This is a genomic window from Cribrihabitans pelagius (assembly GCF_048820915.1).
Lineage (GTDB): Bacteria > Pseudomonadota > Alphaproteobacteria > Rhodobacterales > Rhodobacteraceae > Cribrihabitans_A > Cribrihabitans_A pelagius.
In genome coordinates this window covers 1-113,649 of sequence record NZ_JBMERR010000005.1, presented here as the reverse complement: position 1 = coordinate 113,649, position 113,649 = coordinate 1, and the positions used below count along the sequence as shown (strand labels likewise).

Annotated in this window: 99 protein-coding genes and 1 pseudogene (1 of these 100 only partly in view); 51 read left to right on the top strand and 49 right to left on the bottom strand. The window is 66.2% G+C overall.

The features are described 5' to 3' along the window. From ACOHX0_RS06235 to ACOHX0_RS06225, 3 genes are all read left to right on the top strand, one after another. Positions 1-302, top strand: the final stretch of a protein-coding gene (locus ACOHX0_RS06235) for a DsbA family oxidoreductase (RefSeq protein ID WP_420675825.1). 355 nt of this gene lie to the left of the window's left edge; the window shows 302 of its 657 coding nt (coding positions 356-657); its start codon lies beyond the left edge, outside the window; it ends in the stop codon at positions 300-302. A 152-nt stretch (positions 303-454) separates the two neighbouring features. Then, positions 455-1,678 carry a multidrug effflux MFS transporter gene (locus ACOHX0_RS06230; protein ID WP_420675824.1) on the top strand — a complete coding sequence of 408 codons (1,224 nt, stop codon included), beginning with the start codon at positions 455-457 and terminating at the stop codon, positions 1,676-1,678. Between the two features lie 72 nt (positions 1,679-1,750). After that, entirely contained in the window at positions 1,751-3,424 is a 1,674-nt protein-coding gene (locus ACOHX0_RS06225; RefSeq protein ID WP_420675823.1) for a hypothetical protein, read from the top strand. 53 nt (positions 3,425-3,477) lie between these two features. Here the strand turns inward: ACOHX0_RS06225 and mfd are convergent, their stop codons facing one another. Next, entirely contained in the window at positions 3,478-6,948 is a 3,471-nt protein-coding gene (gene mfd, locus ACOHX0_RS06220; RefSeq protein ID WP_420675822.1) for a transcription-repair coupling factor, read from the bottom strand. Between the two features lie 43 nt (positions 6,949-6,991). After that, on the bottom strand, positions 6,992-7,513 hold the full coding sequence (locus ACOHX0_RS06215) for a component of SufBCD complex (protein WP_420675821.1): 522 nt from the start codon (positions 7,511-7,513) through the stop codon (positions 6,992-6,994). Between the two features lie 184 nt (positions 7,514-7,697). On the opposite strand from ACOHX0_RS06215, the gene hemB reads away from it, so the two are divergent. Both hemB and ACOHX0_RS06205 read left to right on the top strand, forming a co-directional pair. Further along, positions 7,698-8,696 carry a porphobilinogen synthase gene (gene hemB / locus ACOHX0_RS06210; protein ID WP_420675820.1) on the top strand — a complete coding sequence of 333 codons (999 nt, stop codon included), beginning with the start codon at positions 7,698-7,700 and terminating at the stop codon, positions 8,694-8,696. 149 nt (positions 8,697-8,845) lie between these two features. After that, complete coding sequence (locus ACOHX0_RS06205) at positions 8,846-9,421, top strand: lipid-binding SYLF domain-containing protein (RefSeq protein ID WP_420675819.1); 576 nt, start codon at positions 8,846-8,848, stop codon at positions 9,419-9,421. 114 nt (positions 9,422-9,535) lie between these two features. On the opposite strand, the gene ACOHX0_RS06200 is transcribed toward ACOHX0_RS06205, so the two are convergent. Continuing rightward, complete coding sequence (locus ACOHX0_RS06200) at positions 9,536-10,408, bottom strand: NAD(P)-dependent oxidoreductase (protein ID WP_420675818.1); 873 nt, start codon at positions 10,406-10,408, stop codon at positions 9,536-9,538. 115 nt (positions 10,409-10,523) lie between these two features. On the opposite strand from ACOHX0_RS06200, the gene ACOHX0_RS06195 reads away from it, so the two are divergent. Next, positions 10,524-13,001 (top strand): penicillin acylase family protein, encoded by a 2,478-nt coding sequence (locus tag ACOHX0_RS06195; protein WP_420675817.1) that lies wholly within the window; start codon positions 10,524-10,526, stop codon positions 12,999-13,001. A 252-nt stretch (positions 13,002-13,253) separates the two neighbouring features. On the opposite strand, the gene hflX is transcribed toward ACOHX0_RS06195, so the two are convergent. The 4 genes from hflX to trkA all read right to left on the bottom strand — a co-directional run bounded on the left by hflX (position 13,254) and on the right by trkA (position 17,804). After that, entirely contained in the window at positions 13,254-14,525 is a 1,272-nt protein-coding gene (hflX, locus tag ACOHX0_RS06190) for a GTPase HflX (RefSeq protein WP_420675816.1), read from the bottom strand. Next, positions 14,525-14,764, bottom strand: coding sequence for an RNA chaperone Hfq (gene hfq / locus ACOHX0_RS06185; protein WP_008204623.1), 240 nt, complete (start codon positions 14,762-14,764; stop codon positions 14,525-14,527). The genes hflX and hfq overlap by 1 nt, the downstream gene beginning before the upstream one ends. 126 nt (positions 14,765-14,890) lie before the next feature. Continuing rightward, on the bottom strand, positions 14,891-16,426 hold the full coding sequence (locus ACOHX0_RS06180; RefSeq protein WP_420675815.1) for a TrkH family potassium uptake protein: 1,536 nt from the start codon (positions 16,424-16,426) through the stop codon (positions 14,891-14,893). Position 16,427: 1 nt separating this feature from the next. After that, positions 16,428-17,804 carry a Trk system potassium transporter TrkA gene (gene trkA / locus ACOHX0_RS06175; RefSeq protein WP_420675814.1) on the bottom strand — a complete coding sequence of 459 codons (1,377 nt, stop codon included), beginning with the start codon at positions 17,802-17,804 and terminating at the stop codon, positions 16,428-16,430. Between the two features lie 102 nt (positions 17,805-17,906). Here trkA and ACOHX0_RS06170 point away from each other — a divergent pair, with 102 nt between their 5' ends. Next, positions 17,907-18,377, top strand: coding sequence for a hypothetical protein (locus ACOHX0_RS06170; protein WP_420675813.1), 471 nt, complete (start codon positions 17,907-17,909; stop codon positions 18,375-18,377). A gap of 73 nt (positions 18,378-18,450) precedes the next feature. On the opposite strand, the gene ntrX is transcribed toward ACOHX0_RS06170, so the two are convergent. The 5 genes from ntrX to dusB all read right to left on the bottom strand — a co-directional run bounded on the left by ntrX (position 18,451) and on the right by dusB (position 25,692). Next, positions 18,451-19,881, bottom strand: coding sequence for a nitrogen assimilation response regulator NtrX (gene ntrX / locus ACOHX0_RS06165; RefSeq protein ID WP_420675812.1), 1,431 nt, complete (start codon positions 19,879-19,881; stop codon positions 18,451-18,453). Continuing rightward, on the bottom strand, positions 19,878-22,163 hold the full coding sequence (locus ACOHX0_RS06160) for a sensor histidine kinase NtrY-like (RefSeq protein WP_420675811.1): 2,286 nt from the start codon (positions 22,161-22,163) through the stop codon (positions 19,878-19,880). The genes ntrX and ACOHX0_RS06160 overlap by 4 nt, the downstream gene beginning before the upstream one ends. Before the next feature lie 100 nt (positions 22,164-22,263). Beyond that, complete coding sequence (locus tag ACOHX0_RS06155) at positions 22,264-23,625, bottom strand: response regulator (RefSeq protein ID WP_420675810.1); 1,362 nt, start codon at positions 23,623-23,625, stop codon at positions 22,264-22,266. 4 nt (positions 23,626-23,629) lie between these two features. After that, complete coding sequence (locus tag ACOHX0_RS06150; RefSeq protein ID WP_420675809.1) at positions 23,630-24,709, bottom strand: two-component system sensor histidine kinase NtrB; 1,080 nt, start codon at positions 24,707-24,709, stop codon at positions 23,630-23,632. Further along, positions 24,706-25,692, bottom strand: coding sequence for a tRNA dihydrouridine synthase DusB (gene dusB / locus ACOHX0_RS06145; protein ID WP_420675808.1), 987 nt, complete (start codon positions 25,690-25,692; stop codon positions 24,706-24,708). Before dusB ends, ACOHX0_RS06150 begins: the two co-directional genes overlap by 4 nt. Before the next feature lie 181 nt (positions 25,693-25,873). On the opposite strand from dusB, the gene ACOHX0_RS06140 reads away from it, so the two are divergent. The 4 genes from ACOHX0_RS06140 to ACOHX0_RS06125 all read left to right on the top strand — a co-directional run bounded on the left by ACOHX0_RS06140 (position 25,874) and on the right by ACOHX0_RS06125 (position 29,331). Continuing rightward, positions 25,874-27,010 carry a bifunctional 2-C-methyl-D-erythritol 4-phosphate cytidylyltransferase/2-C-methyl-D-erythritol 2,4-cyclodiphosphate synthase gene (locus ACOHX0_RS06140; protein ID WP_420675807.1) on the top strand — a complete coding sequence of 379 codons (1,137 nt, stop codon included), beginning with the start codon at positions 25,874-25,876 and terminating at the stop codon, positions 27,008-27,010. After that, positions 27,007-27,504 (top strand): phosphatidylglycerophosphatase A family protein, encoded by a 498-nt coding sequence (locus ACOHX0_RS06135; RefSeq protein WP_420675806.1) that lies wholly within the window; start codon positions 27,007-27,009, stop codon positions 27,502-27,504. The genes ACOHX0_RS06140 and ACOHX0_RS06135 overlap by 4 nt, the downstream gene beginning before the upstream one ends. Beyond that, positions 27,501-28,004 (top strand): CinA family protein, encoded by a 504-nt coding sequence (locus tag ACOHX0_RS06130; protein ID WP_420675805.1) that lies wholly within the window; start codon positions 27,501-27,503, stop codon positions 28,002-28,004. The genes ACOHX0_RS06135 and ACOHX0_RS06130 overlap by 4 nt, the downstream gene beginning before the upstream one ends. A 133-nt stretch (positions 28,005-28,137) precedes the next feature. After that, entirely contained in the window at positions 28,138-29,331 is a 1,194-nt protein-coding gene (locus tag ACOHX0_RS06125; RefSeq protein WP_420675804.1) for an ammonium transporter, read from the top strand. An 82-nt stretch (positions 29,332-29,413) separates the two neighbouring features. Here ACOHX0_RS06125 and ACOHX0_RS06120 read toward each other — a convergent pair whose 3' ends face one another. Both ACOHX0_RS06120 and ACOHX0_RS06115 read right to left on the bottom strand, forming a co-directional pair. Continuing rightward, positions 29,414-29,863 carry a hypothetical protein gene (locus ACOHX0_RS06120; protein WP_420675803.1) on the bottom strand — a complete coding sequence of 150 codons (450 nt, stop codon included), beginning with the start codon at positions 29,861-29,863 and terminating at the stop codon, positions 29,414-29,416. 157 nt (positions 29,864-30,020) lie between these two features. Further along, positions 30,021-30,479, bottom strand: coding sequence for a type II toxin-antitoxin system RatA family toxin (locus tag ACOHX0_RS06115; RefSeq protein WP_420675802.1), 459 nt, complete (start codon positions 30,477-30,479; stop codon positions 30,021-30,023). A gap of 75 nt (positions 30,480-30,554) precedes the next feature. Here ACOHX0_RS06115 and hpt point away from each other — a divergent pair, with 75 nt between their 5' ends. Beyond that, the gene (gene hpt / locus ACOHX0_RS06110; protein ID WP_420675801.1) at positions 30,555-31,100 is read left to right on the top strand and encodes a hypoxanthine phosphoribosyltransferase; all 546 of its coding nucleotides are present in this window, start codon (positions 30,555-30,557) and stop codon (positions 31,098-31,100) included. An 81-nt stretch (positions 31,101-31,181) separates the two neighbouring features. Here hpt and ACOHX0_RS06105 read toward each other — a convergent pair whose 3' ends face one another. Both ACOHX0_RS06105 and lipA read right to left on the bottom strand, forming a co-directional pair. Next, positions 31,182-32,345, bottom strand: a complete 1,164-nt coding sequence (locus tag ACOHX0_RS06105; protein ID WP_420675800.1) for an amidohydrolase — start codon at positions 32,343-32,345, stop codon at positions 31,182-31,184. Beyond that, the gene (gene lipA, locus ACOHX0_RS06100; RefSeq protein ID WP_420675799.1) at positions 32,342-33,292 is read right to left on the bottom strand and encodes a lipoyl synthase; all 951 of its coding nucleotides are present in this window, start codon (positions 33,290-33,292) and stop codon (positions 32,342-32,344) included. The genes ACOHX0_RS06105 and lipA overlap by 4 nt, the downstream gene beginning before the upstream one ends. A 295-nt stretch (positions 33,293-33,587) precedes the next feature. On the opposite strand from lipA, the gene ACOHX0_RS06095 reads away from it, so the two are divergent. Continuing rightward, a complete protein-coding gene (locus tag ACOHX0_RS06095; RefSeq protein WP_420675798.1) occupies positions 33,588-34,136 on the top strand; it encodes a peroxiredoxin in 549 nt (182 codons plus the stop codon). Positions 34,137-34,380: 244 nt separating this feature from the next. Here ACOHX0_RS06095 and ACOHX0_RS06090 read toward each other — a convergent pair whose 3' ends face one another. Then, positions 34,381-35,463: a DUF6456 domain-containing protein gene (locus ACOHX0_RS06090; RefSeq protein WP_420675797.1), complete on the bottom strand. Its 1,083-nt coding sequence runs from the start codon at positions 35,461-35,463 to the stop codon at positions 34,381-34,383. Positions 35,464-35,700: 237 nt separating this feature from the next. Between ACOHX0_RS06090 and ACOHX0_RS06085 the strand changes: the two genes are divergently transcribed. Next, positions 35,701-36,084: a DUF6477 family protein gene (locus ACOHX0_RS06085; protein WP_420675796.1), complete on the top strand. Its 384-nt coding sequence runs from the start codon at positions 35,701-35,703 to the stop codon at positions 36,082-36,084. Between the two features lie 46 nt (positions 36,085-36,130). Here ACOHX0_RS06085 and ACOHX0_RS06080 read toward each other — a convergent pair whose 3' ends face one another. After that, the gene (locus ACOHX0_RS06080) at positions 36,131-37,675 is read right to left on the bottom strand and encodes a trimethylamine methyltransferase family protein (RefSeq protein WP_420675795.1); all 1,545 of its coding nucleotides are present in this window, start codon (positions 37,673-37,675) and stop codon (positions 36,131-36,133) included. A gap of 244 nt (positions 37,676-37,919) precedes the next feature. Between ACOHX0_RS06080 and ACOHX0_RS06075 the strand changes: the two genes are divergently transcribed. The 11 genes from ACOHX0_RS06075 (at position 37,920) to ACOHX0_RS06025 (ending at position 49,813) form a co-directional block, all read left to right on the top strand. After that, complete coding sequence (locus tag ACOHX0_RS06075) at positions 37,920-38,810, top strand: aldo/keto reductase (RefSeq protein WP_420675794.1); 891 nt, start codon at positions 37,920-37,922, stop codon at positions 38,808-38,810. An 88-nt stretch (positions 38,811-38,898) separates the two neighbouring features. Beyond that, entirely contained in the window at positions 38,899-40,461 is a 1,563-nt protein-coding gene (gene guaA, locus ACOHX0_RS06070) for a glutamine-hydrolyzing GMP synthase (protein WP_420675793.1), read from the top strand. A 153-nt stretch (positions 40,462-40,614) separates the two neighbouring features. Next, entirely contained in the window at positions 40,615-42,156 is a 1,542-nt protein-coding gene (locus ACOHX0_RS06065; protein WP_420675792.1) for a hypothetical protein, read from the top strand. 52 nt (positions 42,157-42,208) lie between these two features. Further along, positions 42,209-43,090 carry a DMT family transporter gene (locus tag ACOHX0_RS06060; protein WP_420675791.1) on the top strand — a complete coding sequence of 294 codons (882 nt, stop codon included), beginning with the start codon at positions 42,209-42,211 and terminating at the stop codon, positions 43,088-43,090. 117 nt (positions 43,091-43,207) lie between these two features. After that, positions 43,208-44,335, top strand: coding sequence for an outer membrane protein transport protein (locus ACOHX0_RS06055; RefSeq protein ID WP_420675790.1), 1,128 nt, complete (start codon positions 43,208-43,210; stop codon positions 44,333-44,335). 108 nt (positions 44,336-44,443) lie between these two features. Next, positions 44,444-45,355 (top strand): DMT family transporter, encoded by a 912-nt coding sequence (locus ACOHX0_RS06050; protein ID WP_420675789.1) that lies wholly within the window; start codon positions 44,444-44,446, stop codon positions 45,353-45,355. Between the two features lie 67 nt (positions 45,356-45,422). Next, complete coding sequence (locus ACOHX0_RS06045; protein WP_420675788.1) at positions 45,423-46,286, top strand: ATPase; 864 nt, start codon at positions 45,423-45,425, stop codon at positions 46,284-46,286. A gap of 59 nt (positions 46,287-46,345) precedes the next feature. Further along, positions 46,346-47,263, top strand: a complete 918-nt coding sequence (gene metA, locus ACOHX0_RS06040) for a homoserine O-acetyltransferase MetA (protein WP_420675787.1) — start codon at positions 46,346-46,348, stop codon at positions 47,261-47,263. Positions 47,264-47,267: 4 nt separating this feature from the next. Then, positions 47,268-48,233, top strand: coding sequence for an alpha/beta fold hydrolase (locus ACOHX0_RS06035; RefSeq protein WP_420675911.1), 966 nt, complete (start codon positions 47,268-47,270; stop codon positions 48,231-48,233). Between the two features lie 100 nt (positions 48,234-48,333). Continuing rightward, complete coding sequence (gene ppk2 / locus ACOHX0_RS06030) at positions 48,334-49,203, top strand: polyphosphate kinase 2 (RefSeq protein ID WP_420675786.1); 870 nt, start codon at positions 48,334-48,336, stop codon at positions 49,201-49,203. Then, the gene (locus tag ACOHX0_RS06025; RefSeq protein ID WP_420675785.1) at positions 49,196-49,813 is read left to right on the top strand and encodes a TetR/AcrR family transcriptional regulator; all 618 of its coding nucleotides are present in this window, start codon (positions 49,196-49,198) and stop codon (positions 49,811-49,813) included. The genes ppk2 and ACOHX0_RS06025 overlap by 8 nt, the downstream gene beginning before the upstream one ends. A 58-nt stretch (positions 49,814-49,871) precedes the next feature. Here the strand turns inward: ACOHX0_RS06025 and ACOHX0_RS06020 are convergent, their stop codons facing one another. From ACOHX0_RS06020 to ACOHX0_RS06000, 5 genes are all read right to left on the bottom strand, one after another. Next, entirely contained in the window at positions 49,872-50,930 is a 1,059-nt protein-coding gene (locus ACOHX0_RS06020) for an adenylate/guanylate cyclase domain-containing protein (RefSeq protein WP_420675784.1), read from the bottom strand. Next, positions 50,927-51,295, bottom strand: a complete 369-nt coding sequence (locus ACOHX0_RS06015) for a group I truncated hemoglobin (protein ID WP_420675783.1) — start codon at positions 51,293-51,295, stop codon at positions 50,927-50,929. Before ACOHX0_RS06015 ends, ACOHX0_RS06020 begins: the two co-directional genes overlap by 4 nt. Before the next feature lie 146 nt (positions 51,296-51,441). Further along, complete coding sequence (rpsI, locus tag ACOHX0_RS06010) at positions 51,442-51,927, bottom strand: 30S ribosomal protein S9 (protein WP_420675782.1); 486 nt, start codon at positions 51,925-51,927, stop codon at positions 51,442-51,444. Between the two features lie 5 nt (positions 51,928-51,932). Beyond that, positions 51,933-52,391 carry a 50S ribosomal protein L13 gene (rplM, locus tag ACOHX0_RS06005; protein WP_420675781.1) on the bottom strand — a complete coding sequence of 153 codons (459 nt, stop codon included), beginning with the start codon at positions 52,389-52,391 and terminating at the stop codon, positions 51,933-51,935. A gap of 165 nt (positions 52,392-52,556) precedes the next feature. Next, positions 52,557-53,960, bottom strand: coding sequence for an aminotransferase-like domain-containing protein (locus tag ACOHX0_RS06000; RefSeq protein WP_420675780.1), 1,404 nt, complete (start codon positions 53,958-53,960; stop codon positions 52,557-52,559). 95 nt (positions 53,961-54,055) lie between these two features. Here ACOHX0_RS06000 and ACOHX0_RS05995 point away from each other — a divergent pair, with 95 nt between their 5' ends. The 4 genes from ACOHX0_RS05995 (at position 54,056) to asd (ending at position 57,072) form a co-directional block, all read left to right on the top strand. After that, positions 54,056-54,289: a DUF1127 domain-containing protein gene (locus tag ACOHX0_RS05995; RefSeq protein ID WP_420675779.1), complete on the top strand. Its 234-nt coding sequence runs from the start codon at positions 54,056-54,058 to the stop codon at positions 54,287-54,289. A 339-nt stretch (positions 54,290-54,628) separates the two neighbouring features. Further along, positions 54,629-55,135: an adenosylmethionine decarboxylase gene (gene speD, locus ACOHX0_RS05990; RefSeq protein WP_420675778.1), complete on the top strand. Its 507-nt coding sequence runs from the start codon at positions 54,629-54,631 to the stop codon at positions 55,133-55,135. Further along, entirely contained in the window at positions 55,132-55,995 is an 864-nt protein-coding gene (gene speE / locus ACOHX0_RS05985; protein WP_420675777.1) for a polyamine aminopropyltransferase, read from the top strand. Before speD ends, speE begins: the two co-directional genes overlap by 4 nt. Positions 55,996-56,181: 186 nt before the next feature. Continuing rightward, positions 56,182-57,072: an archaetidylserine decarboxylase gene (gene asd, locus ACOHX0_RS05980; protein WP_420675776.1), complete on the top strand. Its 891-nt coding sequence runs from the start codon at positions 56,182-56,184 to the stop codon at positions 57,070-57,072. A gap of 62 nt (positions 57,073-57,134) precedes the next feature. Here the strand turns inward: asd and ACOHX0_RS05975 are convergent, their stop codons facing one another. Beyond that, positions 57,135-57,557 (bottom strand): PaaI family thioesterase, encoded by a 423-nt coding sequence (locus tag ACOHX0_RS05975; protein ID WP_420675775.1) that lies wholly within the window; start codon positions 57,555-57,557, stop codon positions 57,135-57,137. 58 nt (positions 57,558-57,615) lie between these two features. On the opposite strand from ACOHX0_RS05975, the gene ACOHX0_RS05970 reads away from it, so the two are divergent. The 4 genes from ACOHX0_RS05970 (at position 57,616) to gluQRS (ending at position 61,831) form a co-directional block, all read left to right on the top strand. Further along, the gene (locus tag ACOHX0_RS05970) at positions 57,616-58,404 is read left to right on the top strand and encodes an enoyl-CoA hydratase (protein ID WP_420675774.1); all 789 of its coding nucleotides are present in this window, start codon (positions 57,616-57,618) and stop codon (positions 58,402-58,404) included. A gap of 476 nt (positions 58,405-58,880) precedes the next feature. After that, positions 58,881-60,326, top strand: coding sequence for a methylenetetrahydrofolate--tRNA-(uracil(54)-C(5))-methyltransferase (FADH(2)-oxidizing) TrmFO (gene trmFO / locus ACOHX0_RS05965; protein WP_420675910.1), 1,446 nt, complete (start codon positions 58,881-58,883; stop codon positions 60,324-60,326). A gap of 33 nt (positions 60,327-60,359) precedes the next feature. After that, complete coding sequence (locus tag ACOHX0_RS05960) at positions 60,360-60,974, top strand: class I SAM-dependent DNA methyltransferase (RefSeq protein ID WP_420675773.1); 615 nt, start codon at positions 60,360-60,362, stop codon at positions 60,972-60,974. After that, positions 60,971-61,831, top strand: a complete 861-nt coding sequence (gluQRS, locus tag ACOHX0_RS05955) for a tRNA glutamyl-Q(34) synthetase GluQRS (protein ID WP_420675772.1) — start codon at positions 60,971-60,973, stop codon at positions 61,829-61,831. The genes ACOHX0_RS05960 and gluQRS overlap by 4 nt, the downstream gene beginning before the upstream one ends. A gap of 126 nt (positions 61,832-61,957) precedes the next feature. Here gluQRS and hisI read toward each other — a convergent pair whose 3' ends face one another. Continuing rightward, positions 61,958-62,335, bottom strand: coding sequence for a phosphoribosyl-AMP cyclohydrolase (gene hisI / locus ACOHX0_RS05950; RefSeq protein ID WP_420675771.1), 378 nt, complete (start codon positions 62,333-62,335; stop codon positions 61,958-61,960). Positions 62,336-62,393: 58 nt separating this feature from the next. Between hisI and ACOHX0_RS05945 the strand changes: the two genes are divergently transcribed. Next, complete coding sequence (locus ACOHX0_RS05945) at positions 62,394-62,846, top strand: iron-sulfur cluster assembly scaffold protein (RefSeq protein ID WP_420675770.1); 453 nt, start codon at positions 62,394-62,396, stop codon at positions 62,844-62,846. Positions 62,847-63,134: 288 nt separating this feature from the next. On the opposite strand, the gene ACOHX0_RS05940 is transcribed toward ACOHX0_RS05945, so the two are convergent. The 5 genes from ACOHX0_RS05940 to sciP form a co-directional block, all read right to left on the bottom strand. Beyond that, positions 63,135-63,257 (bottom strand): hypothetical protein, encoded by a 123-nt coding sequence (locus tag ACOHX0_RS05940; protein WP_420675769.1) that lies wholly within the window; start codon positions 63,255-63,257, stop codon positions 63,135-63,137. Positions 63,258-63,406: 149 nt separating this feature from the next. Next, on the bottom strand, positions 63,407-65,497 hold the full coding sequence (gene recG / locus ACOHX0_RS05935) for an ATP-dependent DNA helicase RecG (protein ID WP_420675909.1): 2,091 nt from the start codon (positions 65,495-65,497) through the stop codon (positions 63,407-63,409). Next, positions 65,494-67,749 carry an NAD-dependent DNA ligase LigA gene (gene ligA / locus ACOHX0_RS05930; RefSeq protein WP_420675768.1) on the bottom strand — a complete coding sequence of 752 codons (2,256 nt, stop codon included), beginning with the start codon at positions 67,747-67,749 and terminating at the stop codon, positions 65,494-65,496. The genes recG and ligA overlap by 4 nt, the downstream gene beginning before the upstream one ends. Before the next feature lie 200 nt (positions 67,750-67,949). Continuing rightward, positions 67,950-68,669: a response regulator transcription factor CtrA gene (gene ctrA / locus ACOHX0_RS05925; protein ID WP_420675767.1), complete on the bottom strand. Its 720-nt coding sequence runs from the start codon at positions 68,667-68,669 to the stop codon at positions 67,950-67,952. A gap of 127 nt (positions 68,670-68,796) precedes the next feature. Continuing rightward, complete coding sequence (gene sciP, locus ACOHX0_RS05920) at positions 68,797-69,075, bottom strand: CtrA inhibitor SciP (protein WP_420675766.1); 279 nt, start codon at positions 69,073-69,075, stop codon at positions 68,797-68,799. A 150-nt stretch (positions 69,076-69,225) separates the two neighbouring features. On the opposite strand from sciP, the gene mnmA reads away from it, so the two are divergent. After that, positions 69,226-70,371, top strand: a complete 1,146-nt coding sequence (gene mnmA, locus ACOHX0_RS05915; RefSeq protein WP_420675765.1) for a tRNA 2-thiouridine(34) synthase MnmA — start codon at positions 69,226-69,228, stop codon at positions 70,369-70,371. A 309-nt stretch (positions 70,372-70,680) separates the two neighbouring features. Here mnmA and lpxB read toward each other — a convergent pair whose 3' ends face one another. The 13 genes from lpxB to pyrH all read right to left on the bottom strand — a co-directional run bounded on the left by lpxB (position 70,681) and on the right by pyrH (position 83,054). Then, entirely contained in the window at positions 70,681-71,841 is a 1,161-nt protein-coding gene (gene lpxB / locus ACOHX0_RS05910) for a lipid-A-disaccharide synthase (RefSeq protein WP_420675764.1), read from the bottom strand. Continuing rightward, positions 71,838-72,626 (bottom strand): LpxI family protein, encoded by a 789-nt coding sequence (locus ACOHX0_RS05905; protein ID WP_420675763.1) that lies wholly within the window; start codon positions 72,624-72,626, stop codon positions 71,838-71,840. Before ACOHX0_RS05905 ends, lpxB begins: the two co-directional genes overlap by 4 nt. Before the next feature lie 3 nt (positions 72,627-72,629). Continuing rightward, positions 72,630-73,415, bottom strand: coding sequence for an acyl-ACP--UDP-N-acetylglucosamine O-acyltransferase (gene lpxA / locus ACOHX0_RS05900; protein ID WP_420675762.1), 786 nt, complete (start codon positions 73,413-73,415; stop codon positions 72,630-72,632). Between the two features lie 2 nt (positions 73,416-73,417). Beyond that, positions 73,418-73,885 carry a 3-hydroxyacyl-ACP dehydratase FabZ gene (gene fabZ, locus ACOHX0_RS05895; RefSeq protein WP_420675761.1) on the bottom strand — a complete coding sequence of 156 codons (468 nt, stop codon included), beginning with the start codon at positions 73,883-73,885 and terminating at the stop codon, positions 73,418-73,420. 101 nt (positions 73,886-73,986) lie between these two features. Continuing rightward, positions 73,987-74,607 carry an OmpH/Skp family outer membrane protein gene (locus tag ACOHX0_RS05890; protein ID WP_420675908.1) on the bottom strand — a complete coding sequence of 207 codons (621 nt, stop codon included), beginning with the start codon at positions 74,605-74,607 and terminating at the stop codon, positions 73,987-73,989. Between the two features lie 4 nt (positions 74,608-74,611). Then, positions 74,612-76,999 carry an outer membrane protein assembly factor BamA gene (bamA, locus tag ACOHX0_RS05885; RefSeq protein WP_420675760.1) on the bottom strand — a complete coding sequence of 796 codons (2,388 nt, stop codon included), beginning with the start codon at positions 76,997-76,999 and terminating at the stop codon, positions 74,612-74,614. 130 nt (positions 77,000-77,129) lie between these two features. After that, a complete protein-coding gene (locus ACOHX0_RS05880; RefSeq protein ID WP_420675759.1) occupies positions 77,130-77,258 on the bottom strand; it encodes a hypothetical protein in 129 nt (42 codons plus the stop codon). A 156-nt stretch (positions 77,259-77,414) separates the two neighbouring features. Further along, positions 77,415-78,764, bottom strand: coding sequence for an RIP metalloprotease RseP (gene rseP / locus ACOHX0_RS05875; RefSeq protein WP_420675758.1), 1,350 nt, complete (start codon positions 78,762-78,764; stop codon positions 77,415-77,417). 4 nt (positions 78,765-78,768) lie between these two features. Next, entirely contained in the window at positions 78,769-79,941 is a 1,173-nt protein-coding gene (gene dxr, locus ACOHX0_RS05870; RefSeq protein ID WP_420675757.1) for a 1-deoxy-D-xylulose-5-phosphate reductoisomerase, read from the bottom strand. A 16-nt stretch (positions 79,942-79,957) separates the two neighbouring features. Continuing rightward, positions 79,958-80,746, bottom strand: coding sequence for a phosphatidate cytidylyltransferase (locus ACOHX0_RS05865; protein ID WP_420675756.1), 789 nt, complete (start codon positions 80,744-80,746; stop codon positions 79,958-79,960). After that, positions 80,743-81,501 carry an isoprenyl transferase gene (locus ACOHX0_RS05860; protein WP_420675755.1) on the bottom strand — a complete coding sequence of 253 codons (759 nt, stop codon included), beginning with the start codon at positions 81,499-81,501 and terminating at the stop codon, positions 80,743-80,745. Before ACOHX0_RS05860 ends, ACOHX0_RS05865 begins: the two co-directional genes overlap by 4 nt. Before the next feature lie 9 nt (positions 81,502-81,510). Then, positions 81,511-82,074 (bottom strand): ribosome recycling factor, encoded by a 564-nt coding sequence (gene frr / locus ACOHX0_RS05855; protein ID WP_420675754.1) that lies wholly within the window; start codon positions 82,072-82,074, stop codon positions 81,511-81,513. A 230-nt stretch (positions 82,075-82,304) separates the two neighbouring features. Then, positions 82,305-83,054, bottom strand: coding sequence for a UMP kinase (pyrH, locus tag ACOHX0_RS05850; protein ID WP_420675753.1), 750 nt, complete (start codon positions 83,052-83,054; stop codon positions 82,305-82,307). 156 nt (positions 83,055-83,210) lie between these two features. On the opposite strand from pyrH, the gene miaA reads away from it, so the two are divergent. The 6 genes from miaA (at position 83,211) to ACOHX0_RS05820 (ending at position 91,957) form a co-directional block, all read left to right on the top strand. Beyond that, positions 83,211-84,071, top strand: coding sequence for a tRNA (adenosine(37)-N6)-dimethylallyltransferase MiaA (gene miaA, locus ACOHX0_RS05845; RefSeq protein ID WP_420675752.1), 861 nt, complete (start codon positions 83,211-83,213; stop codon positions 84,069-84,071). 146 nt (positions 84,072-84,217) lie between these two features. Then, the gene (locus tag ACOHX0_RS05840) at positions 84,218-85,024 is read left to right on the top strand and encodes an AraC family transcriptional regulator (RefSeq protein WP_420675751.1); all 807 of its coding nucleotides are present in this window, start codon (positions 84,218-84,220) and stop codon (positions 85,022-85,024) included. 317 nt (positions 85,025-85,341) lie between these two features. Further along, positions 85,342-87,009 (top strand): ABC transporter substrate-binding protein, encoded by a 1,668-nt coding sequence (locus tag ACOHX0_RS05835; protein ID WP_420675750.1) that lies wholly within the window; start codon positions 85,342-85,344, stop codon positions 87,007-87,009. 227 nt (positions 87,010-87,236) lie between these two features. After that, on the top strand, positions 87,237-88,289 hold the full coding sequence (locus ACOHX0_RS05830; RefSeq protein WP_420675749.1) for an ABC transporter permease: 1,053 nt from the start codon (positions 87,237-87,239) through the stop codon (positions 88,287-88,289). Positions 88,290-88,304: 15 nt separating this feature from the next. Further along, entirely contained in the window at positions 88,305-89,768 is a 1,464-nt protein-coding gene (locus ACOHX0_RS05825) for an ABC transporter permease (protein ID WP_420675748.1), read from the top strand. Between the two features lie 98 nt (positions 89,769-89,866). After that, positions 89,867-91,957 (top strand): ABC transporter ATP-binding protein, encoded by a 2,091-nt coding sequence (locus ACOHX0_RS05820; RefSeq protein WP_420675747.1) that lies wholly within the window; start codon positions 89,867-89,869, stop codon positions 91,955-91,957. Positions 91,958-92,680: 723 nt separating this feature from the next. Here the strand turns inward: ACOHX0_RS05820 and ACOHX0_RS05815 are convergent. From ACOHX0_RS05815 to ACOHX0_RS05805, 3 genes are all read right to left on the bottom strand, one after another. Next, a complete protein-coding gene (locus ACOHX0_RS05815) occupies positions 92,681-94,123 on the bottom strand; it encodes a tetratricopeptide repeat-containing sulfotransferase family protein (RefSeq protein ID WP_420675746.1) in 1,443 nt (480 codons plus the stop codon). A 108-nt stretch (positions 94,124-94,231) separates the two neighbouring features. Next, positions 94,232-94,618, bottom strand: a complete 387-nt coding sequence (locus ACOHX0_RS05810) for a hypothetical protein (protein WP_420675745.1) — start codon at positions 94,616-94,618, stop codon at positions 94,232-94,234. 150 nt (positions 94,619-94,768) lie between these two features. Next, complete coding sequence (locus tag ACOHX0_RS05805; RefSeq protein WP_420675744.1) at positions 94,769-95,353, bottom strand: lytic transglycosylase domain-containing protein; 585 nt, start codon at positions 95,351-95,353, stop codon at positions 94,769-94,771. Positions 95,354-95,643: 290 nt separating this feature from the next. Here ACOHX0_RS05805 and ACOHX0_RS05800 point away from each other — a divergent pair, with 290 nt between their 5' ends. Together ACOHX0_RS05800 and ACOHX0_RS05795 are read left to right on the top strand one after the other, a co-directional pair. Then, a complete protein-coding gene (locus ACOHX0_RS05800) occupies positions 95,644-96,162 on the top strand; it encodes a single-stranded DNA-binding protein (protein ID WP_420675743.1) in 519 nt (172 codons plus the stop codon). A 200-nt stretch (positions 96,163-96,362) separates the two neighbouring features. Further along, the gene (locus ACOHX0_RS05795) at positions 96,363-98,543 is read left to right on the top strand and encodes a methyl-accepting chemotaxis protein (RefSeq protein ID WP_420675742.1); all 2,181 of its coding nucleotides are present in this window, start codon (positions 96,363-96,365) and stop codon (positions 98,541-98,543) included. Between the two features lie 195 nt (positions 98,544-98,738). Here the strand turns inward: ACOHX0_RS05795 and aroB are convergent, their stop codons facing one another. Further along, positions 98,739-99,845 (bottom strand): 3-dehydroquinate synthase, encoded by a 1,107-nt coding sequence (gene aroB / locus ACOHX0_RS05790; protein ID WP_420675741.1) that lies wholly within the window; start codon positions 99,843-99,845, stop codon positions 98,739-98,741. Further along, the gene (locus ACOHX0_RS05785) at positions 99,845-100,435 is read right to left on the bottom strand and encodes a shikimate kinase (RefSeq protein ID WP_420675740.1); all 591 of its coding nucleotides are present in this window, start codon (positions 100,433-100,435) and stop codon (positions 99,845-99,847) included. The genes aroB and ACOHX0_RS05785 overlap by 1 nt, the downstream gene beginning before the upstream one ends. A gap of 81 nt (positions 100,436-100,516) precedes the next feature. Between ACOHX0_RS05785 and ACOHX0_RS05780 the strand changes: the two genes are divergently transcribed. The 7 genes from ACOHX0_RS05780 (at position 100,517) to ACOHX0_RS05750 (ending at position 109,508) form a co-directional block, all read left to right on the top strand. Next, a complete protein-coding gene (locus ACOHX0_RS05780; protein ID WP_420675739.1) occupies positions 100,517-100,666 on the top strand; it encodes a hypothetical protein in 150 nt (49 codons plus the stop codon). Next, the gene (locus ACOHX0_RS05775) at positions 100,656-102,185 is read left to right on the top strand and encodes a hypothetical protein (protein ID WP_420675738.1); all 1,530 of its coding nucleotides are present in this window, start codon (positions 100,656-100,658) and stop codon (positions 102,183-102,185) included. Before ACOHX0_RS05780 ends, ACOHX0_RS05775 begins: the two co-directional genes overlap by 11 nt. A 1-nt stretch (position 102,186) precedes the next feature. Beyond that, positions 102,187-103,131, top strand: coding sequence for a tyrosine recombinase (locus ACOHX0_RS05770; protein ID WP_420675737.1), 945 nt, complete (start codon positions 102,187-102,189; stop codon positions 103,129-103,131). Between the two features lie 64 nt (positions 103,132-103,195). After that, positions 103,196-104,506: an HlyC/CorC family transporter gene (locus ACOHX0_RS05765; RefSeq protein WP_420675736.1), complete on the top strand. Its 1,311-nt coding sequence runs from the start codon at positions 103,196-103,198 to the stop codon at positions 104,504-104,506. 22 nt (positions 104,507-104,528) lie between these two features. Beyond that, complete coding sequence (locus ACOHX0_RS05760; RefSeq protein ID WP_420675735.1) at positions 104,529-106,160, top strand: MFS transporter; 1,632 nt, start codon at positions 104,529-104,531, stop codon at positions 106,158-106,160. A 101-nt stretch (positions 106,161-106,261) separates the two neighbouring features. Continuing rightward, a complete protein-coding gene (locus ACOHX0_RS05755) occupies positions 106,262-108,679 on the top strand; it encodes a GcvT family protein (RefSeq protein WP_420675734.1) in 2,418 nt (805 codons plus the stop codon). 238 nt (positions 108,680-108,917) lie between these two features. Continuing rightward, positions 108,918-109,508: a nucleotidyltransferase family protein gene (locus ACOHX0_RS05750; protein WP_420675733.1), complete on the top strand. Its 591-nt coding sequence runs from the start codon at positions 108,918-108,920 to the stop codon at positions 109,506-109,508. Between the two features lie 87 nt (positions 109,509-109,595). On the opposite strand, the gene ACOHX0_RS05745 is transcribed toward ACOHX0_RS05750, so the two are convergent. Then, positions 109,596-112,679, bottom strand: coding sequence for a Hint domain-containing protein (locus ACOHX0_RS05745; RefSeq protein WP_420675732.1), 3,084 nt, complete (start codon positions 112,677-112,679; stop codon positions 109,596-109,598). 857 nt (positions 112,680-113,536) lie between these two features. Here ACOHX0_RS05745 and ACOHX0_RS05740 point away from each other — a divergent pair. Beyond that, positions 113,537-113,649, top strand: a pseudogene (locus tag ACOHX0_RS05740) (IS5/IS1182 family transposase); the annotation flags it as partial.

Genomic DNA, 113,649 nt, shown 5'->3' with positions numbered 1-113,649 from the left:
TGGATGCCCTGTTCGAGGCCTATTTCGTGAAGGCGCTGGACATCGGCGACGCGGGGGTGCTGCAGGAGATCGCGGCCTGCATCGGCATGGACCCCGAGGCGACCGCACGGCTGCTGAGCGGCGACAGCGACGTCGAGACCATCCGCACCCGCGATGCGCATTCGCGCAAGATGGGAGTAACCTCGGTGCCGACATTCATCGTCGCCAGCCAGCACGCAGTGCCCGGTGCCCAGCCGCCCGAGTTGTGGCAGCAGGTGATCGCGGACCTGCGCAGCCAGCTGGAAGACGGCAGCACGGCCTGAGCGGCGGGCCGCACTCTTTAGCATCGCAACAATGCACAGAAATCTGTGCGGCCGGGCGCTGGTCCGCTCCGGGGATTCGTGATACCCGGATCGGACGCCTCCCAGACCGGACCGATCCCCGGCGCCGCCTGAAGAGGTGTCAGAGGTTCCAGATGTCAATTTCCCCCGCGCACGGCATGGCCAAGGGCGAGTTCATCGCGCTGATCGCGATGATGTTTGCCACCATCGCCTTTTCCATCGACGCGATGCTGCCCGCCCTGCCCGAGATCGGCGCCGCGCTCAGCCCCGGCGACGGGAACCGCGCGCAGCTGGTGCTGACCGCCTTCATGCTGGGCATCGGCATTGGCACCTTCTTCACCGGGCCGCTGTCCGATGCCTTCGGCCGCAAGCGGGTGATCGCGGGCGGCGCGGCGCTCTACATCCTCGGCGCGGCCTCGGCCTGGACGGCGCAGTCCCTGGAAGTGCTGCTGATTTCCCGTGTGCTGATGGGGCTGGGCGCCGCAGGCCCGCGCATCGTCGGCATCGCCATCGTACGTGACCTCTTTGCGGGCCGCGAGATGGCCAAGCTTATGTCGCTGGCGATGATGATCTTCACCCTGGTGCCGGCCATCGCCCCGATGCTGGGCGCGGGCATCATCGCGTTCTCCGGCTGGCGCGGCATCTTCCTCGCTTTTGCGCTGTTTGCCGTCATCATGGTGCTGTGGATGGGGCTGCGCCTGCCGGAAACCCTGCCGCGCGCGAACCGCCGCCCGTTCCGCGCGCCGCTGCTGATTGCGGCGGTACGGGAGATGTTCGCGCATCCATCGGTCCGCTTGTCGATCCTGGTGCAGACGCTCTGCATGGGGATGCTGCTGACCATGCTCACCATGGTGCAGCCGATCTATGACGTGATCTTCGGCCGCGCCGAGACCTTTCCGTTCTGGTTCGGGTTCGTCGCGCTCATGGCGGGCTCCGCCAGCCTGTTGAACGCGGCCATCGTGGAGCGTGTCGGTATGCGCCGCATCGTGACCTGGTCGCTCCGGGTGCAGATCGCCATCTGCACCGTCATGCTGCTCCTGAGCACCGCAGATCTTCCCCAGCCCCTGCTGTTTGCCTGTTTCGTGGCCTGGCAGACCAGCGTCTTCTTCCTCGCAGGCACCACGCTCGGCAACCTCAACGCCATCGCGATGGAGCCGATGGGTCACATCGCGGGCATGGCCGCTTCGGTGATCGGCTCGATCTCCACCGTGCTCGCGGCCTTGATCGCCGCGCCGGTTGGGCTGATGTTCGACGGAACGCTTCTTCCTCTGGGCTGCGGCTTGCTGGCAATGGCGTCGGTTGCCTTCTACCTGATGCTGCGGATGGCCCGGACCGAGGAACGCCTGCCGGCCGAGTGACCGGCGCCCGCAAGCGCCTTGCCCGGGCGCGGGCCCGCGCCTAACCTCTCCGGGCAACCGGGGAGGTTTTTCATGCGCTACGACTATGAGCTTGGCAGCCACACCTGCCCGATCACGACATCCTCTCCCGTGGCACAGGCCTGGTTCGATCGCGGGCTGATCTGGACCTACGGCTACAACCACGACGAGGCCACGGCCTGCTTCCGCCGGGCGCTGGAACACGATCCGCGCTGCGCCATGGCACATTGGGGCATCGCCTATGCGGCCGGGCCGAACTATAACTTGCCCTGGGCCTTGCGCGACGACAGGGGCCGCGCCGACGCACTCGCCGTGGCTTATGATGCAACCCAGGCCGCGCTTGCCTGCCTTGAGGGCTGCACCGGCGCCGAGGCACTGCTGATCCGCGCCCTCCCCGCCCGCTATCCGCAGCGCGCGCCGGTGGAGGACATGCACGCCTGGGATCACGCCTTTGCCGATGCCATGCGCGCGGCATTTGCCGCCTGCCCGGACCATCTGGACCTGCGCGCAGTCTATGCCGAGAGCCTCCTGAACCTGACCCCCTGGCGGATGTGGGACCTGCGGCGCGGAGTGCCGGCCGAAGGCGCCGCTACATTGGAAGCGCAGGAGGTGCTGGAGGACGCCATGCTGGCCGTACCCGGCGCGATGGAGCACCCCGGGATCCTGCATCTCTACGTCCATCTGATGGAGATGTCTCCCACTCCCGAGAAGGCCCTGAAAGCCGCCGACGTGCTGCGCACCCTGGTGCCCGACGCGGGCCACCTGGTGCATATGCCCACGCATATCGACGTGCTTTGCGGCGATTACAACAACGTCGTGCGCTGGAACCAGATGGCAGTGGAAGCCGACCTCAAGTATTACACCCGCGAAGGTGCCTTCAACATCTATACGGGCTACCGCCTGCACAACTACCACTTCGTGATCTATGGCGCGCTGTTCCTTGGCCAGCTAGACCCCGCCCTGCGCGCCGTTGAGGCGATGCGGGAGACCACGCCCGAGGCGATGCTGCGCGTCGAAAGCCCGCCAATGGCGGATTATTTCGAGAGCTACATGGCGATGCACCCTCATATCCTGGTCCGCTTCGGGCGCTGGCAGGAGGCGATGGCGCTGGAGTTGCCCGCCGACCCGGACCTTTACCGCACGCTCACCGCCAACACCCGCTACGCCCGCGCCATTGCCTATGCCGCCACCGGCCGCGTGGCGGAGGCTGAGGCCGAAGAAACACGCTTCCTTGAGGCCAAGGCGCGGGTGCCGGAAAGCCGACTGCTGCACAACAACCGCGTGGTGGACTTGCTTGAAATCGCACAAGAAATGCTGCGCGGCGAGATCGAGTACCGCAAGGGCAGCTACGACGCCGCCTTCACCCATCTGCGCCGCTCGGCGGAGCTGGACGACAACCTGCCTTATGACGAACCGTGGGGCTGGATGCAGCCCACCCGCCACGCACTGGGAGCGCTGCTATTCGAGCAAGGCCGGAAAGAGGAGGCCGAAGCGGTCTACCGCGCCGACTTGGGCCTCGACGGCACCCTGCCGAGGGCCTCGATCCACCCGGACAATGTCTGGAGCCTCAAGGGTCTGCATGATTGCCTGAAGGCCCGCGGCGAAGATACTGAAATCAGGCACATAAAACAGAAACTGGACCTGGCGCTGGCCCGCGCCGGCCGCTCCGTGGCCGCCTCATGTTTCTGCGCTCGGACGGCGATGGCGCCAGACAGCGGCGGCAGCTGAGCAAATTTCTTCGAAGAAATTTGCCAAGGAAATTCGAATTTCCTTGGCGCCCGTTACCCGGCCTTCGCCTTTTTCTTCTCGGCCACCACTTTCTCCGCCAAGTCGCGGGCAATAGCGAAGGCGCCCTTGATCTTGTCGCTGTCCTTCTTCCAGTCGCGGCGCACGACAATCTTGTTGTCCTTCACCTTGGCCAGCCCGTCTTGGGCCTTGATGAACTCAACCAGCCCCTGCGGCGAGGCGAACTTGTCGTTGTGGAACTGGATAGTCGCGCCCTTGGGCCCGCCGTCGAGCTTGGCAATTCCCGCCCGTTTGCACATCGCCTTGATCCGCACCACCAAGAGGAGCGTGTTCACCTCCTTGGGCAGTTTGCCGAACCGGTCGATAAGCTCGGCGGCAAAGCCCTCCAGCTCCACCTTGGTGGTGAGCGACGAGAGCCGCCGGTAAAGCCCCAGGCGCACGTCGAGATCCGGCACATAGTCCTCGGGGATCAGCACCGGCACGCCGAGGTTGATCTGCGGCGCCCATTGCTCGTCTGCGTCCGACAGCCCCTCCATCTCGCCCGCGCGGATCTTGGCAATCGCCTCCTCCAGCATCGACTGATAAAGCTCGTACCCCACGTCGCGCATTTGGCCCGATTGCTCCTCGCCCAGAAGGTTGCCCGCACCCCGGATATCGAGGTCTTGCGAGGCAAGGGTGAACCCCGCCCCCAACGTGTCGAGCGAGCCGAGCACGCGCAGGCGTTTTTCGGCCGTGGGTGTCAGACGCTGGCGCGGCTTGGTGGTGAGGTAGGCGTAGGCCCGGGTTTTCGAGCGGCCCACCCGGCCGCGTATCTGGTAGAGCTGCGCGAGGCCGAACATGTCGGCGCGGTGCACCACCATCGTGTTTGCGGTCGGAATATCGAGCCCGGATTCGACAATGGTTGTCGCCAGCAGGATGTCGAACTTGCCGTCATAGAAGGCGTTCATCCGGTCATCCAGCTCGCCTGCCGCCATCTGCCCATGCGCGATCACATAGGTGAGTTCCGGCAGCTGCTCTTTCAGGAACTCCTCGATCTCCGGCAGGTCGGTGATGCGCGGCACCACGTAGAAGCTCTGCCCGCCGCGGTAATGCTCGCGCAGCAGCGCCTCGCGCACGGTGACCGGATCGAACTCGCTCACGTAGGTGCGGATCGCCAAACGGTCCACCGGCGGGGTGCCGATGATCGACAGATCCCGCACCCCGGTGAGACTCAACTGCAACGTGCGCGGGATCGGCGTGGCGGTCAGCGTCAGCACATGAATGTCGCTGCGCAGCTGCTTCAGCCGCTCCTTGTGGCCGACGCCGAAGTGCTGTTCCTCGTCGATGATCAGAAGCCCGAGGTTCTGGAACCGGACGCTCTTGGCCAGGAGCGCATGGGTGCCGATCACGATGTCGACCGTCCCCTTGGCGAGACCCTCGCGGGTCTGGCTCGCTTCCTTCGAGGACACAAAGCGCGACAACTGTCTGACTTCCAGCGGAAATCCCCGGAACCGCGCCTTGAAGGACGCCGCATGCTGGCGCGCCAGAAGCGTGGTCGGCGCGACAACCGCCACCTGCAGGCCGGACATCGCAGCAACAAAGGCCGCGCGCATCGCCACTTCGGTCTTGCCAAAGCCCACGTCGCCGCAGACCAGCCGGTCCATCGGCTGGCCCGAGTGCAGATCCGACATCACGTCTTCGATCGTGCGCAGCTGGTCGTCAGTCTCCTGATAGGGGAAGCGGGCCGAGAATTCCTCCCAGGCGTGCGGCGGCGGGTCCATCACCGGCGCCTTGCGCAGGGCGCGTTCGGCGGCGATGCGGATCAGCCGGTCGGCCATCTCGCGGATGCGCTCTTTCAGCTTGGCCTTCTTGGCCTGCCAGGCGCCGCCGCCAAGCTTGTCCAGAAGCCCTTCCTCGTGGCCGTATTTGGACAGCAGTTCGATGTTCTCGACCGGCAGGTAAAGCTTTGAGGCTTCGGCATATTCCAGAAGCAGGCACTCATGCGCGGCACCGGCGGCGGTGACAACTTCCAGCCCCTTGTAGCGGCCGATGCCGTGGTCCACATGCACCACCAGGTCGCCGGGCGAGAGCGATTGCGCCTCGGTCAGGAAGTTCTCCGCCTTGCGGCGCTTCTTCGGCGCCCGGATCAGCCGGTCGCCCAAGACGTCCTGTTCCGAGATCACCGTCATGTCCGGCGCCTCGAACCCGTGTTCCAGCGCCCAGACCGCGAGATGCAGGCCGGACTTGCCGATGCGGGTGCCATCACGCACCAGAATCGCCTCAGCCAGGCCCTCGTCCTCAATGAGCCCGGTGAGGCGTTCGCGCGCGCCTTCGGAGTAGGAGGCGATCAGCACCGGCCCTTCCTGCATCCGGGCTTTCACATGCGACGCCAAGGCCCCGAAAAGACTGATGTTTTCCTGCTGGCGCTCGGGCGCGAAATTGCGCCCGATACGGCCGCCCGCATCCGCCACGCCGGGGCCGGAGGCCTGCGGCAGCGGGTGGAACTGCACCATCCGGTGCGCCGCAGTGGCGCGCTGCCAGGCGGCATCGTCGAGATACAGCAAGCCCGGCGGTGCGGGTTTGTAGACGGTGCCCATCCGCCCCTTCTGGGTCATCGCCTGCTTGCGGGTCTCATACTGGTCGGCAATCGTCTCCCAGCGCGCCAGCCGCGCAGGCGTGACCTGATCGTCGAGCGTCACCGTCGCGTCGGGCAGGTAGTCGAACAGCGTTTCCAGCTTTTCGTGGAAAAACGGCAGCCAATGCTCGATACCCTGATGCTTGCGGCCCGCGCTCACCGCCTCATAGAGCGGGTCGTCGGTGCCCGCGGCCCCGAACTCGATCCGGTAGTTCTGCCGGAAGCGGGTGATCGCGGCCTCGTCCAGGATCACTTCGGAGACCGGCGCCAGCTCCACCACTTCCAGCTTTTCGGTAGTACGTTGAGTTGCCGGATCGAAACGGCGGGCGCCATCCAGCACATCGCCGAACAGATCGAGCCGCACCGGGCCGCTTTCGCCCGGCGGGAAGATGTCGATGATACCGCCGCGGACTGCGTAGTCTCCCGGCTCCATTACCGTGGGGCTCTGCGTGAAACCCATGCGCACCAGGAATTTGCGCAGGGCGTCCTCGTCCACTTGGTGATCCACTTGCGCGGTAAAGGCGGCCTCGCGCAGGATTTCGCGCGCAGGCACCCGCTGGCTCGCGGCGTTGAGCGTGGTGAGCAGCACGAAACGCTCCGGCATCTGGTGCACAAGTGCTGCCAGCGCCGCCATCCGCGCGGCCGAAATATCGGCGTTGGGGGACACCCGGTCATACGGCAGGCAGTCCCAGCCCGGGAAGATGAACACCGGCATCTGCGGCGCAAAGAAGGCCAGCGCCGCGCGCATCGCTTCCATCCGCTTGTCATCCCGCGCCACATGCAGCACCGGACCGCCGGATTTCTCCGCTTCCTTCAGGATCAGCCGCGCGTCATAGCCTTCCGGCGCGCCGCCCATGGTGACCGGCTTCTGTGTAACTGCCTGCTGTGCCATGCCTGCCCTTTCCCGAATTGTCCCTGGACCCGGCCCAGGTTCCTCAAAAGACCCCGATGGTCAGATTCTGATACATGCCCCACAGCGCGGTGACAAAAATCGACACCAGGCCCAAGCACTGGATAATGAAGCGGCAGGTTGCCAGCCGCCGGCGCAGCACCTCGCCCGTGGCCCGTTCCCGCGCGATGCGGCGCGCCGTCGCCAAGCTGATCAGGCTCACCACTGCCATCGGGAACATAAGCAGGAACACCGCCTGGGCAAACTCCACCAGGTAAAGAAATCCCAAAAGCCCCAGCATCGTGAGGACGAAGCAGCCAAGCGCCAGGAGCCAGGGGCCTGAGACCTCCGCCACATAAAGCAGCCGGTTCACGTTGATCCGGACAATGTCCTCCAGGTCCTGCGCCGCCTGGCCGCCGTTGCGGCGCGCCCGGTAGACCATGTCGAAGGGCACGCCCAGCACCCAATGGCTGGCCGTCGACCACATCACCGCCAGCGCAATCCAGTACCAGAGATTGGAAAAGGATCGAAGGTCAATCAATTCATAGACAATGTGAAACAGGTCCACCCCAGCCCCCATCCTTCAGCTGCCGGCCCGTCGGCCTGTTCTTGTTGATGCGCCCCTATATCAACCGGGCGTGCGCCGCAGGCAAGCCCGCAAAGACCGGCACTTGCGCGGCGCGGCGAATGTGCCTCTTGTTCTTGGCGCCCCTTCCATGCCACCCAAGGGCAAGCAAGAACGAGAGTATGCCATGAAGCCCACCGTTGCCCCCTTTCCCGCCGCCCGCCTGCGCCGCACCCGCGCCAGCGCCGCGATCCGCGATCTGGTGCGGGAAACCACCCTCACCCCGGGCGATCTGATCTGGCCGATGTTCATTCGCGCGGGCGACGGGGCGGAGGAGCCCATCGCCTCGATGCCCGGCGTGCTGCGCCGCTCGGTCGACAAGGCGGTGGAGGCCGCGGTGGAGGCGCAGGCGCTTGGCATCCCCGCGATCTGCCTGTTTCCCTACACCGACCCGGCGCTGAAGACCGAGGATTGCGCCGAGGCCTGGAACCCGGACAACCTCACCAACCGCGCCATCCGGGCGATCAAGGCAGCGGCACCGGATATCGCGGTGATGACCGACGTCGCCCTGGATCCTTACAACATCAACGGCCACGACGGCTATGTGGTGGAGGGCGAGATCGTCAATGACGCCACGGTGGAGGCGCTGGTGAAGATGACCCTGGCCCAGGCCGAGGCCGGCGCCGGTATCATCGGCCCCTCCGACATGATGGACGGCCGCATCGGCGCGATGCGCCGGGCGCTGGAGCAGGCAGGCCACCACAACGTGGCGATCCTCTCCTATTCCGCCAAATATGCCTCCGCCTACTACGGCCCATTCCGCGATGCGGTGGGCGCTTCGGGCGCGCTCAAGGGCGACAAGAAAACTTACCAGATGGACCCAGGCAACAGCGACGAGGCGCTGCGCCTGATCGAGCGCGACCTGATGGAGGGCGCCGACATGGTGATGGTAAAGCCCGGCATCGCCTATCTCGACATCTGCCACCGGGTGAAAACCGCCTTTGGCGTGCCCACTTACGCTTATCAGGTCTCCGGCGAATACGCGATGATCAGGGCCGCGGCGCTGAACGGCTGGATCGACGGCGAACAGGTGATGATGGAAAGCCTGATGGCCTTCAAGCGGGCGGGCTGCAACGGAGTGCTCAGCTATTTTGCACCGGAGGCGGCGCGTTTGCTGAACGGCTGAGGCCATCCCCGCAAAGACGCAAGGATTTCTCAGCGGGAAGCCGCCGCGCTGCCGCCGCGGCAGATGACAGGCAGCGGTTTTCCGCGTATACCGGCGCCAGAGCCGGAGCGAACCGGCCCCTTCCGCAACCCATTACAGGCCCCTGAAACATGAGCAGTTTTTCCTCTTCCCGTTTGACCCGGCGCGGATTTGCGCTTGGCGCCCTGGCTGGTGCCGGCGTCACCGCCGCCTGCGGCAATGGCGTTGGCAACAACAACGCCGCCACCATCGACGCGCGGGTCGATGCAACGCTGAACCAGATGTACAGCCGCTATCCCAACACCGTGACACTGGCCGAAAAAGCCACCGCCATGCTGGTGATGCCGCTGGTGACCGAGGCAGGCTTTGTCTTCGGCGGCGCCTACGGACGCGGCGCGCTGCGCATCAATGGAGTCACTGTGGACTATTACTCCACCGTGAAGGGCAACGCCGGGTTTCAGATCGGCGCCCAGCAATACGCCCATGTGCTGTTCTTCATGACCGACGGCGCGCTGGCGGGCTTCCGCCGTTCCTCGGGCTGGGCCGCTGGTGCCGATGTTGAATACGTGGTGCGCGACGAGGGCAACGCGCTCACCGCCGACACCAACACGCTGACTTCGCCGGTTCTGGCGGTGGTCTTCGGCCAGGCCGGTCTGCGCGTCGGCGCCACGCTGGAAGGCACCAAATATACCCGCATCATCCCCTGAGCGGGGCGGGCGGGAGGCGCGCTCCGGCTTCCTCTTGCTGAAAATATCCCCGCCGGAGGCATGGCCTTTCCCTTGGGAAAGGCCATTTCCTTTCAGATCCTTGCCCCGCGAACCTCACCCAAAGTCGCGCAACCGCTTGATCAGCGACGACGTATCCCAGCGCCCGCCGCCCATGCGCTGCACATCCTTGTAGAACTGATCGACCAGCGCGGTCACAGGCAGGCTTGCGCCCGCCTCATCCGCCGCCGCCAGGCAGATGCCCAGGTCCTTGCGCATCCAGTCGACCGCAAAGCCGTGCTCGAAGTGACCGTCCAGCATCGTCTCGTGCCGGTTCACCATCTGCCAGCTGCCCGCTGCGCCCTGGCTGATCACTTCGGCCACCGCGCGCCCGTCAAGCCCGGCCTTCTCAGCAAAATGCAGCGCCTCGCTCAGACCCTGCACCAGCCCTGCAATGGCGATCTGGTTGCACATCTTGGCCAGCTGGCCGGCGCCGCTTTCGCCGAGGCGGCGGCAGATCCTGGCATAGGCGCCGATCACTGGCTCGGCAGCCTCGAAAGCCGCTGCATCGCCGCCGCACATCACCGACAACACGCCGTTCTCCGCCCCCGCCTGGCCGCCCGAAACCGGCGCATCGACAAAGGCGATACCGCGCTCTGCGGCCGCGGCATGAAGCTCGCGCGTGACCTTGGCCGAAACCGTGGTGTGATCGACAAAGGTGCTGCCCCCGGCCATGCCGGCAAAGGCGCCGTCCGGTCCCAGGCAGACCGCGCGCAGGTCGTCGTCGTTGCCGACGCAGGCCATCACCATCTCCGCGCCCGAGGCCGCCGCCCGCGGCGTCGCGGCAAAGCCGCCCTTGTGCTCCCCGACCCACTTGCGCGCCTTGGCCTCGGTGCGGTTGTAGACAGTGACCTCATGCCCCGCTGCCGCGAGGTGCCCGGCCATCGGATAGCCCATCACCCCCAGCCCCAGAAACGCCAGTTTCGCCATCTGCTTTTCCCCTGTTCCGTCTTCGCATATGTTGCGGCTAACCCTAGCAGCCGCGCCGCCGGGCGCAATCGCTGCAACGGGGACGGCAACCATTACCTGAGGAATTCTGCCGCTGATGGGACGTCTTTTCCGCTGGCTCCTGCGCCTGGCCGCAGGGCTCACCCTGCTTTCGGTTCTGGCGCTCGCGCTGGTCTATTTCCTCGCCTCGCAATCGCTGCCCGACTACGGCAAGGACATTGCCCTGCCCGGCCCTGCGGCACCGCTGGAGATCGTGCGCGACAATGCCAATGTTCCGCATGTCTTCGGCAGCTATGGCGCCAGCGACGAGGATGTCTACTTCGGCCTCGGCTACGCGCACGCGCAGGACCGTCTGTGGCAGATGGCCGTGCTGCGCCGCACCGCGCAGGGGCGCCTGTCGGAGATCTTCGGCCCCCGCACGGTGGAGACCGACGTCTTCCTGCGCCGGCTCGGCCTCTACCGGCTGGCGCAGGAATCGGTGGAGGACCAGACGCCCGGGACGCTCACCGCGCTCAAAGCCTATGCCGCGGGTGTCAACGCACGGCTGACCGAGATCAATGAAGACGCGCTGGGGCGCGGCGCCCCCGAGATGTTCCTGTTCAACATGCCCGTCGCCCCGTGGCAGCCCGCGGACAGCATCGCGGTGATGAAGCTGATGGCGCTGCAGCTCTCCGGCCACATGCGGGAGGAGATCCTGCGCGCCCGCGTCTCGCTCACGCTGGAGGATGCGGCGCGGTTGAAGGACATCCTGCCCGACGCCCCCGGCAATGGCGTGGCAGCGCTGCCGGAATATGCCAGCCTGGTGCCCGGCGTGGCGCGGTTTGCGGAAAACACCGCCGCGGAAACGGAAAGCCTCCTGTTCCCGCTCGCGCCGCGCGGGCTCGGCGGCGCCTCCAACGCCTGGGCCGCCGCTCCCGACCGCTCCGCCTCGGGCGGCACGCTGCTGGCCAATGACCCGCATCTCGGTCTCACCGCGCCCGCGATCTGGTATCTGGCGCGGCTGGAGCTGGGCACCGGCGGCGTGATCGGCGGCACTATCCCCGGCGTGCCGGCCGTGATCACAGGCCGCTCCGAGACGCTTGGCTGGGGGGTCACCTCCTCCTACATGGACGACATGGACCTGTTCATCGAACAGCTGAATCCGGCGAACCCCGAACAGTACAAATCTGAGGACGGCTGGGAGGATTTCATCACGCGCCCGTCGATCATCGGGATCAAGGGCGAAGCACCAGTTACCCTCACCCTGCGCTGGACCCGCAACGGCCCGGTGCTGCCCGGCTCGCTGTTCAACCTTTCCACAATCACCCCGCCCGGCCATGTGGTGGCGCTTGGCTGGACCGCGCTCAGCCCCGATGACACCTCGATGACCGCGGCGCTGAACCTCATGCGCAGTGCAAACGTGCAAGAGGCAATTTCTGCGGGCGAGGATTTCATTGCGCCCTCGCAAAATCTGACGCTTGCGGACCGGACCACCATCGCGATGAAAACTGTCGGCGCCTTCCCCCGGCGCGACGCCCGCCACGACAGCAAAGGCCGGATGCCAAGCCAGGGCTGGCGCGCGGAGAACCGCTGGCAAGGCCGCGCGCCTTATGCCAAAAATCCGGAATTCGTGAGCCCCCGCGGCGGTATCCTTGGCAATACGAACAACAAACTTCTGGACCGCCCCTTCCCGGAGCATGTCTCTTTCGACTGGGGCGACACCCAGCGCATCCACCGCTGGAAGAAGCTGATGCAGGACCGCGAGGTGCATACACGCGACAGCTTCATCGAAGCCCAGCTCGACACCGTTTCCTTCACCGCCCGCGCGCTCCTGCCGCTAATTGGCGCCGATCTGTGGTTCACCGGCGAAGCCGCGCCCGAAGGCACGCCCGAGCGGCAGCGGCAGAAGGCGCTCGCGCTGCTGTCGGAATGGAACGGCGAGATGAACGAGCACCTGCCCGAGCCGCTGATCTACGCCGCCTGGCTGCGCGCCTTGCAGACCCGGCTGATCGCAGACGAGCTGGGGCCGCTGGCCCGCGAGTTCACCCATGCCGAGCCGCTGTTCATCGAACGTGTCTACCGCGACGTCGATGGCGCCTCGGCCTGGTGTGACGTGCGCCAGAGCGCCCCGCGGGAGACCTGCGCCGGTATGGCCCGGCTGGCGCTGGACGATGCGCTGATCTGGATTGCCGAGAACCATGGCGGCACCTTGGAATCGCTGCGCTGGGGCGATGCGCATGAGGCAACCCACGACCACCCGGTGCTGGGCGAGGTGCCGCTTTTGCGCTTCTTCGTCAACATCCGCCAGTCCACCAGCGGCGGCGACCATACGCTGCAGCGCGGCCGCAGCTCGGGCAAGGACCCGGCGCCGTTTCAGAATGTGCATGCAGCCGGCTACCGCGGCGTCTATGACTTTGCCGATCCCGACAGCTCGGTCTTCATCCTGTCGACCGGCCAGTCCGGGCATTTCCTGTCGCGCCATTACGACGACATGGCGCAGCTCTGGCGGCGCGGCGAGTACATCCCGATGTCACTGGACGAGGAGCTGGCGCGCGCGGCGGCTGTCGGGGTGACACGGATCAGCCCGCGGGACTGAGCCGCGCATCGGCGGTGCGCGCGGTGGCGATCCGAACCGCAGTTACAGGCAGTTTATGGCTGCCAAGTCCGTAGACCCTGTCGATGGACCGCCAAGCATCAGCCAAATCGCCGCCGCGTGAGGGCGCGCCGGCGATGCGCGGCGGCCTTCGGCCTTGTTCCGCGCTGGTGCATTGCTTAGCCCGGTCCAATAGCAAAAAAAGCCCTCCATAAACGGAGGGCTTTCTCATTTCACGAGCCAGAAGATCAGCGCTCAGAGCTTCCTGTACTGCGCCTTCTGCCGTTCGGTCCAGAGCACGGTGAGATCGAAACCGTCGTCGGTCTGTGTCTCACTCTGCACCAGGTCCTGCTGGAACAGCCAGGCGCGTTGCTTGCCTTGCGAAAACGCGAGGCTCAGCACCTCTTCGTGGCGCACGCCTTGCAGTTTTTCCGCCACATCGGCCAGAAGCGCATCCAGCCCCTCCCCCGTGAGAGCGGAGATCGCGTGGATCCCTTCTTCTCGCGCGGCCCGGTCGCGGCGGGCTGCGGCCTCTTCCTCCGGCAACAGATCCAGCTTGTTCCAGACCTCGATCCGGGCGCGCTCCTCCTCCACTCCAAGCGAAGTGAGGATCGCCTCCACGTCGGCGGCCTGCTCGCGGGTCTGCGGGTGGCTGATGTCACGCACGTGCAGCACCACGTCGGCCGCCAGCACCTCCTCCAGCGTGGCGCGGAAGGCGGCAACCAGCTCGGTCGGCAGATCGGAGATGAAGCCCACCGTGTCGGAAAGGATGATTTCTGGCCCGTCCGGCAGCTCGACCCGGCGCATCGTCGGGTCCAGGGTGGCAAAGAGCATGTCCTTGGCCATCACCTCGGCGCCCGTGAGCCGGTTGAACAGGGTCGACTTGCCGGCGTTGGTATAGCCCACCAGCGCCACGATCGGATAAGGCACCTTGGCACGCGAGGCACGGTGCAGCGCGCGGGTCTTCACCACCTTGTCAAGCTGGCGGCGCAGGCGCACCAGCTGGTCGTCGATGGCGCGGCGGTCGGCCTCGATCTGGGTTTCACCGGGGCCGCCGACAAAGCCAAGCCCGCCGCGCTGCCGCTCCAGGTGGGTCCAGGCCCGCACCAGCCGGGTGCGCTGATAGCTGAGCGCAGCCATCTCGACCTGAAGCACGCCCTCGCGTGTCGCCGCCCGGTCCGAGAAGATCTCCAGGATCAGCCCGGTCCGGTCCAGGATCTTGACCTTCCAGGCCTTCTCCAGGTTGCGCTGCTGCACGGGCGAAACCGGCCCGTCGATCAGCACCAGTTCGACCTCCTCGGCCTTGAAGATCTGGCCCAGCTCTTCGATCTTGCCCGATCCGAACAGCATGCCGGGATGCGCCTTGGGCAGGCGCACGACACCGGAGCCCGCAACCGTTAGATCAGGCAGAGCCGCAGCCAGGGCGGCGGCTTCTTCGAGCGCGAAGCCGGGATCCCGGCGTTCGCTGTCGGATTTGATTTCCGGATGCAGAACCCAGGCCCGGGTCTGCTTCCTGTCATGCTCCATCAAGAGGCGTCTTCACCTTCATAAAGGCTGATCGGCTGGGCCGGCATGATGGTCGAAATCGCGTGTTTGTAGACCAGCTGCGACTGTCCGTCGCGGCGCAAAAGCACGCAAAAATTGTCGAACCAGGTGATTACACCCTGCAGCTTGACCCCGTTGATCAGAAAAATTGTGACTGGAACCTTGGTTTTACGAACGTGATTCAGGAAGGCATCCTGAAGATTCTGTCTGTCCGAAGCCATTTTTGTTATCTCGCCTTTTTTCTTGCTGCGCGCGATGCGCGAGCGCGCCGGATTCCTTTGAGTATGGACGCAGTTGAAATCAGATTCCACCCGAAAAAACAAAGCGCAGATACGGCATTCAGCCGATCAGCTGCGCCAGAGGTTGGGCGACAGGAGCGCGATGAAGGCCAGCGTCTCCAGCCGCCCCAGCACCATCGCGACGCAGAGGATCAGCTTGGCCGGATCGGCAAGCTGATTGAGCACGATCGGCGTGCTGGCCGCGGCCTCGGTCAAGGGGCCGGTGGTGGACAGCGCCGCCACCGCGAGGATCATCGACTGCTCGAAATCGGTGCCCACTGCTGCCAGCGCGGTGCTGATCACCGCCAGCGACAGGGCAAAGAGCATGAAGAAGATCCAAGCCACATAGGCCCCATTCTTCTGCAGGCGGCGGGCCCGGTCGCCGCCGCCGCTGACCGAATGCGGATGCACCAGCCGCTCCATCTCGCGCAGGCCGTTGAGGTAGAGCGCATAGACCCTGAGCAGTTTGACGCCCCCCGCCGTGGTCGCCACGCCGCCGCCAAAGACCGCCAGCCCCAGGAGGATCATGCCCGGCGTCTCCAGCCCGGACCACTCCCGCGCCGCGGCCCATTCGGAACTTTCAAAGCCGGTGGTCGACAGGAAGGACATCACCGTGAACACGGCCCCCCACAGCGCCGTCAGCGCCTGCGCGGGGTCGGCGGTTGCAGAAACCTCGAAGGCCGCGACCCAGTGGCGCAGGAACAGCACCAGCGGCACACCGAGGATGATCAGCAGACCGGTGCGGAACTCCGGGTCGCGGTCCAGGCGGCCATGGCCGGAGGTGACGGTATCGCTGGAGAAAGTGAGCCGCGACAGCGCAAAGAACATGAACAGGAACATCACCATTTCTCCCGGGATGCCGCTGGCCGCGTCCTGCACCCCGCCGGTGGCCGAAATCCCAGACGTCGCCAGCACCGACATCGCATGGCACAGCCCCGCCAGCGCCGCCTCGCCCGTCATCATCAGGAGCACCCACAGCACCAGCGTCAGCCCGCAGTAGACCGGCGCCAGGGTGCGGAACACCAGGACCAGCTGACGGCGGGGATCGGCTTTCTGCATCTGCGCAGGAACCCCCGCGCCCCCGCCCGGCACCCCCTTGGCGGTAACCTCGAAACCGCCAAGCGACATCGGAGCCAGCACGGCGGAGGCGGCGATCCACATCAGAAGGCCGCCCATCCAGCCCACCATCGCCCGCCACAGGTGCACGCTGTTGGACAACCGTGCGGGGTCGTCGAAGACATCCGCGCCGGTGGTGGTGATGGCGCTCACCATGTCGAAATAGGCGTTCAGAAAGCGGGTGTTGACCATCGCCTCGTGCACCGGCACCGCCAGGAACAGCGGCAGCACCGCAAAGGCCGCAAGCAGCGACAACAGTTGCCCCGGCATGCCGTAGCGCGGGATGCGGTTGCCCAGAGCAAGACCGGTCAGCCCCACCAGCACCAGCCCGCCGAGGCCTGCAAAGAAAAAGCTTTGCGCGGTGTGGTGGTTATCCTGCACCAACGCATGGGTGGCGGGCACCCACATCGCCAGAGAGGCCACGCCCCAGAGCAGCAGGAACAAGGGCAGCCGCAGGATGCCGTGGGAGGCTTTGACCGCGCGCGCCATGTCAGAAGTAATCGATCGAGACCTGCAGCAGGCGCTCCACCTCGGGCACGTCATCGGCCATGGCAAAGAGCGCGATCACGTCGCCCTCCTCGATCCGCGTCTGCCCGGTCGGACGCAGCATCTCGCCGTTCTTCAGGACGCCGCCGACCAGCACCCCTTCGGGGAAATCGGTCTCCCGGATCATCTGGCCCGCGATCGGCGAAGTCGACAGCACCTCGGCCTCGATCATCTCGGCCTCGGCATCGCCCAGCGAGTAGACCTGCCGCACCCGGCCATAGCGGATGTGGCGCAGGATCGAGCTCACCGTGGTGGAGCGCGGGTTGATATAGGCGTCGATCCCCAGGTGCGGCAGCAGCGCCACCAGGGTCGGATCGTTGATCAGCGCGATGGCAAAGGGGCAGCCCTCGGCCTTGGCGCGCACCGCAGCCAGCATGTTGGTGCGGTCGTCGTCGGTCACCGCCAGCATCGCGTCGGCCTTGTCGATGCCCGCTTCGATCATCAGCGCCCGGTCCAGCCCGTCGCCGTTCAGCACAATGGTCCGCTCCAGCTCCTCGGCGGCGTGCTCGGCGCTCTTGCGGTCGCGCTCGATCACCTTGGCGCGGATGCGGCTGGTGCGCGCCTCCAGCGCCTTGGCGACCTCCAGCCCGACATTGCCGCCGCCCACGACCACCACGCGGTCCTGGCGTTTCTCGGTCTTGCCGAAAACCTCCACCGTGCGGGTCACGTCCTCGGCATGGGCAAAGACATAGCAGCTGTCGCCCACAAACAGCTGATCGCCCGGCTCCGGCGCAAACAGCGTGCCCTCGCGCCGCACTCCGACGACAATGGCGCGCAGGGTGGAAAACAGGTCGGTCAGCTGCCTGAGCGGCGTGTTCACCACCGGGCAGTGCTCGTCGATCTGGATGCCCAGGAGCTGCGCTTTGCCGCCCATGAAGGTCTCGATATCAAAGGCCGCGGGCGCCGACAGCCGCAGCATGGCGGCGGCGGCAACCTCGCGCTCGGGGCTGATCACCACGTCGATCGGCAGGTGCTCGCGGCGGTAAAGGTCGGAGTAGATCGCGGTGAGGTAGCTTTTCGCCCGCAGCCGCGCGATCTTGCGCTGCACCGAAAACACCGAATGCGCCACCTGGCAGGTCACCATGTTCACTTCGTCGGAATGGGTGGCGGCGATTATCATGTCGGCATCGCGCGCGCCCGCCCGCTCCAGCACATCCGGGTAGGAAGCAAAACCCGCAACCCCCTGCACATCCAGCGTATCGGTGGCGCGGCGCACCAGATCGGGATTGCTGTCGACCACGGTGACATCATTGTGCTCGCCGGAAAGGTGGCGGGCGATCTGCCATCCGACCTGGCCCGCGCCGCAGATGATAACCTTCATGAGCCTGTCCTTTGGGCGCCATTTTGCCCGGATTGAATGACAGATGCCGCCATCACGGTCAATTTAATTGTAACGCCCTCAGTTTGCAGGCATTCTTCGGCCATGCACCTCGCGCGCGTGATATCCGCCGCAGCCCTGGCGCTGCTGGGCCTTGCCGCCTGCGGGCCGCTTCCGGTTTACTACAGACAGGGCGCTGAGGTGTCGCGCCTGCAGGCGGACGAGCTGGCCTGCGAGGCAGAGGCGCTGCAGCAGGCCCCTGTCGCCAGCCAGATCCGCCAGCGACCTCCCATCTACCGCCCCGGCGGCCGGTTCTGCCACCATGGCGATTGCCGCTATCATTCAAGCATCTGGGTGGAGGGCAGCTATTACACGGTGGACGTGAACCGGCCGTTGCGGCTGCGGCTGGAGCGCGCCTGCATGGCGGGCAAGGGCTATCAGCAGCTAAGCCTGAAGCGCTGCCCGCAGGGCCAGGCCCGCGCCGCAGGCCCCGCGCTGCCGCCGCTCGGCCCCGGCAACTGCGCGTTGAGAACCCGCGGCGGCACCACTCTGGTCGGCACCAGCTCCGGCGGCTGACCGGGCAGCCCGGCTTGCCGGCCGACCGGCTGCCGGGCCGCGCGTCCCCGCCCGGCAGCCTTTGTGGCACGGCTCAGACCGCGTCTGCCTCCGCCGCTTCCGTTTCTGCGTCCGCCTCGACCCGCGCCACGCGGGCGCCCGCCTTGCTGGAGGTCACCACGCCCAGCGACTTCAGCTTGCGGTGCAGCGCCGAGCGCTCCATGCCGACAAATGACGCGGTGCGGCTGATGTTGCCGCCAAAGCGGTTGATCTGGGTCAGCAGGTATTCGCGCTCGAAGGCCTCGCGCGCTTCGCGCAAAGGCAGCGTGGCCAGCGCGCCCGACAGCACCACCCGGCCGTCGCCCTGCGGCTTCTCCTCCTCCCGCGGCAGGTCCCTCGCCTCGATCGGGCCGCTGCCCTCGCCGAGGATCAGCACCCGCTCCACCAGGTTCTTCAGCTGGCGCACGTTGCCGGGCCACATCATTGTCTGCATCAGCGCCACGGCCTCATCGGTCAGCTCGCGCAGCGGCAGCCCCTGGGCCTCGTTGAACTGGCGGATGAAGTGACCTGCCAGCAGCGGGATATCCTCGCGCCGGTCGGCCAGAGAGGGCACCGCCACCGGCACCACGTTCAGCCGGTGAAACAGCTCCTGGCGGAAGCGGCCGGCATCGATTTCGGTGTCCAGATCCTTGTTGGTGGCAGAAATCACCCGCAGATCGACCCGGATCTTCTCGCTGCCGCCTGCGCGCTGGAACTGCTGGTCGACCAGCACCCGCAGGATCTTGGACTGGGTGCCAAGCGGCATGTCGGCGACCTCGTCGAAAAACACGACGCCGCCGTGCGCCTGCTCCAGAAGGCCCGGCTCCACCCCGCGCTCGTGGCTTTCGCGGCCGAACAGCACCTCCTCCATGCGCTCGGGCTCGATGCTGGCGCAATTGACGGTGACAAAGGGCGCTGCGGCGCGGGCCGAATTGGCGTGGATGTAGCGCGCTGCGATCTCCTTGCCGCTGCCCGCGGGGCCGGTCAGCATCACCCGGCCGTTCGACTTGGTCACCTTGTCGAGCTGGCCCGCAAGGGTGCGGAAGGCAGCCGAGGCGCCGATCATCTCGGCTGCGCCATTGTCCTTGCGCTTGAGATCGGTGTTTTCGCGGCGCAGCTGCGAAGCTTCCATCGCGCGCCGGATCACCACCATCAGCTGGTCGATGTTGAAGGGTTTCTCGATGAAATCGTAAGCCCCCTGTTTGATCGCCGCGACCGCAATCTCGATGTTGCCATGGCCCGAGATGATCACCACCGGGATCTCCGGATTGTCGCGTTTCACCGTCTTCAGGATGTCGATGCCGTCCATCTGGCTGTCCTTCAGCCAGATATCGAGGATCAGCAGCGCCGGCGCTTCCTCCTCCAGCCGCGCCATGCATTCGTCCGAGCTGCCCGCCTTTCGGGTGGCATAACCTTCGTCTTCCAGAATGTCGGAGACCAGTTCGCGGATGTCCCGCTCGTCGTCCACAATCAGAATGTCACTCATGTCAGACCTGCTTTCACTGTCGCTTTGTTTTGCGCATCTGCCCGTACTGCTGCGGGCAGGCGGATGACGGCCATGGCACCGAAGTGCGCCTGCCCGTCAAAGGCTGGGGCATCTTCCAGCGTGAGCGTGCCCCCGTGCTCTTCGATGATCTTCTTGACGATCGGAAGCCCCAGCCCGGTGCCCGCATCGCGGGTCGTCACATAAGGCTCAAACAGCCGTGCCCGGTCTTCGGGCAGGCCGATACCATTGTCGGCGATGCGGATCTCATAGCCGGTGGCGGCGCGCGCGGCCTCAACCCGGATTTCCGGTGCGTAGCCTTCCGGCGCGCCTTTTTTCCTCAGGCTTTCGATCGCTTCGCCAGCGTTCTTGATGAGGTTGGTAAGCGCCTGGCCAATCATCGTGGCATCCAGATCGGCAGGCATCTCCGCCTCCGGCAGATCGGCCGCGATCTTCACCTCGGGCTGGCCGGTCTGCTGCAGGATCACCGCGTCCTGCACCAGTTTGGCGAGGTTCTCCTCGCGCCGCTCCGGCTCCGGCATACGGGCGAACTTGGAGAACTCGTCCACGATCCGGCGCAGGTCGTTGGTCTGGCGCACGATCACATCGGTCATCGCGCGCAGCTGGTCGCTGTCGCTTTCGGTTTCCAGCTTGGGCCCGAACTTGCGCTTGATGCGTTCGGCGCTGAGCTGGATCGGGGTGAGCGGGTTTTTGATCTCATGCGCGATGCGCCGCGCCACGTCGCCCCAGGCTGCCATCCGCTGGGCGCTGACCAGGTCGGTCACATCATCGAAGGCCACCACGTAGCCCTCCAGCCGCCCCTCGCCCGAGCGCCGCGGCGCCATCCGCACCAGCAGGTTCTCCAGACGGCCCTGGCGGGTCACCTTGATTTCCTCCTGCACCACATCGGCGCCGCTGGCGGACAATTCCTCGAACAGCGGCCCGAACTCCGGCACCGCGACGGCCAGCGCCAGCGATTGCTGGTCGTCCTGCCAGTCCAGAAGCCGCTCGGCGGAGCGGTTGACGAAAGCGATACGCCCGTCCGGGTCGAGCCCGACCACACCCGACGTCACCGAAGACAATACCGAGTCGAACAGGCGGCGGCGCCGTTCAATCTGCCGGTTGTTGTCGACGAGGCGGCCGTGCTGAGCTTTAAGCTCACGGGTCATCTGGTTGAAATACTGACCCAATTGCGCAATCTCGTCGCCGCTGCCGCCCTCTTCCGGAACCTGCACGTCCAGATTGCCCGCGCCCACCCGCTGCGCCGCAATGGTGAGCCGGCCCACAGGGCGCGACAGCCGTTCGGCAAACCACATCCCCAGCCACATCGCGGCGAGGATCAGGATCACCGCAAAACCGAGGTAGAGCAGCGCAAATTCGAACAGCACCCGCCCGCGTTCGCTTTCCAGCTGCTGGTAAAGATGCGCGGTCTCCTGGGTTTCGTCCAGGAGGTTCAGAAGCTCGCCGTCGACATCGCGGCTGATGTAGAGGTAGCGGTCGACAAAGGCGTCGAGCGGCACCAGCGCGCGGAATTCGCTGTTGTCCCAATCCTCGATCAGGGCAAAACCCTGCGCCCGCGCGGCGTCGATCTGGCCTGTGTCTGGCTCTTCGTAGTCAAACTCGTAAGACCGCTCGCCACGGGCGCGGATCTCGCCCGCGCCATCGATGATATAGGCTTCGCGCAAGCCGCGCTGGATCTGCAGCTGCCCCTGGGTCAGCACCTGGCGCAGCTCGGCGTCGTTGATAAAGAAGCTGCGGGCGCGGCTGTTGTCGAGGTAGCGCGACAGTGCCCGGGCGTCCTCGCTCAAGTCGTCCTTCTGTTGCGCCTGATAAGCCTCTGCGGCGGCAAGCGAGCTGCCGATCACCTGCCGCACCCGCTGGGAGAACCACCCCTCCAGGCCCACGTTTACGGTGAGCACCGCAAAGACCGCAACAATCACCGTGGGCACCAGCGTCAGGAAGCCGAAGGCGCCGATCAGCCGCAGGTGCAGCCGGGAGCCCGCCGATTTCGACCGCCGCGCCGCAAACAGCCGCACGGTCTGGGTCAGCACCAGCACCGCGATCGACAGGATGTAGACGAGGTCGGCCAGCAGAATCAGCCGCAGCGTCTTGGAGGAGGCTCCATGCCCCAGCGGGCCGATCACCAGATAGGTCAGCAGCGTCAGCAGCGGGCCCAGGAGGACCAGCCCCAGCGTGCCGATGTTGCGCGCCTTACGGGTTTTCCGCCAGCGGTCCATGGCTGTGAACGGCCCGTATGCCGAGCGGAGATGTGACTTCTGCGCCACCGACTGCCCTCATCCTGATGTGTGACTACTTCCGAGTCACCGCCATATCTCGTGGCCTGGCCGCGGAAAATCGCGTTTTGGCCACTGTTATGTGGCGAGATTACATCAGTTTGCGGCGCCGTGTCACCTCAATATCCAGATCGGTGATCTTCTTACGCAAAGTATTGCGGTTGATCCCGAGCAATTCCGCGCAGCGCGCCTGGTTGCCGCCGGTCGCGGAGAGGGCAATTTCAATGAGCGGCGTCTCCACCTCACGCAGCAGCCGCACGTAAAGTCCGGGCGGCGGCAGCAGGTCGCCGTGCAGGTCGAAATAGCGCTGCAGGTGGCGGCGCACCGATTCCGAGAGCTTCTCGTTCGACACCCCCGCTGCCGGTTCCGGCCCGGCCTGCGGACCCAGGGCGGTGAGGGTTTCCTCCTCGCTGATCTCCTCGTTGCGGGCGGTAAAGGCAAGCCGGCGGATCAGGTTCTCCAGCTGGCGCACATTGCCCGGCCAGCGGCAGTGGCGCAGCGCTTCACGGGCCTTCCGGCTCAAGGTCCGGTGCGGCGCGCCTTCGTTTTCGGCGCGCACCATGAAATGCTCGGCCAGGAGCGGGATGTCCTCCACCCGGTCGCGCAGCGGCGGCACATGCAGCACGGTGCCGCAGATCCGGTAGTAGAGATCCTGGCGCAGCCGCCCAGCCTCCATCGCCGCCGCCAGGTCCTGCTGGCTGGAGGCCATGAAACGCGGTGCATGATCGCCGGGGGTATCCATCATCCGCACCAGCCGTGCCTGCGCCTCTTCGGGCAGATCGGCCAGCTCGTCAAACATCAGCGTGCCGCCGCGGGCCTGTGCCAAGAGCCGAGCGGGCCCCTCCAGTTCGGCAAGGCTGGCAGCACCCGCCTGCACGAAAGGCATGGTGCGCCGGTCGGAGAAATCATGGATCGAGCGCGCGATCAGGGATTTGCCCGCCCCGCTTTCGCCGGTGATCAGCAGCGGCAGGTCGGTGTTCATCACCCGCGCGATGAGCCGGTAAAGCGCCTGCATCACCTCGCTGCGCCCGATCAGCGGCAGCTCCTCCGTCTCGTCCGGGGTGTCGGTGCGGGGCGCCGGTGCGGTGCGTTTCTCCGCCAGCGCCTTGGCGGTGCGCTTCATCAGCTCCGGCAGGTCGAAAGGCTTGGGCAGGTAGTCGTAGGCCTCCGCGGCTTCCGCCTTGATCGCCGTCATTATGGTGTTCTGCGCCGAGATCACGATCACCGGCAGCCCGGGCCGGTCTGCCTGGATCTTGGGCAGCATCTCCAGCCCGTTCCCATCCGGCATCATCACATCCGAGATCACCACATCGCCCTTCCCTTCCGCGACCCAGCGCATCAGCGTAGTGAGCGACGAGGTGGCATGCACCTTGCAGCCCGCGCGGGTCAGCGCCTGGGTCAAAACGGTGCGGATGGTGCGGTCGTCGTCCGCGACAAGTACGGTGCCGTCCATGGCATCAATCCTCTTGCAGGCCGCGGCCGCGCGGAACCCGCGACAGCGACAGCCGGAATACGGTCTTCCCCGGAACGGAGCTCACCGAAATCCAGCCATTGTGGTCCGAGATGATCTTGCTCACCAAGGCAAGCCCCAGCCCGGTCCCGTTTTCCCGGCCCGAAACAAACGGGTCGAAGATGTCGTCCTTGATCGCTTCCGGCAGCCCCGGCCCGTCATCCCGGATCTCGATCTGCAGCGGCAGCAGCTTGCCGGTGCCATCGCTGCGGCGCAGGCGGAAGGAATGCTCGTAATAGGTGCGGATATGGATATGCCCGCCCCTCTTCCCGGCCGCTTCCGAAGCATTCTTGAGCAGGTTCAGAACCACTTGCAGCAACTGGTCCTGATCGCCCCAGGCCAAGGGCAGCGAGGGGTCGTATTCCTCGGTGATCCGCATATGCGCGCCAAATCCCAACAGCGCCGAGCGGCGCGCGCGGTCCAGCAGGTCATGCAGGTTCACCGGCTTGAAATCCGGCTCCGACAGGTTGCCGAACTGCTCCACCTGCTCCAGAAGCTTCACGATGCGGCGGCTTTCGCTGACGATCAGGTCAGTGAGCTCCAGATCGTCCTGCGGCAAGTTCATGCTCAGAAGCTGCGCCGCGCCGGTGATGCCTGCGAGCGGGTTCTTGATCTCATGCGCCAGCATCTCTGCCATGCCTATGGCCGAGGCCGCGGCGGATTTGGCGCTATGGGTCTGCGTCATCCGCCCCGCCAGCTCGCGCGGGCTCACCATCATCAGCATGACCCCGTCCTGCCCCTGCAGGGGCGACACCTGCAATGCGCATTGCAACGGCGCACGGCTGCCGGAGCCGACGTCGATATCGTTCACAAACAGCGGCGTGCCCTGCACCCGGGCGCGGGCAAAAGCTTCCTCCACCGGCGCGTCGATTGCCAGCGTGTCCCAGACCGGCTGGCCGATCAGCGCCTTGCGGGAGGCATTCAGGAAGCCCTCCCCGGCGCCGTTCACATCGGCAATCCGGTCGCGCGCGTCGATCAGGAAGGCAGGCACCGGCAGGGACGCCCAGAGCGCAGCGCTGTCGGTCATGCGGCGGCCTCCTCATCGCAAGGCGCGAGCGCATCTGGCAGCAGGGCCAGCACCCTGGCGGGCTGCTTTTCGGTCAGCACCATCCGGCGCAGGGCCGTGCCGGCGCCCGCCTCGTCCATGTACCAGCCCAGATGCTTGCGCGCGACGCGCACGCCCAGATCCACGCCATAAAACTTCAGCATCGCCTCGTAATGTGCTGAAACCATTGCCACCAGTGCGCTGCCTTCCGGGATCTCCGGCGCCGGAGTCCCCCAGAGGTGACAGGCTACCTCGGCCAGGAGCCAGGGCTTGCCCCCGGCGCCGCGGCCGATCATCACCCCATCGGCACCCGACAGCTCCAGCGCCCGCCGCGCGGAGGCGGCATCGACGATATCGCCATTGGCCAGCACCGGCACACCGACGGCCTCCTTCACGGCCCGGATTGCCGCCCAGTCGGCGGCACCTTTGTAAAACTGGCAGCGGGTGCGGCCATGGATCGTCACCATCTGCACCCCGGCCTCCGCCGCACGGCGCGCGACGTCCGGCGCGTTGAGGCAATTGCCGTCCCAGCCCAGCCGGGTCTTCAGCGTCACCGGCACATCCACTGCCCCCACCACCGCCTCGATCAGGCGCAGCGCGTGGTCCGGCGTCTTCAAGAGCGCCGAGCCGGAATAGCCGTTCGTGACCTTCTTCGCCGGGCAGCCCATGTTGATGTCGATGATCCGCGCGCCCTGCCCGGCCACCTGCTTCGCGGCTTCGGCAATCCAGTATTCCTCGCGGCCCGCAAGCTGCACCGCGGTGTTCTCCGCATCGGCGCTCAGCTCGGCGCGTTCGCGCACCCCGGGCTTGGCCTGCACCATCTCCTGGCTCGCCACCATCTCGCTCACCATCAGCCCCGCCCCGAAGGAGCGCACCAGATCCCTGAACGGGCGGTCGGTGATTCCGGCCATCGGCGCCAGCGCGATCGGCGGGGTCATGGAGGTGGTTCCAAGCGTGAAGGACAATTGCCTAATCCTTGTGCATCTGCAGGGTTTCTATCCGAGGGCACCGCTATGCTACAACGAAGCGGCGCATTGCAAGGCATGGGTAAACGGCGTTTGCCTATTTTTTAAGCAGCCGGAGACGGGTGATTGCCTCTTCCTGCGCCACCTCCTAAACAATGGCCAGTATTTCCAAGAGGTTTTCATGACCACAGCAGCCCTGATCGTTGCCGCAGGCCGCGGCACCCGCGCCGGCAGCGGGCTGCCCAAGCAATGGCGCCCGCTGAAGGGCCGCCGGGTGATCGACTGGACGCTGGAGGCCTTTGCGAATGCAGGTGTTGAGCGCATCGTGCTGGTGCTGTCACCGGACGACCGCGCGGCGTGGGAGGAGTTCTCCGCAAAACCCGGCCTGACGCTGGCAGAAGGCGGACCTGAGCGCGCGGCCTCGGTGCTGAACGGGCTTGAGTCGCTGGAGGGCCGGGGAATTAAAAAGGTGCTGATCCACGACGCCGCCCGCCCCTGCGTGAGCTCTCAGCTGATCCGCTGCGTTATCAATGCCTTGGACGGCCATCTTGCAGCGGCTCCCGCGCTTGCCGTCAGCGATGCGCTCTGGACCGGCGCGGACGTACAGGTCACCGGCACGCAGGACCGCAGCGGGCTTTTTGCAGCGCAGACACCGCAGGGCTTCCGCTATGAGGCGATCCTTGCAGCACACCGCGCCCATCCCGGCGGCGCCGCCGACGACGTGGAGACCGCCCGCGCCGCGGGGCTTGACGTCGCCATCGTTCCGGGCGAGCCCGACAACATAAAGATCACCCAGCCCGGAGACTTCGCCCGGGCCGAACGCATTCTGGGGGCAGACATGGATATCAGGCTTGGCAACGGCTACGACGTGCACCGGTTCGGTCCGGGCGGCAGCGTCACCCTCTGCGGGGTGGAGATTGCACACGACAAGGCGCTGCAAGGCCACTCCGACGCCGACGTGGGTATGCATGCGGTGACCGACGCGCTTTACGGCGCGCTGGCCGAGGGCGACATCGGCCGCCACTTCCCGCCCTCCGATCCGCAGTGGAAAGGCGCGGCCAGCGAAACCTTCCTGCGCCACGCCGCGGAACTGGTGCGCGAGCGGGGCTTCACCATCTCCAACGTCGATTGCACGCTGGTCTGCGAATACCCCAAGATTACCCCGCATTCTGCAAAGATGACCGCGGTTATGGCCGAGATCCTTGGCATCGATGCAACGCGCGTGTCGATCAAGGCGACCACATCGGAGCGCCTGGGATTCACGGGCCGCGGCGAGGGCATCGCCGCGCTGGCCACCGCCGCGCTGGTGAAGGCATGAGGGCCGCGACGCTCATCGGCACCGTATTCGGTGTCGGCTACCTGCGCCCGGCGCCGGGCACCTGGGGCTCGCTGGCGGCGCTGCCGATGGCCTACGGGCTGCACCAGCTGGGCGGCTTCCTGCTGCTCGCCGCGGCTACGCTGATCTGCTTTGCCGCCGGGGTCTGGGCCGCCGAGGTGATGACCCGCGGCAAGGAAGACCTCGACCCGTCTGAATTCGTGATCGACGAGGTCGCGGGCCAGTTCACCGCGCTCTGGGCGATCTCCTACCCGGCCTGGGCGCATGATATCGACATTGCCGCGATGTGGCCCGGCTGGATTGCCGCCTTCGTGCTGTTCCGCATCTTCGACATGTGGAAAGTCGGCCCTGTCGGCTGGGCCGACCGGCAGAAGGGCGCAACGGGCGTGATGATGGACGACATCATCGCAGGTATCATGGCTGCCATTGGCGTGGTGCTGCTGGCGGGCCTCTCGCACGGGGTGCTGGGGCTATGAGCGGCGTGGCGGCGGAGCTGATTGCCCGCGCCACCGCCGCAGGTGTCACCATTGCCACAGCGGAAAGCTGCACCGGCGGCATGATCGCCGCGGCACTCACCGATATCGCGGGCTCCTCCGCGGTGGTCGACCGCGGCTTTGTCACCTATTCCAACGCCGCCAAGATCGAGATGCTGGGCGTCACGCCCGCGACTCTTCAGGCAACCGGCGCCGTGAGCGAGGAAACCGCGGCGGAGATGGCCGCAGGCGCGCGCAAGGCGGCGGGTGCCACCCTGGCGGTTTCCGTCACCGGCATCGCCGGACCGGGCGGGTCGGAAGTCAAGCCAGAGGGCCGGGTCTGCTTCGGCCTCGCCCGCAAGGGTCAGGAGACCGTGACCGGGACCGTGGACTTCGGCGCCCCCGGCCGCGCCGAGGTGCGCGCAGGCGCCCGCGATCACGCGCTGCTGCTGCTTTTGCAGGCGGTTTCGCAAATCGAACGCAAATTGGGCAGCAAGGGCTGACGCCAGCCCAAAAAACCGGCACTTGCACAAAAGCCCTCATTTTGTGCGTCCGCACGCTGCCTGCCGCTTTTTCCCGCGCCCGGCTTGGGCTTTCAGCTCATGCCAAGGGATTTGCACGGGAAGGAGCATCCGGATGAATGCAGCCGATACAGCTTGGATCATTGTGGCCACGGCCCTGGTTCTTTTCATGACACTGCCGGGGCTGGCGCTGTTTTACGGCGGGCTGGTACGCGCCCGCAATGTGCTCAGCGTCTTCATGCATTGCTACGCCATCGCCTGTTTGATGAGCGTTCTGTGGCTGGCGCTTGGCTATTCCATCGCCTTTGGCGGCGGCGGTGCTGGGACGGGGGCTGGCCTGTGGGGCGGTCTCGACAAGATGTTCCTTGCAGGCGTCACGGCCGAGAGCCTCGCCGGAACCCTGCCCGAGGTGCTGTTCTTCGCCTTCCAGATGACCTTTGCCATCATCACGCCCGCGCTCATCGCCGGCGCCTACGTGGAGCGCGCGGGCTTCGGCTTCGTGCTGCTGTTCTCGGGCCTCTGGATGCTTCTGTGTTATGCGCCGGTGGTGCATTGGATCTGGGGCGGCGGCTTCCTCGCCGATGGCGGCATCTTCGGCGAGACCGGGGTTCGCGACTTTGCCGGCGGCATCGTGGTGCATGAGACCGCAGGGATCGCGGCGCTGATCATCGCCTTCTTCCTCGGCCCCCGCAAGAACCGCAGCATTCCGCCGCACAATCCGGGCTATGTGATGATCGGGGCGGCGATGCTCTGGGTCGGCTGGTTCGGCTTCAACGGCGGCTCGCAGCTGGCCGCGGACGGCGGCGCGGCGATGGCGCTGACGGTCACCCATATCTCCGCAGCCACTGCTTCGCTCAGCTGGGTTCTGTGGGAGAAGATCAAGCACGGCCGGGCCTCGCTCGTGGGGCTGGTCACCGGCACGATTGCAGGGCTTGCCTCGATCACCCCGGCCTCCGGCTTTGTCGGCCCCATGGAGGCGCTGATCATCGGCGCGGTGGCAGGCGTGCTCTGCCAGGAGGCGGTGAACCTGGTGCGCAACCGGATGCAGATCGACGACACGCTGGATGTCTTTGCCGTGCATGGCGTCGGCGGCATCTTCGGCACCATCATGATTGCCTTCTTCGGTGCTGGCACTTGGGCAGCGCAGCTGGGCGGGCTGGCCATTGTCGGCATCTTCACTGCCGTGGTCACCGTCGCGCTGGTCAAACTCACCGCCGCCCTCACCTCCTTGCGGGTCGATCTGGAGAGCGAGACCAACGGGCTCGACCTCTCTGTGCATGGCGAACGCGCGTATGATATGAACAGCTGAGCCCGCGGCGACGGAAACACCCGGCTGATGGCCGGGCGCAGGCGGCCCCCTCATCCGGGGCCGCTTTTTGTTATCCGGGGTCTCAGGCCGCGGTGGTGAGCGCCTGCTCTGCCGGTGCGGCCGCGGCGGCAGCTGCTGCGCCCGCCTCGTAACCGGAGGTTGCCGCGTTGGCATTGGCCGCCGCATCGTCCGGCGGTGCGATCAGGGCTGCGGCGGTGCTGGAGCCTTCCGCGGCTGCTTTCACGCTGTCCACAAGCGCCGCGGCGCGGGCATCGTCCAGCGCGGCCTGGGCGCGGGCCTTGGCGGCACTGGCAGCATCGGCTTTCTGCGCCGACGCCTGCCGGCTCGCCTGGCCGTTGCTGCTGCCGCTGTCCGCTGAATTATTTCCGTCCGAGGCCTTGCTCTCCGCGGCCGGCTGCACTGCGCCGCCAGAGCTGCTTTCCTGCACTGTGCCGTTTTGTCCGCCGGCCCCCTGACTGCCTTGCGTATTGCCCTGGCCGGAGGCCGGGGGGAGGAGGATTCCAATATCCATCTGTTCACCTGCTTGCGATTTTTTATGCTTTTTAATGGTCCGCGAAACACGGCCGAAACATGGCAAGTCCCGGCTCAGAACAGGGTTTTGGTAACACTGGTTGCCAAAGGGTTAACGCACACAGGCGCTGCACGCCGCAGGCGCAGCCCGGAGCAGCTCAGCGGCCCGCAGGCCCGTAAAGCTCCGCCGCGCGGCGCTCGAAGGCGCGCACGATCCGCTGCATCGCCTCGTTGAAGACCACGCCGATGATCCCCTGCAGCACCGCGTTCTTGAACTCGAAGTCGACAAAGAATGTGACATCGCAGCTGCCATCCCCGCGCGGGGCAAAGGCCCAGTTCGACTTCATGTGGCGGAAAGGCCCGTCCACATACTCGGTGTCGATCTTGTACTCATCGGGGTACAGCGTCACCCGGCTGCCGAAGCGCTCGCGGAAAACCTTGAAGGAGATTACCAGATCCGCCTCCATGATCTCTGCCGTGCCAAAGGGCGTGCGGCTGCGGATGCGCGCGGCGGCGCACCAAGGCAGGAACTCGGGGTAGCGCGCGACATCCGCAACCAAGTCGTACATCTGCTGGGCGCTGTAGGGCAGCTGGCGGGTTTCCGAATGGGTGGGCATCGCGTTTATGATTTTCCTGCTACTATTGTGGCGCGTGATGTCATATGAACGCGCGGAAATTTCAAGAGGGCACCCATGTCACAGCGTCCATATGTCATTGATGTGATGATCTCGGCCAAGACCATTGCCGCGCGGATCGAAGAGCTTTGCGGCGAGATCCAGCGCGAGTTTGAAGGCACCGACAAGCTGGTGGTGGTCGGGCTTCTGCGCGGCAGCTTCGTCTTCATCGCCGATCTGGTGCGCGAGCTGGATCTGCCGATCGAGGTCGACTTCCTGGAGGCATCTTCTTATGGAGATTCCATGGAGAGCAGCCGGGAAGTGCGCATTCTCAAGGACTTGCGCGGCGCAATTGAAGGGCGTGATGTGCTGGTGGTGGAAGATATCGTCGACACCGGCCACACGCTGAACCACGTGGTCCACCTGCTCAACAGCCGCCAGCCCGCGCGGCTGAAGTCGATTGCGCTCTTGGACAAGCCGTCCCGGCGCGAGGTGGATTTCCGGGCCGACTGGATCGGCTTCGAGATCCCGGACGAGTTTGTTGTCGGCTATGGAATCGACTACGCCCAGCGCAACCGCAACCTGCCGCATATCGGCAAGGTGCGCTTCACCGACGAGGGCTGAGGGGCGAGAAATACAGGGGCGGCCTGCGTACACTTCCTGTGCACCCCCCGTACACCGGCAGAGACACATGCGGGCGGCAAACTAGCGGTTGCCGCCCGTTTCGCTGTTCAGCAGCGCGTCGGTGACAGCGGAGAAAACCCCGGCGCCCACCGGGATCAGGGCATCGGGGAAATCGTAGTCGGGATTGTGCAGCTGCGGCTGGTTCTCCCCTGCGCCCAGCCAGAACATCGCGCATTTTGCAACGCGGGCGAACTGGCCGAAATCCTCCGACCAGCGCTGCGGCATGTCCCAGACCTCCGCCGGGCGGCCCGCAGCAGCCGCTGCTCCGCTCAGGATCGCGGTGGCCTCGGGGTGGTTGGTGCAGGCGTCAAAAATGTCATCATAGGTGACGGTGCAGCTGAGCCCTTCCTCCGCCGCGGTCTGCCGGGCCAGCGCCTCTGCCGCGGCCACCAGCTCCGCCATGCGGCTGTCCTGCACCGTGCGCAGGGTGACCCAGATCTCCGCTTCACCCGGGGCAATGCCGAATGCCGCCTCTCCGAGCCGCGCGTGGGTCAGCGTGGTCAGCGCAAAATCCGCGCCCAGCGCACCGCCCTGGCCGAGCGCCGCAAGCTCCGGCATCAGCCGGGTCATCGCGGCAGCGGGAGAGACGCCATCCTGCGGCGCGGCGGCGTGGGAGGTCTTGCCGGTCAGCCGGATCCGCATGCCGCGCGAGGCACAGTTCGACGGCCCGGCACAGAGCGCGACGCGCCCCGCAGCAAGCCCCGGATAGTTGTGCAATGCAAAGGCAAAGTCCGGTTTGATCCGCTCGAATTGCGGATCTGCAATGACCGCCGCGGCGCCCTTGCCGGTCTCCTCGGCCGGCTGGAACAAGAGCACCACCCGCCCGCGCTTTGGCCGCTGTGCTGACAATTCGGCCGCAAGCGCCGCCACCATCGCCATATGACCATCATGGCCGCACAAATGGCCGCGTCCGGCATGGGTAGACCGGTAAGGTTGACTGGACAGCTCCTCGATCGGCAGCCCATCCAACTCACAGCGGAACAGAACCGTGGGGCCGTCACCGGCGCCGTCGAAGACTGCCGCAACGCCATGCCCGCCCAGCGCGGTCAGCAACTCGTCAGGAGCAAAGCCGCGCAGGTAGCCGGCGATCAGCGCCGCGGTCCTCGCTTCCGCGCCAGAGACTTCCGGGATCTTGTGCAAGCTGTGGCGCAGCGTGGTGAGCTGCGCCAGCCGCTCGGGCGTCATGCCAGGCCGAGCTTCTTGTTGCGGGCCTCGCGCAGGCGGGCAAAATCGTCACCCGCGTGATAGGACGACCGCGTCAGCGGCGTGGCAGAGACCATCAGGAAGCCCTTGCCGTAGGCCGCCTTCTCGTAGGACTTGAACTCCTCCGGCGTCACAAAGCGGTCTACCGCGTGGTGTTTCGGCGTCGGCTGCAGGTACTGGCCGATGGTGAGGAAGTCGACATCCGCCGCGCGCATGTCATCCATCACCTGGCGCACCGCCTGGCCGTCTTCGCCAAGACCGACCATGATGCCGGACTTGGTGAAGATCGACGGATCCAGCTCTTTCACCCGCTGCAACAGCCGCAGCGAATGGAAGTAGCGCGCGCCGGGGCGCACTTCCGGATAAAGGCCGGGCACGGTCTCCAAGTTGTGGTTGAACACATCCGGCTTGGCTTCGGCCACCATCTCAAGCGCCGCATCGTCACATTTGATAAAATCCGGGGTCAGGATCTCGATCGTGGTCTTGGGGCTGCGGTGGCGCACGGCGCGGATGGTCTGGGCGAAGTGATCGGCGCCGCCGTCTTCCAGGTCATCGCGGTCAACGCTGGTGATCACCACATGATTCAGCCCCAGCTTCTGCACCGCATGGGCGACGCGCCCCGGCTCGAAGGCATCAAGCGTGTCGGGCTTGCCGGTGGCGATGTTGCAGAAGGTGCAGCCGCGGGTGCAGATCTCGCCCATGATCATCATGGTGGCGTGGCCCTGGCTCCAGCATTCGCCGACGTTGGGGCAGCCCGCTTCCTCGCAGACCGTGACCAGATTGTTGTCGCGCATGATCTTGTGCGTCTCGGCATAGCCCTTGCCGCCCGGAGCCTTCACCCGGATCCAGGCCGGCTTCTTGGGCTGAGCATTATCCGGGCGGTGCGCCTTCTCGGGGTGGCGCTGCTCGGGGATTTTCAGGTCTCGCACTTGGATCGTCCCTTCCGGCAACTGAGTTTTTCCGCCTTGTAACATAGCGGGCCGCGGTTGGCACGGCCAGATCGGCAAGGCGGCTCTGTGTGCCGCACATGGCTCCCGCACCGGTCCGGCCGGTTGCGATGGCCGCGCTGCATGGCGCAATTCCTTGTGATTGCGGCGTATTGCTGCAGCGCCGCGGCAAAGCTTCGCGGCGGGCGCGGAAGCAGCGTGCAGGCCGGTTGAAGCAGGATTAGAATCGTTATAACCGTTCGCGCCGAAAGAATACCGAATTCAGGAGCATGTTGAGATGAAAGCAGGCGTAAAACTGCCCGACGTGACCTTCAAGACCCGTGTCCGCGACGACGCGATCGAAGGCCCGAACCCCTTCCGCTGGGAAGACAAGACCACCGCAGACTATTTCGCAGGCAAGCGCGTCGTGCTGTTCTCGCTGCCCGGCGCCTTCACCCCCACCTGCTCGACCTACCAGCTGCCGGGTTTCGAGAAGGGCTTTGCCGACTTTGAGGCCGAGGGCATCGACGCGATCTACTGCATGTCGGTGAACGACAGCTTCGTGATGAACAAATGGGCCGAGGCGCAGGGCCTGAAGAACGTCGGCGTGATCCCCGATGGCTCCGGCGAGTTCACCCGCAAGATGGGCATGCTGGTCGACAAAGCGAACCTGGGCTTCGGTGCGCGCTCCTGGCGTTACGCGGCGATCATCAACGATGGTGTTGTCGAAGCCTGGTTTGAAGAGCCCGGCCTGTCCGACAACCACCCCGAAGACCCCTATGGCGTCTCCTCGCCCGAGACCGTGCTGAAGCACCTGAAGGAAGCCAAGGCCGAAGTCGCCGCCTGAGCGGGCTTCACTTGAGGATACTGTGCGGGTCCGCCGGTGGCGGGCCCGTTTTCTTTTGCCGGACGAGTTGGCCCGAAACCGATTGCTCCCCGGCGCGGGCCACGGCCGAAGGCCGCCTCGCATCGCCGCCTTGCGCCGTCGGCGCGCGGCTTACTGCTTGGCGCTCGGGGTCGAGGCAGCCTTTTCCAGGCGGAGCCAATACGGTTCGCGGACACCTCCTTTCCCATTGGAGCGGCCGCGGAGCTCAGCCGATCATCGCCGCCTCGCGCTCCGGCAGCCCGTCATAGTGGCTGGCGAGCTGCTGCAAGGCAATGCGCAGCACGATCTTGCCTGAGCGCGCCGACCAGCCAAGCTGGCGCTCCGCCGTTTCCAGCCCCTCCAGGTAGCAGCAGCAGCGCAGCGCAATGTCGCTCAGCCCCGGCCCCAGCAAGCTCAGCGCCTCTCTCATCCGCAGCCGCGCCGCCTCGGCGGTTTTGCAGAGCGGCTGGCCGGGGCTGCGCAGGGCACAGCTGCCGGGGGCGAAATGCTGTTCGCCCCGGGCCAGGTGGCTGCCGATCTGCGCCAGCTCGTAATCCTCCCGCAGGCGCTTGCCCGCGGCGGTCATTGCAGGCGTCAGGAACGGGTCGCCTTCGCGGTCCGTAAGCCGCGCCAGCATGTCCAGCGGCGTCTCGCCCAGCCCGTAACGCGACTTGCGCAGCCGTCCGGGCAGCGCCGATTGGCCCATGAAGGGCACCTGCCCCTCGGCAAAACCGTTTTCCAGCGCCGCGCGGGCGCGGTTTTCGCGGCTCGCCACGATACGGTTCAAAGCGCTGCGGCCCGCGGGCGTGATCTGGTAGCGGCTGATCCGTCCGGGCCGCGAACAGGCAATCCAGTCCAGCAGCGCCAGCGCCCCGGCCAGGGCCTTGCCGACCGCGGCTTTCTGCTCCGCGCCTGCGCCCGCGCCGTCGCGCACCACAACCGCCTTCTCCATTTCGCCGGCAACCGCCAGCACCGCACCGCTGCGGCAGAGCAGGGCGAGCACTTCCCCGGCCTGCTTTTCGAACCCGTCGCCGGACCACTCCCCGGCGCCGCCATGCGCTTCGGCCAGCGCCGGAAGCGCGCCCGAGCGGGCAAAGCAGCGCGCCGCCAGCTGGGCCAGCGCGCCGTCGATCAGCGGGTCGTCCCGGCGCGCCTCCACCCGGCGCACCTGGCGCAGCACGGTAGAGGCATGGCACCCCGCCTTGCGCGCCAGCTGCCGTATCGACCGGCCGCCTTCGGTGTGTTCCAGGTAGCGGCCCACTTCATCGGGCACCCAGGTAGGCAAGGGTGCATGTGGCAATATCTGCATGTTTCAGGTTCCCCGGCAGTCTCCCAGGCGGCTACCCACCACTTGCCCACAGGGTTCCCCACAACAAGTGTAGCGTATAGCCGTCTGATTTTGAACAAAACTTCAGATTATCCACCATTGTTTCCCAAAAAAAACCAATCATCAAACAAGGCACCGTTCGCCGGTAGCGGCGCCGCCGCAACACCCCTAAAAGTTGTGTTAAACGGGATCCGTCTTGAGCAAGGAAAGGAAAAGCCGATGCAGGATCTCTACAGCCGCCTGACCGCCCTGCGGCGCCCCCGGCTGCTGGCGCGCAGCGCCCGGCTCGGCGCGCGCTCCTATTGCCGCAAGCGCGATCTGCCGCGCGTCCTGGGCTATGGCACGCTGCCGCGCCCGGCGGTGGCGGCGCTGCAGCTGATGGAGCTGGAACAGGGGATGGAGGACAGCCGCAAGCGCGGCGAGGCCGGTTATTCGCTGATTCGCCATGTCGAGCTGCTGATCGCGCTGGCGGGAGAAGCCGAGTTTCTGGAGCGCCTGGGCAGCCCGTCCGATACGCAGACGGCGGCCGCAGCGGGCCGCCGTGTGGAGCAGGCAACAGGGATCACCCCCTGCCCGCCTGTGTCAGCGCCCCCGGCCGCGTGACAAAAGTCACGGGACCGGGCGGCGCAGGCCGGATCACATGCCCGGTTTACATGAACGCATCCGGCATCGAGGCCTTCTTGTTGACCACATATTCCTCCAGCGCCTGCTTGAGGCCAAGATCCAGCTCCGGCTGCTGATAGGTCGCCAGCAGGTGATCGACCCGGTTGGTGGCCAGCGCATAGGTGTCGCGCGCGCCCTCCTCTTCCCAGGTCTCAAACGGCTTGTAGTCGAACAGGTTGGATTTCCAGAAGGCGGATTTGAAGTTGGCCTGGGTATGGGCGCAGCCGAGGTAGTGCCCGCCGGGGCCGACCTCGCGGATGGCATCCATCGCCTGGGCGTCCTCATCTACCGAAATGCCGCGGGCCAGCCCGTGCAGCGCGCCCAGCTGGTCGGCGTCCATCACGAACTTCTCGAAGTCGGCAACCAGCCCGCCTTCCAGCCAGCCGCAGGAGTGCAGCATGAAGTTCACGCCCGACAAAAGCCCCATGTTGAGCGAATTGGCGGTCTCGTAGGCGGCCTGCGCATCCGGCAGTTTGGAGCCGCAGAAAGAGCCGGCCGAGCGGAACGGCAGCTTCAGGCGCCGCGCCAGCTGGCCTGCGCCATAGGTCACCAGCGAGGCTTCGGGCGTTCCGAAGGTGGGCGCGCCGGAGTTCATGTCGATCGAGGAGACGAAGGCGCCAAAGATCGCGGGCGCGCCCGGACGCACCAGCTGGCTGTAGGCGACACCGGTCATCACCTCGGCCAGCACCTGCGTCAGCGTGCCTGCCACCGACACCGGCGCCATCGCGCCGCCGACGATGAAGGGGGAGATGATGCAGGCCTGGTTGTTCTTCGCGTAGACTTCCAGCGCGCCCATCATCACGTCGTCGAAGGTCATCGGCGAGTTGATATTGGTGAGCGAGGTCATCACGGTGTTGTTCTGCACGAACTCCTCGCCAAAGAGGATACCGCACATGTCGACCGAATCCTGCGCCCGCACCGGTTCGGTGACCGAGCCCATGAAGGGTTTGTCGCTCAGCGTCATATGCGCCATCAGCATGTCGAGGTGGCGCTTGTTGACGGGAATGTCGGTGGGCTCGCAGACGGTGCCGCCGGAGTGGTGCAGCCACTTGGACATATAGGCGAGCTTCACGAACTTGTTGAAGTCCTCCATCGTCGCATAGCGGCGGCCGCCCTTGGCGTCGCGCACGAAGGGCGGGCCATAGACCGGTGCCAGCACCAGGTTCCTGCCGCCGATCACCACCGATTTTTCAGGGTTGCGGGCGTGCTGGGTGAATTCAGCCGGCGCGGTCTCGCACAGCTTGCGGGCCAGGCCGCGCGGGATGCGCACGCGCTCGCCCGATACATCGGCCCCCGCGTCCTTCCACAGCTTCAGCGCTCCGGGGTTGTTCACGAAGTTGACGCCAACCTCCTCGAGGATGGTCTCGGCGTTGTGCTCGATGATCTCCAGCGCCTCGTCGTTCAGCACTTCGAAGTTGGGGATGTTGCGCTCGATGTACTTCGCGGTTTCGATCTTGACGCTGGTACGTTCGGCCCGGCGGGCGGCGCCGCCGCCACCCCGTGCGCGACGGCGCGGTGCTGCTTCTGTCATGGTTTGTCCTCAACAAGGGCATTCATTGCGGCTGTTTCTACCTCCGTCCCGCCCCCTCGCGCCGAAAGATAGCGGCCATTCAAGTTGAAAAGCGACATTGCCGCGGCATTTTCCCGCGCTGCCCCGGCAGTTGGGCTGTCCGGAACCGGAAATTCCGCACTGGCCGGCTTGCGTTTGCCGGCCGGAAGCTGGCACAGGATGTTGGCGCTAACAAATACCACCCCTGGCGGAAAAGGATTGCTTCATGGACCGGATTTCACTGACAGCCGACCTGTCGTTCAGCCGCATTGCCTATGGCTTGTGGCGGATTGCCGATGCCGAAGACGCAACGGCCGCGCATATCTGCGGCAAGATCAGCGCCTGCCTTGACCAGGGCATCACCACGCTGGATCAGGCAGATATCTACGGCGGCTACCTCGCGGAAGCCATCATGGGCGAAGCTCTGAAGTCTGCGCCCGGCTTGCGCCAGAAGGTGGAGATCGTCAGCAAATGCGGCATCGTCATGCCGTCCGAAAGATACAGCACCGCGCCAGTCAAGCACTACAACACCAGCCGCGCCCATATTTTCGCAGCCGTCGAGCAGAGCTTGCGCGACTTTGGCACCGATTACCTCGACCTGCTTCTGATCCACCGCCCCGACCCGCTCATGGACCCCGAGGACACCGGCCGCGCCCTGGACGATTTGGTGGCAGAAGGCAAAATCCGCGCCGCGGGCGTGTCGAATTTCCGGCCCTGGGATATGGATCTGCTGCAATCGGCGATGTCGCAGCCTCTGGTGACCAACCAGATTGAACTGAGCCTGGCGGAGCTTTCGCCATTCACCGACGGCACCTTGGCCGCACTGCAGCGGCGCAAGCTGCCCGCAATGGCGTGGTCGCCGCTCGGCGGCGGCGCGTTGATGCGCGGCAGCACCCCACTGACCGCCCGGATGGAGGAACTCGCTGCCGCCAATGGCGTGGACCGCGCCTCCATCGCGGTTGCCTTCCTGCTGGCGCACCCGGCGCGCATCCTGCCGGTCATGGGCACCAACAGCCTGGACCGCATTCAGAGGCTTGGCGATGCGCTCTCCGTCAAGCTGAGCCGCGAGGAATGGTTCGAGCTCTACACGCTGGCCAGCGGCAAGCCCGTGCCGTGATGCCCTGTCCGGCCGGGCGGGCGCAATTTTGCGGCCCGCCCGGCCATAGGCACTTGTCACAGCAACGGCTTCGACGTATTGGCGGCGCATGACAGAGACATCCCATGACCGCCTCCTCATCATCGACTTTGGCAGCCAGGTCACGCAGCTGATTGCGCGCCGCCTGCGCGAGCTGAACGTCTATTGCGAAATCCACCCCTACCAGAATGTCACCATGGACTTCGTGCGCGAGCTGGCGCCGAAGGCGGTGATCTTCTCGGGCGGGCCCGACAGTGTGACCCGCGAGGGCTCCCCAAGGGTGCCGCAGGAGATCTTCGATTACGGCGTCCCGATCCTTGGCATCTGCTATGGCCAGCAGGTGATGATGCACCAGCTGGGCGGCCGGGTGGTCAGTGGCCACGGCACCGCCGAATTCGGCCGCGCCTATGTCACTCCCACCGAGGAGCGCATCCCGCTGCTGACCGGCTGGTTCCTGGAGGAACGCGAGCAGGTCTGGATGAGCCACGGCGACCATGTCTCGGAAATTGCACCGGGTTTCAAGGTTTACGGCACCTCCCCCAACGCGCCCTTTGCGATCACCGCCGACCTGGAACGCAACTTCTTTGCGGTGCAGTTCCACCCCGAGGTGCACCACACCCCGAACGGCAAGACGCTCTATGAGAACTTCGTGAAGCTTGCAGGCTTCACCGGCGACTGGACCATGGGCGCCTACAAGGAAGAGGCGATCCGCCTGATCCGCGAACAGGTCGGCGGCAAACAGGTGATCTGCGGCCTTTCGGGCGGTGTCGATTCCTCGGTTGCGGCGGTGCTGATCCACGAGGCGATCGGCGATCAGCTCACCTGCGTCTTTGTCGATCACGGCCTTCTGCGCAAGAACGAGGCGGAAGAAGTCGTCAAGATGTTCCGCGACAACTACAACATCCAGCTGATCCACGCGGATGAGAGCGACCTGTTCCTGGGCGAGCTGGACGGCGTCTCCGACCCCGAGACCAAGCGCAAGATCATCGGCAAGCTGTTCATCGACGTGTTCCAGAAACACGCCGACACCATCGACGGCGCCGAGTTCCTGGCCCAGGGCACGCTCTACCCCGACGTGATTGAATCGGTCAGCTTCTCGGGCGGCCCCTCGGTCACTATCAAGTCGCACCACAACGTGGGCGGCCTGCCGGAGAAGATGGGCCTGAAGCTTGTGGAGCCGCTGCGCGAGCTGTTCAAGGACGAGGTGCGCGCGCTGGGCCACGAACTGGGCCTGCCCGCAAGCTTCATCGGCCGCCACCCCTTCCCGGGGCCGGGCCTGGCGATCCGCTGCCCGGGCGAGATCACCCGCGACAAGCTCGACATCCTGCGCGAGGCGGATGCCATTTACATCGACCAGATCCGCAAGCACGGTCTTTATGACGAGATCTGGCAGGCCTTCGTCGCGATCCTGCCGGTCCGCACCGTTGGGGTGATGGGCGACGGGCGCACCTATGATTATGCCTGCGCCCTGCGTGCGGTGACCTCGGTGGATGGCATGACCGCGGATTACTACCCGTTCAGCCACGAATTCCTCGGCGAAACCGCCACCCGCATCATCAACGAGGTGAAGGGCATCAACCGGTGCACTTACGACATCACCTCCAAGCCTCCCGGCACGATCGAGTGGGAATGACCCAGCATTTGCTGAACCCCGGCCCCCGCGGCCGGGGTTTTTCTTTGCCCGCGCGCGGCGGCACGAGACGCGGGAATTCCGGTCAGGGTTAACCAATCCCTCAGAGGTTTGCGGGATAGTCGCCGCAGACACTTTGCGCTTTGGAGAATCCAAATGATCATCTGCCACCCGCTGAAGCTCATTTTCATCAAGACCAAGAAAGTGGGCGGCACCTCGTTCGAAATGGCCTTGTCCAGCTTCTGCGACGCGGAGAGCGTGATCACCCCGATCACCCCCAACGACGAAGCCAAGCGGGTGGAGTTGGGCTATCGCGGCGCACAGAACTACAAGGCCCAGACCTGGCCGGACGGCAGCCGGAGCAAGGCGGAGTTCTACAATCACATGCCCGCCGCCCTGATCCGCGCGCAGGTGCCGAAAGGCATCTGGGACAGCTACCGCAAGGTGACGATCTGGCGCGACCCCTATGATGCCGCGATCTCGCGCTATTATTGGGAAGAGCTGGAGCGCGCGGGCATCAGCTTTGGCGATTTCACCAATGTCTACCGCCACATGCTGCAGGAAAACCGGCGCATCGCGCCACTGGAGGGCGCCAACGCCCCCGACGTCTTCCTGCGCTACGAGCACCTGGAAGAAGACATCGCAGCCCTCGGGATCGCGGGTCTGTGGGAACGATTCTCCGCGCTCAGCGCCAAGGGCGGCCTGCGCCCCAAGGCTGGCGCCGAGCCGCAGGCGGTCTATCAGGCCTTCCCTCAGGCCGCCGACATCATCGAGGAGCAGTGCCAGGGGGAGATCGCCCGTTTCGGCTACCCCCGCCCGGTCGCCAAAGCGGCGTCCGCGCCGGTTCAGGACAGCGGCGCCAGTCAGTTCATCTTCACCCTTTCAGCCGGGCGCACCGGCACGGCCTGGCTGGCCGAGCTGATCAAGGTGAACCTGCAGATGCCTTCGGTGCATGAACCGCTCGGCATCGGCGACTTCGGCAAGACCATGCCTGAAATCCGCCACATGCGCACCTTCAACACCGTCGGCATGGACGGGCTGCTCTGCGATTTCTGGGAGCGCAAGCTTGCGGGCCTGCAGGCGCCTTATGCCGAAAGCAACCACACGCTCGGCAAATGCGGCCTGATCGAGGCGCTGGCCGAAAGCAGCCTCTGCGCCGCCAGCACCGTGGTCATCCTGCGCCGCGACCTGGCCAAGCAATCCGCCAGCTACGTGGTGCGCGGCGATTTCAAGAACATCACCATCCCCTGGCAATGGTATCTGGACCGGAACTACCCCAATGTGATCGTCAGCCCCGATCAGATGAAGCCGCTGGGCGAAGTGGGTTATGCGCTCTGGTACGCAATGGAAATGGCAGCGCGGCAGGCCTACTACCAGCTGCTATACGGCAACCGGGTGCATTTCGTCGAGGCCCAGCTCGAGGACGCCACCAAGCCCGAGGGCGCCGCCCGGCTGCTGGCGGCACTTGGCTATGACGGCCCCGTTACCCTGCCGCCGAAAAAGAACGCGATGACCGCCGATGCCGAGATGATGGCGGCCCTCACGGCGGAATACCGCACCCTGCTGGCGCGGCTCAACTTCGACCCGCTGGCGCTGGCCGCCCGCTACATCGAAGCAGGCCGCCGCCTGGATACGCCGCCAGTGCCGCGCCTGCCGGCCGCCCCTGCGCCGGCCCCGGCACAGGCAGTTCCGGCTTGACGCGCGGCCGCTAATCGCGCCTGTCTTGCGGGAACGCAGACAGGAGACAGACATGACGGCGCCGCTTTCCGCCACCGCCCGGGCCGCACTCTGGATGACGGGTGCGGTCTGCTCCTTTTCGGCGATGGCGATAGCCGGGCGGGAGGCCGGGCTCAGCCTCGACACCTTCGAGATCATGACCTACCGCAGCCTGGTGGGGCTGATCGTGGTCTGCGCGGTGCTCAGCCTCACCGGTGGCTGGCCCCAGGTCAGCCGCGCGCGGCTTGGCGCGCATCTGCTGCGCAACATCTGCCATTTCACCGGCCAGAACCTGTGGTTCTTCGCCGTGACGCTGATCCCGCTGGCGCAGGTCTTTGCGCTCGAGTTCACCGCGCCGCTCTGGGTGATCCTGCTGTCGCCGCTCCTCCTGGGCGAAGCGCTGACCCGGCGCCGGATGGCCGCGGTTGCCCTGGGCTTTGCGGGCATCCTGCTGGCAGCCCGGCCGAGCCCCGAAACCCTCGACCCCGGGCTGGCAGCAGCCGCGGCCTGCGCGATCTTCTTTGCCCTCACCGCGATCCTCACCAAGCGGCTCACCCGGCTGGAGGCCACCGGCTCGATCCTGTTCTGGCTGACTTTTATGCAGCTGGGGATGGGGCTGCTGGCGGCCGGCTGGGACGGCGACATGACGCTGCCCGCCGCCGCCACCCTGCCCTGGCTGATCGTGATCGGGCTGGCGGGCTTGTCCGCGCATTTCTGCCTCACCACCGCGCTGTCGCTGGCGCCCGCCAGCGCGGTCGCCCCGATCGACTTTGCCCGTCTGCCGCTGATCGCGGTTTTGGGAATGCTTATCTATGGCGAGGCGCTGGAGATCTGGGTGCTCACCGGGGCGGCCCTGATTTTCCTCGGCAACTACCTCAATCTGTCTGCCAGAACCGTTGCGAAAACGCCTGCATGACGCGGCGGCGCCGGGCGTATCCGGCAAGTTGCCGTTCGGTAAATATTGATCTGCGGAAATCTGCCCGACTACGTTCGCCCAAAGCGGCCCGCCCAGGCCGCAACTGAGGGAGGAACAATGAAACGCTATCTTGCAACATCGGCGGCCTTGGCGCTGGCATCGGGTTCGGCCATGGCAAGCGGCCTCGACCGCACCGGCCAGCCGATCGGCATTATTTTTGAGGAAGGCAACTACGTCGAATTCTCGGCTGCGACCACCTCGGTGGACCTGTCGGGGACCGACCGCAATCTCTTGCCGCCGCTGTCACCGGCTGCCACCGGCGATGTCGGCGAGCGCTTCAGCATGTTCGGCGCAGGATACAAGCGGGACCTCAACGAACAGCTGTCCTTCGCCCTGATCTTCGATCAGCCTTGGGGTGTGGACGTGAACTACCCGGTAGGCGGCTCCAGACTGCTTGGGGGCACGACTGCGGTGGCAGATTCCAACGCCCTGACTGCTCTGCTGCGCTACAAGTTCAACGACCGCTTCAGCGTGCACGGCGGTCTGCGCTACCAGGAGATCGACGGCGAGATCAATCTGAACGGGCTCGCTTACACTTCCATCGGCGGCACTTTCAACGTGATGGTGAACAAGGATGGCGCCTTCGGCTGGGTGGCCGGTGCGGCCTATGAGATCCCCGAGATCGCCCTGCGCGCGGCGCTCACCTACAGCTCCGAAATCGAGCATGACTTCGACCTGAACGAGACCTTTGCCAGTGGGGCCACCGCCAGCACCTCGACTAAGACCAAGACTCCGCAGTCGGTCAACCTCGACTTCCAGACCGGCATCGCGGCCGACACGCTTGCCTTTGCCAACATCCGCTGGGCCGAGCACAGCGTGACCGATCTGGTTGTGCCGGGCCTGAGCACCCTTGCCCGCCGCTCCGTCGACCTGATCGACCTGGACGATTCCTTCACCTACACGGTAGGCATCGGCCGCGCCTTCAACGACAACTGGTCCGGCTCGGTGGCGCTGATCTATGCCGATGTGGACGGGGACGACCTGGTGTCGCCGCTGGCGCCGACCCACGGCTACGAGGCGATCCGCCTGGGCGTGCAGTACAAGCAGGACAAGATGACAGTGTCCGCCGGCGTGCGCTACACCGACCTGGGCGATGCGGTTGCCTCGCCAGGCGGCACCCCGGTTGCCAACTTCCAGGACAATGATGCGGTCAGCTTTGGCCTGAAGGTCGGCTTCCACTTCTGAGCCTTCCGCTGACCGGAAATTTCAATCCCCGCCCCTTTCCGGGCGGGGTTTTTCGTTTGCCGCAGGAAACGGGTCGCCTGTGTGCGCCTCTCACGCTAGCCCTGATGCATGACACAGATGACCCTCTCCCCCCGCGCCTGGGCCGAACTGATGCTGCTCGGGCTCATCTGGGGCGGCTCCTTCCTCGCGATCCGGCTGGGGCTGGACGAGATCCCCGTGGTGACGCTGGTGCTGCACCGCTGCGGCTGGGCGGCGCTGCTGCTCTGGATAGTGGTGCTGATGATGCGCCTGCCGTTGCCGCGCGAGCCGCGGGTCTGGGTGGCCTTTCTGGTGATGGGGCTTCTGAACAACGTTATCCCCTTCGCGCTGATGGCCTGGGGGCAGCTTCATATCGAAACCGGGCTGACTTCGATCCTCAACGCCGCCACCGCGATCTTCGGCGTGATCGTCGCGGCCATGGTCTTTGCCGACGAACGGCTGAGCTTGCGCCGCGCGGCCGGCGCGGTTCTGGGCTTTCTTGGCGTCGCCACCGCCATCGGGCTGGAGCAATTTGCCCAATTCAACCTGCGCAGCACAGCGCAGTTCGCGGTGCTGGGCGGCGCGCTGTCTTATGCCTTTGCCAGCGCCTGGGCCCGGGCGCGCTTGCGCGGGCTGGCGCCGCAGGTGGCGGCGGCGGGGATGCTCACCGGCTCCACCCTGATACTCTTGCCGGCGGCCCTGTTCCTCGACGGGGTGCCGCAGCTGCCGCTGGCACCCGCCACCTGGGGCTCGATTGCCTATTTCTCGCTTGCGGCCACGGCGGGCGCCTATCTGCTTTATTACCGGGTGCTGGCGATGGCAGGCAGCGGCAACCTGATGCTGGTCACGCTGGTAATCCCGCCGGTGGCGATCCTCCTCGGCGCGCTGGTCCTGGGCGAGGCGCTGCGGCCGCAGGCCTTTGCCGGCTTTGCGCTGCTGGCAGCGGGGCTTCTGGTCCTGAACGGCGCCCCCCGGCTGCGGCGCAAGCGCGCGCGGAATTGAGCGGAATTGACCGCTGCGGCGGCGGAAGTTAGCAAGGCGGAGCACCTCAAAGGACCAGAATACGCCCATGCTTTACTCTTCCGCACAGGACTGGCGCGATGCGCCCGCCAAACGCGTGCTCTTCTTCGGCATGTCGGGCCTCGGCAAGACCCATGTCAGCAATCTGCTGCGCGGCGCCGGGCAATGGTTCCACTACTCCGTCGACTACCGCATCGGCACCCGCTACATGGGCGAATACATTGCCGACAACGCCAAGGCGGAGGCGATGAAGGTGCCCTTCCTGCGCGGGCTTCTGCTTTCGGATTCGATCCACATCGGCTCCAACATCACGTTTGAGAATCTCACCGCCGTCGCCGCCTACCTGGGCAAGCCGGGCGATGTGGCCAAAGGCGGCCTGCCGATAGCCGAATACAAGCGCCGCCAGGAACAGTTCCGCGTCGCCGAGATCCGCGCCCTGATGGACACCGAGTATTTCATCAGCCGCGCGCAGCAGCTTTATGGCTACCCGCATTTCATCTGCGATACCGGCGGCTCGATCTGCGAATGGGCCAACCCCGAAGACCCCGCCGACCCGATCCTGACGGAGCTGTCGAAACACACGCTGATGGTCTGGATCAAGGGCGATGCCGCCCACACGGCGGAGCTGATCCGCCGCTTCGACCGCGCCCCCAAGCCGATGTCCTACCAGCCCGAGTTCCTCGACCGGGTCTGGCAGGAGTATCTTGCACAGAACCGGCTGGACGAGGGTGAGGTCGACCCCGATGCCTTCATCCGCTGGACCTACGCCCAGGCGCTGGCGCACCGCCAGCCGCGCTATCAGGCGATGGCCGGCAAGTGGGGCATCACCGTCACCGCCGACCAGATCGCCGAGGTGCGCGACGAGGCCGCTTTCGATCAGTTGATCGCCTCCGCTCTTGAGGCCCGGAGCTAAGCCGCCTATTTCTGCACTTCCGCTATACCGCACACACGTCCGCAAATCAGGATACCGCCATGCCCATCAAGATCCCCGCTGACCTGCCCGCCTATAACGTTCTGACGAACGAAGGCGTGATGGTCATGTCGCCGGATCAGGCGGCACGGCAGGACATCCGGCCGCTGCGTATCGGGCTGCTCAATCTGATGCCCAAGAAGATCCAGACCGAGAACCAGTTTGCCCGGCTGATCGGCGCAACGCCCCTGCAGATCGAGCTCAGCCTCATTCGCATGACCGAGCATCAGACCCGCAACACCGCCGCCGAGCATATGGAGGAGTTCTACCGCCCCTTCCAGGAAGTGAAGCACGAGAAGTACGACGGGCTCCTGATCACCGGCGCCCCGATCGAGCATCTGGAGTTCGATGAGGTCACTTATTGGGACGAGATGCGTGAAGTCTTCGAGTGGACCCAGACCAACGTGCATTCCACCTTCGGCGTCTGCTGGGGCGGGATGGCGATGATCAACCATTTCCACGGCGTGAGGAAACACATCCTCGGCCACAAGGCCTTTGGCTGTTTCCGGCACCAGAACCTGGTGCCCGCTTCGCCGTACTTGCGCGGGTTTTCGGATGATTTTGTGGTCCCCGTCAGCCGCTGGACCGAGATGAAGCAGGCCGAGATCGACGCCCGGCCAGCCCTGCGCACCCTGCTCGGCAGCCCCGAGGTCGGTCCCTGCCTGATCGAAGACCCGCAGCACCGCGCGCTCTACATCTTCAACCACTTCGAGTATGACAGCGACACGCTGAAGCAGGAGTATGACCGCGACATCGAAAGCGGCACCGCGATCAACGTGCCGCTGAACTACTACCCCGATGACGACCCGTCGCAAAAACCCCTGAACCGCTGGCGCAGCCACGCGCATCTGCTTTACGGCAATTGGATCAACGAGATCTACCAGACCACGCCGTACGCGCTGGACCGGATCGGTGCGTAAGGCAATGCTGCTTGGCGCCGTGGCGCTGTCGGCAGCGGTTGCCTTCACCGCGTTCCGGGTGCAGCAGCGCGAACGCCGCGCCGAGGCCAGCCACCCGCCCCGCGGCCAGCTGGTGGAGGTCGGCGGCCACCAGGTGCATGTACTGGAAACCGGCCAGCCGCGCGGCAGTGCTCCGGATCTCGTGCTGATCCACGGCGCCAGCGGCAACACCCGCGACATGACCTTCCGCCTGGCCCCGGCGCTGGCCGCAGACTACCGCATCCTGGTGGTGGACCGGCCCGGGCTTGGCTACAGCGACCGCATCAACCGCTCGGGCGCCAGCATCCGCCAGCAGGCGGCGCTGATCCGCGAGGCGGCCGCCCGCTTCGGCGCCGAGCGGCCGGTGGTTCTGGGCCACAGCTACGGCGGCGCGGTGGCGCTGGCCTGGGCAGTGGATCAGCCCGGCAGCCTCTCGGCACTGGTCAATGTCGCGGGCCCCTCGCACCCCTGGGACACGCCGCTCGATGCCTTCTACCGCATCACCTCCTCCGCCCTCGGGCGCGCGCTGGTGGTGCCCGCGCTCACCGCCTTTGTGCCCGAGGCCAAGGTCCGCGAGACGCTGACCTATGTGTTCGCCCCGCAAGCCGTGCCGGAGGGCTACGCCGAGCATTTCGGCCCCGGCCTCACCCTGCGGCGCAAGACGCTGCGCGCCAATGCCTTGCAGCGCGCCAACCTTCTGTCAGAGATCGAGGCGCTGGCGCCGCACTACCGCAAACTCACCCTGCCGGTGGAGATTGTGCACGGCAGCGCCGACACCACGGTGGCCGTATCGCTGCACGCCGAGAAACTGGTGCGCGACGTGCCCTCCGCCCGGCTCACCCTGCTCGACGGCATCGGCCACATGCCGCATCAGGCCGCCACCGGCGAAGTTGTCGCCGCGGTCCACCGCGCCGCCGCCCGCGCGGGCCTGCGCCAAGCCAGCCTGGATTGAGACCGCCTGCCCGGGCCGGTTTGCGTTAAAAGGATTCACATTCCATACTGCGCTTCCGCACAAGCGCCCGTATAAGGAATTGAGCCAAGGGGAGTTTTACATGCAGCTGCCATTTGACGGAGCGATCAGCGCCTTTGCCGCCAGCGGCGCCCCCGAGGACGTGCGCACCGCTCTGCGCGATAAGGAAAAGGGCGAGATTCCCAGCCCCGGCTACCCCTATTCGGAGCGGATGGACCGCAAGGGCTACGAGCGCTCGATGGAGGCGCTGCAGATCGAATTGGTCAAGATGCAGGCGGGCGTCAAGGCCAGCGGCCAGCGCATCGCCATCGTCTTCGAGGGCCGCGACGCGGCCGGCAAGGGCGGCACCATCAAGCGCTTCCGCGAAAACCTGAACCCGCGCGGCGCCCGCACCGTGGCGCTGGGAAAACCCAGCGAAGAAGAGCGCACGCAATGGTATTTCCAACGATATATCAAGCACCTTCCCTCGGCCGGGGAGATCGTGTTCTTTGACCGCAGCTGGTACAACCGCGCGGTGGTGGAGAAGGTGTTCGGATTCTGCACCGAGGCCGAGCGCGAGCGTTTCTTTCACCAGGTCACCGGTTTCGAGCAGGCGCTGGCCGAGGACGGCATCCAGCTGTTCAAGCTCTGGCTCAACGTCGGACGCGCCGAGCAGCTGCGCCGCTTCCTGTCGCGGGAGCGCGACCCGCTGAAACACTGGAAGCTCAGCACCATCGACGTGCAGGGCCTGGAGAAATGGGACGCCTATACCGACGCCATCGCCGAAACTTTCGTGCGCAGCCACTCGGGCGAGGCGCCCTGGACTGTGATCCGCTCCGACGACAAGCGCCGCGCCCGCCTTGCAGCCATCCGGCGGGTGCTGCACGCGGTGGGCTACGCAGGCAAGGACGCGCAGGCCATCGGGCCGCTTGACGGAAGTATCTGCGGCGGGCCGGACATCTGGGATGCCTAAGCGCGGCTATCACCACGGCAACCTGCGCCAGGCGCTGGTGGAGGCAGCACTGCAACTGATCGAAGCCAAGGGCCCGGCCGGCTTCACCCTGTCGCAGGCAGCCAAGCAGGCGGGCGTCACGCCGGCCGCGGTCTACCGCCATTTCGAGGGCCGCGAGGACCTGATCGCCGAGGCCGCGCGCCAGGGCTATCTGATGTTTGCCGACCTGATGCAGCACGCCTACGACAAGTACCAGCCCGCAGCGCTCGCGGCGTTCGAGGCGACGGGCCGGGCCTATCTCGCCTTTGCCCGCAAGCACCCGGGCCATTACATCGCGATGTTCGAAAGCGGCATCTCGGTCAACCGCACGCCCGAACTGGCCGAAGCCGCGGCCCGCGCCCGCCGCATCCTGGAACGCGCCGCCGCCGATCTCAGCCGCCATATTCCGGAAGAAAAACGCCCGCCCGCCTCGATGTTCTCGGCCCATATCCTGGCGATGAGCCACGGCGTGGTGGAGCTTTATGCCCGCAACACCCCCGGCGCCACCTCGCCCTTCCCGCCCGAGGATCTCTTGGAAAGCGGCATCGGCATCTACCTGCGCGGGCTGGGGCTGATCGCGCCCGACAGCTGAGGCAAGCGCCACGGCGTTTGCAAACGCCGTGGGCCGGCGCGTGCGGCCGGGCCGGCGCTCAGAACCGGGCCGTGTGCTGCGGGGTGCCCAGCTCGGCCTCCACGCTCACCAGCCGGACCTCGCCAATACCCTTGATCTCCTCGGGGCCGAGGTCGGCGACATGGAACTCCTCCGACAGCGCCGCTTTCATTGCCTCGGGTGCCACGATCTTCATCGGCCGGGCAAAGACCTGCAGCCGCGACGCCAGGTTCACCGCCGGGCCGAAGACGTCATAGACATACTTCTGGATACCCACCACCGAACCCACCGCCGTTCCGCTGCCCAGCCCGATCCGCGCCTGCCACTTGTGCTGATGGCTCTCGTTGCGCCGCTCCAGGTAGCGCAGGAAGCGGATCGCGCAATGGGCCACCGCGGTGGCGTGTTCGGGTACTGGCTCCGGCATGCCCGCCACCGCCAGATAGGCGTCGCCAATGGTCTTGATCCGCTCGCAGCCGTATTGCTCGACAATGCGGTCGAAGGCGGTGAAGATGTCGTTGAGCTCGCCCAGCGTCACCGTCGGATCGGTGCGGGAAGCGAAATCGGTGAAATCGACGAAGTCCAGCATCACCACCGAGACATTGGGGTAGAGCTGCGGAGTGACCACGCCGAAGGTCTTGAACTCCTCGTAGACCTGCCGCGGCATCAGGTTGAGCAGCAGCCGTTCCACCCGCTCCTTCTCGCGCTCCAGCTCGCGGGTGTTGCGTTCCACCATCGCTGAATAGCTGTCGATCATGCTTTCCAGCTCGCGGATGCGGGTGATGTTCTGGCATTCCACCACCAGGAGCGGCTCCTCCAGCTGGCGCGCCAGCGAGATGTTCACCGCAAACACCAGCGTGCGCCGCTTGCGTTTGATCTTCAGCTCCGCCGAGTAGCGCAGCCCGTCGCTGCACAAGGGGCCAAGCTGTGCCGGGTCCAGCCCCTCGATCACCCCGGTCAGCACCGCGTCCGGGGCGGGTGTGCCGAACCACTCGGCAAAGGGCTGGTTATGAAAGACAAAGCCGAGGTCGGAGGCGCGCACCACCGCCACCCCCACTCCGATCGCCCGCAAGAGCTGTTCGTTGATCGCAGCAAGGCTCATGCCGCGGACCGGGCGACGATGAGGCCGCGCTTGGATTCGATCGCGGCCAGCGTCTGGCGGATGTCCGGCTCGGACACGCCATGCTGCGCCAGCGCCTCGCGCAGGAGCGCCGCCATCTCGTCGAAATCGGCATGGCTGATCCCCAGCGCCCGGTGCACCGTCTCCAGCCGGGCATCGCTGAAGGACGCGGGCCCGCCCAATAGCGAGGAGATGAACTTGGTCTGATGGTCGATCAGCCGCGGCATGTCGACGTCTTCGAAGTAGCCGCCGATCTGATCCGACTCGAGCGCCAGCTCGTAGAAGGTCATCACCACGCGGCTGATGGCGCTGAAGCCGCCGTATTTTTCATAGATGGTCTGGGGCATGGCGGCCGTCCTGTTGAAAGGAAACGGTGTGTGCCATGCTACGCCAATTCGGCGCAAAAGTTAACGCCGGCGCCGGCCTTGGCGCTGCGGGCAAAGAAAAAGGCCGCCAAAGCGGCGGCCTTTTCCCAAAATACGTGTCCTGAAGCTTAACGCTTGGAGAACTGGAAGGAGCGGCGGGCTTTGGCCTTGCCGTATTTCTTCCGTTCCACCACGCGGCTGTCGCGGGTCAGGAAGCCTGCCGCTTTCAGCGCGCCGCGCAGGGCGGGATCATAGAGCTGCAGAGCCTTGGAGATGCCGTGCTTGACCGCGCCGGCCTGACCGGACAGGCCGCCGCCCTTGACGGTGGCGTAGACGTCGAACTGGTCTTCGACACCGGCTACCTGGAACGGCTGGCGCAGGATCATCTGCAGCACCGGACGGGCGAAGTACTTGTTGATTTCCTTGCCGTTCACCTCGACCTTGCCGGAGCCCGGCTTGATCCAGACACGGGCAACGGCGTCTTTACGCTTGCCGGTGGCATAGGCACGGCCAAGTTCGTCACGAACCGGCTCACGTGCGATGGTTTCTTCCGCGACAGCTTCCACGCCTGCAACTGCGCCCAGCTCTTCGAGAGTGTTGATCTGATCAGCCATCGATATCAGCTCCGGGTGTTTTTCTTGTTCATGGATTTCACATCCAGAACTTCGGGGCTCTGGGCTTCATGCGGGTGCTCGGCACCTGCATAGACACGCAGATTGGTCATCACCTGACGGCTCAGGCGGTTGCCCGGCAGCATGCGCTTGACGGCCTGGATGACAACGCGCTCGGGGTGCGCGCCTTCCAGGATCTGCTGCTTGGTGCGGGACTTGATGCCGCCCGGGTGGCCGGTGTGCCAGTAGAAGTGCTCGTCGCGCTTCTTGCCGGTCATCTGCACCTTGTCGGCGTTGATGATGATGACGTTATCGCCCATGTCCATATGCGGAGTGAAGGACGCTTTGTGCTTGCCACGCAGACGCATGGCGACGATCGAGGCAAGGCGGCCCAGAACAACGCCCTCGGCGTCGATCAGGATCCACTTCTTCTCGATGTCTGCCGGAGTAGCAGAGAAGGTTTTCATGGCAGGTCAATCCTGTTTGTCGTGAAGGCAGAATCCGCTGCGGACCTGCCTGAATGCGATGGAGGGGGTTTACGGGCATCGCAGGGCCGCGTCAACAGGTCCAAACGGGATTAAATCAAGCTATTTCATACACTTACAATTTAGGTATAATAATACCCCACAAAATCACACGCTGATCTGCTCGGGCGGGTTGTCCAACAGCGCGCGCAGCCGCAGCATCGCCTCCTCGAAGCGTTTGAGCGGCACATGGCCGTTGACCGCGATGCGCACCGCGTTGGGGGCGCGGCCGTCGCGCAGGGCGAACTCATCGGCCGAACGGATCTGCACTCCCTGCGCTTCCGCCGCGCGGGTGAAGGCGGCGGCGCGCCAGCCATGCGGCAGCTTCAGCCAGACAAAGGGCACCTCCGGGTTCCAGGTCAGGTCAAAGGCGCCAAGCACATTGACCGCCACCCGCACATAACGTGCCATTTCCTCGCGCACCGCGGCGATCAGCCCCGGCAGGCGCGGATCGCTGAGCAGGATGCGGGCGAGCTCGGCCAGCGGAAAGGCAAGCCCGAAATAGCCATGTTCCGCCGCCCGCCGCAGATCCGCGCCGCGCCCCTCCGGAGCCAGGGCAAACCCGATGCGCAGCGCGGGCGTCAGGATCTTCGACAGCGAGGAAATATGCCACGACAGCTCCGGCGCCAGCGCCCGGTAACCGGGCGCCCGCGCCTCGCCCAGCCGGTAGCAATCGTCCTCGATGATCTGCACCCCGTGGCGGCGCGCCACCGCAACGAGCTCCTTGCGCCGCTCCAGCGGCGTGAACAGCCCGGTGGGATTGTGCACCTCGGCGCTGGTGCACAGCACCGAGGCCCCGGTCTTGCGGATCGCCAGCTCCATCGAATCCGGCCGCACGCCGTGCTGGTCCATCGCCACCTCCGCCACCTGCGCCCGCACCAGGTCGGCGGCGCGGCGGAAGCCGGCATAGGAGAGGTCCTCCACCATCACCACAGGCTGCTGCTCCTTGAGGATGGTCTGCAGCACCACGATCAGCCCGTTCTGGCCGCCATGGGTCAGCACCACGTCGCTTTCCCCGACCGGCCCCACGGCCGAGTTCATCAGCCAGTCCGCTGCCGCCTGGCGCACCGGGCGGTAGGCGTCCCGGGTCGGGTAGTTCAGAAACCCCGGGGCCTCCCCTTCCGCCACCCTGTGCAGCGCCTCGCGCACCGCCGCCACCTGCCCCATGTCGGCAATGCGCGGACTGAACAGGCTCACCGAGTTGGGATCCTTCGCCTCCAGCAAATGCAGCTGCCGCGACCAAACGTCATCGGGCACCGGTGTCTTCTTCTCTGCTACGAAGGTCCCGCGCCCGACCTCGGCTTCCAGCACGCCTTCGTCGGTGAGGATGGAATAGGCCCGCGCCACAGTTCCGGGAGTGATGTTCAGTTGATAGGCCAAGTCCCGCACAGGCGGCAGTTTCACACCGGCGCTGAGGCTGCCCGCCTCGACCGCGCTGCGGATGGTGTCGGCCACCTTTTTGTACTTGGGGCCTTTGGCCCCGCTGAGGCTCTGCGGCCAAATTGTACCCATTACAATCCACCCTTGGACAAAGTGTTCCACTTTTTGTATCAAAAAATGGCAGCAACGCAATAGGATTGTATTGATACAATAACAGGATATCTCCCATGGCACAGATGACGCAGACGGCAAATCCCCATATGATCTACCTCAGCAGCCGCCCGGCCCTGCCGGCGCTGGCGCGATGGGCCATCGTTTTTGCGGCTTCAGTAACCAAGTGGAGCCTGCGCCACCGCACCCGCAAACATCTGCACCGGCTGACGGACGCGCAACTGAAGGACATCGGGCTGAGCCGCATGGACGCCCGTTATGAAGCCACTCTTCCGTTCTGGCGCCCTTGATCCCCGGGCAAAGGAACCACTTCACGGCCGGGGCTTGTCCCCGGTCTTTTTTTGTCTGCGCTGCGGAAAAGCGGCCGCCTGCAAGCGGAACGCCGCGCCGCGCAGGCGCGCGTCGGCCTTCGGCCTTGCTCCGCGCGGAAGACGTGCCCGACCGGCGCTCCTTTTTTTCTGCCCGCACTTCAAGCGGGTAGCCGCTATGCGGAAATTTATGGTTGATCGAATCTGCCCACGTCCCTAAATGCCCCATCACTTTCGGTACCGATCCCAACCCCGGACTCTTATCCGGGGGGGCGCTAAGGGCCGGCTGGATTGTCATCTACTGGAACGAAGGGGAGCGCCATGACAGACGCCAACCTCTTCCAACTGGGGATCGGTCTGGAGACAGGCGCCCATGAGGAAGATACCGACCGCGGTGTGACCACTGCGAACATCGACGCTATTGTGGAGTCCGACCGCGAGGATCACTTCATCCGCAAGGATGGCAAGGTCTTTGCCGGCACCCACCTGATCATCGAGGTGATGAAGGGCACCGGGCTGGACTGCGAAGCGCGCATCCAGAAGGCGTTCCGCGACTGCGTGGACGTCTGCGGCGCCACGCTGCTGCACATCCACACCCACAAGTTTTCGCCCCAGGGCGTCTCCGGCGTGGCCGTGCTGGCCGAAAGCCATATCTCGGTGCACACCTGGCCGGAAATCGGCTATGGCGCCTTTGACGTCTTCATGTGCGGCGATGCCGAGCCGTGGAAGGCCGTCGGAGTGCTGAAAGAGGCGTTCAACACCGATATGGTGGAAGTGCGCGAGCTGCTGCGCGGGGAGGAGCTGATCGCCAAGGAGGTCGCGGCATGAGCGATGCCGTCAAGCATGAGTGGGTCACCGAGAGCCTGCACGCGCATTACGCCCAGCGTTTGCGCGTGGACGAGATGCTCTATGACAGCAACACCGCGCACCAGCGCCTGAAGGTGTTCCAGAACGGCCAGTTCGGCCGCATCCTGACGCTGGACGACGTGGTGCAGACCACCGAAGGCGACAACTTCATCTACCACGAGATGCTGACCCATGTGCCGATCCTGGCGCATGGCAATGCTAAACGCGTGCTGATCATCGGCGGCGGCGACGGCGGCATGGCCCGCGAGGCGCTGCGGCATCAGTCGGTCGAGCATGTCACGATGGTGGAAATCGACGGCGGCGTGGTGGATTTCTCCAAAGAATACCTGCCGATGCTGAGCGAAGGCGCCTTTGACGATCCGCGCCTGAACCTGGTGATCAACGACGGTGCGCTCTTCATGAAAGAGAACACCGAGAAGTTCGACGTGATCATCGTCGATTCGACCGATCCGATCGGGCCGGGCGAAGTGCTGTTCACCGACACCTTCTATGGCCACGCGGCGCGCTCGCTGACCGAGGACGGCATCATCGTGACGCAGAACGGCGTGCCGTTCATGCAGGGCGATGAGCTGACCGGCACGCTGCGGGCCTTCCAGGCGCTGTTTGCCGACGCCTCCTGCTACCTGGCGACCGTGCCGACTTACGCAGGCGGGCCGATGGCCTTTGGCTGGGGCAGCCTGTCCGGCAAGGCCCGCAACGTGAGCCTTGAGGACCTGGAAACCCGCTTTGCCGCCGCCGGAATCGACACCGGCTATTACAACCCGGAGGTTCACAAGGCCGCCTTTGCCTTGCCGAACTACGTGAAGAAGCTGTTCCCGTAAGGAACACCGGAGACAGGGGGCCGCGGCCCCCTTTTTCATTTCTCCTCCAAGGATATCCGTCCGGACGCCTTGCGCACCCGGTGCCTCGGATCGTCACGGCCCTTCTGCTGCAAGCCAATTCCGCCCTTGGCCTGCCCGCCGCTTCTTGCTACCCGCAGCGGAACGAAACCAAAGGCGGCGGACCAGATGCAGCACGACCCCATCCTTGTTGTTGACCGCGAGACCGGCGAGACCTTCGAGGAAGCCGTCCTTGGCGAGAAATGGATCCGCTGGGCCTATCAGACCGCCGGCGCAAAGCCGATTGAAAAGCTCTTGTTCCGCTCCGCCCTCATCAGCCGCCTGATGGGCGCCTGGTTCGACTCGGGCCTCTCCAAGGGCAAAATTGCCAAGGTGGTTGAGGAGCTGAAGATCGACATGAGCGAAGCCGCCGCCCCGGCCAAGAGCTTCAAAAGCTTCAACGATTTCTTCATCCGCCGCCTGAAGCCCGAAGTGCGCCCCTTCAGCACCGATCCGCAAGACATCGTCTCCCCCGCCGACGGCCGGGTACTGGTCTTCCCGCAGCTGGACGAAGACACATTCGTGCCCGTGAAGGGCCACCCGATGTCCGTGCGCACCATGCTGCCGGGGATTGCGGAGCGGTTCTTCGGCGGCGCGCTCGCCATCGTGCGGCTGTGCCCGGCCGACTACCACCGCTATCACTTCCCCGCCGCAGGCCGGATCACGGCCGCAGAGGACATCGGCGGCGCGCTGCATTCGGTGAATCCGATCGCGCTGGGTGCAGGCCCGGATGTCTTTGGCGAGAACAAGCGCAGCTGGACGCTGATCGAGAGCGACGCCTGCGGCGCCTACGCCTTTGTCGAAGTCGGCGCCTTCGGGGTGGGCAGCATCGTCAACACAAGGACCGAGGGCACGGTCGCGAAGATGGAGGAAAAGGGCTACTTCAAGTTCGGCGGCTCGACCGTGGTCGTGGTCTTTGAACCGGGCCGCGTCCAATTTTCCGAGGATCTGGCGGCCAACAGCGCCAAGGGCCGCGAGACCCTGGTGAAGCTGGGCCAGCCGCTCGCCCGGGCGCTCTGACGCCCGCGGCGCAGGCCAAGCCGCTTGCAAGCGGCTTGCCCCTGCCGCAGGCCTGCCCGCGCCTACCGCTTGGGCGGGATCGAATAGGTCATCGAGGCGCGCGCCACAGGCTCGTCCTGGCCGTCGGAATACATCAGCACATCGGCGACGGCGAGCACCCGGCCCAGCTTCAGCAGCCGCGCCTCGGCAACCACATCCGCGCCGGCCGCCGGCTTGCGCATGAAGTCGAGCGAGCAATTGGTGGTCACCGCCAGCGCCTCCGGCCCAAGCCGCGACAGGATCAGCGCATAGATCGCGCAATCCGCCAGCGCAAACATCGACGGCCCCGACACGGTGCCGCCCGGCCGCAGATGCCGCTCTGCCGTCAAAAGCCGCATCCTCAGACGGCTTTCGTCCAGCGCGTCGATGGCAAAATCCTCCGCCACCTGCGGGAAAATCTCCTTGAGGTAAGCGCCCAGCCCGTCCCGGTCGAATGCAAGTGCCATGCTTTTCCTTTCTCCCTGCCGCGCATAGAGTTGCCCCAAGCTTCGGGAGGAGAGCAAGATGACAATTCTGAAACGTCACGACACCGGCGCCATTGCCCGGCTGACCATGAACGCGCCCGAGCGGCTGAACGCGCTCTCGGACGAGATGCTGGCCGCGCTGCACGAGCAGATCAATGCGCTGAGCGAAGACCGCACGATCAAGGTTGTGGTGCTTTCGGGCGCGGGCAAGGGCTTCTGCGCGGGCCATGACATCAGGCAAATGACCGCCGGCCGCGCGAATGAGGACGGCGGAAAGGCCTATTTCCAGGACCTGTTCGCCCGCTGCACAGCGGTGATGACGGGCCTGCAGAAACTGCCGCAGCCGGTGATCGCCCAGGTCCACGGCATCGCCACCGCCGCGGGCTGCCAGCTGGTCGCTTCCTGCGATCTGGCCGTGGCCGCCGAGGGCACGAAATTCGGCGTCAATGGCGTCAGCATCGGCCTGTTCTGCTCCACCCCGATGGTGGCGCTTTCGCGCAACATCCCGCGCAAGCAGGCGTTTGAGCTGCTTACCACCGGGGAGTTCATCAGCGCCGCCCGCGCCGCCGAACTCGGCCTGGTGAACCGCGCTGTTCCCGCCGGGGACCTGGAGGATGAGACCACGCGCCTGGCCGAAACCATCGCCGCCAAGCTTGGCGCCGCGGTGAAGATCGGCAAGCAGGCCTTCTACGAACAGCTGCAGCTGCCGCTTGACGAGGCCTATGCCCATACCAGCGAAGTGATCGTGGAGAACCTTCTCTACCGCGACACCATCGAGGGTATGGCGGCCTTCCTGGAAAAGCGCAAACCCGACTGGCAGGACGGCTAAAGCCCGAACGGATAGACGCGCATTGCCGGCGCGCGCGGAGGCGATGCGGTCGGGAGTGGCTGGCAGTTTATGCCGGCCAAGTCCGTAGACCCTCTCGAGGACACGCCCAGCCCCAGCCAAATCGCCGCCGCGCGGGGGCGCGCCGGCGATGCGCGGCGGCCTTGCGGCCTGGTTCCGCGCCCGGGCATCTAAATCGCCCTCCGGACACTCCTGAAAATTTCTGGAAAATTTTAGCCTTTGTTTACCTTTCGGCGTTTATTGTTTCCATACGGCGCCTTTCAATAAAGGCGCAAAGATGGCAAAGATTGAGCAAGGCCCGCCTCTCACCGCGGCCTGCGCAATTTGGGCCGCCGCTTGCGAAGGTCCCTCCAACGCCGGTTCTCTCTCACCGGCGCGGCATTCCGCAAGCGGCGGCCCCAAATCCCCCCGGACCAGCAAATGACGTGATCCGGCAGACCAGCCTGCTTGCGGCGCGCATGATGCCGGCTGCGGCCCGGCACACCCGCCGCCATTTCCCGCCGCATATTGCACCGGCACCGCCCCTGCCCTATGTGCAGCGCATGACACAGACATTGCATATCGTCGGCGGCGGCATGGCCGGCTCCGAAGCCGCCTGGCAGGCGGCCAACATGGGCGTCAAAGTGGTCATCCACGAGATGCGCCCCAAGGTGGAAACTTTTGCCCATCAGACCGGCAACCTCGGCGAGATGGTCTGCTCCAACTCCTTCCGCTCGGATGACGACGAGCAGAATGCGGTGGGCCTGCTGCACTGGGAGATGCGCCAGGCAAACGGCCTGATTATGGCCACTGCCGATGAGCACCGCCTGCCCGCAGGCGGCGCGCTGGCCGTCGACCGCGACCCCTTCGCCGAAACCGTGACGGCCAAACTGAAGGGGCACCCCAATGTCGAAGTTTCCTACGGGGAGATCACCCGCCTGCCCGAAGACGGCCACTGGATCTTTGCCACCGGCCCGCTGACATCGCCCGAATTGGGCCAGGCAATCCGGGCCGAGACCGGCGCTGAGGCGCTGGCTTTCTTCGACGCCATCGCGCCCATCGTCTATGCCGACAGCATCGACATGTCCCAGGCCTGGATGCAGTCCCGCTACGACAAGGGCGAGACCGAGGAAGAGCGCACCGCCTACCTCAACTGCCCGATGACGAAGGACCAGTACGAAGCATTCATCGATGCCCTGCTGGCCGCGGACAAGACCGAATTCCACGAAGGCGAGGAGTCGTCTGCCCCCAATCCCACCCAGTATTTCGACGGCTGCCTGCCGATCGAAGTGATGGCCGAACGCGGCCGCGAAACCCTGCGCCACGGCCCGATGAAGCCGGTCGGCCTCACCAACCCGCACAAGCCGGACGAAAAAGCCTACGCCGTCGTCCAGCTGCGCCGCGACAACGCGCTGGGCACGCTGTTCAACATCGTCGGCTTCCAGACCAAGATGAAATACGGCGCCCAGGCCGAGGTCTTCCGGATGATCCCGGGGCTGGAAAACGCAAGCTTCGCCCGCCTTGGCGGTATCCATCGCAATACCTTCATCAACTCGCCCACCCTGCTGGATGCGCAGATGCGGCTGAAACAAAAGCCCAACATCCGCTTTGCAGGCCAGATCACCGGCGTCGAAGGCTACGTGGAAAGCGCTGCCATGGGGCTGCTCGCAGGCCGTTTCGCCGCGGCAGAAATCCTCGGCCAGGAGCTGCCCGCGGTACCGCAGGACAGCGCCATGGGCGCGCTCATCCACCACATCACCGGCGGCGCCGAGGCCAAGACCTTCCAGCCGATGAACGTGAACTTCGGCCTGTTCCGCCCGGCCGAGGGCCTGAAGGGCGGCCGCCGCGGCCGCAAGGACCGCTACAAGGCCTATACAGACCGGGCCAAGGACGCCTGGACCACTTGGCTTGGCAAGTTTTCATAGACGCCCCCCCGGCGGCCCGGTTAAGATACGCTTATGGGAGACAAATTTCTCGACCGCATCTTCGGGGCCAAGGACCCCAATGCCATTCGCGAGCTCTATGAGAGCTGGGCCGCCTCTTACGAGGAGGAGATCGGCGAGAGCGGCTATGCCACTCCCGCCCGGATCGCGGCGGCGCTCTGGAAACACTTGCCTGAACCGGAGGCGCCTGTGCTCGACTACGGCTGCGGCACCGGGCTGGCGGGGCTTGCCCTGCGCGCCGCGGGCTACCAGGTGATCGACGGGCTCGACCCCTCGCCCGCGATGCTGGACCGCGCCCGCGGAAAAGGCGTCTACCGGAAACTTGACCTGCTCGACCTCAAGGACAAGGCCCCGGTCGCCCCGGGCAGCTACCGCGCCATCGTGGGCTGCGGCGTGCTCGGCACCGGCGCGGCGCCGCCCGTCACCTTCGACGTGATCATGCGCAGCCTTTCCCGCGGCGGATTGTTTGCCTTCTCCTACAACGACCACGCGCTCGAAGACCGCGCCTATACCGGCAAGCTGAACGACTGGCTGGACTGCTCCGCCGCGCGGCTGCTGTTCCGCCATCACGGCGAACACTTGCCCGGCATCAACCTCAAGTCCACCGTCTACGTGATTGAGAAGGCGTGACATTCACCACCCGCTTCGCGCCGTCTCCAACCGGACCGCTGCACCTGGGCCATGCCTATTCCGCGCTTCTGGCGCAGGACATGGCGGCCCAGGCGGGCGGGCAGTTCCTCCTGCGCATCGAGGATATCGACCAATCCCGCGCCCGCCCCGCCTGGGAAGCCCAGATCTACCGGGACCTCGCCTGGCTCGGCCTCCGCTGGCCCGCGCCGGTGATGCGCCAGTCGGACCGCCTGCCGCACTACCGCACAGCACTTGCCCGCCTCTCGGAAATGGGCCTCACCTACCCCTGCCGATGCAACCGCGCCGATATCGAAGCCGCCGCCGGCGCGCCGCAGGAGGGCGTGCCGCGATTCGGCCCCGACGGCCGCATCTACCCCGGCACCTGCCGCACCCGCCCGCTGGCCGAGGCCACGGACGGCGACGTGATCCGGCTCAATATGGCAAAGGCTGTGGCAGCCGCGGAGCTGCGCAGCTTTTCCGAAACCGGCAGCGCCTTTGCGGGCGTGCATCCCCCGAGCCCCGCGCAGCTGAATGAGACGGTGGGCGACATCATCCTGGTGCGCCGCACCATGGGCAGCTCCTACCACCTTTCGGTGGTCGTCGACGATGCCGGCCAGGAGATCACCCATGTGGTCCGCGGCGCCGACCTGTTTGATGCCACGCAGATCCACGTGCTGCTGCAAGCGCTCCTGCACCTGCCCACGCCCGTCTACCATCACCACCGCCTGATCCGCGACGAAGCGGGCAAGCGCCTGGCAAAGCGCGACGATGCCCGCGCCATCGCCAAATACCGCGCCGACGGCGCAACGCCGGAGGATCTGCGCCAAATGCTGGATTTGCCGCCACTTTCTGGCTGAAAACACCCTGCCGCGGCCGGTCCCGAAGAGCCGCCGATCGCTCAAGACGCGCCGCCGCCGCCACTTTCTGACTCAAAATACCCCCGCCGGAGGCACGGCCCGCCAGGGCCGTCCCCCTTGCGGCGGTCAGACCATCGGCTGCATCAGCTCGGTCTCTTCCCCGTCCCGCACCGCGGTGTAGAAACAGCTGCGCCGGTTGGTGTGGCAGGCCGGCCCGGACTGGCGCACAATCGCGAGCAGGCAGTCGCGGTCGCAGTCCAGCCGCAGGTCCACCAGCGCCTGCACATGGCCCGAGCTCTCGCCCTTGACCCAGAACGCCTGGCGCGAGCGCGACCAATAGGTGACGCGGCCGCTCTCCAGCGTGCGCGCCACCGCGTCGGCATTCATCCAGGCCATCATCAGCACCTCGCCGGAGCTCTCGTCCTGGGCGATGCAGGGGATAAGGCCGCCCGCGTCGTATTTCAGGCTGGCGGGATCAAAGGACATGTCAAAAACCTTTTGCATCTGGAACTCGGCCCCTTATGTATGGGGAACCACGCAGCAGGGAAAGCCCGGGGGAGCCATGTCTGGCGAAAGTGATCTCATAAAGCTCTATTCCACCCGCATCCTTGCGCTGGCGGCCGAGATCCCGCATCAGGCCCGGCTTTCCGACCCTGGCGCCAGCGTCAAGAAACGCTCGCCGCTGTGCGGCTCCACCGTGACGGTGGACGTGACACTCGAGGATGGCCGCATCGCCGCCTTCGGCCAGGACGTCAAGGCCTGCGCCCTGGGTCAGGCCTCTGCCGCTGTGGTCGGCGCCAATGTGATCGGGCGCACGCTTGCAGAGATCGAGACCGCGCGCAATGAGTTGAAGGCGATGCTGACGCAAGGCGGCCCGGTGCCGCAGGCGCCGTTTGACGGTCTTGAAGTGCTGCAGCCCGCAGCCGAGTTCAAGAACCGCCACGCCTCGATCATGCTGGCGCTGGAGGCGACGCTGGAAGCCATGCAGACCGCCGCCAAGGCCAAATGCGCCTGAGCCTTTCCCTCTAGCATCCTAATCCGGATTACCCACGCGCGGGACAAGGCCGAAGACCGCCAGCGTTATCTGTTGCGCTCCGCCGGGGAACACCTTGCAGAAAAAACCGCCGCGCATCCGGGCAGGGATGGCGGCGGCAGTCATGCGCGTGGCGTGCGGGATCCGGACCGGCCGGCTGGATCTTGGGTAAATCCAAAAAGGGATCGGGACAGGCGGATGACCCCCGAGGCATTCCGGGACAGGAAAGGGCCGGCCCGGCACGGCACGCGCAATTCGAAAAAAGCTGGGTCAGAAGACTCCGGGCAGATGCAGCGCCGCGACCAGCATCACCATCAAGGCTGCGGCGCCAATGGCGTCCTCCAGCAGGGTTGCTTCGGCATTTTGCAGGGCGGTCTTGATCTGCGTCATCATGGCTCGGGCCTCCAATCTGTCAGGGTATGTGCTCTTTGGCTGTTTTGTTGCCCCTTTGTTCTCACTTTACGTTCCGCCTGTAAAGAACTTTTTGAGAACATTTGCGAACACACGTGAGAACACCCGCGCAGGACGCGAACGCACCGCCGCTATCCCACTGAGATCAAACGGATTGCCCGGTCCTGCTTCATCAGCCACAAGAGCACCCGCGCCGCCTTGCCGCGCGCGCTCTCCAGCGCCGGGTCGGACGCAAGCAAAGCCCGCGCGTCGCTTTGCGCCGTAGCCATCAGCCCGGCCTGGCGTTCGAGATCGGCGATCTGGAACCGCGGCAGCCCGGATTGCGCAGTGCCGATCATGTCGCCCGCCCCGCGCATCTGCAAATCGGTTTCAGAAATCCGGAAGCCGTCCTCGGTTTCGCGCAAAACCTCCAGCCGCTTGCGGCCGCCTTCGGTAAGCGGCGGCTGATACATCAGGAGGCAGGTCGAATCGGCACTGCCGCGCCCGACCCGGCCCCGGAGCTGATGCAGCTGCGCAAGCCCGAAGATCTCCGCCCGCTCGATCACCATGATCGAGGCATTGGGCACGTTCACCCCCACCTCGATTACCGTGGTCGCCACCAGGACCTTGGTTTCCCCGGCCTGGAAGGCGGCCATCGCGGCATCCTTTTCGGCAGGCGGCATCTGGCCATGCACCAGCCCCACCGTGCCTTCGCCCAAGGCAGCACGCAGATGCTTGAAACGCTCGCCCGCCGCGGTCAGGTCCATGACCTCCGATTCCTCCACCAGCGGGCAGACCCAATAACACTGCCGCCCATCGGCGATGGCTTTCCGCAGGTGCTCCACCACCTCCTGCATCCGCTCGGTGCTGATGACGGCAGTCTTCACCGGCTTCCGGCCCGGCGGCTTTTCATCCAGCACCGAGACATCCATATCGCCATATTGCGCCAGCGCCAGCGAGCGCGGGATCGGCGTCGCGGTCATCACCAGGACATCGGCACCCTTGCCCTTCTCCGCCAGTTCCATGCGCTGGCGCACGCCAAAGCGGTGCTGCTCGTCGACGATGGCAAGCCGCAGGTCACGGAAGGCCACGTCCTGCTGGAACACCGCATGGGTGCCGACGAGCACCTGGATGTCGCCGCGTTCAAGAGCGGCCAGCTTGGCCCTGCGCTCAGCCCCCTTGTCGCGCCCTGTGAGCAGCTCCAGCACCACGCCCGCGTCTTCGGCGAGAGGTTTCAGCCCCTCCAGGTGCTGACGCGCGAGGATTTCGGTCGGGGCCATCATCACCCCCTGCCCGCCTGCTTCAACAGCGACCAGCAAGGCCATGAAAGCAACCAGGGTTTTCCCCGCACCCACGTCCCCCTGCAACAACCGGTTCATGCGTTTGGGGGCCGCCATGTCGGCGCTGATTTCCGCGATCGCGCGCGCTTGGGCATTGGTCGGCCGGTACGGCAGCGCCTCCAGAACCCGCGCCTGCAACCGGCCGCTGGCCCGGCTCTGGATGCCGCGGCTCTTGCGCTCGGTCTGCCGCGCAAGCGCCAGAGTCAACTGATGCGCAAACAGCTCGTCATAGGCAAGCCGCGCCCGTGCCGGGGCTTCGGCCGCCAGGTCCTCTGATCCTTGCGGGTGGTGCGCGGCGTGGATCGCTTCGTGCCACGCGGGCCAGCCGTTGCGCGCCGCCAGCGCCGGGTCGATCCACTCCGGCAGCTCCGGCGCCCGCGCCAGCGCCCCCTGCGCGGCCTTGTACATGGTCTTCTGCGTGACGCCATTGGTCAGGCGGTACACCGGTTCAAACGGCGGGATCTCATCCGCTTCGGCCAGCGGCAGCATGTGATCGGGGTGCACCATCTGGGCGATGCCGTCGAACAGCTCCACCTTGCCCGAGACCACGCGGCGGGACCCTTCCGGCAACTGCGCCTCCAGATAGCGGCTGCGGCCGTGGAAGAAGACCAGCTGGAATTCCTCGTCCGCATCCTCCACGTGGATACGGTAGGCGCCGCCCCGGTTACGCGCCGGGCGGTGGTGGCCGATGGTCACCTCCACCGTCAGAACGGCAGGCAGCTCCGCCCCGCGGACGGTGTCGCGCCGCCGCCTGTCCACGACGGAATAAGGAAGCGAAAACAACAGATCACGCGGCGTTTCTATATCAATCTGCGCAAGATTGGGCACGGTCTTGGGACCGATCCCCGGCAGGGTCTCGGCCCCGGCAAACAGCGGAAACAGGATCTCCGGACGGCCGCTCATGACGCGCTGATCAGCTCCAGCCATTCGTCCTCGTCGAGCGTCCGGACGCCCAGCTCCGCCGCCTTTGCCGCCTTGGAGCCTGCGCCTGGCCCGGCCACCAGGATATCGGTCTTCTTTGAAACCGAGCCCGAGACCTTAGCCCCCAGCGCCTCCGCCCGCGCCTTGGCTTCGGCCCGTGTCATTTTCTCCAGGCTGCCGGTAAAGACCACGGTGAGCCCCGCCACCGGACTGCCCGCCGCAGGTGCATCCGGCGGCACGATGTCATCGAGCCGCTCGACCAGCCGGTCAAAAGCCGCGCGTTCATCCGCGTTGGCAAAGGCGTCCGAGAGCGACAGACCCAGCACCGCGCCGATGCCGTCAACGCCGGTCAGATCGGCCCAGGCGGCCGCGGCCTCCGCAGGCACCTCGCAGGCGGCGACGGCAGCGGCGCGGGTGTCGGCGATGCGGGCGCGGCGGCCTTCACCGGCGGCCGCCGTGCGTTCTGCCTCCTCGGCCTCATCTGCGGCGCGATGTGCCAGCGCCGCCGGGCGGGCACGGTCCATCGCCTCGGCCAGCGCGGCCCAGGAATGGTAGTGCAGCGCCAGATCGCGGGCACCGACCTCGCCCACATGGCGGATGCCAAGCGCGAATATCAGCCGGGCAAGCTCAATGCGCCGCTTTTCCGCGATGGCGGCAAACAGGCTTGCAGCGGATTTCTCGCCCCAGCCCTCGCGGTTCTTCAGCTGCTGGATACCGGAGCCGAATTTGCGTTCCAGGTCAAAGATATCCGAGGGCTCCTTGACCCAGCCATCCTGGTGGAACTGCTCCACTTGCTTGGCGCCCAGCCCCTCGATGTCGAACGCCGCACGGGAGACAAAATGCTTTAGTTTTTCCACCGCTTGCGCAGGGCAAATCATCCCGCCGGAACAGCGCCGCACCGCGTCGCCCTCTTCCCGCACCGCGGGGCTGCCGCATTCCGGGCAGGTCTCCGGGAAGTTGTAGGGCGCAGCGTCCGCGGGCCGTTGCGAAAGATCGACATCCGCGACCTTGGGGATCACGTCCCCCGCCCGGTAGATCTGCACCCAGTCGCCGATGCGGATATCCTTGCCGCCGCGGATCTCTTCACCTTTGGAGTCGCGCCCCGCTATGTAATCCTCGTTGTGCAGGGTCGCGTTGGAGACCACCACGCCGCCCACCGTCACCGGTGTCAGCCGTGCCACCGGGGAGAGCGCGCCGGTGCGGCCGACCTGAATGTCGATCGCCTCCAGCCGGGTCCAGGCCAGCTCGGCCGGGAACTTATGCGCGATCGCCCAGCGGGGCGTGGTGGAGCGGAAGCCCAGCCGCGCCTGCAGCCCGAGGTCATTCACCTTGTAGACCACGCCGTCGATGTCATAGCCGAGCGTTGCGCGCTGCGCCTCGATGCTGCGGTAACGGCGGATCATGTCCCCGACCGAAGAGCAAAGTTCGGTGAGCGGGTTGGTCTCGAACCCCAGCTGCTGCAGCCGGGCAATCGCCTCCATCTGCGTTTGCGCAAGGGGTGCACTCAATTCGCCCCAGCTGTAGGCAAAAAAGTGCAAAGGCCGCGCCCGTGTGGTTTCCGCATCCAGCTGCCGCAGCGAGCCGGCTGCGGCATTGCGCGGATTGGCGAAGGTCTTGCCGCCGCGCTCCGCCTGGCGCGCGTTCAGCGCTTCGAAATCGGCATGGCTCATGTAGACCTCGCCGCGCACCTCCAGGACTTCCGGCGCGCCCTCAAGCCTCTGCGGAATGCTGGCGATGGTGCGGGCATTGGCAGTGACATTCTCGCCGGTGCTGCCGTCGCCGCGGGTCGCGGCCTGGACCAGCCGGCCCTGCTCATAGCGCAAGGAAAGCGACAGGCCGTCGATTTTCGGCTCGGCGGTGTAGTGCAGCGGGGCTGCGGCCTCAAGCCCGAGGTACTTGCGGATACTGCGGTCGAAATCGGTGATGTCCGCGTCTTCAAAAGCGTTGCCAAGCGACAGCATCCGCACCGCGTGGGCGACCTTGCCAAACCCCGCCGCCGCCGGCGCGCCGACACTGTCGAGCTGGCTGGCGATCGCGCGCAGGTCCGGATGGGCCGCGGCCAGCGCCTGATAGCGCTGCTTCAGCGAATCATATTCGGCATCGCTGATTTCGGGACGGTCGTCGCGGTGATAGGCGGTATCGGCCGCACGCAGCTGCGCCTCCAGGTCCAGAAATTCGGCGCGCAACGCCTCGCCCGCGCTGCCCCCGGCGGTGTTCTGTGATGTTTCTGCCACCCGCGGCCCCCTTTCGTTCCTGGCACGGTGATAAGCCGCCGCGCCCGGCGCGTCCAGCGGCGGAGAAACGAAAAAGACCCGCGCAGGCGGGTCTTTGCAGCGGGCGCGCCCGCAGTCTTGCCTCCCAGACCGGCCCGGCGGCCGCGGCCGGCCTGCGGGGCATCACGGCCCCGCAGTACCGGCGTCAGCCGCGGCCCGGATCAGGCGCCAACGGCGAGACGCTGGCCGTCCGGCAGCTGGTCTTCCTGCGGGTCGCGCAGCACATAGCCCCGGCCCCAGACAGTTTCGATGTAATTCTCGCCATTGGTCGCGGTGCTGAGTTTCTTACGCAACTTGCAGATGAAAACGTCGATGATCTTCAGTTCCGGCTCGTCCATGCCGCCGTAGAGATGGTTGAGGAACATCTCCTTGGTCAGCGTCGTGCCCTTGCGCAAGGACAGAAGCTCCAGCATCTGGTATTCCTTGCCGGTCAGATGCACCGCCTTGCCTTCGGCCTCCACCGTCTTTGCGTCGAGGTTGACCGAGATCTTGCCGGTCTTGATGATCGATTGCGAATGGCCCTTGGAGCGGCGGATGATCGCGTGAATACGCGCCACCAGTTCCTCCCGGTGGAAGGGTTTGGTCAGGTAATCATCAGCACCAAAGCCAAACCCCTTGATCTTGTTGTCGGTATCGTCCGCACCGGACAGGATCAGGATCGGCGTTTCGATCCGCGACATGCGCAGCTGGCGCAGCACTTCATGGCCGTTCATGTCCGGCAGCCCCAGATCCAGCAGGATCAGATCGTAATCGTAGAGCTTGGCCAGATCGATCCCTTCCTCCCCCAGATCCGTGGTATAGACGTTCAGGTTGGCGTGGGTCAGCATCAGTTCGATGCTTTTCGCTGTGGTGGGATCATCCTCAACCAGAAGAATGCGCATATTTATTATCTCCGCCTGTACACTGTTTCCCTCAGGTCTCGTTAACCCTGCTGGAAAAAAGTTAATGGCCCGTTACCATAATGGTTAATTCGCATATTCAACTCAAGGTCGTCACCGTAAAAAGCGCCTAGGGCTGCCGGAATTGCTTGAGCCGTGTTGTTTTGAGCGCCTCCTCGCCATGGTCGGCGACCGCAGACACCCAGCTGCGGAACTCCTCCTCGCTCAGGCTGTAGCGGCGCAGCGCCTCGGTCTGCGGGATCAGCCCGTAAAGCACCCCGCGCACCACCGCTGCCTTGCGCGAGGCAACCCAGCGCTTGGTGGTTTCCGGCGGCAGATCGGCGCGCGTCATGATCGAGCCATCGGGCAGCGTGACCGCCCGCGGGCCGTCAACTTTCTTCAAGAACATAGTCTCATCCTTTTACGGACCGTCTTTTTATCGTATGCGCCCACAGGTTTCGCCGATCTGGCTTAACGGCGCGTGAACCACGCCCCTTGAGAGTCCATAGGATTTTCCTATATTCTGCGGCGCCTGCCCCCTTGCCTTAGGAGCTGCCTCATGGCGCTGGACCAAGACACCGCACTCAACTCGCTCGGCTTTGCCAAACCGCCCTCGGAAACCCGGGTGGTGGTCGCCATGTCCGGCGGCGTCGACAGCTCGGTCGTGGCCGCGCATCTGGCCGAGGAGGGCTATGACGTGGTGGGTGTGACGCTGCAGCTCTACGACCACGGCGCGGCGCTGGCCAAGAAGGGGGCCTGCTGTGCCGGCATCGACATCCACGATGCCCGCCGCGTCGCCGAAGAGCGCGGCTTCCCGCATTACGTTCTGGATTATGAGAACATTTTTAAGGACGCAGTGATCGACGAGTTTGCCGACAGCTACCTCGGCGGCGCCACGCCGGTGCCCTGCATCCGCTGCAACGAGCGGGTTAAGTTCAAGGACCTGTTGGAGACCGCCAAGGATCTCGAGGCCGACTGCATGGCAACCGGCCATTACATCCAGCGCAAAATGGGCCCCAAGGGCCCGGAGCTGCATTCGGCCGAGGATGCGAATCGCGACCAGAGCTACTTCCTGTTCTCCACCACGCCCGAGCAGCTGGGCTTCCTGCGCTTCCCGCTTGGCCATCTCCCCTCCAAAGACGCCACCCGCGAACTGGCGGCGCAATACGGGCTGGCAGTGGCCGACAAGCCCGACAGCCAGGACATCTGCTTCGTGCCGGATGGCGACTATGCCTCCGTGATCGAGAAACTGCGCCCCGGTGCGGCGGAGCCGGGCGAGATCGTGCATGCCGACGGCCGGGTGCTGGGCAGCCACGAGGGCGTCATTCACTACACCATCGGCCAGCGCCGCGGCCTCGGCATCGGCGGCCTCTCCGAGCCGCTCTATGTGGTGCGCCTGGATGTGGACAAGCAGCAGGTCGTCGTCGGCCCCAAGGAGATGCTCGCGACCCGCACGATCCCGGTGCGCGAGATCAACTGGCTGGGCGATGCCCCCTTCACCAGCCGCACCGAATGGCACCTGAAGGTCAAGGTCCGCTCCACCCGCCCCCCGCGCGAGGCGATCATCCGCCCGCTGTCGGAAACCGAAGCCGAGGTAGAGCTGCTGACCCCGGAGGAAGGCGTCTCACCCGGCCAGGCCTGCGTGTTCTATGCAAGCGAAGGCAGCCGCATCTTCGGCGGCGGCTGGATCTGGCGCGGTTACTGAGCACAACAGCCGCGGCTCCGGGTCAAGGGAGGCGCAGCCTCCGCGCCCAAAGGCGCGGCCTGCCCTTGACGCGGACCAACCCCAACAAAATCGAATTGGCGCCTGAGGGCAGTCCTACCCTCAGGCGCCTCTCAGCGAATTTCTTCAAATTGACAAGAAAACGCGACGCCCGGCGTTCCGCGGCACCATTGCCAGGGACGCACGCGGGCGCGCAGCGCCCGCGCCCCCGAAAGGCGCGCGCCGCAGGCCCAAGCCTGCGGCGCGCATTCCTCAATAACAACCGCGCCGAAATCCCGCGGCTGAGCGCGGTCAGCCAAGCCGGTCCAGCACCGCCCCCGCCGCCCGCAGCCCAGGCGCCTCGCCGTCCCGGCCCAGCCGCTCCATGGTGAGCGCCATCGCCGCCTGCTGCGCCTGTGGCGCCCGGGCCACCTCGCCCAGCCGGGCGGCGATGCGCTCCGGCGTGCATTCCGGCCCCAGGCATTCCGGCACCACGCGGGTCTCGCTCACCAAGTTCACCAGCGTCACCGTGTCGATGAGCGCCATGCGCTTCATGACCTGCCAGGTGAGCCACTGGAAATCATAGGCGATCACCATCGGAGTCGCCGCCGCGGCCAGCTCCAGCGAGACGGTGCCCGAAGCCGCCAGCGCCAGATCCGCACCGGCAAAAGCCGCGCGCTTGTGCGCGGCGGCGAGCTCCGGCGTCAGCGCGCGCGGGTCCAGCAGGACCGGCTTGCCCGGCCAGAGGCCCAAGTGCTCCTTCACCAGATCCGCCACCGGTTCCGCGGCAGGCACCACCACCTTGTAGCGGGGATGCGCCTTCAGGAAGGGTTTCACCGCCTCGCCAAAAACCGGCGCCAGCCGCGAAACTTCCGTGCGGCGCGAGCCCGGCAGCACCAGCAGGAACGGCGCATCCGCCAGGCCGAAGTCGACGCGGAACCGGGCGATCTCCTGCGGCGTGGCCTGCGGCTCCGCCACCACCGGGTGGCCGACGAAATCGCACTCCATCCCGGCCGCTTCCATATAGGGCGGCTCGAACGGCAGCAGCGCCAGCACATGGTCGATGACGCCTGCCATCTTTGCCGCCCGCCCCGGCCGCCAGGCCCAGACCGAGGGCGCCACGTAATGCACCGTGCGGATCGTGCTGGCGGTCTTTACCAGCTTGGCCACCCGCAGCGAGAAATCCGGGCTGTCGATGGTGATCAGCACATCCGGCTGCATCTTGAGCACGGCTTCCGCAGTCTCCCGGATGCGGCGCTTCAGGTGGCGGTACTTGGGCAGCACTTCGGCGAGGCCCATCACCGACAGTTCTTCCATCGGAAACCGCGAGGCGAGCCCCTGCGCGGCCATCATCGGCCCGCCGACGCCCTCGAAGGAGACGCCGGGCGCCAGGTCCTGCAGTCCCCGCATCAAGGCTCCGCCAAGCCGGTCGCCCGAAGGCTCGCCTGCGAGGATGAAGACCTTGAGGCTCATGCCGCGCGCAGCCAGAGGAACAGCCCCAGCCGGTCGCAGGCGTCTATCACCGCCGCCTGGTCCAGCACGATGACCCCGCCCGCCTCCAGCACGATGCCGGAAAGCCCGGCCCTGGCGGCAGCCTCCACCGTTGCAACGCCGATGGCGGGCAGGTCGGCGCGGCGGTCCTGCGCCGGTTTCGGCGCCTTGAACAGCAGCCCGCCCTGCCCGTCCGGCCGATGCGCCAGCGCGGCCAGCATCCAGTCGGTGCCAAAGATGTTTTCCACCGCAATCGCCTGCCGCCCCCGCACGGCGCAGGACTGGCCGATGTCCGCGGCACTCATCGCGGCGACAATCTCCGCCCCGCGCAGCGCGTCGGCCTTGTCCAGCTCGCCCGGCTGCACTTTCGTCGGCACGCCCTCACCCATCAGCAAATCCGGCGCCACCTCATGCGCGGCGCGCACCGCAAAACCCGCCTGCTCGAAGATCCCGATGATCGCCCGCAGCGCCCCGTCATCGCCCGCGGCCAGCGCCCCTTGCAGCACCGGCACCAGCGGCAGGGTGGCCGCATCAATGGCGGAAGGGTCGATGTTCGGACGGCGCACCGCGCCCGCCATGCAGATTTCGGTCACCTCCGCCGCCTTCAGCCGCTCCAGGAAGCTGCCCAGCTGCTCCAGCCGGAAGGTGATCTCGGGGTCGGCCGCGTCCGGCGGCGACCCTTCCATCGCGCAGATCAGCGGCCGGCCGGGCGCCCGCGCGGCGACTTCGGCGGGCAGCTGCCCTTCTCCTGCGATCAGCGCCAGCATGGCTCAGCCCCCCGGTGTGAGGAAGGAGCGGTCGCTTTCACCGGTGATGAAAGCGACGATCTCCTGCACGTATTCGCTGTCGGTCTCTTCGCCGAGGCGGCGCGCGCGCTCCTGAAAGGTCCCCTCGCCCTGCGCCAGCATCTGGAAGGCGGCGCGCAGTGCGGTGATGTCCTTGCGGGTGACGCCGCGGCGCTTGAGGCCAACCAGGTTCAGCCCGTCCAGCTCGCCGCGCTGCGCCTGCACCAGGCCATAGGGAATCACGTCGTTGGTCACCATGGTGACCGCGCCGATGATCGCGCCCTGGCCGATGCGCACCCATTGGTGGATGCCTGAAAGACCGCCGATAATGACGTCATCTTCCAGCACGCAGTGCCCCGCGACCGCCGCCGAGTTCACCACGATCACCCGGTCGCCGACCTGAGCGTCATGGGCGATGTGGCAGCCCGCCATGAACAGACCGTCATCGCCGATCCGGGTCAGCCCGCCGCCGCCCTCGGTGCCGGCATTCACCGTCACATGCTCACGGATGCGGTTGCGCTTGCCGATCACCGTCCGGCATTTCTCGCCCTTGAACTTCAGATCCTGCGGGATCTCGCCCAGGACAGCGAAGGGAAACACCACCGTCTCCTCGCCGATCTCGGTGTCGCCGGTGACGACGACATGGGATTTCAGAACCACCCGGTCCCCCAGAACCACATCGGGGCCGACCACGCAGAACGGGCCGATCTCGCAGCCCTCGCCAATCCTGGCGCCTTCCTCGATCACGGCGCTGGGGTGAATCCGGCTCATCATCATGCGTCCTTCTGCACGTCCACCATGGCCGAGAACTCGGCCTCGGCCGCCACTTCGCCGCCCACTGTGGCGCGGCCGGAGAACTTGAAGATCTTGCCGCCGGGCTTGCCGCGCAGCGTGTCCACCTGCATCTCCAGCACGTCGCCCGGCACCACCTTGCGGCGGAATTTGCACTTGTCGATGTTCATGAAATAGATCAGCAGATCGGTGTCGACGATATCCATGCCGACCCCCAGCATCACGCCCGCGGTCTGCGCCATCGCCTCGATGATGGTGACGCCCGGCATGATCGGCGTGCCCGGGAAATGGCCCTGGAAATGCGGCTCGTTCATCGTCACGTTCTTGATTCCGCGGGCCGATTTGTAGCTGTCGATATCGACCACCTTGTCCACCAGCAGAAACGGATAGCGGTGCGGCAGGATCCGCTGGATCAGTTGGATATCGGCGCTTTGCAGCTCGGTGGTCATGCGTGCTTTCCCATGAGTTACGGAAGTGGTTGCGAAAATGGTTTCGGAAGTGTTGCGCCGTCCCTAGCAAGCGGAGGCAGTTTCGGCAAGCTGGCGGCGCCTCAGGGCGCGCCTGTGCCGGAGGTGCTGCCGTCACCCAGCACCGCGTCGATGCGGGCGATGGCAAGGCTGGTGATATCGGCGGAATCGGCACTCAGGAAAACCGAGGAATGCTCCAGGATCGCGCCCGCGCCGGTCTCGCGCATGATCTCCTGCAGCACCGGAAGCGAGGCGGTCATGAAGTCGCGCCGCGCGGCTTCGCCCATCTGGCTGATCTCGCGCAGCTTCTGGTCCTGCGCGCGCCGGGTCTCCTGCACCTTTTCGTCAAAGGCGTCGGCCAGCGCCCGGAACGCCGCCGGCTCCATCCCCGCGCGCCGCTCGGCCAGCTCCAGCTCCTCGGCGCGCAGCTCGGCCTCGATGCGGCGGTTCTCGGCCGTGAGCACCGCGCCCGCAGCCTCGATCTCGCGCTCGACCCGCTTGCCAAAAGCGCTTTCGGAAAACAGCCGGTCGGGCTGGATGGTCAGGATCCCGCTCTGCGGCGCGCCCAGCCGGAACCCTGCGCCGCTGCCAAAATCCTGCAGCAGGCGGCTGCCCGGCGCCGGATCCGGCGTCTCGGCCAGCACCGGCGCTGCCGCAAGGCAGGCCAGCGCGGCCGCAAGCCTCCGCCTGCCGCCGCCGCGCATCACCTCAGAACTTCGCCTGCAAGGTGAGGTCGAAGCTCTGCTCCTCGTCAAAGTCCTCTTTCTTCAGGGCCTTGGAGAAGTTGAACCGCAGCGGGCCGATGCCGGTGGTCCACAGGAGCGACACCCCAACAACATGCCGGAAAGAGCCATTGCGGCCCTGGATGCTGGCCCCGGCGGTATCGACATCCTGCAGGCCCCAGAGGTTGCCGACATCGTAGAACATGCCGCCGCGCATGCCGATCTCCTCGGGCAGGCCCAGCGGGAATTCGGCGTCGAACCGCGCCACCGCATAGTAGTTGCCGCCCAGGAAGTCATTGTAGTTGCCGCCGCCCGCGCGCGGTGAGACATCGCGCGGACCGATACCGCCCGGCTCAAAGCCGCGCATGATCGAAGGCGTCAGCACGTAGCGGTCGATCGAGCGGCTGAAACCGTCGCTCTTCCACTGGAAAGCCCCGGATTCCAGCGTCGCCCGCAGCGTCACCTCCTCGTTCAGGACCAAGCGCTGCGCCACGATTTTGGAGCTGGTCTTCAGGTAGTCGCTGTCGCCGCCCAGGCCCGCGTAATCGGCGCCAAGCTCGACCAGGAAGCCCGCGTTCGGGTCCAGCCCGGTCAAGCGGGTGTCATAGCGGTAGGTCAGACCCACCGTGCTGGCCGACAGCTCGCCCTGCGCGGTCTCGCTGCGCACCACCGGGCCAAGGTCCAGCCCGTTCGGGTCGTCGTCGCGGCGCAGCATCTCGTCCTGATCCCAGGTATAGCGCACCTGCACAGTGGAGTTCTCGCCGGTCTTGAAGGTCAGGCCCGGGCTGAAATACGCCCGGCTGGTGTCATATTGCGAGAAGCTGGAATCGGTTTCGGTCAGCCCCAGGTCCAGATCGAAGCGCAGCTCGCGCCCCAGCAGGAAGGGCTCGGTGAAGCCCAGCACATACTGCTCTGCCTCGGTTGCGGTCGAGACCGAGAACGACAGCCGCTGGCCGCGGCCCAGGAAGTTGTTCTCCGTCACGCCGACGTTCAGGCCAAAGCCGTCGGTCACCGAGTAGGAGCCGCCGAGGTTGAGCGAGCCGGTGGGCTGCTCCTCGACATCCACATCGACCACCACCTGGCTGGGCGAGCTGCCCTCGCGCACGTCCACATCCGCCTCGGCGAAATACCCCAGCGCGCGGATGCGTTCGGCGCTGTTGCGGATCTCGCGCGGGTTGAAGGGGTCGCCCTCCACCACCCGGAACTGCTGCCGGATCACCCGGTCCAGCGTGGTAGTGTTGCCCTCGATGTCGATGCGCTCGACAAACACCCGCGGGCCGCGGGTCAGCACGAACTCCACGTCCAGCGTCAGGTCGCGGTCGTTGCGGGTGACGCGCGGCTCGACCCGCAGGAAGTCAATCTCCTTCTTGACCGCCAGCCCTTCCAGCCGGTCGATCGAGTTCTCCACCAGCGTCGGCGAATAGACCACGCCGGGCTTGATCTTCAGCGCCCTGAAGAACTCGGCCGAGCGCGCCTCGGGGATCTCGCTGGTGACCGAGATTTCGCCAAAGCGGAACTGCTGGCCCTCGGTCACATCCACCACCAGGAACACCGCATCGCGTGCGCGGGTCACCTCGGCGTTGGTGCTGTTGATGCGGAAATCGACATAACCGCGGGACTGGTAGAAATCGCGCAGGACCTGCTTGTCGAACTCCAGCCGGTCCTCGATCAGCGTGTCGGCGCGGATGAAGGCGCGCAGGATGCCCGCTTGCTTGGTTTCCAGCACCCGGCGCAAACGGCGGTCGGAATAGACCCTGTTGCCGGTGAAGGAGACGCGCTCCACCTCGATGGTGTCGCCTTCGGAGATCTCGAACACCAGGTCGACGCGGTTGTTGCTGCGCCGGATGATGCGCGGCGTGACCCGCGAGGCCAGGCGGCCCTGCACGCTGTAGACATCGGCGATGGCGGCGGCGTCGCGCTCGGCCTGCGCCGGGCTGAACACCCGGCGGGGCGCGGAGTCCACCACCTCCTCCAGCGTCTCGTCCTTGATCCGCCGGTTGCCTTCATAGCTGATCCGGTTGATGGTCGGAAACTCGGTGACCTTGATGACCAGCGTGTTGCCGCGCGGCTCCAGTTCGACTGTCTCAAATACACCACTGTCAAGGATGCGCTGGTAGGCGTCGTTCAGCGCGCCGGCACTCACTGCCTCGCCGCGCTCGATGCCGGTATAGGCCACCACGGTGGAGGCCTGGATACGCTCGTTGCCCTCCACTTCGACCGCGGTAAAGCGGTAGGACTGCGCGCCCGCAGGCAGCGGTGCCAAGGCGTAACCCAAGGCAACGGCCAGAGAAATTGCCGATGCCTTCCGGTACAAAATGTTGATGCCCGATTTCTTTTCACCACAGGATTTTCCTGCGACTTTCCCCCAAACCATTTTTTAGAACCCGCTTATTTTAGCCGCTTTGGCACGTGCGTAGCGGGTTTGTTTGCGGTTGTCAAAACCAACAAGGCCGCAGTTTGGGGCCTGTCCCTGCCGGAAAAATCACGGCGGGGCAGACAGGTACTCAGACGGGAATCGCCCAGCCCGCCGCCGCCAGCGCGGCAACGATGGTGAAGGCCGTCAGCGCGCGGTCCCAGTTCAGCTGCATCAGCAGCCCCAGCCCGCGGCAGGATTGCGAAATAACGTCTTGCATGGCGACCCCCGTTTGTGCCTGTGCCGCTGCCGCGCTCCACACCCCGGCGGCGGACTGTTTCCGATTGCAAAATCGTTAACGGGGGAATATGGCGGCAGTTGGGCAGGAATGCGGCCCAACTGCCGCGAAGGCCGGATTTGGCGGGTTCAGGCGGGTTCAGCAGAACAGATCGTTGCCAAGCGCAAACAGCATCAGCCCCAGCACGATCGCCACGCCCAGCGACATCAGCACCCGCACCGCGCGGTCGCTCGGCGGCCGGCCTGCGACCGCCTCATAGGCGTAAAACATCAGATGGCCGCCATCGAGTGCCGGCACCGGGAACAGATTGAGCAGCCCCACCGCCGTCGACAGCACCGCGATGAAGCGGATGAAGCTCTCCGCCCCCTGGCTCGCCATCGCGCCCGAAGTCTCGGCGATGCCGATGGGCCCCGACAGGTTGCAGGTGCTGATCGCGCCGGTGATCATGTGCTTCAGGCCCGAAAGCGAGGTCTCCACCACCGCCCAGACCTGCGCCGCCCCGCTTGCGAGCGACGCGCCCAGCCCCGCAGGCTCGGTCGCCGGCTCGAAGGCCAGCCCGCCGATGATGCCAATGCGCCAGCGGCTGGCAAAGCCGCCATCCGCCTGCGGCTCGTCAGTGCGGCGCGGTGCCAGCGCCATCTCGACCTCTTCGCCATCGCGCCAGACCTGCAAGAGCAGCGGCTTGCCGTCCGCTGCTTCCACATGCGCCTTCAGCTCGTCGAAAGAAACAACCGCGCTGCCATCCACCGCGGTGACCACGTCCCCCGGCATCAGTCCCGCATCCGCCGCCGCGCTGCGCGGCACCACCCCGCGCACATATGGCGGATAGAGATAGGGGCCCTGCACCGCGATCTCGGTGCCGCCACGGCGCACTGTATAGTCCAGCGGATGTTCCTGCGGCAGTTCCGCGCGGAACGCGGCCCAGGCGGCGGTATCGGCAAAATCCGGCACCGGAAGCCCGCCCGCGGTCAGCAGCTCGTCACCCTCGCGCAATTCGCTCTCGAACCCCGGCAGCGGCGCCAGCGTGCCCACGGCAGGCGGGTCGCGCAGCACGCCCTGCGACATCGCGACAGCGGCAAAGATCGCCGCCGACATCACGAAATTGAAGACAGGCCCCGCCGCGACAGTGGCCGACCGCGCCCAGAGCGGCGCGCCATGCATGGTCCGCCGCAAGGCCGCAGCGTCGCCTGCCGCGGCCGCCATAGTGTCCGCGTCCTTGCCCGAAGCGGCGTTGGAATCGCCCAGGAATTTCACATAGCCGCCAAAGGGCAGAAGCGCGATCTGCCAGCGGGTGCCGCGCTTGTCGACGCGGCTCCACAGCACCGGGCCAAAGCCGATCGAGAACACCTCGGCATGGATGCCGGACCAGCGCCCGACGATGTAATGGCCGTATTCGTGCACGGCCACGATCACCGACAGCGCCACCACGAAACTGGCAACGGTATAGAGGAACCCGCCGAACTGCGGGACGAAAGAAAGTGCGTCCAATGGTCTACCCTATGCGTTCTGCGGCAGCTTTTGCGGCCTCTTTCCGGGATATGTGGTCAACTTGCATCACGTTATCAAGCGTCATTGCGGCATTGATGAGGCCCGGCTCCGCCGTCAGCCGCTCCAGCACGGTCTCTGCCACGGCGGCCATATCGGTGAAGCGGATGCGGCCCGCGATGAAGTCGTCGAGCGCCTGTTCCTTGGCGGCGTTGAAACCCGCCCCCATCAGCCCGCCCGCCGCCATCACCTCATAGGCGAGCCGCAGCGCCGGGTAGCGGGCCGGATCCGGCGCGCGGAAATTGAGCTGGCCGATCCGGGCCAGATCCAGCCGCTCGACGGGCAGCGCGCGCCGCTCGGGCCAGTGCAGCGCATAGCCGATGGCGTGGCGCATATCGGGCGCGCCAAGATGCGCCATCAGCGCGCCATCCGTGAAGCCGACCAGCGCGTGCACCAGCGATTCCGGATGCACCAGCACCTCGATCCGCTCCGCCTCTATGCCGAAATATTCATGAGTCTCAATGACTTCCAGCGCCTTGTTGAACATAGAGGCACTGTCGATGGTAATCCGCTGCCCCATGTCCCAATTGGGATGCGAGGACGCCTCCGCCAGGGTCGCGCCTACCAGTTTCTCCAGCGGCCAGTCGCGGAACGCCCCGCCCGAAGCGGTGATCACAACCCGCTCCACCGCCGCCGTATCCTCGCCCGCCAAGGCCTGGAACACCGCCGAATGCTCGCTGTCAACCGGCAGCACCCGGGCGCCATGCTCCCGCGCGGTCTGCATCAGAAGCGGCCCGGCGCAGACCAGCGATTCCTTGTTGGCCAGCGCCAGCGCGGTGCCGTGCTTCAGCGCCTCCAGCCCCGGCGCCAGCCCGGCCGCGCCGACAATCGCGGACATGATCCAGTCCGCAGGCCGTGCCGCCGCCTCCATGAGCGCCGCCTGCCCCGCCGCAGCCTCCACGCCGGAGCCCGCCAGCGCCGTGCGCAATTCGTCCAGCCGGTCCTCAAAAGCGGTCACGGCAATATCTGCGCCAAACGCGCGGGCATCTTCGGCCAGCCGGGCGATATTGGCGCCGCCGGTCAGCGCCACCACGTCATAGCTGCCGGGATCCCGCCGGATCAGGTCGAGCGTGTTCTGCCCAATCGACCCGGTGGCCCCGAAAATTGAAATCTTCCGCATGTCTCTTCCGTTCTGGCTATCCCAGGAAGGGCAGCGCAGCCAGGAACATCGCCGCCGCCCCCAGCATGCCGTCAAAGCGGTCCAGGAGGCCGCCGTGGCCGGGGATCAGGGCGCTGGAGTCCTTCACGCCCATCTTGCGTTTGAGGGCACTCTCGGCGATGTCGCCCGCCTGGCTCGCCATCGACAGCAGCACCGACAGAAGGATGATGCCTGTGCCCAGCCCTGCAGCTGCGGCAAAGCCCGCGCCCGTCAGCGCCGCCGCCAGCCAGCCGGCCGAGGCGCCGCTCCAGGTCTTTTTGGGGCTGACCCGCGGCCACAGCTTCGGTCCGCCGAATGTCTTGCCCGCGAAGTACCCTGCGACGTCCGTCGCCACCACCACGCCGATCAGCCACAGCATCCAGGACGCGCCCAGGACGTTGCGCAGCCAGATGAAGCCGAAGGCCGCAAACATCACCCACAGCGTGAAGCCGATGAAATGGCCCCGGTTGCGGCCAAGTTGCCCCGCCCCCGCCAGCGCCGGTGCTGCCAGCAGCGGCAGCGCCCAGACCGGCGGCAGCAGGGCCGCCGCCAGCATCGCGGCAAAGCACAATACCCCCAGCAGCAGCGCGGCGGCGCCGCGGTCCGGGTCCAGCATCCGCACCAGTTCCCAGACCATTCCGCCGGCCAGCGCCGCGATCATCACCGCAAACACCAGGCCGCCCGCCCAGACCGCAAAGCCCGCGATCAGGACCATCACCAGCGCCGACGCCGCCCGCGGCGCCAGATCCGCCCAGCGGCCCTTGCCGCCCGAAATCCGCCCGCTCATGTCTTCACCGCTCCGAAACGGCGGTCGCGGCGGCCGAAGCTCTGGCACAGCAGCGCCAGCTCTTCCGCAGTGAAATCCGGCCACAGCGTGTCGATGAACTCATATTCGGCATAAGCCGACTGCCACAGCAGAAAGTTCGAGATCCGCGCCTCGCCGCTGGTGCGGATCACAAGGTCCGGGTCCGGCAGCACATGCGTGTCGAGGTAGCGCGGCAGGGTTTCCAGATCGACGTCCTCGGGGCTGAGCCGCCCCGCCGCCACATCCCGCGCCAGCCGCTTGGTGGCCCGCGCCACCTCGTCGCGGCCGCCATAGTTCAGCGCAATGGTGAGATGGGTGCCGTCATTGCATTCGGTCTCGCGCTCCAGCTGGTCCATCAGCGCGGTCAGCTTGGCATCCAGCCGCAGCCGGTCGCCGATGAAGCGCACCCGCACGTTTTTGGCCGCCAGCGCCTTCATCTCCTTGGAGATATATCGGCGGAACAGGCTCATCAGCCCGGCCACTTCGGTCTGGGTGCGCTTCCAGTTCTCGGTCGAAAAGGCGAATATCGTCAGGTATTTGACGCCCAAAGCCGGGCAGCATTCCACCACTTCCCGCACCCGCTTGGCGCCTGCGTGATGGCCGAACAGCCGGGGCCGTCCGCGGGCCTGGGCCCAGCGGCCGTTGCCATCCATGATGATGGCGACATGGCGCGGACCCGGCCCGGCCGCCGCCGTAACCCCGGCGGCCTGGGCGTGCGTATCGGAGGCTTCCGGCATGATGGGCGATCAGACCTGCATGATCTCGGCTTGCTTGGTCTCAAGCGCCTCGTCGACCACCTTGATCATCTTGTCGGTCAGCTCCTGCACCTCGGATTCCCAGAATTTCTGGTCGTCCTCGGACATGCCGTCTGCCTTGGCCTTCTTGATCTGGTCCATGCCGTCGCGGCGCACGTTGCGGATGGCGACGCGGGCGTGCTCGGCATACTGGCCCGCAACCTTGGTCAGCTCGCGGCGGCGCTCCTCGTTCAGCTCGGGGATCGGCAGCATGATGATGGTGCCGTTGAGCTGCGGATTGATGCCCAGGCCAGACTCGCGAATCGCCTTTTCCACCTTGCCGACCAGCGACTTGTCCCAGACATTGATGGTCACCATCCGCGGCTCCGGCACGTTCACCGTGCCAACCTGGTTGATCGGCGTCATGGAGCCATAGGCATCCACCATCACCGGCTCCAGCATCGAGGCCGAGGCCCGGCCGGTGCGCAAGGAAGCAAATTCGGTTCGCAGATTGCCCATGGCGCCGTCCATGCGGCGTTTCAGGGCGTCGGTATCCAGTTCAAAATCGTCAGACATGCTGCTCTCTCCCCTTGTGTGAGGCGGTCTTCATGAGGCTCTTAAGCCATTGGACGGACATTGTATAGCGATCTGCCCCAGGTTTCACGGCCGCTTTTGCGGCGCGTGGCCCGCCAGCTCCGCCTTCGCCAGCGGCCTTCCGCCGTCTCCGCCGGTTCAGCCGGCGGCGGCGGATCAGGGGACGGGCCGCGCGGCCCGCCCCGGTCTCGACAGAAGCCTGAAGCCCGGCCTCAGTCCTGGACCTTCGTATAGGTGCCCTTCCCGGCGAGAATGCCGCGGAAGCCGCCCGGCTCGTCCAGCGGGAAGACGATCAGCGGCAGGTTGTTGTCCCGCGCCAGTGCGATCGCCGAGGCATCCATCACCCGCAGCCGCTTGGCCAGCACGTCGTCATAGCTGATCTCGTCATAGCGCACCGCGTCGGAGTGGATCGCGGGGTCCTTGTCATAAACGCCATCGACCCCGTTCTTGCCCATGAAAATCGCCTCGCAGGCCATCTCGTTGGCGCGCAGCGTCGCCGCGGTGTCGGTGGTGAAATAGGGGTTGCCGGTGCCCGCGGCAAAGATGCAGACCCGCTTCTTCTCCAGGTGGCGCACGGCGCGGCGGCGGATGTAAGGCTCGGCCACCTCGTCCATGCGGATCGCCGAGATCACCCGGGTGAAGACGCCCAGACCTTCCAGCGCCGACTGCATCGCCAGCGCGTTCATCACCGTGGCCAGCATGCCCATGTAGTCGGCGGTGGTGCGCTCCATCCCCTGCGCCGAGCCGGAGAGCCCGCGGAAGATGTTGCCGCCGCCGATTACCATGCAGATCTCGACACCCATTTCCTGCACAGACTTCACTTCGCGGGCGATGCGCTGCACGGTCGGCGGATGCAGGCCATAGCCCTGATCCCCCATCAGCGCCTCGCCGGAAATTTTCAGCATGACACGTTTATAGGCTGCGGCCGGATGGGCCTCCGGCTGTACTTCGGTTTGAGGCATGTTGCGCTCCAGAGAATGGCTGGGTTAATTTGCGCGCAAAATGGAGCAAATCGCGGCCGGTTTCAATGCGCGCCGGGCCGTTTCTGCTGCGCGCGGCCCGGCCGGGCGCAAGTCCCCGGAAAACAGCTCTTTTCGAACCGCCCAGAGGGAGCCGCCATGAAACTGCCTGCCATCGACCCCGGCAAACCGGTGCTGATCGCCGGCCCCACCGCCTCGGGCAAATCAGCGCTGGCGCTAGAAATTGCCGAAACCCAGGGCGGCGTGATCGTCAACGCGGATGCCAGCCAGGTCTACGGCTGCTGGCGGGTAGTGACCGCGCGCCCCTCAGCGGAGGAAGAAGCCCGCGCGCCGCATGCGCTCTATGGCCACCTGCCCTTTGACGCGCCCTATTCAGCGGGCCATTGGCTGCGCGAGGTGCTGCCGCTGCTCGAGGGCCCCGAACGCCCCATCATCGTCGGCGGCACCGGGCTTTACTTCACCGCACTGACCGAAGGCCTCGCCGAGATCCCCGCGACCCCGGCCGGGGTCCGCAAGGAGGCCGACGGGCTCGATCTGGAGACGCTGCGCCGCGGGCTCGACACGGGCACCGCCGCCCGCATCGACCTCAATAACCGCGCCCGGGTGCAGCGCGCCTGGGAGGTGCTGCGCGCCACCGGCCGCCCGCTCGCGGACTGGCAGGACGGCACCCCGCCGCCTGCGCTGCCGCTCTCCGGATGCACCGCGCTGGTGGTGGAAACGACGAAAGACTGGCTCGAATCCCGTATCCGGCGGCGTTTCGCCCAGATGCTGGAGGCGGGCGCGCTGGCGGAAGTGCGCGCCATGCAAGGCCGCTACGACCCGGCGCTGCCGTCCTGCAAGGCAATCGGCGTGCCGGAACTGATGGCGCATGTCACCGGTGAGCTGTCGCTCGGCCAGGCCGAGGAGCGCGCCGCCATCGCCACCCGCCAGTTCGCCAAGCGCCAGCGCAGCTGGTTCCGCGCCCGTATGCGGTCCTGGCACCGCGTGACACCGGCCTGAGCGGTGCCCGCCGCTTAGCCCTCCTGCACTCCCCTGCCGGCCGGCCACAGGCAAAATCGTTCAATTTTTCCGCAACCTTGCCCGAATCGGGATTTCATGCCCTCTTGGCGCCACAAAAATCAATTTTTAGAGTGCCAAGCAAAATTATGCCGTTTGATCCCAGCCCCGCCGAAGAGTACCGCATCGCCACCTTACCCCAGCTGGCGCCGGACGGCGCCTGGCAGACCGGGCTGGCGCACGCCCGCCGCAGCCATCTTCTGATCTGGATTTCCGCGGGCTCGGCCAAGCTGATGCTCGCGGGCAAATGCCACGACGCCGGGCCGCACAGCCTGCTGAACATTCCGGCCGGCACGCTCTGGTCGGCTGCCTTCTCCGCCGGTGCCGGGGCCCGCATCCTCTCCACCGCGCCGGAGCCCGCTGCGCTGCCCGCGGCCCCGCTGTGCCTCCACGCCGCGGACCCGCAGCATCAGGACCGGCTCGGCACGCTCTTTGACGCCATGGCAGAGGAGCAGGACAACCGCGGCGCCTGCTGGCAGCGGGCGCTGAACGCCTATAGCGACCTGGCGGGCATCCTGCTGCAACGGCTGCTGCCGGCGGAACCGCTGGAGCAGCGCCCGCCCGCGGCCGCACGGCTGTGCCGCGCTTATTGCGCGCGTGTCGCCGAATACCGCCCGGCCCATTGCAACATGGCAGGCCATGCGGCGGCGCTGAAGGTGACGCCGACGCATCTCACCCGGGTCTGCAAGCAGGAGACCGGCAAGACCGCCGCCGCGCTGCTCACCGAGCACCAGCTGCACGCGGCCCGCAGCCTGCTGATCGGCTCCGACTTGCCGATCCGCGACATCGCAGGCCAGCTCGGCTTCGGCAGCGCCGCCTATTTCACCCGCTTTATCTCCCAGCACACCGGCCGCACCCCAAGCGAGCTGCGCCGCAGCGCCCGCACCGCCGCCTAAGACACTGAGGCCCCTGCGCTTTCACCGGCGCTGTCCCGCCCCGCCCGCGCCCGCTCCCCCGCCACGGCAGCAAACTAGGCAGTTCTGCCCAGTCAATCGGCGCCGCGCCGCCGGAAATTGCAGTTGCGCCCCCGAAATGTCGCTTTTTTACCTCCGTTTGCCGAAACTGTGCATTGACGAACTCCGCCAAGTGATGCGGAATACCGCCATGGGGAACACTTAATCCGGACAGACCGCGAAACGCGCCCGGCCACAGCCGCCGGGCCGCGGCCATTCTGCAAGACCAGACACCAGAGCGGTGCAACAGGGAGATCTACATGACTGACGAGACCATCACCGGCGCCCCCGTTCACTGGGCCGCGAAGATGCACGCCAAAGAGGTGCTCCAGGGCAAGCTGGACCGCCGCGAATTCCTGACCCGCGCCACCGCCCTTGGCGTCACCTCGGCCGCCGCCTACGGCATGATCGGCCTCGACGCCCCGGCCAGCGCCCAAGCCGGCACGATGCAGGAAGGCGGCACCCTGCGGGTGCAGATGCTGGTCAAGCCGCTGAAGGACCCGCGCACCTACGACTGGTCCGAAATGGGCAACGAGTCCCGCGGCACCCTGGAATACCTGGTCGAATACAACAACGACGGCTCCTTCAGCCCGATGCTGCTGGAAAGCTGGGAAATCAACGAGGACGCCACCGTCTACACCCTGAACGTCCGCCAGGGCGTGAAATGGAACAACGGCGATGATTTCACCGCCGAAGATGTCGCCCGCAACATCGAGCGCTGGTGCGACAAGGCGATGGAAGGCAACTCGATGGCGGGGCGTTTCGCCACCCTGATCGACGAGGCGACCGGCAAGGCCGGCGAAGGCGTGATCGAGGTCGCGGACAGCCATACCGTCCGCCTCAACCTGCCCGCCTCCGACATCTCGCTTATCGCCAACATGTCGGACTACCCCGCCGCGATCGTGCACTCCTCCTTCCAGACCGATGACTTCACCCAGAACGTCGGCACCGGGCCATACAAGCTCACCCAGCTCGACGTCGGCGTGAAAGCGGTGCTGGAGCGCAACGAGGACCACACCTGGTGGGGCGAGGAAGTCTTCGGCCGCCCCGCACTCGACCGTATCGATTACATCGATTTCGGCACCGATCCCTCCTCCTGGCTGGCGGCACTGGAATCCGAAGAAGTCGACATGCTTTATGAATCCGTCGGCGAATTCATCGACGTGATGGACGGGCTTGGCTACAAGAAGTCCGAGGTGGTCACCATGTCCACCATCGTGATCCGACCCAACCAGCTGGCCGAGATCGACGGCCAGAAACCCTATGCCGACAAGCGCGTGCGCAGAGCGATCCAGATGGCGGTGGACAATTCCGTCTGCCTGGAGCTCGGCTATGGCGGCCGCGGCGAGCCCGCCGAAAACCACCACGTCGGACCGATCCACCCGGAATATGCCGAGCTGCCGAAGCAGGAATCCGACCCTGCCGCGGCGCGCGCCCTGATGGAAGAGGCCGGCATGATGGAGTTCGAGCACGAAATCATCTCGATCGACGACGACTGGCGCCGCAACACCACCGATGCCGTCGCCGCGCAGCTGCGCGACGCCGGCTTCAAGGTGAAGCGCACCGTGCTGCCCGGCTCCACCTTCTGGAACGACTGGGTGAAATACCCCTTCAGCTCCACCAACTGGAACCACCGGCCGCTTGGGGTGCAGATCTGGTCGCTGGCCTACAAGTCGGGCGAGGCCTGGAACGAGTTCGGCTGGTCCAACCCCGACTTCGACGCCCTGCTGACCGAGGCGCTGTCGATCGCCGATGCGGAAAAGCGCCGCGAGATCGCCGCCAAGGGCGAGGCTCTGATCCAGGAAGAAGGCGTCACCATCCAGCCCTACTGGCGCTCGCTCTACCGCCACATGCGCGACAACGTGGAAGGGGCGGAGATGCATGTCGCCTTCGAACACCACCATTACAAGTGGGGCTTCGCGGGCTGAGCAGCCCGGCCCTGACATGACCTCTGCACCGCCCCGGCCGGGGCGGTGCGCTCCAGCGACGATGGCCGCCGCCCGCGCCTGTGCCCCGCGCCCCCGATCCGCCGCAGCGGACCCGCGCCGCCCCGGTCCGCAAGCCAGGCCCCGAGACGGGGATCCGCACCGGGGAACTGCAACAGGGATCCGCAGCAAGCGCCGCAGCCGGCCCGCCAGACCGACAGGGACCCCAAATGGGACTATTCATTCTGCGCCGCTCGGGCGTGATGCTGCTGACGGCCCTGTGCCTCACCTTCATCGTGTTCTTCCTGACCAACCTCTATCCGAACCTGGAAAAACTGGCCAAGACCCAGGGCAACTTCCGGATGTCGGACGAGGCGGTGGACAGCTGGCTGGTCAACAACGGCCACGGCGGCTGGATGATCAGCCGCTACGGCCAATGGCTGGGCGTGCTGCCGGGCTGGACCCTGGAAACGGCGGACGGGGTGCGCGGACGCTGCATCACCGGCACCGTGCCGCCGGAAGTGGCTGACGAGGCCCCCAATTTCTGCGGCATCCTGCAGGGCGACTGGGGCTATTCCACCCGCTTCAAGGATGACGTCTCCACCATCGTTGCCGAACGCCTCGGCAACACCGGGCGGCTGATGGGCTGGGTGCTTTTGCTGATGGTGCCCTCGGCCCTGCTGATCGGGGTGCTGGCGGGGATGCGCGAGGGCTCGGTCACCGACCGCTCCTTTTCCACCGTCTCGATCCTCACCACCGCGACGCCCGAATATGTCTCAGGCGTGGTCTTCATCGCGGTCTTCACCTCCTCTACCGTGGGGCTGAAGTGGTTCAAGGGCACCGCCACCGCCGCAACCGACAACCCCACGTTCGAGAATTTCTTCCTGCCGGTCCTCACCATCGCGCTTTACGGCATGGGCTACATCGCCCGCATGACCCGCGCCTCGATGACCGAGGTGATGACGGCGCAATACATCCGCACCGCGCGGCTGAAGGGCGTGAGTTTCTCCAACATCGTGATCAAACACGCGCTCAGGAACGCGCTGATTGCGCCCTTCACTGTCATCATGCTGCAGTTCCCCTGGCTTCTGAACGGCGTGGTGATCGTGGAGACCCTGTTCAACTACAAGGGCTTCGGCTGGATCCTGGTGGAGGCGGCCGGCAACAACGACATTGAACTCCTGCTCGCGGTTTCGGTCGTGTCGGTCTTTGTTGTGCTGCTGACGCAGCTGATCTCGGACATCGGCTACGTCTATCTGAACCCGCGCATCCGGATTTCGTAAGGGAGGAACTGGACCATGGAACCCCTGAGCTGGACCGGCGCCATCGCCTTCCTGAACCCGATCCTGATGTTTTCGCTCGCCGCGCTTGCACTGGCCATCCTCGCCTGGATGATCCTCAGCGTGCTGATGCCCGAGCCCGCCGCCACCGTTAATCCCGACGGCACCGTCAGCCTCGCCGCCGGCCCGCTCACAATGGCGGGCTCGGCGGTGCGGCTGCTGTTCCTGCTGACCGTCGCGGCCGCCGCCGCCTACCTGATGCTGGGCGCCGTGATGGGCACCGGCGCCGGCATCGTCGGCGCCATCAGCCAGCGCTTCCTGCCGGTCTGGCTGGCGCTTGCGGCGCTGTTCGCCGCCTCCATCATCTTCAAGCGGCGGCTCGGGCTCTACGGCAAGCTGTTCGACAGCCCCATCGGCATGATCGGCTTTGCGCTGGTGATGTTCTGGGTCTTCACCGGCGTCTTTGGCGCCATGGACCTGATCATCACCCACAACCCGCTGGACCAGGTCTCCGGCATGAAGAACAAGCTGCCCGGAACCCCGGTGCCCGGCGCCGCCGAAGGCGAATTCCAGTGGTATCTGCTGGGCGGCGACAACCTCGCCCGCGACGTCTTCAGCCGCCTGGTGAAAGGCGCCTGGGAGGTGATCAAGATCGCGCCCTTGGCGGCAATGTTCGCCTTCATGGTCGGCATCACCCTGGGCCTGCCCGCGGGCTACTACGGCGGCCGGCTCGACACCTTCCTGTCCTTCCTCGCCAACCTGATCCTCGCCTTCCCGGTGATCCTGCTGTTCTACCTGCTGGTCACCCCCGAGATCGTCGCCACCGGCGTGCCGAACTACATGGCAATCGTGCTGTTCCTGTTCCCGATCATCTTCCTCGCGGTGCTTCTGAACTCGCGCTACTACACGACGCCGAAATTCCGCACCCCGCTCCTGATCGTGGTGCTGGGCATCGCCCTCTGGCTCTACCTCTCGCTGGTCTCCACCGGCGGCGACCTGATCCGCACCAGGGACTACGCGATTTGGGGTCTGCCTTCCGGCCTTGACCTCTTCGACGTGCCCGGCGGCATCCTGGTGGTCTTTGTCTCGGTGGTGTTCGTGAATTCGCCCACGGTGTTCCGCATCGTCCGCGGCCTGACCATGGACATCAAGACGCGCGACTATGTGGCAGCGGCGCAAACCCGCGGCGAAGGCCCCTGGTACATCATGCTGTGGGAGATCCTGCCCAATGCCCGCGGGCCGCTGATCGTGGATTTCTGCCTGCGCATCGGCTACACCACCATCCTGCTGGGAACGCTCGGCTTCTTCGGCCTCGGCCTGCCGCCGGAAAGCCCGGACTGGGGTTCCACCATCAACGACGGGCGCAAGCTGCTGTCGATCTACCTGCACCCCGCGCTGCCGCCCGCTTTTGCGCTGCTGACGCTGGTGCTGGGGCTGAACCTGCTGGCAGACGGCTTGCGCGAAGAGAGCCTGAAGGATTGATCCGGGCGCAGGAGGCGGGGGTCAGCCCCCGCACCCCCGGGATATTTTCAGCCAGAAGAAGGGGCCGAGGCCCGCTGCTCCGGAAGGGAGATGAATAGATGAACAAACTGGCAGATTACGACGGCCCGATCCTGGAGATCGACAAGCTGTCGATCTCCTTCTTCACCCGCCTGCGCGAGATCCCCGCGGTGATGGATTTCTCCGTGAGGGTGCAGCCCGGCGAGGCGGTGGGCCTGGTGGGCGAATCCGGCTGCGGCAAATCCACCGTGGCGCTGGGGGTGATGCAGGACCTCGGCAAGAACGGCCGCATCGTCGGCGGCAGCATCAAGTTCAAGGGCCGCGACCTCGGCGAGATGAGCACCGAGGAGCTGCGCGATATCCGCGGCAACGAGATCGCGATGATCTATCAGGAGCCGATGGCCTCGCTCAATCCGGCAATGCGGATCGGCCAGCAGCTGATGGAAGTGCCGATGATCCACGAGGGTGTGAGCAAGGACGAAGCCCGCAAACGCGCGCTGGAAGTGGTGAGCGACGTGCGCCTGCCGGATCCGGAGCGGATGCTGAACGCTTTCCCGCACCAGCTCTCCGGCGGCCAGCAGCAGCGCATCGTGATCGCCATGGCGCTGATGTCGAAGCCCTCGCTGCTGATTTTGGATGAGCCCACCACCGCGCTCGATGTGACGGTGGAAGCCGCGGTCGTCGAGCTGGTGAAGGATCTCGGCAAGAAATACGGCACCTCGATGCTGTTCATCTCCCACAACCTCGGCCTGGTGCTGGAGACCTGCGACCGCATCTGCGTGATGTATTCCGGCGAAGCGGTGGAGCGCGGCTCGATCCATGATGTGTTTGACGAAATGCAGCACCCCTACACCCAGGCCCTGTTCCGCTCGATCCCGCTGCCAGGCGCCGACAAGAATGCCCGCCCCCTGGTGGCGATCCCCGGCAACTTCCCGCTCCCGCACGAGCGCCCGCCAGGCTGCAACTTCGGCCCCCGCTGCGACTATTTCGAGGCCGGCCGCTGCGACCGCGGCGAGGTGATCCCGATGCGCCCCGTCGCGGGCAACGACCGGCATGAGACCCGCTGCCTGCGGTTTGAGGAAATCGACTGGGACGCGCCGCTTGCGGCGAGCGTGCAGAAGACAAAGACCGCGCCGGGCCAGGTGGTGCTGAAGATCGACAAGCTGAAGAAATACTACCAAGTGGCCGCCAACGCGCTCTTCGGCGGCGGCGAGACCAAGGTGGTGAAAGCCAACGAGACCCTCAGCTTCGAGGCCCGCGAATCCGAAACCCTCGCCATCGTGGGCGAGTCAGGCTGCGGCAAGTCCACCTTCGCCAAGGTGCTGATGGGGCTGGAGACCGCAACGGATGGGCAGATCCTGCTCGACAACCGCAATATCGAGCAGATCCCGATCGAGCAGCGGGACACCAAGACCATCTCGGACGTGCAGATGGTGTTCCAGAACCCCTTCGACACGCTGAACCCGTCGATGACCGTGGGCCGCCAGATCATCCGGGCGCTGGAGATCTTCGGCATCGGCAACTCGGAAAAGGACCGCAGGCAGCGGATGCTGGAGCTTCTGGATCTGGTGAAACTGCCGCGCGCCTTTGCCGACCGGATGCCGCGGCAGCTCTCCGGCGGCCAGAAGCAGCGCGTCGGTATTGCCCGCGCCTTTGCCGGCGGCGCCCGCATCGTGGTGGCGGACGAGCCGGTCTCGGCGCTGGATGTTTCAGTGCAGGCGGCAGTCACCGATCTGCTGATGGAAATCCAGCGCAAAGAGAAGACCACGCTTCTGTTCATCTCCCACGACTTGTCCATCGTGCGCTACCTCAGCGACCGGGTGATGGTGATGTACCTCGGCCATGTGGTGGAGATCGGCGACACCGACGAAGTTTTCTCGCCGCCCTACCACCCCTATACCGAAGCGCTGCTGAGCGCGGTGCCGATTGCCGACACCTCGGTCGAGAAGCAGCATATCGTGCTGGAAGGCGACATCCCGTCGGCGATGAACCCGCCGCCGGGCTGCCCGTTCCAGACCCGCTGCCGCTGGAAGTCCGAGGTGCCGGGCAACCTCTGCGAACGGGAAGTGCCGCCAATGCGGGATATGGGCAAGGGCCACCAGATCAAGTGCCACCTGAGCGAGGAGATCCTCAACCGGATGAAACCGGTGATCAAGATCGCGGCGGAATAGGCCGCAAGCAGAAGCGCGCCCGGAGAGAGCCCGGTGAAATGTCCGGTGAAGCGCCTGACCAAGCGCCCTTTGACACGCCGGCCGGAGGTGCAGCTCCGGCCAGCGCCTGCATGAGACCGGAGCCCGCACCGCAGCTGGCGTCTGCAGCAGCCGGCCTCTTTCACGGGCCGAACCCCGCGCTCCCATCCGGCGATGCGGCCAGTCCTTCACGCGGGACCTCCCGGCTATGGCAAAAATTCCAACTGTTCAGCTCCCTGCGGGCCGCAGCTTCACCGGACGCCGGGTTTCCTCGGGCAAATCCCGCGGACGGCCTCAGGCTGGCACAGCGCGCCTGCTGTACGGACAGAGCATGAGCCACGCTTGCCATGCCCCGGTCCCATCCGCCCGGAGCCTCCAGAAGAGACCACACATCTTCGGCAGACACTGTGAGCCATCACCGGGCGCGGACTGCTTTCGTCCGCTGTCAGGCGCCGTAAGCGATAAGCGGACACCGCGAGCCTTCGGCGGACGCCACCTGCCTTCAGAGGCCGCCAGCCGGCACAAGCGAACGCCCCGCGCCTGCCCGCCGCCTTTAGCCGCAGCCGGACGCCAAAAGTGGCAGGCAACCGCCGCTTGCCCGATCTGGCAGCCCGGCCATAAGCGCTTCAAACGGCCGCAATTCGGGCCGCCTGCTTCCTGCCGCTGGAGAAACTTCTGCCGCACACGCCCGCAGCGGCACAGTGCTCAGGCGAACCGGCCGGTTTCGGCCGCGTGGTCGTCCCAGGCTTTCCACTGGCGCAGCCAGTCCGCGCCGCCAAGCGCGTCAGTCAGCGGCTGCAACTCCTTTTCGAAGGCGCGCCACTTGTCCAGACCCTTGGTGTTGATCTTCTCCCGCACCTGCAGCACCGAGGCGGTGTTGACCGCGCCGCGGCCTTCCTCGGGGCTGAGGCAGACGTCCTCCCACTCCAGGCCGCAATGCGCCAACAGATCGCGGATCTGCCGCTCCGGATCGGAGACCAGCGCCCGGAAGGACTGCACCCGTATCCCGCTGCCCAGCTTGGCCTGATAGTCGAGCGCCGAGCGGTAGACTTCGCGGATCATGCTGCCCAGCCAGTCCAGGCGGCAGGTGAAGGGCACCACCTTCTGAAAGCAGATCGAGAAATTCGACAACCCCACATCCAGCGGATGCCGGGACATGAAGACAAACCGGGCATCCGGCAGCAGCACATGCGCCAGCGCCAGGTCGCGGCAGTTCATCGGCATCTTGTCGACGATCACGCCGCCCTTGTCCTTGCCTTGCAGCGCGACCTCGAAGTAGTAGCGGCGGAAGATCGAGATCTCTTCCTCCTGCAAGCGGCCGCACCAGGACCAGGGATCGCTCCCCCGCCCCTTTTCCGCGGTATATTTGCGCACTTCCTGCAGCGCCTTGGTCAGCGCCTTGCTTTCGCCAATGGTCCCGACGGCGGAATGGCGTTGCAGGACGGCTTCGGCCAGGGTGGTGCCGGAGCGCGGCAGACCGCAGACAAAGATAACCTTGGGCCCGTCCGGCTGCGGCCGGCCTGGCGGCAGCGGCTGGAAGGCGGCGATCTGGGCATCCACCAGCTGCGCGTCGTGTTCCGGATCATGGCTGGCGTCCGAAGCGGCCTTGGAATTGCGGAAATACCGCATCGCCGCGGCGGAGTTGCCGGCCCGCTGTTCGATCTGGCCCAGGGTGTTCAGCACCAGCGCCCTGTCCTGCGGGCGCAAGTCCTTGCGGTGCGAAAGTTTCTTTAGCCGCGCCGTATGCTGCCCGTTGCGGGAAAACGGCTCCAGCCCGTTCAGCGGCGCCAGCGCCCGGATCATGAAAGGGTCAAGCTCCAGCGCCTTCTTGAAGCCGTTGGCCGCCGCCTCCGTGTCGCCGAGAGCCTGCTCCATGGCGCCAAGCTTGGCCCAGGCAACGGCGGAACCCGGCCATTTCTGCAACATCACCCGCACCAGCTTCAAGGCCGTGACCACATCGCCGAGATCGAAGTAGCATATCGCCGCCTGGTCGATTGCCTCCAGCTCGAAATCGGGGCGGCTGATCATCGGCACCAGGATCCCCAGTGCTTGCCGCTGCATGCCCGCGGCCCGCAGATCCTGGACGGCTTTCAGCCAGCCGCCGGAGGCGGGCGCGGCGCTCGGCTGGACGCGAAGCTGATGATTCATCACACTGCCTGTAATTCTGGTATGACCGGCAGATTAAAGGAACCTGGTAAAAGAGCGGTAAACGCAGAAAGACTTGCCATGGCCAAGATCCCTGTGCGGGTCAGCCGCTCAACTCAGCAGCAGCACCACGACCATCAAGAGGTTCATCGAGGCAAACTGCATCAGCTTGGGGTGGCGGCGGCTGCGCACCCCCGCGTATAGCGCCATCATCAGCGACACCGTGAGCCCGGCCAGCGCCAGGCTGCCTCCGGCCGCCCCGGCCAGCCCGGTGCCCGGCCCCCAGGGCGAATCCGGCAGGACCATCCCCTTCAGCCCGACCCCGGTCAGCAAGCCGGCAATCGCCCCCGCCAATGAGACCGCCGCGCTGCGCGCCGGGCCCGCACCAGGCCCCGGCCGGGCGCTCCCGGTCAATCTGTCGATGATCTCCCGGCTCGGCACCGGGCCGGGCTGCCAGCCGATGCGGGCCAGCCGCTGGTCGAAATTTCTGCTCTGCACGGCAGTTCCTCCTGAAACTGCCGACAGTTTTATGAAAGATTGAGGCAAACCCGTGGCGCTGCCGGGAAGTTAACGCGGCCGCAGGGAAATTTACCGCAAGGTTAACGCCTGCGCGCCCCATACCGCCCGGTCAGGCGCCTCCGCCCGGGATCAGCTGCCCCAGATGCGGCGCACATAGGTCTGGGTTTCCCGGTAGGGCGGCACGCCGCTGTGGCGCCGCACCGCTTCGGGCCCCGCGTTATAGGCCGCGAGCGCCAGCCGCCAGGAGCCAAAGGCGCGGTACTGGCGCGCCAGGTAGCGCGCCCCGCCCTCCAGGTTCTGCTGCGGCACCGCCGGATCCACCCCCAGCGCCCGCGCCGTGCCAGGCATCAGCTGCGCCAGCCCCAGCGCGCCCTTGTGCGACTTCGCCTGCGGGTTCCAGTTGCTCTCCTGCTGCACCAGCCGCAGGAACAGTTCCTCCGGCACGCCGTGCCTGCGCGCCGCCGCGCGCGCCACCTCCAGGAAGCGGCCGCGGTAGGACCCGCTGTAGGGTAACCCCCCGCCCGCGTCCGGCACCCGGACCGCGGGCGGCTGCAGCCGCGCCGAATTCCTGTATTGCGACGCCGCGCGCGTATCCAGAAGTTTGGTATGGGCGGCAAACAGCGCCCTTCGGTTTTTGCTGCCGAACATATCCGCCAGCACCGGCTGGGCCGGCACACAGGCGGCCATCATCAGCCCCGCGATCAGCTTGCGCATCCTCACTGTCCCGTCTGTCCCACTTTGGCCACTATAAGGCGGCTCGTTAAAATTGGAAGCGCCCCGCCCCAGACCCGCTCCGCGCACCGCATCCCGCGCCGGCCCAAGCTGTCCGCAGAAGTCTGCTTCCCTCACCGGACCGGGGCCTATAGTGTGCCCGGAACGCGGCGGGCCGGATTCGCGCCCGCTCCTCTTGCTCATCCGGGGTGATCCGGGTGAACGGGGGGTTACCGGAGCTCTGCGGGGCTCACGCAAGAACAAGACACGGACAGATACAAAGGACGGATCCCATGGCCGGCTCAGTCAACAAAGTCATCCTCATCGGCAACCTGGGCCGCGACCCCGAGGTGCGGACGTTCCAGAACGGCGGCAAAGTGTGCAACCTGCGCATCGCCACCTCGGAGACCTGGAAGGACCGCAACACGGGCGAGCGCAAGGAACGCACCGAATGGCATTCGGTCGCCATTTTCAACGAGGGCCTGGTGCGGGTTGCCGAGCAATACCTGCGCAAGGGCTCCAAGGTCTATATCGAGGGCCAGCTGCAGACCCGCAAGTGGCAGGACCAGAGCGGCCAGGACCGCTACTCGACCGAGGTCGTGCTGCAGGGCTTCGGCTCCACCCTCACCATGCTGGACGGCCGCGGTGAAGGCGGCGGCGGCGGCTACGGCGGCGGCCAGGGCGGCGGTTACGGCGGCGGCAGCCAGGGCGGCGGCTATGGCGGCGGCTACGACAGCGGCCCGCAGGACGGCGGCTACGGCGGCGGCGGCGGTGCCTCGCACAACATCGACGACGACGAAATTCCGTTCTGATCCGCGCCCGGCGTTCCGGCGCCTGCGCAGACCAAACCCCCGCCCTCCGGCGGGGGTTTTTTCGTTTTGCACCAAGCAGATCAGCCCCAAGAGCTCTGCCCGGCAGGCGGTGCCGGCCCGCAATAGCACAATCTTAAGATATATCCACTAGCGTCCATGCAATCACGAGTTTTAATTGCGTTAGGGTACCCAGGATGAGAATGCGTTTTCTCCAGCATCTGTCGATCACCACAAAAATTGCTCTCTTGATGGCCGGGCCAATGATCCTCAGCCTCTGGTTCATGGGCCAGAAGCTGCTGGATCTTTACGAGCGCGCCCAGGTCAACACCGAACTCGCCGGCGAGCTGATGGAGGACATGGGCAGCCTGGTGCACACGCTGCAGGCCGAACGCGGCATGAGCGCGGCCTTCCTGGCCAGTGACAGCCCCACTTTGCCCGTCGCGCTGGTGGAACTGCGGCAGACCAATGACAAGGCGATGAAGACCTATCTCGACACGCTCGGCCGGGTCAATGCGGATGACTTGCCGCAGGAAGCCGCGCAGGCCCTGCAATTTGCGCGCAACGAGCTGGCCCGCGCTCCCAAGGTGCGCGATCAGATCACCAGCCGCCAGGTGAAGGTGGCGGGCGCCGTCAGCTATTTCACCGACCTCAACACCGCGCTGATCCAGACCGGCCTCTCCGTCACCGGGCTGGTCGAGGATCCCGCCATTGCCAGCACGGCCATTGCGCTGTCGTCTTTCCTGCGCGCCAAGGACGCGGCCGGCATCGTCCGGGCCGTGGGCGCGGTCGGCTTCACCAAAGGCTGGCCGGCGCAAAACGTGCAGCGCTTCGCCGCAATTCAATCGCGCTACGAAGAGCGGCTGGAACGTTTCATGGACTTCGCGCGCCTCACGGACCGCAATACCGTCTCTGCGCTGCTGGATAGCCAGGCTGTCAAAAAGGTGTCCGGAATAAGTGGCGCTGTGCTCTCCGGGCAGAACGTTTCCGGGACCTCCGCCAAAACCTGGTTTGCCGATGCCACCGACATGCTCGGCGCCCTGCGCGAAGGCGAGCAGACCCTGGTCTCCCGGCTGCGCTCGGATATGGCCGCCTATGACGCGCGCAACCAGGCCGCCTTCACCGAGACACTGGTGCTGCTCTGCGTTCTGCTCGGCGTGGTCTTCGTCCTCTGCATGCTGGTCGCCCGCGACATGACCAAGGGCCTCTCCGTGTTGAACGGCGCGCTGCGCCAACTGGGCAGCGGCGAAACCGATGTCGAGGTGCCGGGCGCAGACCGGCGCGACGAGATCGGAGCGGTCGCGCGCAACGTGGTGGACTTGCGTACCGTCACCCAGCAGCGCCAGGAGGAAGAGGTCGCAGCCCAGGCCAAGCGCCGCGAGGAAATCCTGGACGTCGCGCGCCGCATCGGCAGCGCCCTGATGGATCTCCAGAACAAGCGCCTGAACAATCCGATTGTGGAATGGTTCCCGGTGGAGTTCAAATCCATCCGCATGGACTTCAACCAGTCGCTGCAGGCACTGGGTTCGGCAATCTCCACCATCGGTGAGCTGTCGAGCGGCGTCGATGAAAGCACCGTCTCGATCGCAGAGGCCTCGATGGATCTGGCCCACCGCACCGAAGCGCAATCGGCCACGCTGGAGAAGACCACGATCGCAATGCGGGAGCTGACCGGCAGCGTGCAGCAGTCGGCCACAAACGCCGACCGCGCCGAACGCCTGGCCGGCAGTGCCCGCGATGGTGTGCGCTCTTGCGACGAGGTGGTTCAGAACACCATCGGCGCCATGGACCAGCTGCAGGAATCCTCGCAGGAAATCTCCCAGATCACCAAGGTGATCCAGGACATCGCCTTCCAGACCAACCTGCTGGCGCTGAACGCCGGTGTCGAAGCCGCCCGCGCGGGCGAAGCAGGCCGCGGCTTTGCGGTGGTGGCCAGCGAGGTGCGCATGCTGGCGCAGCGCTGCGCCGATGCGGTGCAGCAGATCGACCAGCTTACCGCGCGCAGCTCGGAACAGGTGAAGAACGGTGCCAGCCTGGTGGACCAGGCGGGCCAGGCCATGGCCGCGGTCAACGAACAGGTGAGCGAGATCTCGGACCTGGTGATCGAGATCGCCGGCAACATAAAGGCGCAGTCGGCGCAGATGAGCGATATCAACACCGCCGTCGGCGAGCTGGAGGTGGTGACCCAGCAGAACGCCGCCATGGCCGAGGAAACCACCGCCGCCACCACCTCGCTGTCGGAACAAGCGCAGGAGCTGCGCGAGCTTGTGGCGCAGTTCACCCTCGGGGATGCCACAATCGCCCAGGCCTCCGCGCCGGCCCTCGCGCCGCCCGCGGCAAGCTGGACGGCAGAGGATCCCGGCGACACCAGCCACGCCGCCTGAAGCCGCCCTTCCGCCGGCGCCCCGTCAGCGCTGGCGCCCCCAACGCAAAAGGAGCGGCCAGAACGGCCGCTCCTTACATTCGGGTTTCCCGGTCACGGGGGGCCGCGCAACAGCCGACGCGCCCTTCTGACGGTCCGCGCTCTTCAGCAGTTGCCAATACAGCCGGCCGACCGCCCGGCCGCCCGGCCGCCCGGGTCAGGCGCCGGCGTCGCGCAGCACCGACAGCACCGCCTCCGCCGGCACATCCGCGGTCACGAAGGCCGCGCCGATACCGCGGGCCAGCACGAACCGCAGCTGGCCTGCGACCACCTTCTTGTCCTGGCCCATCAGCTCCAACAGCGTCTCCGCCCCCGGCAGATCGCCCGGAATATCCGACAGATCCGCCTTCATCCCCATCGCTTTCAAATGTGCCCGCACCCGGCTTGGCTCTTCCTGCGGGCACAGCCCCAGCCGCGCCGAAAGCTCAAACGCCAGCGCACAGCCGATTGCCACGCCCTCGCCGTGCAGCAGCCGGTCCGAATAGCCGGCCGCCGCCTCCAGCGCGTGGCAGAAGGTATGGCCGAGATTCAACAGCGCGCGGTCGCCCTGCTCGGTCTCGTCGCGCACGACGATGTCTGCCTTCATCCGCACCGAATGCGCCACCGCCTCGACCCGCGCCGCCGTGCTGCCGCGCGCCATCTCAGGCCCATGTTTTTCCAGCCAGGCGAAAAACTCCGCATCGCCCAGAAGCCCGTATTTCACCACCTCGCCATAGCCTGCGAGGAAGTCGCGCTCCGGCAGCGTTTCCAGCACGCCGGTGTCGGCCAGCACCAGCGAGGGCTGGTGGAAGGCGCCAATCAGGTTCTTGCCCTGGGGCGCATTGATGCCGGTCTTGCCGCCGACCGAGCTGTCGACCTGCGCCAGCAGCGACGTCGGGATCTGCACGAAGCGCACGCCGCGGCGCAGGACCGCGGCGGCGAATCCCGCCAGATCGCCGATCACCCCGCCGCCAAGCGCCACCACCACATCGTTGCGCTCCACCTTCTGCTCCAGCAGCCACTCCACCGCACGGGTGAACTGCGGCCAGCCCTTGGTCGCCTCTCCCGGCGGCAGCGCCAGCGCCGCCATCTCGATGCCCGCCGCGGCAAGCCCCGCGCGCAAGCCATCCAAATGCGCGGCCGCCACCGTTGCATCGGTCAGAACCGCCACCCGCGGCCGGCTCAGCAGCGGCGCAATACGCGCGCCCGCCTCCGCCAATAGCCCGGGGCCCACCAGCACGTCATAGGCGCGTGCGCCCAGGTCCACATGTATCCGCTGTTCCATCAGCTCCACTCCAGAACGTCGGGCCGCGCCTTCAGCGCCTCCAGCACCCGGTCCACCATGGTTTCGATCGAGGCCTGCCCGTCCGAGACCACCGCCAGGTCCGCCTTCTCATAAAGCGGCACCCGGGCGCGGTAGAGCGCCTCCAGCGTCGCCTTGGGGTCTGCGGTGCGCAACAGCGGCCGGGTATCGCGGTGGCGCACCCGGCTCCACAGCACCTCCAGGTCGGCCTTCAGCCAGACCGACACGCCGCCCGCCCGCACGATCTCGCGGTTCTCCGCGGCAAGGAACGCGCCGCCGCCGGTCGACAGCACGCCGCGCTCCTCCGCCAAGAGGCGCGAGATCACCTGGCGCTCCTTCTGGCGGAAGAAAGCCTCTCCGTCACGGGCAAAGATCTCGGGGATTGACATATTGGCGGCGCTTTCGATCTCGTGGTCGCTGTCCAGGAACGGCACGTCCAGCCGCGCCGCCAGCGCCCGGCCCACCGCGGTCTTGCCCGCGCCCATCATCCCCACCATCACGATGGTCTTCTTCAAAGCCCCCGGCTGCGGGGCTGCGGCCGTACTCAGACCGCTTTGCTCATTTTCGCTCATTCTTCAGTGAATGACGTGATCTTGCCGAAAAGGGAATATATAAGTTGGTCAAAAGAGCAGGAAGCAGGCATCGGATTCCCCATGGGTCGTTTGATCAAATATTTCGTCTACGTCGTGGTTCTGGCTGGCATCGGGCTGGTTGGCTACGCCTATGTCGGGCCCTGGTTCGGGGCTGATTTCGGCGCCCCCACCAGCGAGGTGCGCAAGCCGGTGGTGCTGGATGCGGATTAAGGCCGCTCTGGCCTGCGCCATGGTGGCAGGCCAGGCTCTCGCCCAGGCACCCGCGGACGAGCCCCTTGCGGCAATCGGCTGGCTCAAGGAGAAGCCGCAGCGCTCCAGCCTGCCCGGCACCGTGCTTCTGGAGCCGCCGGTCACCGGCTCGGCCGCCTCGCCGCCCGTGACGGTCACGCCGCTGGAAAACCTGCCCGCGCCCATCGGCCTGGTGCCGCCATCGGCAACCGGGCTGCCGGTGGGTCTGTGGCGCGGCAGCGCACCTAAGGATGTGGCCCATCTGATCGAAACCGTGCCGGTGCGCGAAAGCCCGGCGATGCAGGCGCTGCTGTTCACGCTGCTCTTGTCGGAAACCCGCGCCCCCGCCGCGGACGGCGACCGCATCCTGCTCGCGCGGATCGACCGGCTGATCGCGCTTGGGGCGACCGACCCGGCACAGGCGCTTCTGGAGCATGCGGGCGCCACTGCCAGCCAGGAGAGATTCGCGCGCTGGTTCGACACCACGCTGCTCACCGGCAGCGAGGACCGCTCCTGCGAGGCGCTGGGTGATGCCCCGCATCTGGCGCCCGGGTATGCGGCGCGGATCTTCTGCGCGATGCGCGGCAACGACTGGTCCACCGCGGCGCTGATGCTGGAAACCGCCGCCACGCTGGAGGTGCTGCCGAAAGCCCAGCTCGACCTGCTCGACCGCTTCCTGAATCCCGATCTCTACGAGCAGGCGCCGCCGCTCAAGCTGCCCGCGGCGCCGGATCCGCTGACCTTCCGGCTCTACGAATCGATTGGCGAGCCGCTGCCCACCACACGGCTGCCGCCCGCTTTTGCCGCTGCCGATCTGCGCGACCTCGCGGGCTGGAAGGCGCAGCTGGAGGCCGCCGAACGGCTGACCCGCGGCGGCGCGCTGCCGCCGAACCAGCTCTTGGGCCTGTTCAGCACCCGCAAGCCTGCCGCCTCTGGCGGGGTGTGGGACCGGGTCTCCGCCCTGCAGGCCTTCGAGGCGGCGCTGGAGCGCAAGGACCGCGATGCGCTGGCCCGCGCCCTGCCGCGCGCCTGGGACGCGATGCAGGAGGCCGGGCTGGAGACGGCCTTTGCCGAGCTGTTTGCCGACCGCCTGGCCCAGGCCGGGCTGGACGGCCCGCCCGCCGCGCTGGCCTGGCGCATCCGCCTCTTGTCGCCCGGCTACGAGCTCGCCGCCCACACCGCACCGCACGACACCCCCGACTCCCGTTTCCTCGCCGCCCTTGCCCGCGGCCGGCCCGGCGAGGCCCCCGCGCCCTCCCCCCTTGCGGGCGCCATCGCGGAAGGCTTCAAGCCGGGCACGCCGGTGCCCTACAGCCTGCAAAAGCTGCTCGGCAACGGCCAGCTGGGCGAGGCGATCCTGCGCAGCATGGTGCAATTTGCGCAAGGCGCGGACGGCAATCTCGACGATCTCAGCACCGCGCTGGCCGCCTTCCGCGCGGTCGGGCTGGAGGACACCGCCCGCCGCGCCGCGCTTCAACTGATGCTTCTGGAGCGGCACTGACATGACCGCTCCGCGCGACGACCTGCAATGGATCTCCACCTTCCTCGAAGCCCAGGCGGCCGAGGCCGGCGCCTCGCAGAACACCCAGCTGGCCTATGGACGTGACCTCAAGGACCTGGCCGCCTGGCTGGCGCACCGCGACCTGTCCTTCGGCATTGCCGCGCAGACTGACCTGGAGGCCTATCTCATCGCCTGCGACGCGCAGGGCCTCGCCCGCGCCACCCGCGCCCGGCGGCTCTCGGCGGCCAAGCAGATCTACCGTTTCGCCTTCGAGGAGGGCTGGCGCAGCGACAATCCGGCGGTGCAGATCCGCGGACCGGGGCGCGAGAAGAAACTGCCCGTAACCCTCGACGTTGCGGAGGTCGACCGGCTGCTGGATGCGGCGCGCAGCGCGGGCCGCAACGAGACCGCCCGGCTGCGCAACACCTGCCTGATGGAGCTGCTCTATGCCACCGGCATGCGGGTGAGCGAGCTGGTCTCGCTGCCGGCGGCGGCGGCGCGCGGCGATCCGCGCATGCTGCTGATCCTCGGCAAGGGCGGCAAGGAGCGCATGGTGCCGCTCTCGCCCCCTGCACGCGAAGCACTCTCCGCCTGGCTCGCCCGGCGCGACCGCGACGAGGCCGCGGCAGAGGCCAAGGGACATCCGTCCTCGCGCTGCCTCTTCCCGTCGCGCGGGAAATCCGGCCACCTGACCCGGCACCGCTTCTACCTGCTGATCAAGGAGCTTGCGGTGAGCGGCGGCGTCGCCCCCGCCAAGGTCACGCCGCACACGCTGCGCCACGCCTTTGCCACGCATCTGCTCGCCAATGGCGCCGATCTGCGCGCGATTCAGGCGCTTCTGGGCCACGCCGACATCGCCACGACCGAGATCTACACCCATGTGCTGGACGCGCGGCTTCAGGAACTGGTGCTGGAGCATCACCCGCTGGCGCAGGATCAGGCCTGACGCTTGAAGCAGCCGAAGCCAGACCCCATAACTGTTCATACACCCTCAACAATCCGGACCCCACATGGACCCCGCCACATCTGTTTTCGACAGCGCTTTCTGGATCACCTCCGGCTCGATCGTCTTGTTGCTGGTCTGCTCCGGCTTCTTCTCCGGCTCCGAGACCGCGCTGACCGCCGCCTCCCGCGGCAAGCTGCGCAGCCAGGCCGACAAGGGCTCGGCCGGGGCCAAGCGGGCGCTGCTGATCACCGAAGACAATGAACGCCTGATCGGCTCGGTGCTTCTGGGCAACAACCTGGTGAACATTCTCGCGGCGTCGCTTGCGACCTCGCTGTTCACCCGCGCCTTCGGCGAAAGCGGCGTCGCGCTGGCGACGCTGGTGATGACCCTGCTGGTGCTGGTCTTCGCCGAGGTGCTGCCCAAGACCTACGCCATCTCCAACGCCGAAAAAGCTGCGGCGGCGGTCTCCCGGCCGATCGCTATCCTGGTTACGCTGCTGGCCCCGGTGGTCGGCGCGGTACGGCTGTTTGTGCGCGGCGTGCTGCGCGTCTTCGGCGTGCGCATCGACCCCGACAGCCACATTATGGCAGTGCGCGAGGAGATCGCAGGCGCGTTGCACCTCGGCCATTCCGAAGGCGTGGTCGAAAAGGAGGACCGCGACCGTATCCTTGGCGCGCTCGACCTCTCCGACCGCTTCGTCGAGGAGATCATGCTGCACCGCTCCAATATCGAAATGATCGACGCCAATGCCGATCCGGAGGCGATCCTCGACCAGTGCCTGACCTCGCCGCACACCCGCCTGCCGGTGTTCCGCGACGAGCCGGAAAACATCATCGGCGTGATCCATGCCAAGGATCTGCTGCGGCAGATGTATGCCCAGATCGGCGGCGCCGATGGCGATGCCAGCCAGATCAAGGACTTCGAGATCACCCAAGTCGCCAAACCGCCCTATTTCGTGCCCGAAACCACCACGCTGGACGAGCAGATGCGGCAGTTCCTGCGGATGCGCTCGCATTTTGCTCTGGTGGTGGACGAATACGGCGCGCTGCAGGGGCTGATCACGCTGGAGGACATCCTGGAAGAGATCGTCGGCGAGATCACCGACGAATTCGACCCGCACGAGGAACATGTGGTGAAGAAGACCCAGGACGGCGCCTATCTGGTCGAGGGCGCCACCACCATCCGCGACCTCAACCGCGCCACCGACTGGAACCTGCCCGATAACGAGGCCAACACCATCGCGGGCCTGGTCATCCACGAGGCGCAGATGATCCCGACGGCGGGCCAGGTGTTCTCCTTCCACGGCTTTCGCTTCGAGGTCACCTCGCGCCAGGGCAACCGGGTCACCGGGCTGAAGATCCGGCCGCTGACGTGACAGCGGTGTGATCGGGGGCGTGATGCGGGCGGTTCAGCAGGCGCAGAATTGGTTCGATGCCATCGTGCTGGATCTGTTGCGCCAGCTGCGCTGGTCCTTCCTGCCGCCGCTACTGGTCTATTTTGCTTTCGGCGCCCAGGGCATCACCTCGGTTGCGGCGGCTTTTTACGTCAAGGAAGAGCTCGCCCTCTCCGCCGCCTTCCTCGCAGGGCTGGCATTCTGGGCCGGTCTGCCCTGGGCGCTGAAGATGCCCATCGGCCATCTGGTCGACCTGATCTGGCGCTGGAAATACCTGCTGATCCTCATCGGCGCCGCGCTGCTCGCGGGCAGCTACGGCATCCTCGCCGCGCTGGTGCTGGCGCCGGAAGTGATGCAGGCGGTGATGCCCCTTGGCGCCTGGTACGTGGCCTCCGTCCTGCTGGCACCTTGCGGCTTCGTGCTGCAGGACGCGGTGGCCGATGCCATGTCGGTGGAGGCGGTCCCCCACACCGACAGCCAGGGCCGCCCCCTGCCGGAGGCCGAAACCAAATCGCTGCACACCACCATGCAGACCCTCGGCCGCATTGCGGTGATCAGCGGCTCCAGTATTGCCGCCGCAGTCAACGTTACCCTGTTCGAAGGTGCCGAGGCGCTGCCGCAGGACGAAAAATCAGCGCTTTACGGGTTGATCTTCACCCTCGCGCTCTTGATCCCGGTGATCTCGCTCTCCGGCGTCGCGCTGGCGCTGGTGCAAAAATGGCTGAAGGCCGCGCGCCTGCGCCGCGCCGGCATTGCCAAGGGTGAAATCCGCAACCGGCTGGAGCCCCCGCGCGAGCCGGTGACGCCCAACCGCTGGTATTTCATCGGCGGCGGCGCCTTTGTCGCGCTCTCGCTCACCGCAGGGCTTGCGGATCTGCCCTTCTCGCAGGAAATCGTCTTTGCCGGCTCCATGGGCATCGTGCTCTTCATGATGCGGCAGCTCATCGTGGTTCTGCCCGCCGCCCAGGCCCGTGCCCTCATCGGCACCGCCATCACCATCTTCGCCTACCGCGCCACCCCGCTGCGCGGCCCCGGCGCCACCTGGTTCGAGATCGACGTCCTCGGCTTCGACCAGCAGTTCCTCTCGGTGCTCTCGCTCATCACCGCGCTGCTCACGCTCGCCGGCATGCTGGCGCTGCGCCCGATGATGGCCAACCGCCCCATTGTCTGGCTCATCGCCTTCCTCGCCATCACCGAGGCGGCGCTGAACCTGCCCAACATCGCTCTCTACTACGGGCTGCACCATTGGACTGCCGCGCTCACCGGCGGCGTGGTGGACGCGCGCTTCATCGCCCTGGTCGACACCGCGGTGGAATCGCCGCTGGGCCAGATCGCGATGATTCCCATGCTCGCCTGGATCGCCCGCAACGCGCCCGCGGGGCTCAAGGCCACCTTCTTTGCCGTGATGGCCTCCTTCACCAACCTCGCACTGTCGGCCTCCAGCCTCGGCACCAAATACCTCAACCAGATCTTCACCGTCACCCGCGAGGTGACAGGGCCGGACGGCACCATCACCACCCCCGCCGACTACAGCCAGCTCGGCCCCCTGCTGATCACCGTCGCCGTCCTCACCCTCGCCGCGCCCCTGACGGCGATCTTCGTGATCCAGCACAGCCGCTTCCGCACGACAGACTGAGCCTCCCCAATCGGAAACGACACCCCGCGCCGCTTTTGGGCTGGACTACTGTTCACATCTGTCCAGAATGCAGGGCAGCACCTGAAACAGGGAGAGGCGCCATGAAAACCACCACCCGCGTGGCAGTGATCGGCGGCGGCGTTGTCGGCTGCTCCGTTCTCTACCACCTGACCAAGCTCGGCTGGTCCGACGTCATGCTGATCGAACGCTCCGAGCTGACCTCCGGCTCCACCTGGCACGCGGCAGGCGGCTTCCACACGCTGAACGGCGACACCAACATGGCGGCGCTGCAAGGCTACACCATCAAGCTCTACAAGGAACTCGAAGCCCTCACCGGCATGTCCTGCGGGTTGCACCACGTCGGCGGCGTCACCCTCGCCGACAATCAGGAGCGCTTCGACATGCTGAAGGCGGAGCGCGCAAAGCACCGCTTCATGGGACTTGAAACCGAGATCGTAAGCCCCGAGGAAATCGCCAAAATCGCCCCCGTCACCAATACCGACGGCATCGTGGGCGGCCTCTACGATCCGCTCGACGGCCACCTCGACCCCTCGGGCACCACCCACGCCTACGCCAAGGCCGCGCGCATGGGCGGCGCCACGATCGAGACCCACTGCAAGGTGATCGAAACGAACCAGCGCCCCGACGGCACCTGGGACGTGGTGACGGAAAAGGGCACCATCCACGCCGAGCACGTGGTCAACGCCGGCGGCCTCTGGGCCCGCGAGGTCGGCGCCATGGCCGGCGTCTACTTCCCGCTGCACCCGATGGAGCACCAGTACATCGTCACCGACGAGGTGCCGCTGATCCGGGAGATGATGGCCGAGGGCCAGGAACACCCCCACGTGATGGACCCGGCCGGCGAAAGCTACCTGCGCCAGGAAGGCCGCGGCCTCTGCATCGGTTTTTACGAACAGCCCTGCAAGCCCTGGGCGGTGGACGGCACGCCGTGGAATTTCGGCCACGAGCTGCTGCCCGATGACTTCGACAAGATCGAGGATTCCATCGCCTTCGCCTACAAGCGCTTCCCGGCGCTGGAGGCCGCGGGTGTCAAATCGGTGATCCACGGCCCCTTCACCTTTGCCCCCGACGGCAACCCGCTGGTCGGCCCGGTGCCGGGGATGCGCAACTACTGGTCGGCCTGCGCGGTGATGGCGGGCTTCAGCCAGGGCGGCGGCGTCGGCCTGATGCTGGCCCAGTGGATGGTCGAGGGCGAGTGCGAGCGCGACACTTTCGCGATGGACTGCGCCCGCTTCGGCGGTTGGATCACCCCGGGCTACACCCGCCCGAAGGTCGTTGAAAACTATCAGAAACGCTTCTCCATCGCCTACCCGAACGAGGAGCTGCCCGCCGCCCGCCCCTTCCGCACCACGCCGATGTACGGCATCTTCGACCAGATGGGCGCGGTCTGGGGCGCGCAATACGGGCTGGAGGTGCCGAACTACTTTGCCGAAGGGGATGAACCCCGGTACGAGACCCCCTCCTTCCGCCGCTCCAACGCCTTTGACGCCACCGCGCGCGAGGTGAAGGCCGTGCGCGAAGCCGTCGGCATCAACGAGACCCACAACTTCGGCAAATACCGCGTCACCGGCGCGCAGGCCCGCGCCTGGCTCGACCGCATCATGGCGGGCCGGGTGCCCCAGCCGGGGCGGCTCTCGCTCACCCCGATGCTTTCGCCCAAGGGCCGGCTGATCGGCGACTTCACCATCTCCTGCCTGGCAGAAGACGAGTACCAGCTCACCGCCTCCTATGGCGCCCAGGCCTACCACATGCGCTGGTTCCAGCAGAATGCGGCCGAGGGCGTCCGGGTTGAAAACATCTCCGACACCCGCACCGGCTTCCAGATCGCAGGCCCCCGCGCAAGGGAAGTCCTGCAAGCCTGCACGCGGCAAGACATCTCGGACATGCGCTTCATGGACGTGCGCCGCCTCACCGTGGGCATGGCCGATTGCATCGTGCAGCGGGTGAGCTACACCGGCGGCCTCGGCTTCGAGATCTTCTGCGACATGCCCAGCCAGCGCGCCCTGTGGGCCACGCTCTGGGAGGCAGGCCAGCCGCACGGCATGAAGCCATTCGGCATGCGCGCGATGATGTCGCTCCGCCTCGACAAGTTCTTCGGCTCCTGGCTCCGGGAGTTCTCGCCCGACTACACGGCCGCTGAAACCGGGCTCGACCGCTTCATCGCCTGGGGCAAGGACGCCGATTTCATCGGCCGTGCGGCAGCCGAGGCCGAGCGCGCCGCAGGCCCCGCCCGCAAGCTCTGCGCCTTCGCGGTTGAAGCCGGCGACGCCGATGTCGTCGCCTACGAGCCGATCTGGCGTGACGGCGCTGTGGCTGGCTTCTGCACCTCGGGCGGCTACTCGCACCATGCCCGGCAATCCGTCGCTCTCGGTTTCGTGCCGGCAGAGAAAGCCCGGGACGGCCTGGAAGTGGAGATCGAGATCCTCGGCAAGATGCACAAGGCCCGGCTCATCACCACCCCGCTGTTCGACGCGGACGGCACCCAGATGCGCGGCTGAGCCCCGGATACAGGTCAGCCCGCCTGACCTGTATCCGCCCCGTTGCGCGCCCTGCGCCCGCTTCCCGTGCAGGAACCCTGCAACGGATACGTCACCGCGCCTGCCCCGATGTTTCGCGCGCGAAACAACGGGTCAGAGTTGCTGACCTGTCCGCGCTTGGACCTGCGGCTTCTTCTGGCTAGAAATATCCCCGCCGGAGGCTCCCGCCCCAACCACTCTTCGCACCGGGCTTTATGTCATGCCGCAGACCGCCATCCTCCTCCTCGCCGCCGGCGCCTCCACCCGGATGCGCGGGTCCGACAAGCTCCTGGTGGACGTGGATGCCCAGCCTCTGCTCACCCGGATGTGCCGCCGCGCCGCGCTGACCGGGCTGCCGGTTTTTGTTACCCTGCCCAGCCTCGCCCACCCGCGCGCCGCGGTGATCTGCGATGCCACGCCCGTGGCCGTCCCCGACGCCGCGGAGGGCATGGCCGCTTCGATCCGCCAGGGGGTCGCCGCGCTGACCGCCAGCACAGACGCGGTGATGATCCTCCCCGCCGACATGCCGGAAATCACCACGCAGGACATGATGCTCCTCGCCGCCCGGCAGGACGAGCTGCAAGGCCAGGTGCTGCGCGCCTGCGCGGAAGACGGCACGCCCGGCCATCCCGTGCTGTTCCCGCGCCGCTGCTTCGAAGCGCTGCAAGCCCTCACCGGAGATCGGGGCGCGCGCTCGGTCCTCGCCGGTGAGGATGTCCGGAAAATCCCCCTTCCCGGCCGCCACGCGGTCATCGACCTCGACACGCCGGAGGCCTGGGCCAAGTGGCGCAAGAACGGCGCACCCCCCTGAACTAAAAAGGCGGGGCACCCATGGCCCCGCCTCTGGCGTCTGCTGCAGTCCGCGCCGCCTCCTCCCGCGCGGCGCGGACCCTGGCGGTCAGTGCACCAGCAGCTGCGCCTCATGCTTCTTCAGTGCCCGGCGCGCCGCGGCATAGCCGGCGCGGCCCTGCTCCGATTGCAGCTCCGGGAACAGTTCGAACACTTCGTTGCGCTGTGCGCTGTCCAGCCCGCGCAGGGTCTGGTCGCCGGGCTGGAAGCTCTCGGTCCAGGCGCCGTCGGACAGAACCACCTCGTGCTGGTCGAACATGAAGTGGATGTAAGTCACCGTTTCCAGGCTCTCCACCATCTCCACCCCCGGCAGGCCGGTCAGATGCTTGGCGGCGACCAGAACCTCGCGGTCCTCGAAATAGAGCGCGGTCTTGTCGTTGGCGATCAGCACCCGGTGGTTGGGGCTGACCAGCATGTCGCGCTCCGGCAGCCCGTTGCCAAGCGCGCCGCGGCAGATGCGCACCGGCAGCAAATGCGCCGCACCGGCCAGTTCCGCCGCATGCAGCCTGCGCGCGCCGATCCAGCGGATCGTCTGGATGCCGTTGTCCCGCGTGATCACACGGTCACCCGCCTGCAGCTCCTCCACCGGGCGCTCGCCCCCGGGCGTGGCGATCAGCGTGCCGGGCGTGAAACAGGGCACAATCCGCTCGATCTCGCTGAACTGCATCGAGCCGGTGACCGCGCCATCATCCCCCAGGAAATTGATGGTGCCGGAATAGCTGTTGCCATCTGCATCCAGCGTGCGGCCGGCAATCTCGAACCGGGCGCCGCCGAGATCGAGCGTGTCGTAGTCATCGCCGCCCGAGCCGCCGTCCACCGTATCGCCCGCATTGCCGCCCACGAACAGGTCCCGGTCGTCACCGCCCGACAAACTGTCGCTGCCATGCCCGCCGGTGATCACATCATCGCCTGTGCCGCCCTCGACCACGTCATCGTCGATGCCTGCGTCGATGGTATCATTACCTGCGCCGCCGTGGATGGTGTCGTCATCGTCCTGCCCGAAGATCAGGTCGTTGCCGTCTCCGCCATCGATGTAATCCCTGCCGTTGGTGGGATCCGGGTCGGGGTCGCGGCCGTCGCCGCCATCGTCGGTGATGTTCAGCGCATCGGGAAACGCCGGGTTCAGACCGCCATAGATGGTGTCGTCCCCGCCGCCGCCGAGCAGCACATCGGAGCCTTCGCTGCCGGTCAGCACGTCTGCGTCATCACCGCCGTCGATGGTATCGTCGTCGATGCCGCCGTCGATCACATCCATGCCGCTGCCGCCCGTGATCAGGTCGGCGTCATCCCCGGTCGAGATGGTGTCATTGCCCGCGCCGCCATGGACCGTGTCCATGTCATCGGCGGGGTCCGGATCGGCGGGCACGAAGGGAATGTCCGGATCGGTGCCCGCATAGCCCGGGAAGCCGCGGTCGGGGAGCGGGGCGGGATCGTCCGACGAGCTGTCGATCACGTCGCCGCCATCGCCGCCCTCAATCGAATCGGAGCCGTCGCCGCCGCTGAGCGAATCGTCGCCATCCTGGCCGAGGATGACGTCATCGCCATCGCCGCCGTCGATGGTGTCGTTGCCGGGCACCACTGGGCCGGCCGGGTCGAGCGCGTCGAAGTAGACGTCGGTCACGTGGATGCCGGAATTTCCGCTGCCGGGCTGGCCGTGTTCGATCACGATGGCAGAGACCGGCCCCGGAATCGTCACCAGAAGCGAATAGCTCGGGTTGTCGTCATCGGCATAGGTGCCGTCTGCAACGGCCGTGTCATCGCCTGCGACCGCGTCGGTATCGCGCAATGACACCGCGGGGCCGCCGGAGAGGTTCACGGTGATCGGCTGGCCCGCACTGTCGAGCGCGGTGACGCGCACCGCCCCGCCGCCGTCGATGTCGTTGATCCGGAAGGAAACGTTCTCCACCGGGTTGGAAAATTCAAGCTCGTGCGTGGCGAGGTTGCCGCTGCCGTTGGTGACAGAGGCAAGCCCCGAGCGGGTGTCGGCCGCGCCGCCGCCGGTGTCGATGTTGCCGGTGTATTGCTCGGTGCCGGAAAAGCGGTTGTCCACGCCCGCGCTGGCACCGGTCTGGCTGTAGGTCACGGTGACATTGCCGGTGTCCTGGCTGAAGCCGCCGCTGAGGTCGTCGCCATTATCGACCTGGCCGCCGTCATCCGGGTCGGGCGCCAGGTCCCACTGGAACACCTCGCGGCTGCTGCTGCCCGCGCCGGGCGCGTCGCTGTCGCCTTCGAGCACGTCGTCACCCGCGCCGCCCTGGATCACGTCCGAGCCGGAGCCGCCATGCACGGTATCGTCGCCCGCGCCTGCCGCGACGGTATCGTCGCCGCCGCCCGCGTGCACCAGATCGTCGTCCGGGCCTGCCGCGGGGTCGATGGCATCGCCGTTGTCAATGCGGTCGCCGTCGGGGTCGCCGGTGTAGCCCGTGTCGATCACGTCATCGCCGGCCGAGCCTTCGACGATGCCGTCGAGCCCTTCCCTGGTGACATCGGCGTCCAGCACCGCGACATAGTCGACCGCGCCCTCGAAGGTTTGGGCACCATTGCCGGCCGCGCCGATCACGAAGCTGTTCTCGTCCGTGCCGGCCACGTCGAGCGTCATGCCGGAGACGTCCTCCCCCGCGCTGGCGCTGGTGCCCTGCGTCAGGTTGCCGGCCTGCATGGTGACGCCGCCCTCACTCCAGCCGTAAGTCACCTTGAGCACGTCGCCGCCGGTATAGAAGCCGGGGCCGGTGCTGAGCAGCACGCTCCCGCCGCCGCTGGCATGGGAGATCTCCACCGCGCCGTCGCTGGTGATCCGGATTTCCAGATGCGAGGCGTCACTGCCGCCCGGTGCGGCAAGCCCGCGGCTGAGCACGGTCTGCGCGCCTGCCTCCGGCAGGTCCGAGGGTTTGAAGGTGGTGATGATGCTGCCCTGGTCCAGATCGAAAGGCGCGTCCTCGCTGCCGCCGACAACAAAGGCGCTGCCGCTGCCGCCATTGAGCAGCCAGCCGCCGGCGAAGCCCGCACCGCCTGTGGCGGCGCCATCCTGCGCAATCCCGTCGTCCAGCCCGGTGTCGCGGGTTTCGTACCCGCCGCGGAAATCCCACAGGCCGACCAGATTGGCCGAATACGGGTTGTCGAAATTATTTGCCATCACATGTTCCCTTTCCCCCGGTGTGCCGCCCGGCCCTCAGGCCCGGTGGCGCACCACACCCCCAATACAGCCCCGTGCTCCAATCCCGGCCGCACGCGCCCCCGCGCGTCCAGGCCAATCCGGGCCAATCCGGGCCGCCCGGCGGTAACTGCCGGACAACCGCGTCCCAGTGAAAAGCCGCGCGCTGGGCAGATCGCACGCACCGCAAGACCCGGGACATGGGCAGGAGGCACCCCCAATGGGCCATTTACCCATAGCGGAGCCGATTTGAGGCACAAAGCTAAAAAACCACCTAAAATCCCTATTGCCACGGGGCTTGCGCCCTGAACACGGTGCCGTCTCCGACCCGGACGGCAGCGATTGTTTCCGCATCTTGCGGCGATTTTGCGGCAAGAGTGGTAACAGCCGGTAAAGAACTGCCCCTAGGCGCGCTTTGTGCGCCTCAATGTTTCCAATGCGGAAACAAATCCGGCGGCGGCGGCGGACGGTGGATTTTACGGTTGATCTTTACGCAGGACCTGCAGGTTTGCGCAGCCCCCTGCGGCCAATGGCCTGAAAAGGCGGGTTTTGTTTCCGCTCCCTCGCGCATGTGCGGGATCAGGCGAATCACACTGGGGCCGTTCGGGGCCAGATGCGGCACGGGCCGACTCCGCTTAGCACAACCCAGGCGGGTGTAAAATATCCAGGATTTCAGTGGAGGGGGGATTAGCTGGGGGGATAATGGCGGAGGGAACGGGACCGGGAAACAAGGTTCTCCAACCCTCGCAGGGTCACCCCTGCATCCTTTTGCTTAGGCTCAGGACCCGTTGATTTCCGTTTGGCCGCGTGATTCACGGTGCTCAGAACGAGCGGTGAACATGTCTGACCTTTTCTGGCTGAGCGACGAGCAGATGGCCCGTCTGAAACCCTTCTTCCCAAAGTCCCACGGGAAGCCTCGCGTTGACGACCGTCGGGTCTTGAGTGGGATTAT

What these genes read in the sequence shown, in the direction of transcription:
- ACOHX0_RS06105 (WP_420675800.1), bottom strand. Translation starts at nt 32,345, where the DNA reads ATGACGCCCGAGCGGCTGGCGCAGCTCACCACGCTGCGCCACAGCTTG.
- rplM (WP_420675781.1), bottom strand. Translation starts at nt 52,391, where the DNA reads ATGAAAACCTTCTCTGCTACTCCGGCAGACATCGAGAAGAAGTGGATC.
- ACOHX0_RS05960 (WP_420675773.1), top strand. Translation starts at nt 60,360, where the DNA reads ATGGGAGACAAATTTCTCGACCGCATCTTCGGGGCCAAGGACCCCAAT.
- ACOHX0_RS06115 (WP_420675802.1), bottom strand. Translation starts at nt 30,479, where the DNA reads ATGCCCACCCATTCGGAAACCCGCCAGCTGCCCTACAGCGCCCAGCAG.
- guaA (WP_420675793.1), top strand. Translation starts at nt 38,899, where the DNA reads ATGACAGAGACATCCCATGACCGCCTCCTCATCATCGACTTTGGCAGC.
- ACOHX0_RS06080 (WP_420675795.1), bottom strand. Translation starts at nt 37,675, where the DNA reads ATGACAGAAGCAGCACCGCGCCGTCGCGCACGGGGTGGCGGCGGCGCC.
- ACOHX0_RS06025 (WP_420675785.1), top strand. Translation starts at nt 49,196, where the DNA reads ATGCCTAAGCGCGGCTATCACCACGGCAACCTGCGCCAGGCGCTGGTG.
- ACOHX0_RS06200 (WP_420675818.1), bottom strand. Translation starts at nt 10,408, where the DNA reads ATGGCGAAACTGGCGTTTCTGGGGCTGGGGGTGATGGGCTATCCGATG.
- lpxB (WP_420675764.1), bottom strand. Translation starts at nt 71,841, where the DNA reads ATGAGCCTCAAGGTCTTCATCCTCGCAGGCGAGCCTTCGGGCGACCGG.
- ACOHX0_RS06135 (WP_420675806.1), top strand. Translation starts at nt 27,007, where the DNA reads ATGAGGGCCGCGACGCTCATCGGCACCGTATTCGGTGTCGGCTACCTG.
- hemB (WP_420675820.1), top strand. Translation starts at nt 7,698, where the DNA reads ATGAAGCCCACCGTTGCCCCCTTTCCCGCCGCCCGCCTGCGCCGCACC.
- ACOHX0_RS06155 (WP_420675810.1), bottom strand. Translation starts at nt 23,625, where the DNA reads ATGGACGGCACCGTACTTGTCGCGGACGACGACCGCACCATCCGCACC.
- ACOHX0_RS05995 (WP_420675779.1), top strand. Translation starts at nt 54,056, where the DNA reads ATGGCACAGATGACGCAGACGGCAAATCCCCATATGATCTACCTCAGC.
- hisI (WP_420675771.1), bottom strand. Translation starts at nt 62,335, where the DNA reads ATGCAAAAGGTTTTTGACATGTCCTTTGATCCCGCCAGCCTGAAATAC.
- ACOHX0_RS05750 (WP_420675733.1), top strand. Translation starts at nt 108,918, where the DNA reads ATGCCGCAGACCGCCATCCTCCTCCTCGCCGCCGGCGCCTCCACCCGG.
- ACOHX0_RS06000 (WP_420675780.1), bottom strand. Translation starts at nt 53,960, where the DNA reads ATGGGTACAATTTGGCCGCAGAGCCTCAGCGGGGCCAAAGGCCCCAAG.
- ACOHX0_RS06090 (WP_420675797.1), bottom strand. Translation starts at nt 35,463, where the DNA reads ATGCAGATATTGCCACATGCACCCTTGCCTACCTGGGTGCCCGATGAA.
- ACOHX0_RS05785 (WP_420675740.1), bottom strand. Translation starts at nt 100,435, where the DNA reads ATGAGCGAAAATGAGCAAAGCGGTCTGAGTACGGCCGCAGCCCCGCAG.
- lpxA (WP_420675762.1), bottom strand. Translation starts at nt 73,415, where the DNA reads ATGAGCCGGATTCACCCCAGCGCCGTGATCGAGGAAGGCGCCAGGATT.
- ACOHX0_RS06020 (WP_420675784.1), bottom strand. Translation starts at nt 50,930, where the DNA reads ATGAGCCTTGCTGCGATCAACGAACAGCTCTTGCGGGCGATCGGAGTG.
- hpt (WP_420675801.1), top strand. Translation starts at nt 30,555, where the DNA reads ATGTCACAGCGTCCATATGTCATTGATGTGATGATCTCGGCCAAGACC.
- dxr (WP_420675757.1), bottom strand. Translation starts at nt 79,941, where the DNA reads ATGCGGAAGATTTCAATTTTCGGGGCCACCGGGTCGATTGGGCAGAAC.
- ACOHX0_RS05820 (WP_420675747.1), top strand. Translation starts at nt 89,867, where the DNA reads ATGAACAAACTGGCAGATTACGACGGCCCGATCCTGGAGATCGACAAG.
- ppk2 (WP_420675786.1), top strand. Translation starts at nt 48,334, where the DNA reads ATGCAGCTGCCATTTGACGGAGCGATCAGCGCCTTTGCCGCCAGCGGC.
- fabZ (WP_420675761.1), bottom strand. Translation starts at nt 73,885, where the DNA reads ATGACCACCGAGCTGCAAAGCGCCGATATCCAACTGATCCAGCGGATC.
- ACOHX0_RS05780 (WP_420675739.1), top strand. Translation starts at nt 100,517, where the DNA reads ATGGGTCGTTTGATCAAATATTTCGTCTACGTCGTGGTTCTGGCTGGC.
- bamA (WP_420675760.1), bottom strand. Translation starts at nt 76,999, where the DNA reads ATGGTTTGGGGGAAAGTCGCAGGAAAATCCTGTGGTGAAAAGAAATCG.
- ACOHX0_RS05775 (WP_420675738.1), top strand. Translation starts at nt 100,656, where the DNA reads ATGCGGATTAAGGCCGCTCTGGCCTGCGCCATGGTGGCAGGCCAGGCT.
- miaA (WP_420675752.1), top strand. Translation starts at nt 83,211, where the DNA reads ATGAAACTGCCTGCCATCGACCCCGGCAAACCGGTGCTGATCGCCGGC.
- rpsI (WP_420675782.1), bottom strand. Translation starts at nt 51,927, where the DNA reads ATGGCTGATCAGATCAACACTCTCGAAGAGCTGGGCGCAGTTGCAGGC.
- ACOHX0_RS05745 (WP_420675732.1), bottom strand. Translation starts at nt 112,679, where the DNA reads ATGGCAAATAATTTCGACAACCCGTATTCGGCCAATCTGGTCGGCCTG.
- ACOHX0_RS05765 (WP_420675736.1), top strand. Translation starts at nt 103,196, where the DNA reads ATGGACCCCGCCACATCTGTTTTCGACAGCGCTTTCTGGATCACCTCC.
- ACOHX0_RS05795 (WP_420675742.1), top strand. Translation starts at nt 96,363, where the DNA reads ATGCGTTTTCTCCAGCATCTGTCGATCACCACAAAAATTGCTCTCTTG.
- sciP (WP_420675766.1), bottom strand. Translation starts at nt 69,075, where the DNA reads ATGTTCTTGAAGAAAGTTGACGGCCCGCGGGCGGTCACGCTGCCCGAT.
- ACOHX0_RS05825 (WP_420675748.1), top strand. Translation starts at nt 88,305, where the DNA reads ATGGAACCCCTGAGCTGGACCGGCGCCATCGCCTTCCTGAACCCGATC.
- ACOHX0_RS05840 (WP_420675751.1), top strand. Translation starts at nt 84,218, where the DNA reads ATGCCGTTTGATCCCAGCCCCGCCGAAGAGTACCGCATCGCCACCTTA.
- trkA (WP_420675814.1), bottom strand. Translation starts at nt 17,804, where the DNA reads ATGAAGGTTATCATCTGCGGCGCGGGCCAGGTCGGATGGCAGATCGCC.
- hflX (WP_420675816.1), bottom strand. Translation starts at nt 14,525, where the DNA reads ATGGAGCATGACAGGAAGCAGACCCGGGCCTGGGTTCTGCATCCGGAA.
- ACOHX0_RS05815 (WP_420675746.1), bottom strand. Translation starts at nt 94,123, where the DNA reads ATGAATCATCAGCTTCGCGTCCAGCCGAGCGCCGCGCCCGCCTCCGGC.
- ACOHX0_RS05860 (WP_420675755.1), bottom strand. Translation starts at nt 81,501, where the DNA reads ATGCCGGAAGCCTCCGATACGCACGCCCAGGCCGCCGGGGTTACGGCG.
- ACOHX0_RS05800 (WP_420675743.1), top strand. Translation starts at nt 95,644, where the DNA reads ATGGCCGGCTCAGTCAACAAAGTCATCCTCATCGGCAACCTGGGCCGC.
- trmFO (WP_420675910.1), top strand. Translation starts at nt 58,881, where the DNA reads ATGATGCCGGCTGCGGCCCGGCACACCCGCCGCCATTTCCCGCCGCAT.
- ACOHX0_RS06195 (WP_420675817.1), top strand. Translation starts at nt 10,524, where the DNA reads ATGGGACGTCTTTTCCGCTGGCTCCTGCGCCTGGCCGCAGGGCTCACC.
- ACOHX0_RS05975 (WP_420675775.1), bottom strand. Translation starts at nt 57,557, where the DNA reads ATGGCACTTGCATTCGACCGGGACGGGCTGGGCGCTTACCTCAAGGAG.
- ACOHX0_RS06015 (WP_420675783.1), bottom strand. Translation starts at nt 51,295, where the DNA reads ATGCCCCAGACCATCTATGAAAAATACGGCGGCTTCAGCGCCATCAGC.
- ACOHX0_RS06205 (WP_420675819.1), top strand. Translation starts at nt 8,846, where the DNA reads ATGAGCAGTTTTTCCTCTTCCCGTTTGACCCGGCGCGGATTTGCGCTT.
- ACOHX0_RS05890 (WP_420675908.1), bottom strand. Translation starts at nt 74,607, where the DNA reads ATGCGCGGCGGCGGCAGGCGGAGGCTTGCGGCCGCGCTGGCCTGCCTT.
- ACOHX0_RS06075 (WP_420675794.1), top strand. Translation starts at nt 37,920, where the DNA reads ATGGACCGGATTTCACTGACAGCCGACCTGTCGTTCAGCCGCATTGCC.
- ACOHX0_RS05880 (WP_420675759.1), bottom strand. Translation starts at nt 77,258, where the DNA reads ATGCAAGACGTTATTTCGCAATCCTGCCGCGGGCTGGGGCTGCTGATG.
- ctrA (WP_420675767.1), bottom strand. Translation starts at nt 68,669, where the DNA reads ATGCGCATTCTTCTGGTTGAGGATGATCCCACCACAGCGAAAAGCATC.
- ACOHX0_RS06125 (WP_420675804.1), top strand. Translation starts at nt 28,138, where the DNA reads ATGAATGCAGCCGATACAGCTTGGATCATTGTGGCCACGGCCCTGGTT.
- ACOHX0_RS06050 (WP_420675789.1), top strand. Translation starts at nt 44,444, where the DNA reads ATGACACAGATGACCCTCTCCCCCCGCGCCTGGGCCGAACTGATGCTG.
- ntrX (WP_420675812.1), bottom strand. Translation starts at nt 19,881, where the DNA reads ATGAGTGACATTCTGATTGTGGACGACGAGCGGGACATCCGCGAACTG.
- ACOHX0_RS06180 (WP_420675815.1), bottom strand. Translation starts at nt 16,426, where the DNA reads ATGGCGCGCGCGGTCAAAGCCTCCCACGGCATCCTGCGGCTGCCCTTG.
- mnmA (WP_420675765.1), top strand. Translation starts at nt 69,226, where the DNA reads ATGGCGCTGGACCAAGACACCGCACTCAACTCGCTCGGCTTTGCCAAA.
- ACOHX0_RS05835 (WP_420675750.1), top strand. Translation starts at nt 85,342, where the DNA reads ATGACTGACGAGACCATCACCGGCGCCCCCGTTCACTGGGCCGCGAAG.
- ACOHX0_RS05945 (WP_420675770.1), top strand. Translation starts at nt 62,394, where the DNA reads ATGTCTGGCGAAAGTGATCTCATAAAGCTCTATTCCACCCGCATCCTT.
- pyrH (WP_420675753.1), bottom strand. Translation starts at nt 83,054, where the DNA reads ATGCCTCAAACCGAAGTACAGCCGGAGGCCCATCCGGCCGCAGCCTAT.
- ACOHX0_RS06065 (WP_420675792.1), top strand. Translation starts at nt 40,615, where the DNA reads ATGATCATCTGCCACCCGCTGAAGCTCATTTTCATCAAGACCAAGAAA.
- ACOHX0_RS06055 (WP_420675790.1), top strand. Translation starts at nt 43,208, where the DNA reads ATGAAACGCTATCTTGCAACATCGGCGGCCTTGGCGCTGGCATCGGGT.
- ACOHX0_RS06060 (WP_420675791.1), top strand. Translation starts at nt 42,209, where the DNA reads ATGACGGCGCCGCTTTCCGCCACCGCCCGGGCCGCACTCTGGATGACG.
- ACOHX0_RS06120 (WP_420675803.1), bottom strand. Translation starts at nt 29,863, where the DNA reads ATGGATATTGGAATCCTCCTCCCCCCGGCCTCCGGCCAGGGCAATACG.
- frr (WP_420675754.1), bottom strand. Translation starts at nt 82,074, where the DNA reads ATGTCTGACGATTTTGAACTGGATACCGACGCCCTGAAACGCCGCATG.
- ACOHX0_RS05970 (WP_420675774.1), top strand. Translation starts at nt 57,616, where the DNA reads ATGACAATTCTGAAACGTCACGACACCGGCGCCATTGCCCGGCTGACC.
- ACOHX0_RS06230 (WP_420675824.1), top strand. Translation starts at nt 455, where the DNA reads ATGTCAATTTCCCCCGCGCACGGCATGGCCAAGGGCGAGTTCATCGCG.
- ACOHX0_RS06225 (WP_420675823.1), top strand. Translation starts at nt 1,751, where the DNA reads ATGCGCTACGACTATGAGCTTGGCAGCCACACCTGCCCGATCACGACA.
- ACOHX0_RS05805 (WP_420675744.1), bottom strand. Translation starts at nt 95,353, where the DNA reads ATGCGCAAGCTGATCGCGGGGCTGATGATGGCCGCCTGTGTGCCGGCC.
- ACOHX0_RS06150 (WP_420675809.1), bottom strand. Translation starts at nt 24,709, where the DNA reads ATGACCGACAGCGCTGCGCTCTGGGCGTCCCTGCCGGTGCCTGCCTTC.
- ACOHX0_RS06170 (WP_420675813.1), top strand. Translation starts at nt 17,907, where the DNA reads ATGCACCTCGCGCGCGTGATATCCGCCGCAGCCCTGGCGCTGCTGGGC.
- metA (WP_420675787.1), top strand. Translation starts at nt 46,346, where the DNA reads ATGCCCATCAAGATCCCCGCTGACCTGCCCGCCTATAACGTTCTGACG.
- ACOHX0_RS05865 (WP_420675756.1), bottom strand. Translation starts at nt 80,746, where the DNA reads ATGAGCGGGCGGATTTCGGGCGGCAAGGGCCGCTGGGCGGATCTGGCG.
- ACOHX0_RS05830 (WP_420675749.1), top strand. Translation starts at nt 87,237, where the DNA reads ATGGGACTATTCATTCTGCGCCGCTCGGGCGTGATGCTGCTGACGGCC.
- recG (WP_420675909.1), bottom strand. Translation starts at nt 65,497, where the DNA reads ATGAGCGGCCGTCCGGAGATCCTGTTTCCGCTGTTTGCCGGGGCCGAG.
- ACOHX0_RS05905 (WP_420675763.1), bottom strand. Translation starts at nt 72,626, where the DNA reads ATGCTGGCGCTGATCGCAGGAGAAGGGCAGCTGCCCGCCGAAGTCGCC.
- speE (WP_420675777.1), top strand. Translation starts at nt 55,132, where the DNA reads ATGAGCGATGCCGTCAAGCATGAGTGGGTCACCGAGAGCCTGCACGCG.
- ACOHX0_RS06140 (WP_420675807.1), top strand. Translation starts at nt 25,874, where the DNA reads ATGACCACAGCAGCCCTGATCGTTGCCGCAGGCCGCGGCACCCGCGCC.
- ACOHX0_RS05755 (WP_420675734.1), top strand. Translation starts at nt 106,262, where the DNA reads ATGAAAACCACCACCCGCGTGGCAGTGATCGGCGGCGGCGTTGTCGGC.
- ACOHX0_RS05760 (WP_420675735.1), top strand. Translation starts at nt 104,529, where the DNA reads ATGCGGGCGGTTCAGCAGGCGCAGAATTGGTTCGATGCCATCGTGCTG.
- aroB (WP_420675741.1), bottom strand. Translation starts at nt 99,845, where the DNA reads ATGGAACAGCGGATACATGTGGACCTGGGCGCACGCGCCTATGACGTG.
- asd (WP_420675776.1), top strand. Translation starts at nt 56,182, where the DNA reads ATGCAGCACGACCCCATCCTTGTTGTTGACCGCGAGACCGGCGAGACC.
- ACOHX0_RS06130 (WP_420675805.1), top strand. Translation starts at nt 27,501, where the DNA reads ATGAGCGGCGTGGCGGCGGAGCTGATTGCCCGCGCCACCGCCGCAGGT.
- hfq (WP_008204623.1), bottom strand. Translation starts at nt 14,764, where the DNA reads ATGGCTTCGGACAGACAGAATCTTCAGGATGCCTTCCTGAATCACGTT.
- ACOHX0_RS06095 (WP_420675798.1), top strand. Translation starts at nt 33,588, where the DNA reads ATGAAAGCAGGCGTAAAACTGCCCGACGTGACCTTCAAGACCCGTGTC.
- mfd (WP_420675822.1), bottom strand. Translation starts at nt 6,948, where the DNA reads ATGGCACAGCAGGCAGTTACACAGAAGCCGGTCACCATGGGCGGCGCG.
- ACOHX0_RS06085 (WP_420675796.1), top strand. Translation starts at nt 35,701, where the DNA reads ATGCAGGATCTCTACAGCCGCCTGACCGCCCTGCGGCGCCCCCGGCTG.
- ACOHX0_RS05770 (WP_420675737.1), top strand. Translation starts at nt 102,187, where the DNA reads ATGACCGCTCCGCGCGACGACCTGCAATGGATCTCCACCTTCCTCGAA.
- ACOHX0_RS05940 (WP_420675769.1), bottom strand. Translation starts at nt 63,257, where the DNA reads ATGATGACGCAGATCAAGACCGCCCTGCAAAATGCCGAAGCAACCCTG.
- speD (WP_420675778.1), top strand. Translation starts at nt 54,629, where the DNA reads ATGACAGACGCCAACCTCTTCCAACTGGGGATCGGTCTGGAGACAGGC.
- ACOHX0_RS06035 (WP_420675911.1), top strand. Translation starts at nt 47,268, where the DNA reads ATGCTGCTTGGCGCCGTGGCGCTGTCGGCAGCGGTTGCCTTCACCGCG.
- ACOHX0_RS06045 (WP_420675788.1), top strand. Translation starts at nt 45,423, where the DNA reads ATGCTTTACTCTTCCGCACAGGACTGGCGCGATGCGCCCGCCAAACGC.